The sequence below is a fragment of the Pseudomonas sp. FA117 genome (genome assembly GCF_057370475.1).
In genome coordinates this window covers 4580406-4694153 of the sequence record NZ_CM170675.1, presented here as the reverse complement: position 1 = coordinate 4694153, position 113748 = coordinate 4580406, and the positions used below count along the sequence as shown (strand labels likewise).

Below are 113748 nucleotides of genomic sequence, written 5' to 3'. Positions count from 1 at the left end.
CAGGCGGTGATCGAGGTGTTCCAGCAGGTGCTGCATGAGCGTCTCGGTCAGCAGATGGAAATTTCCGTCGAGTTCGTCAGCCCCGACGACCTGCGCATCTTCAACAGTGGCCTGAAGCTCGACGAACTGCCACGCTCCTGGGCGCACTATGCGCTGACGCTGGAACCGCTCAATCCGCCGGTCCTGGTCACCCAGATCCGCCTCGACGAGGGCGAGTGGCTGTACATCGCCTCGCTGCTGCCCGAGCCCTACACAGGACTCGAGCCCGAGCGCCTGCCGCGCCAGCAGATCGGCTTCATTGCCCTGACCACGATGTTGCTGTTGCTGTTCATCGGCCTGCTGGTGCACTGGCAGAGCTGGCCGCTCAAGCGCCTGGCGCGGGCCGCGCGGGAGATGTCACTGGGCGCCGATGTACCGCCGGTGGCAGAAGGTGGCGGTAGCGAGGTGGTGGAGGTGGGGCGAGCGTTCAACGCCATGCGCGAACGCATCAGCCGCTACCTGACCGAGCGCTCGCAGTTGTTCAGCGCCATCTCCCACGACCTGCGCACGCCGATCACCCGCCTGCGCCTGCGCGTGGAACTGCTCGAGGACGAGCACCTGCAGGCCAAGTTCAGTCGCGACCTCGATGAGCTGGAGCTGCTGGTCAAGGGCGCGCTGCAATGCGTGAAGGATACTGACATCCACGAGAACATCGAGCCGATCGACCTCAACCAGGTGCTGGAAATCCTCGCCGAGCCCTACCTGCGCGATGGTCGCATCACCGTCGAAGGGCGTGCGCTGGCGCCTTATCCGGGCAAACCGCTGGCCTTGCGGCGGTGCATCGGCAATCTGATCGACAACGCCATCAAGTACGGCGAGCGTGCGCACCTGCGCATCATCGACAACGCCGAGGGCTTCGTGCTGCAGGTCGACGACCAGGGGCCAGGTGTACCGGAGCAGCGCCTGGAGCAGGTGTTCGAGCCACATTTCCGTCTCGCCCAGCAACAGCAGGGGTATGGGTTGGGACTGGGGATCGCGCGCAACATCGCCCATAGCCATGGCGGCGAGGTGAGCTTGCTGAACCTGCGCGAGGGGGGCTTGCGGGTGACGTTGTGCCTGCCGCGTACGCTCGATTGATCGGGCCGGGCCTGTCGCGGGATGCTTGTGAAAGCGGGCTGGCCCCGCGATGAGGCCACTGAAAGTGTCACCGAATGGTGACATTCGCGCAGGCCTTCGTGACATGCCCGCCGGGACGGCTGGCTAGAATTCGCTGACGACAGGCACCCGGCCTGTCCCTGGCAAGGATTGAGCAGGTGATGGACAGCGTCGATTTCCCTTTCAGCAGTTGGCTCGACTCCCCGGTTCACAACGCCTGGCTGATCGCCGAGGGCCAGCGCCTGGTAACCTTCGCCAAGGCCTCGCGCCTACCTGGCGGTTTCGGCAGCCTCGATGCCCGGGGCCGGCTGCCCGATGGCGCGATCGCCGATACCCTGAACACTGCACGCATGACCCACTGCTTCGCCATGGCTCATGTGCAGGGCATTCCTGGCTGTCTGGCGCTGGTGGAGCACGGTGTCGCGGCACTGCTCGCAGGGCCGCTGCGCGATGCGCGCAATGATGGCTGGTTCATCCGCGCCGACGGCGAGGGCGATACCGGCAAGACCGCCTACCTGCATGCCTTCGTCGCCTTGGCCGCCAGTTCCGCGGTGGTTGCCGGTGCACCTGGCGCCGAGCAGTTGCTCGGAGCGGCCATCGCGGTTATCGAGACGCGCTTCTGGAGCGAGGAGGAGGGCGCCCTGCGCGAGTCCTTCGCCCATGACTGGACGCAGCCGGAAGCCTACCGTGGCGCCAACAGCAACATGCACGCCACCGAGGCCTTCCTCGCCCTGGCCGATGTCACCGGCGACACGCACTGGCTCGACCGCGCCCTGCGCATCGCCGAGCGCATCATCCACACCCATGCCGCCGGCAATCACTTCGGTGTCATCGAGCATTTCGACGTGCACTGGCAGGCGCTGCCCGACTACAACCACGACAACCCCACCGACGGCTTTCGCCCCTACGGCACCACGCCCGGCCATGCATTCGAGTGGGCGCGCTTGATCCTCCATCTGGAGGCTGCGCGCAAGCAGGCCGGCCTGCCAGCCCCCCAGTGGTTGCCGGACGACGCACGCGGCCTGTTCGCCACGGCCTGCCGCCACGCCTGGGACGCCGATGGTGCACCCGGCATCGTCTACACCCTCGACTGGCACAACCGCCCGGTGGTTCGCGCGCGCCTGCACTGGACCCACGCCGAAGCCTGCGCCACCGCCGCGGCACTGCTGCGGCGCACTGGCGAGCCTGAATACGAGCGCTGGTACCGACGTTTCTGGGACTTCATCGACATCCACTTCATCGATCGCGAGCACGGCAGCTGGCACCATGAACTGGATTCGCAGAACCGCCCTGGCGCAAGCATCTGGGGCGGCAAGCCCGATCTTTACCACGCCTATCAGGCGGTGCTCCTGCCGCGTCTGCCATTGGCACCGAGCCTGGCCACTGCGCTGGCCCTGGGCAATGTAACCAAGTGATGACATTCACGCATCGCTTCGTTACCTGCCCTGGTCTGCGCGCTCATTAGACTTCATGCAACGCAAGCGAACGACTTGCATCGCATAACAACAAGAAAGGTATACCGATGAATTCCACTCTGCGCCTCGCCGCCGCTATTTCCCTCGCCTCGCTCATGCCCCTCAGCGCCTTCGCCGCCGAATCCAAAGGCAGCGTCGAGGTGGTGCACTGGTGGACCTCCGGTGGCGAGAAAGCTGCCGTCGACGTCCTCAAGGCCCAGGTCGAGAAAGACGGCTTCACCTGGAAAGACGGCGCTGTGGCCGGTGGCGGTGGTTCCACCGCGATGACCGTGCTCAAGAGCCGCGCCGTGGCCGGCAACCCGCCAGGCGTAGCCCAGATCAAGGGCCCGGACATCCAGGACTGGGCGGCCACAGGCCTGCTCGACAGCGATGTGCTCAAGGACGTCGCCAAGCAGGAGAAGTGGGACAGCCTGCTCGACAAGAAGGTCGCCGACACCGTCAAGTACGAAGGTGACTACGTTGCGGTGCCGGTGAACATCCACCGCATCAACTGGCTGTGGATCAACCCTGAAGTGTTCAAGAAGGCCGGCATCGACAAGGCGCCGACCACCCTCGAAGAATTCTACGCTGCCGGCGACAAGCTCAAGGCCGCAGGTTTCATCCCCCTGGCCCATGGTGGCCAGCCGTGGCAGGACAGCACCGTGTTCGAGAACGTGGTGCTCGCGGTAATGGGCGTGGATGGCTACAAGAAGGCCATGGTCGACCTCGACGAGAAAACCCTCACCGGTCCGGAAATGGTCAAGGCACTGACCGAGCTGAAAAAGGTTGCCACCTACATGGACCCTGACGGCAAGGGCCAGGACTGGAACCTCGAGGCCGCCAAGGTCATCAACGGCAAGGCTGGCATGCAGATCATGGGCGACTGGGCCAAGAGCGAGTGGACCCTGGCCAGGAAGGTCGCGGGCAAGGACTACCAGTGCGTACCCTTCCCTGGCACCGAAAAAGGCTTCCTGTACAACATCGACTCGCTGGCAGTGTTCAAGCAGAAGAACGAAGGCACCACTGCAGGTCAGCAGGACATCGCCAAGCGTGTGCTGGGTGAAGACTTCCAGAAGACCTTCAGCACCAACAAGGGCTCGATCCCGGTGCGCAACGACATGCTTGCCGACATGACCAAGTACGGCTTCGACAGCTGCGCCCAGACCGCCGCCAAGGACTTCCTGGCTGACGCCAAGTCCGGAGGCCTGCAGCCGAGCATGGCGCACAACATGGCGACCACGCTCGCCGTGCAGGGCGCCTTCTTCGATGTGGTGACCAACTACATCAACGACCCCAAGGCCGATCCGGCCGATGCGGCGAAGAAGCTCAATGCGGCGGTCAAGGCTGCCCAGTAACGGCCCAATCGCGGGGCAAGCCCGCTCCCACAGGTTCGGCGCCGTGCGCTGAGCCTGTGGGTGGGCCTGGCCTCTGTGGGAGCGGGCTTGTCCCGCGATGCGGTGCCCAGCACCGCCCTCGTTTCGGTATCTGAAATCATGACTACGACCACCGCCCGACTGCGGGCCTCACCCCTGGACGCGCTGCAGCGCTGGCTACCGAAACTGGTACTGGCGCCGAGCATGTTCATCGTCCTGGTGGGCTTCTACGGCTACATCCTGTGGACCTTCGTCCTGTCGTTCACCACCTCGACCTTCCTGCCCACCTACAAATGGGCAGGCCTGGCCCAGTACGCACGCCTGTTCGACAACGACCGCTGGTGGGTGGCGAGCAAGAACCTGCTGGTCTTCGGCGGGATGTTCATCGGCATCACCTTGGTGATCGGCGTGCTGCTGGCGGTGTTCCTCGACCAGCGCATCCGCCGCGAAGGGGTGATCCGCACCATCTACCTGTACCCCATGGCACTGTCGATGATCGTCACCGGTACCGCCTGGAAGTGGCTGCTCAACCCCGGCATGGGCCTGGACAAGCTGCTGCGCGACTGGGGCTGGGAAGGTTTCCGTCTCGACTGGCTGATCGACCCCGACCGCGTGGTGTACTGCCTGGTGATCGCCGCCGTGTGGCAGGCCTCGGGCTTCATCATGGCGATGTTCCTCGCCGGCCTGCGCGGCGTCGACCAGTCGATCATCCGTGCCGCGCAGATCGACGGCGCGAGCATGCCGCGCATCTACTGGACCGTGGTGCTGCCAAGCCTGCGTCCGGTGTTCTTCAGCTCGCTGATGATCCTCTCGCACATCGCCATCAAGAGCTTCGACCTGGTCGCGGCGATGACCGCCGGTGGCCCTGGCTACTCCTCCGACCTGCCGGCGATGTTCATGTACTCGTTCACCTTCAGCCGCGGCCAGATGGGCATGGGCTCGGCCAGTGCGATCCTGATGCTCGGCGCCATTCTCGCGATCCTCGTGCCCTACCTGTACTCCGAGCTGAGGACCAAGCGCAATGACCACTAACCTCGACAAACCGGTCCTCAGCCTGGGCCGTATCGCCATCCACGCCGTGCTGCTGGTGGCCGTCGTGCTCTACCTGGTGCCGCTGGTGGTGATGCTGCTGACCAGCTTCAAGACCCCGGAAGACATCAGCACCGGCAACCTGTTGAGCTGGCCGGAACTGTTCACCGCGATCGGCTGGGTCAAGGCCTGGGCCACGGTCAGCGGCTATTTCTGGAACTCGATCCTGATCACCGTTCCAGCGGTGCTGATCTCCACCGCCATCGGTGCGCTCAACGGCTACGTGCTGTCGATGTGGCGCTTCCGCGGCTCGCAGCTGTTCTTCGGCCTGCTGCTGTTCGGCTGCTTCCTGCCGTTCCAGACCGTACTGCTGCCGGCCTCGTTCACCCTCGGCAAGCTGGGCCTGGCCAGCACCACCTCGGGGCTGGTGCTGGTGCACGTGGTCTATGGCCTGGCCTTCACCACGCTGTTCTTCCGCAACTACTACGTGAGCATTCCCGAGGCGCTGGTCAAGGCGGCACGCCTGGATGGCGCCGGGTTCTTCACCATTTTCCGACGCATCATCCTGCCGATGTCGACGCCGATCATCATGGTCTGCCTGATCTGGCAGTTCACCCAGATCTGGAATGACTTCCTGTTCGGCGTGGTGTTCTCCAGCGGCGATTCGCAACCGATCACCGTGGCCCTGAACAACCTGGTCAATACCAGCACCGGCGCCAAGGAATACAACGTCGACATGGCCGCGGCAATGATCGCCGCACTGCCAACCCTGCTGGTCTATGTGGTCGCAGGCAAGTATTTCGTGCGTGGGCTGACCGCCGGCGCAGTCAAGGGGTAAGTCATGGCAACGCTCGAACTTCGCAATGTAAACAAGACCTACGGCGCCGGCCTGCCGGACACCCTCAAGGATATCCAGCTGGCCATCAAGGATGGCGAGTTCCTGATCCTGGTCGGACCCTCCGGCTGTGGCAAGTCCACCCTGATGAACTGCATCGCCGGCCTGGAGAACATCACCGGCGGCGCGATCCTGATCGATGACCAGGACGTCTCCGGCATGAGCCCGAAGGACCGTGACATCGCCATGGTGTTCCAGTCCTACGCGCTGTACCCGACCATGAGCGTGCGCGAGAACATCGAGTTCGGCCTGAAGATCCGCAAGATGCCGCAGGCGGCGATCGACGAGGAAGTGGCGCGGGTGGCCAAGCTGCTGCAGATCGAGCACCTGCGCAATCGCAAGCCGGGCCAGCTCTCCGGGGGCCAGCAGCAGCGCGTGGCCATGGGCCGGGCGTTGGCGCGCCGGCCGAAGATCTACCTGTTCGACGAGCCGCTGTCGAACCTCGACGCCAAGCTGCGGGTCGAGATGCGCACCGAAATGAAGCTGATGCACCAGCGCCTGAAGACCACCACGGTGTACGTGACCCACGACCAGATCGAGGCCATGACCCTGGGCGACAAGGTTGCGGTGATGAAGGACGGCATCATCCAGCAGTTCGGCACGCCCCAGCAGATCTACAACGATCCGGCCAACCTGTTCGTCGCCAGCTTCATCGGCTCGCCGCCGATGAACTTCATTCCGGTGCGCATCAGCAAGCAGGACGGGCGCCTGTTCGCCCTGCTCGACAGCGGCCAGGCCCGCTGCGAACTGCCGTTGGGCGCGGCCAGCGAAGCGCTGGACGGCCGCGAAGTGATCCTCGGTGTACGCCCCGAACAGATCGCCCTCGGCGCCGCCGAAGGCAACGGCCTGCCGGCAGTACGCGCCGAAGTGCAGGTGCTTGAACCCACTGGTCCGGACCTGCTGGTGTTCGTCACCCTCAACCAGACCAAGGTGTGCTGCCGACTGGCGCCGGACATCGCCTGCAACGTCGGCGACAGCCTCAACCTGCAGTTCGACCCGGCGCGGGTCCTGCTGTTCGACGCCAGCAGCGGCGAGCGCCTGGACCTGCCGGAGGCGGGCGCGCAAATCAAGGACAACGTGACACGTTTCAAGGGACGTTGAAGCAAGCAAACCATCGATAACAAGAAAAGAGGAAACAAGGGATGGACCATCGCAAGCGTATCAAGGCATTGGGCTCGCTGACCCTGCTGGCCCTCGTGGGCAGCAATGGCGCGCACGCGGCCGAGGCTTTCTCCAGCGAGTCGAAATGGATGACTGGCGACTGGGGCGGGGCACGCACCGAACTGCTGGAAAAAGGCTATGACTTCACTGTCGACTATGTCGGTGAAGTGGCCGGCAACCTGCACGGTGGCTACAACAACGACAAGACCGCGCGCTACAGCGACCAGTTCGCTCTCGGTGCGCACCTGGACCTGCAGAAGATCCTGGGCTGGAACGATGCCGAGTTCAAGCTGGCGATCACCGAGCGGAGCGGGCGCAACCTGTCCAACGACCGCATCAGCGATCCGCGCGCCGGGCAGTTCAGCTCGGTGCAGGAAGTCTGGGGGCGCGGCCAGACCTGGCGCCTGACGCAGATGTGGGTCAAGCAGAAGTACTTCGACGGCGCGCTCGATGTGAAGGTGGGCCGCTTCGGCGAGGGCGAGGACTTCAACAGCTTCCCCTGCGACTTCCAGAACCTGGCGTTCTGCGGCTCGCAGGTGGGCAACTGGGTCGGTGGCATCTGGTACAACTGGCCGGTCAGCCAGTGGGCACTGCGGGTGAAGTACAACATCACGCCCGAGTTCTTCGTCCAGGTCGGTGCCTTCGAGCAGAACCCGTCCAACCTCGAGACCGGCAACGGCTTCAAGCTCAGCGGCAGCGGCACCAAGGGCGCGATACTGCCGGTGGAGATGGTCTGGTCGCCGAAGGTCAATGGCCTGCCGGGCGAATACCGCCTGGGCTACTACTACAGCACCGCCAAGGCCGACGACGTCTACGACGACGTCAATGGCAACCCGCAGGCGCTGACCGGCGAGGCGTTCAAGTCGCATTCGAGCAAGCATGGCTGGTGGGTCGTGGCCCAGCAGCAGGTCACCGCGCACAATGGCGATGCCAACCGCGGCCTGAGCCTGTTCGCCAACTTCACGGTGCACGACAAGGCCACCAACGTGGTCGACAACTACCAGCAGGTGGGCATGGTCTACAAAGGCGCGTTCGATGCGCGGCCCAAGGATGATATCGGCTTCGGCATCGCCCGCATCCACGTCAACGACGACGTGAAGAAGCGCGCCGAGCTGCTCAATGCCCAGAGCGGTATCAACGACTACGACAACCCAGGCTTCGTCCCGCTGCAGCGTACCGAGTACAACGCAGAGCTCTACTACGGCTTCCACGTCACCAACTGGCTGACCGTGCGACCCAACCTGCAGTACATCAAGAGCCCGGGCGGTGTGGACGATGTCGACAACGCGCTGGTCGCAGGCTTGAAGATTCAGTCGTCATTCTGAGAAAAATTGTTGTAAATTTACGCCATCCATCCCCATCCCCCACATCCACTGGCTTGCAGTGGATGTGGGGGATGGGCAAAGACAGCGCTATCTCAAACAACAAGAGCTTTCTGAAATGTCCGAACATCCGCTCCATCGCTTCTTCGCATCGCAACGGCCGCGGCCGGTTTTCGAGTGGGAGCGTCACCAGCAGCGCGATGTCCTGGTCATCGATCATCCACGCTGCCAGGCGGTGTTCAGCCGCCAGGGCGCGCAGTTGCTGCACTTCCAGCCGACCGGCGAGAAACCCTGGCTGTGGTGCGCCGAACAGTGGCCGCAGGTGGGCGCGATCCGGGGTGGGGTGCCGGTCTGCTGGCCCTGGTATGGTCGCCACCCCAGCGAGGACCTGTGGCCGGCCCACGGCTGGGGTCGCCTGCTGGACTGGAAGCTGCTCGACAGCCGCGAAGACGAGGAGGGCGTCACCCTCACCTGGCGCCTCGACCTGTGCGACTGGCAGGTAGACCTGCACGCCCGCCTTGGCGCGAGCATGGAACTGCGCCTGTGCACCGAGCACCAGGACAGCGAGCCCTGCCAGCTCAGCCATGCCTTGCTGGCGTTCTGGCGCATCAGCGATGTCTCGCAGATCGCCCTCTCGGGGCTGGAGGATCTGGACGGCTACGACCGCCTCAACCGCCAGGCCTGCCGTGAAGACGGCGCGCTCAAGCTCAGCGGCGGTTGTCAGAAGGTCTATCCGGGGACGCCCAGGGTGCAGTTGCACGACCCGGCCTGGGAACGCGAACTGTGCATCGACACCAGCGACGGCGACGACACCGTGGTCTGGCACCCGGGCAACCGCCCGCTGATGGGCGTGAGCGGACGCGAGAGCCAGGGGTTTGTCTGTGTCGAGGCTACCAGTGGCAGCAGCGAGGGCCTGAGCCTGGCGCCGGGGCAGCGCGCGCAGTTGCGGCTGCAGGCGCATCGGCTCAATTGAGGTCGCTGTCCTCGGCAGGGTAGCGGCTGGCGTTGAGGCTTTCCTTGATCTTGCGCAGGTGCGGCTGGAAGTCCGAGCCGCGGCGCAGGGTCATGCCGGTGGCCAGCACATCGAGCACTGTCAGCTGGATGATCCGCGAGGTCATCGGCATGTAGATGTCGGTGTCTTCCGGCAGCGGCAGGTGCAGGCTCATGCTGCAGACCTTCGCCAGTGGCGAACCGGCGGCGGTGATGCCCAGTACCGAAGCACCGTTCTCCCGAGCCTGTTTCGCCACTTCGACCAGTTCGCGGGTACGCCCGGTGTAGGAAATGATCACGAACAGATCCCCGGTGTGCGCGACCGATGCCAGCATTCGCTGCATCAGCACGTCGGGGTGGGCCGATACCGCCAGGTTGAAACGGAAGAACTTGTGCTGGGCGTCCATGGCTACCGGTGCCGAGGCGCCGAGGCCGAAGAAATGGATCTGCCGGGCCTGGATCATCATGTCGACGGCACGGCTGACCTGCTGTGGGTCGATCTGCTGGCAGGCGCTGTCGAGCGAGGCGATGGCGCTGGCGAAGATTTTCTGGGTGTAGGCGGCCGGATCGTCGTCGGCCTCCACGGCACGGCTGACGTAGGCAGCGCCGCTGGCCAGGCTCTGTGCCAGTTGCAGCTTGAGTTCGGGGTAGCCGCTGACGCCGAACGAGCGGCAGAAGCGGTTGACGGTCGGTTCGCTGACCTTGGCCGCCTGGGCCAGGGCGGCGATGCTGAAGCGGGTGGCCTGCTGCGGGTTGAGGAGGATGATCTCGGCGACTTTGCGTTCGGCCTTGTTCAGCTCGTCGAGACGGCCCTGGATCTGTTCCAGGAGGTTTCGCACACGGTCCATGGGGTGTCCTTGGGTCGGAAAGACGGCCGGCTGAGGGAACAGTCGGCGTTTTGCAGGGTTGTCTATCGTACTGATGGTGGGATTGTCATACCACTTGTCTGTAATGGTTGTACGAGATGTTGTTATTTTTACTACATTCCTCTTGAAAATCGTGATCGAAAACGGTATTCCTAGGCCAACTTTAATAAAAGAACCAACATCATGGTTGCTATCAGTGTAGAACCTTGCACCTTCGCCCTCTTCGGCGCCCTTGGCGACCTGGCGTTGCGCAAGCTGTTTCCTGCCCTCTACGAGCTGGACCGTGCCGGCCTGCTGCATTCGGATACCCGGCTGCTGGCCCTGGCCCGCGAAGCCGGTACTCCCGAGCAGCACCTGGCGAATATCGAAGCCCAGCTGCGCCGCTTCGTGCCTGCCGCCGACATCGAACCCCAGGCCCTGCAACGCTTTCTCGACCGCCTGAACTACCTGCACCTGGACTTTGTCCAGCCCGAGGGCTACCAGGCCTTGGCCGAGCAGGCCGGTGAAGGGCAGCCACTGATCGCCTATTTCGCCACTGCGGCGGCGGTCTACGGGGCCATCTGCGAAAACCTCGACAAGGCTGGCCTGGCATCGCGCACTCGCGTCGTGCTGGAAAAACCCATCGGGCACGACCTGGAGTCGTCACGTCGGGTCAATGACGCGGTAGCGCGCTTCTTCCCCGAAAGCCGGGTCTATCGCATCGACCATTACCTGGGCAAGGAAACGGTTCAGAACCTGATCGCCCTGCGCTTTGCCAACAGCCTGTTCGAAACCCAGTGGAACCAGAACTCGATCTCCCACGTGGAGATTACCGTTGCCGAGAAAGTCGGCATCGAGGGGCGCTGGGGCTATTTCGACAAGGCCGGCCAACTGCGCGACATGATCCAGAACCACTTGCTGCAGCTGCTGTGCCTGATCGCCATGGACCCGCCCAGCGACCTGTCGGCCGACAGCATCCGCGACGAGAAGGTCAAGGTGCTCAAGGCACTGGCGCCGATCACCGGCGAGGGCCTGAGCACCCGCGTGGTGCGCGGCCAGTACATCGCAGGCTACAGCGACGGCACCCCGGTGCCGGGCTACCTGGAGGAAGAGAACTCCAACGCCCAGAGCGACACCGAAACCTTCGTCGCCTTGCGCGCCGACATCCGCAACTGGCGTTGGTCCGGCGTGCCGTTCTACCTGCGCACCGGCAAGCGCATGCCGCAGAAGCTGTCGCAGATCGTCATCCACTTCAAGGAGACACCGCACTACATCTTCGCGCCGGAGCAGCGTTTGCAGATCGGCAACAAGCTGATCATCCGTCTGCAGCCCGACGAAGGTATCTCGCTGCGGGTGATGACCAAGGAGCAGGGCCTGGACAAGGGCATGCAACTGCGCAGTGGCCCGCTGCAACTGAATTTTTCCGATACCTGGCGCAGCGCGCGGATTCCGGATGCCTATGAGCGCTTGCTGCTCGAAGTGATGCGTGGCAACCAGAACCTGTTCGTGCGCAAGGACGAGATCGAGTACGCCTGGACCTGGTGCGACCAGTTGATCGCCGGCTGGAAGAATGCCGGTGATGCGCCCAAGCCCTATGCGGCGGGGTCCTGGGGGCCGATGAGCTCGATTGCACTGATCACACGGGATGGGAGGGCCTGGTATGGCGATATCTGAACTGCAACTGCCGGCGACCGCGAAGGTTCATTCGCTGACCGATGCCAAGCGCCTGGCCGCGACGCTGGCCAATGACGTGGCCGAGCGCCTGCGCGCCGCCATCGCCAGCAAGGGGCAGGCCTGCGTGGTGCTGTCTGGCGGGCGTAGCCCGGTACCGTTTCTCGAGCAACTGGCCCTGCAGAAGCTGGACTGGTCGAAGGTAACCGTGTCGCTGGCCGACGAGCGCTGGGTGCCGGTCGAGCACCCCGACAGCAATGCCGGGCTTCTGGCCCGCCACCTGCTCAAGGGTGAGGCGGCCAAGGCACGATTCATGGGCCTGTACCAGCGTGCCGACAATCTCGAGGCTGCTGCACTGCAGGCCGACCAGGTGCTGGCCGACCTGCCGGCGATCGACGTGCTGGTGCTGGGCATGGGTGACGACGGCCATACCGCATCGCTGTTCCCTGCCAGCCCTAACCTGGCCGAAGGCCTCGATCCGGCCGCCGAGCGCCGCTGCCTGCCGATGCTGGCGCCGAGCGTGCCGCACCAGCGCCTGTCGCTGAGCCGTGCGCTGCTGTCGCGTGCGGCCTTCATCGCGCTGTCGGTGCAGGGGCCGGGCAAACTCGCTACCCTGCGCGCCGCGCTGGCTGGCGACGACGTTGCGCAAATGCCCATTCGCGCCTTTCTTCACGACCCCCTGGACATCTACTGGTGCCCATGAGCCAAGGATCCACTGTCATGACCACGCTTGAACGCCCACAACCTCTGCTGTCGATGGCCGAGAAAGCCGCGCGGATCGATGAGATCTGCGCCAAGGCGCGCATCCTGCCGGTGATCACCATCGCCCGCGAGCAGGACATCCTGCCACTGGCCGATGCACTGGCCGCCGGCGGCATCCGCACCCTGGAGGTGACCCTGCGCTCGCAGCACGGGCTCAAGGCCATCGAAGTGTTGCGCAAGGAGCGCCCCGAGTTGTGCATCGGTGCCGGTACCGTGCTGGATCCGGGCATGTACGCCGCCGTGGAAGCGGCGGGCGCGCAGTTCGTGGTGACACCGGGCATCACCCGGGAGGTGCTCGAAGCGGGTGTGAACAGCGATATCCCGCTGCTGCCGGGGATCAGCACACCCTCGGAAATCATGGCCGGTTACGCGTTGGGCTACCGTCGCTTCAAGCTGTTCCCCGCCGAAATCGTGGGCGGCGTGGCAGCCATCAAGGCCTATGGCGGCCCGTTTGGCGACATCCGTTTCTGCCCCACTGGCGGGGTCAACCCGGCCAATGCCCGCAATTACATGGCCTTGCCCAACGTGATGTGCGTAGGGGGGACCTGGATGCTCGACAGCAGCTGGATCAAGAACGGCGACTGGGCTCGGATCGAAGCCTGCAGCGCCGAGGCGATGGCGCTGCTGGACTGATACGAATTTCGTTGTGTGCTGTACGGCTTGTGGGGCGCTTGGTCGGCGCCCCTTTTTTTTATGTGCAGGTTTTGCCTTCATCATGGCGCGCTGCAGGAAAGAGCCAGGCGCTTGCGTTGCGGCCCGCCATGAAATGAAAAAGCCCGCATCAACCGATGCGGGCTCCGTGTGCTGCGCGTGCCGTTATGCCGCTTTGGCCGACTGCTGGCTCAGCGAGCGGTTCAATGCACTGAACAGTGCCTTGAAGCTTGCGGTGGTGATGTTCTCATCGATACCCACGCCATGCACCGGACGACCGCCGGCCACACGCAGTTCGATGTAGGCTGCCGCCTTGGCATTGGTACCTGCACCGATGGCATGCTCGTTGTAGTCCATGATCTCGACGGCAATCGGCAGGCCTGCTACCAGGGCTTCGAGGGCGCCGTTGCCCTTGCCACGCCAGTGCAGGGTGGTCTCGCCTTCGCCGGCGACTTCCACTTCCACGGCGCTGTTGCCGTTCTCTTCCTGCAGGCGGTGGCTGACCAGCGCATAAGGCGCGTTGGCTTGCAGGTATTCCTTGTGCAGCAGGCTGTAGATCTGCTGGGCGGTCATTTCCAGGCCCAGACGGTCGGTTTCACCCTGCACCACCTGGCTGAACTCGATCTGCATGCGGCGTGGCAGGCTGATGCCGTATTCCTGTTCGAGCAGGTAGGTGATACCGCCCTTGCCCGACTGGCTGTTGACGCGGATGACCGCCTCGTAGCTGCGGCCGATGTCGGCCGGGTCGATCGGCAGGTACGGCACTTCCCACAGCTCGCCTTCCTGCTGCTTGGTGAAGCCCTTGCGGATGGCGTCCTGGTGCGAGCCGGAGAACGCGGTGTGAACCAGGTCGCCGACGTACGGATGGCGTGGGTGCACCGGCAGCTGGTTGCATTCCTCGACGACCTTGCGCACGCCGTCGATGTCGGAGAAGTCCAGTTGCGGGTCGATACCCTGGGTGTAGAGGTTCAGTGCGAGGGTGACCAGGTCGACGTTGCCGGTACGCTCACCATTGCCGAACAGGCAGCCCTCGGCGCGGTCGGCGCCAGCCATCAGGCCCAGCTCAGTGGCGGCGATGCCGGTGCCGCGGTCGTTGTGGGTGTGCAGGCTGATGATCACGCTGTCGCGGCGGCTGACGTTGCGGCAGAACCATTCGATCTGGTCGGCGTAGACGTTGGGCGTGGCGACTTCGACGGTGGCCGGCAGGTTGAGGATGATCTTGTGCTCGGGGGTCGGGTTCCACACCTCGATCACCGCATCGCACACCTCTTTGGCGAATTCCAGTTCGGTGGCGCTGAAGGTTTCCGGCGAGTACTGGAAGGTCCAGTGCGTCTCTGGCTGCTGGGCGGCGTACTTGACGAACAGTTTCGCTGCGTTCACCGCGATGTCCTTCACGCCTTGCTTGTCCTGGTTGAAGACGATGCGGCGGAACGACGGGCAGGTGGCGTTGTACAGGTGGACGATGGCCTTCTTCGCGCCGCGCAGCGATTCGAAGGTGCGGGCGATCAGGTCTTCGCGGGCCTGGGTGAGCACCTGGATGGTGGTGTCGTCCGGGATGTGGCCGTCTTCGATCAGGGTGCGCACGAAGTCGAAGTCAGTCTGCGAGGCGGACGGGAACGAGGCTTCGATTTCCTTCACGCCGACCTGCACCAGGGTCTTCCAGAAACGCAGCTTCTTCTCCGCGTCCATCGGCTCGATCAGCGACTGGTTGCCGTCGCGCAGGTCCGAGCTGCACCAGATCGGCGCCTCGGTGATGGCTTTCGATGGCCAGGTACGGTCGGGCAGGTCGATGGTCGGGAAGGCGCGGTATTTCTTCGAAGGGTCTTTGAGCATGGTCATGTGGAGCAATCCTTTAGTGTGCGGCCTGATCGGGCCTGCCAAGCGATAACGAGATGAAGAGGCGAGGCGACGCGGTTCACCCGGGTAGTCGTGCACTGACCAGGCAAAGGCTGCGGTGTTGACGGAGCAGAATGAGGGTAATCGAGGTTTTCATGCCCTCAACCCTAACCAGTGGCAGTAGGGGATGGCAAGTGTTCGGAAAAAATTGAGAGGAATGCTTAAAAAAAGCTCAATGACGAGATTTTATCGCTGAGATATTTGCTGGGCTTTCTATTTTTTGCGCAGTATTTTTCGATGGCGCAACACAGTTGAAGTGACGTTGGCTGTGCTGGCATCTTCGCGGGTAAACCCGCTCCCACAGGGTTTCGCGTTTCTTGTGGGAGCGGGTTTACCCGCGAAGCAGGCGCCAGCTATCTCAAGGCTGGAACGCGCCGATGAAGATCGCCGGATCCACCCGCGCATCGTTCAGGCTGACGTTCCAGTGCATGTGCGGCCCGGTCGCCCGGCCGGTGGAACCGACCTTGCCGACCACTTCGCCGCGCCGCAGCACCTGCCCCGGTTGCACATCGACCTTGGACATGTGGCAGAACATGCTGATGAAGCCCTGGCCATGGTCGACGAACACCGTGCGGCCGTTGAAGAAGTAGTCGCCGACCAGGATCACCTTGCCGTTGGCCGGGGTCTTGATCGGAGTGCCGGCGGGCACGGCGAAGTCCAGGCCGGCATGCGGGTTGCGCTCCTCGCCGTTGAAGAAGCGGCGCACGCCGAACTTGCTCGACAGCGGACCATTGACCGGCTTGTCGAGGATCAAGTTGCTCGGCATGCCCGGGCTGAAGCTGCGATAGGCCTTGACCTGTTCGGCCAGCTCGCGGTCGATGCGCTTGAGATCGTCCGGCTCCGGGTTGACCTGGCGCTTGTTCTTCAGGGTGATGCGCTGCTCGGGGTATTTCTTGCTGCCCACGCTGAACGGCAGGGTACGTGTGCCTTGGCTGAGGGTGGCCGTGCCGGGCTTCTGGGTCAGCGGAATGCCGACGATGGCCAGCCAGGTGTCCTGCTCCCTGACCACCAGCACCGGTTTGCCGTCGAAGCGTGCGCTCGGCGCGCTGGCGGCCGGGCCGAGGTCGACCACCGCCACACCGCCGGGCACCGGCTTGTTCAGGGTGCGGGTGATGTAGCTGGCCTGGGCCGTGGTAGCCAGCAGCAGGGCGCAGAGCGCGAGCAGGGGAGCGAGCAGGCGGGGCATGTGTCAGTCCAGTAGGGAGAGGGTGACCGGAGTCTGGTGATTGTCTTCGATCCGGACCTGCAGTTCGCCTTCGTTCAGGCGTGCGGTCAGGCGTTGGCCGTTGCGGGTCTGGGCGGCGCTGCGCACAGCCTGGCCGCGTTCATCCAGCAGGATGCTGTAGCCGCGGGCCAGGGTCGCCAGCGGGCTGACCACCTGTAGCGTCTGCACTTGTGCCTGCAAGCGCTGGCGGCGGTCCTTGAGCACCTCGCGCATGGCCCGTGGCAGGCGCTCGGCAAGGCTGTCCAGGCGCTGGCCGAGCAACGTGAGCGTGCGCCCGGGATGTTGCGCGGCCAGGCGCGTATCGAGCCGCCCCAGGCGTTGCTGGCGCTGGTTCATGTCGAGCATGAAGGCGCGGCGCAGGCGCATGTCCAGGTCGTCCAGGCGCTGGGCCTGTTGGCGCAGGCGCTCGCCGGGGTGGCGCAGGCGGCGGGCCAGGCTGTCCAGGCGCAGCCGGTCGTGGCTCAGGCGGTTCCGGATGCGCAGCAGCAGGTGCCGTTGCAGGCTGTCGAGACGCTGCTGCAGGCCACTGTTGTCGGGGGCAAGCAGTTCGGCAGCGGCGGACGGCGTCGGGGCGCGGACGTCGGCGACGAAATCGCTGATCGACACATCGGTTTCATGACCCACGGCGCTGACGATGGGCGTCACGCAGGCGGCGATCGCTCGCGCCACCGGCTCTTCGTTGAAGCACCAGAGGTCTTCCAGCGAGCCACCACCGCGGGCCAGGATCAGCGCATCGAAGCCCAGGCTGTCGGCGCGCTGCAGGGCCCGCACGATCTGGCCGATGGCCTCGCGTCCCTGCACGGCGGTCGGGATCAGGTTGAGCTCTACCTGCGGGGCGCGGCGGCGGAAGACACTGATGATGTCGCGGATCACCGCGCCGGTGGGCGAGGTGACGATGCCGATGCGCCGGGGATGAGCCGGCAGCGGCTGCTTGCGTTCGGCACTGAACAGCCCCTCGTTGCCGAGTTTTTCCTTCAACGCCTCGAAGGCCAGGCGCAGGGCGCCGTCACCGGCGGGCTCGACGGTATCGACGATCAACTGGTAGTCGCCGCGGCCCTCGAACAGCGAGACCTTGCCGCGGACCTTGACCGCCAGGCCGTCGCGCAGCGCCTGGCGGACCCGGGCTGCGTTCTGGCGGAACAGCGCGCAACGCACCTGTGCGCCGCTGTCCTTGAGGGTGAAGTAGAGGTGGCCGGAGGCTGGGCGGGCGAGGTTGGAAATCTCGCCTTCCACCCAGACACTGCGGAACACGTCCTCGAGCAGCACGCGGGCGCGGCCGTTGAGCTGGCTGACGGTGAGGACCTCGCGGTCCAGGCCGAGTCGTTCGAAAGGGTCTTTGATCATGTCGGGCATGATAAGGGGCAGGGTGGGGGGGTTATCAAGGTCAAATCCTGTAAGCTCCAGTGTATTTCCAGCCCGCCCCCAAAGGACTACTTCAGGATCCGGCACGATGCTCGAACTGCTTCCCTCCACCCCACTGGACTGGCTGCCCATCCTGCTGGCCATCGCCGCCGCCTATGTGGTCTTCGGCATCGCCGGTTTCGGCACTGCCCTGGTGGCCGGCCCGGTGCTGATCCACTTCATGCCGCTGTCGAGGGTCATCCCCTTGCTGGTGCTGCTGGACTTCGTCGCCGCCTTCGGCAACCTGCTGCCGTCGCGCCGCGACGTGGTTCGCGGCGAGCTGCTGCGGCTGCTGCCGTGCATGGCGCTGGGCTGCACCTTGGGCGTGGTGTTCCTGCTGCACCTTAAATCCGACCTGTTGCTGCTGCTCATGGGCCTGTTCGTCACCGCCTACGCCATCTACGGCCTGGCGGTGAAGGTTCGGCCGGCCAGGCTGTCGGGCCTGTGGGCAGTGCCGATGGGTACGGTTGGCGGCCTGTTCGGTGCGCTGTTCGGCAGTGGCGGCTTCCTTTATGCGATCTACCTCAGCGCCCGGTTGGAGGTGAAGGAACAGGTGCGCGCCACCCAGAGCGCGCTGATCAGTTGCAGCACCCTGGTGCGCCTGTCGCTGTTCCTGATTGCCGGGGTCTACGCGGACGCCAGCCTGTTGATGCTGGCCGCCTGCCTGCTGCCGGTGATGTTCGTCGGCCTGTGGGTCGGCAGGCGCCTGAGCCTGAAACTGTCCCGCGAAGCCTTCGTGCGCCTGGTCACCTGGCTGGTCCTGGCCAGCGGCCTGGCGCTGATCGGTCGCTACCTGAGCGGCTGAGCAGGGCGTAGAATTGTCCGATTACCGCAGTTTGCAGGCCGTCGCGTTCATGAACACCCAGAGCATCATCGTCCCCAAGCAGTCCACAGTTCCGGTCCACGAGGCCCGCGCCAGGGCGATCCTGCGCTGGCTGGTGCGCGAGAAGATCGTCGAGGAACAACTGACCACCTGCGGGCGCACCGGCAACCGCATGGGCCATGCCTTGGCCCAGGGCGCCCGCAAGGTGGCGCTGCAGCCTGAAAAGCTGCCGTTCGGCGAGCCGGTCAATGGCCTGGAGGTAATGCTCAAGCGCTGCATCTACACCCCGACCGACGGTTTTGTCGAAGAGGCCGGGTGCCCGCAGTGCCGACGCGAGGTGGGCGAACCGCTGTTCGAGAGCCTGGAGGAGTGGATGCCGGCGGTGAGCGACAACTTCACCTGCCCGCTGTGCGGCTTCGAAGACGACATCAATGGCTTTCTGTACCTGCAGCCATGTGCCTTTTCCAACCTGGGGTTCATCTTCAACAACTGGGGCGAGGCCGGATTTACCCAGGCATTTCTCGACAGTTTCGCCGACTGGCTGGACCAGCCGGTGGCCGTGGTGCAGGTGAAGCTGGCCTGAGTGCGCGCAACTGGACCGAAGGCCCCTTTTTTGCATTGAGCGGCGCGCCATGGATGAGTATAATGGCGCGCTTCCATTTTTCCCGCCCGGGAGCCCCCGCGATGCTGCGTATCAGCCAAGAAGCCCTGACCTTCGACGATATCCTCCTTGTACCTGGCTACTCCGAGGTACTGCCCAATGAAGTCAGTCTCAAGACCCGTTTGACCCGTGGCATCGAGCTGAACATCCCACTGGTCTCCGCCGCCATGGATACCGTGACCGAAGCGCGCCTGGCCATCGCCATGGCCCAGGAAGGCGGCATCGGCATCATCCACAAGAACATGACCATCGAACAGCAGGCCGGCGAAGTGCGCAAGGTCAAGAAGTTCGAGGCTGGCGTGGTCAAGGATCCGATCACCATCGATGCCGACGCCACCGTGCGTGACCTGTTCGACCTGACCCGCCTGAACAACATCTCCGGTGTTCCGGTGCTGGAAAACGGCGACCTGGTCGGTATCGTCACTTCCCGCGACGTGCGCTTCGAGTCCCGCCTGGAAGCCAAGGTGCGCGACGTGATGACTCCCAAGGAGCGTCTGGTCACCGTCCGCGAGGGCGCCGACAAGAACGAAGTCCGCGAGCTGCTGCACAAGCACCGCCTGGAAAAAGTGCTGATCGTCGACGACAAGTTCGCGCTCAAGGGCATGATGACCGTCAAGGACATCGAAAAGGCCAAGGCCTACCCGCTGGCCAGCAAGGACGACCAGGGTCGCCTGCGCGTCGGCGCTGCGGTCGGCACCGGCAAGGACACCGGCGAGCGCGTAGCCGCCCTGGTTGCCGCTGGCGTTGACGTGGTAGTGGTCGACACTGCCCACGGCCACTCCAAAGGCGTGATCGACCGCGTTCGCTGGGTCAAGGAAACCTACCCGCAAGTGCAGGTCATCGGCGGTAACATCGCCACCGGCGCTGCCGCCAAGGCCCTGGCCGAGGCCGGCGCCGATGCGGTCAAGGTCGGTATCGGCCCTGGCTCGATCTGCACCACCCGTATCGTCGCCGGTGTCGGCGTGCCGCAGATCAGCGCCATCGCCAACGTCGCCGCCGCACTGGAAGGCACTGGCGTGCCACTGATCGCCGACGGCGGCATCCGCTTCTCCGGTGACCTGTCCAAGGCCATCGTCGCCGGTGCTTCCTGCGTGATGATGGGCTCGATGTTCGCCGGTACCGAAGAAGCACCGGGCGAGGTCGAGCTGTTCCAGGGTCGTTCGTACAAGGCTTACCGCGGCATGGGTTCGCTGGGTGCCATGGCACAGGCGCAGGGTTCTTCGGACCGTTACTTCCAGGACTCCTCGGCCGGTGCCGAGAAGCTGGTTCCGGAAGGCATCGAAGGCCGCGTCCCGTACAAGGGTGCCCTGGCCGCGATCATCCACCAGCTGATGGGCGGGCTGCGTTCCTCCATGGGCTACACCGGCAGCGCGACCATCGAAGAGATGCGCACCAGGCCGGAGTTCGTGCGCATCACCGGTGCCGGCATGGCCGAGTCCCACGTGCATGACGTGCAGATCACCAAGGAAGCCCCGAACTACCGCGTAGGCTGAGGCTTCAGCAACAACCGAGAGCGGGGCTGTCACGAACAGCCCCGCGTCGTTTCCGATTTCCACTGACGAGATTGAGTCATGGCCCTCGACATTCACGCTCACCGAATCCTGATCCTCGATTTCGGTTCCCAGTACACCCAGCTGATCGCCCGCCGCGTGCGCGAGATCGGTGTCTACTGCGAACTGCACCCGTTCGACATGGACGATGAAGCGATCCGCGCCTTCAACCCGCGCGGCATCATCCTGGCCGGTGGCCCCGAGTCGGTCCACGAAGCCAACAGCCCGCGCGCGCCGCAGGCGGTGTTCGACCTGAACGTACCGCTGCTGGGCATCTGCTACGGCATGCAGACCATGGCCGAGCAGCTGGGCGGCAAGGTTGCTGGTTCCGACCTGCGCGAGTTCGGCTACGCCCGTGTCGACGTGGTCGGCAAGAGCCGTCTGCTCGACGGCATCGAAGACCATGTCGACGATGACGGCGTACTGGGCCTGGACGTGTGGATGAGCCACGGTGACAAGGTCACCCAGATGCCAGGCGACTTCCACGTGCTGGCCAGCACCCCGAGCTGCCCGATCGCCGGCATGTTCGACGACGCCCGCGGCTACTACGGCGTGCAGTTCCACCCGGAAGTGACCCACACCAAGCAGGGCGGTCGCATCCTCTCGCGCTTCATCCAGGACATCTGCGGCTGCGAAGCCCTGTGGACCCCGTCGAACATCGTCGAAGACGCCATCGCCCAGGTCCGCGAGCAAGTCGGTTCGGCCAATGTCCTGCTGGGCCTGTCCGGTGGTGTCGACAGCTCGGTGGTTGCCGCACTGCTGCACCGCGCCATCGGCGACCAGCTGACCTGCGTATTCGTCGACAACGGCCTGCTGCGCCTGCACGAAGGCGACCAGGTGATGGCCATGTTCAAGGAGAACATGGGCGTCAAGGTGATCCGTGCCGACGCCGAAGCGCAATTCCTGGGTAACCTGGCCGGTGAGGCGGACCCGGAGAAGAAGCGCAAGATCATCGGCCGCACCTTCATCGACGTGTTCGATGCCGAAGCCAGCAAGCTGGAAAACATCCAGTTCCTCGCCCAGGGCACCATCTACCCCGACGTGATCGAGTCGGCCGGCGCCAAGAGCGGCAAGGCCCACGTGATCAAGTCGCACCACAACGTCGGTGGCCTGCCGGAGGAAATGAACCTCAAGCTGGTCGAACCGCTGCGCGAGCTGTTCAAGGACGAAGTACGCAAGATCGGCCTGGAACTGGGCCTGCCGTACGACATGGTCTACCGCCACCCGTTCCCGGGCCCGGGTCTGGGCGTGCGCATCCTCGGTGAAGTGAAGAAGGAATACGCCGACATCCTGCGTCGCGCCGACCACATCTTCATCGAAGAGCTGCGCAAGGCCGACTGGTACCACAAGACCAGCCAGGCATTCGTGGTGTTCCAGCCGGTGAAATCGGTCGGTGTCGTCGGCGATGGCCGTCGCTACGCCTGGGTCGTCGCGCTACGCGCCGTCGAGACCGTGGACTTCATGACCGCACGCTGGGCACACCTGCCGTACGAACTGCTGGAGACGGTCAGCGGCCGTATCATCAACGAGATCGACGGTATCTCGCGGGTGACCTACGACGTGTCGAGCAAGCCGCCGGCGACGATCGAGTGGGAATGATCGGTTCAGCGTAACGCGGTGTAATTTGAAAAATGGGGGCTCTTTATCAGCCCCCATTTTTTATCTTCGCTGGGTAATCACCGGATGCGTTGCTGTACAAACCTTCCTCAGTACTGAGTTGGCACCAGGTTAGCTTCACGGACGCAGGTACAAATACAGGCGCAATGTCTTGCAAAATGTGGCCACAGAGAATGCCTGATACTCATCAGGACCGACCCGGTTTGAAAGGTTTTAGCTCTTACAGGAAGTCTTGTTTCGGTGAGTAGAGGGTTGGACCATCCTGCGTGATGATATTGAGTCAGGACCGTGTGATTAGGGTGTTCATGAGTGTTGTCCTTCCCAACAGATATCACCAGTTTGCTGTAGGTACCCGTGACAGGTAGGTGGGTCGCAATACCGTTCGCGATGCCTCCATGATGTGATGCCAGTAGCCCGATGATGTTGGCTCCGCCAACTGGGAGACGGATGTGATCGTACGAGGCGTCGCCGGGCAGAAGTAGCGTTTCAGCGCTACCTGGAACATTAACAAACCAAGACAGCCCTTGGTTGTTCCGGTTGCAAGGATCTACCCTGGAATCAGTTCTGGTCACCGTGCCAGCAGAGAAATCGACTCTATGGAGTATTGTCGGCCACAAAAGTCTAGTCGGTAGTTCGGTTAGCAGGCGCATATGGGTGGGGCCCAAGCCTTTGGTATTACCGATTCTTGGTGGCTTCGGCAGGATCCAGGGGCGATTGATGGCCTCTGGCTTGAACCGCATTCTGGCGGCGTTTCTTGTGTAGTCGTAACTGTCGTTCTCGATCGCATAGGCCCAATGGTCAAAATCCCAGTGAGACAGAATGACTGGGGCGGGAGGCCTGGAAGTCTTGCGGCAGATCGGGCATTTCTCCGGGTCGAACAAAGCAGGAGGGTGGGCCGGCCTTGTGCGTGCATTGAAAGAGGTTGGCCAGCCGAGGTCGAAAAAGATGACAGGGCGCCCCCGCCAGTCCACGAGTGCCGTAGCGCTCCCCTGGCCAATGTCGTAGACGACGACATTGCGCGAGCTATCCAGATCCTCGTCGCAAGCGTTTTCGAGCACGTCGAGGATTTCCTGCTTTCTGGCCTGCAGGCCTGTCAGAAAGGCCAGTTTCCGGAACGGATGTGACGTTGGCTTGATGTTGCTCAGTGTGAAGCGAGGTAGTTGATTCTCTTCATTCGTCCCGCTCAGGCTGACGTACGAGGCAGTGACGGTGTTTTCCGCATTGCTGCCCTGTTCAGCTGGCGCCATGTGGAAGCTCAACCAGCCACTCTCTGGCGTGAGTCCGGGGTGGGCGCGGCAAAGTTCATCCAGGGGCACACTCAATAACGTTGTGCGGTTGAGCGCCTCACGTTGCTCACCATCCAGGTTCCGCCAGGTCGTATCTTTGAGATCCTCGGCAGCTTCACGAGTGATGCAGTCCAATATGGCATGCGGTCTGAGCGTTCCGCCGACAAGGATGTCGACGATATCGTCCAGCAATGCGAAATGGGTCGCTTCAGGTGCATCCTTGGTTTGACGAGGCATTCCTTGTCTCTACACGATCAGGGGTTGGTGAGCCCCATTCAGCCATGATGGCCTATCGCCGTGCAATATCCGAAAAGTAGAACTTGTCCAACGTATGCCGCGACTCGGTGTACTCGAACTGCCGCCCATCCTGCAGGAACGTCTGGTTACTCACCACGATCACGTGACTCTGCCCGTCCAGGTCGAGCAGGGCCTTGTCGTCCTTGCTGCGCGGCTGCGCCTCGATGGTACGGCGGGCGTAGCTGATCTGCAGTTGCAGGGTCTGTTCGATGTAGGCGTAGATCGACTGGCCAGCAATCGCCTGGTCCAGCCCCGGGATCAGGTCGGCGACGAAGTGGTTGATGTCCAGGATCACCCGTTTGCCATCGATGCGCCGTACCCGCTTGATGCGAGTGATGAGGCTGCCGGGCTCTGCTTCGATGTGCTGCAGCAGGGCGCCCTCGAGCGGGAACTGACTGAACTCGACCACTTCGGTGCCGACATCGTCGCCCAGGTCCAGGTGCGTCTCGTGAAAACTGACGATGCCGCCGAGCTGGAACTCGATGGGATTGGGTGAAAGCACGAAGGTGCCCTTGCCGTGGATCTTCTGCGCGAAGCCGCGTTCCTGCAGTTGCTCGATGGCCCGGCGCACGGTGCCGCGGCTGGCCTGGTAGGCGTCCATCAGTTCGGTTTCCGAGGGCAGGCGGGTGCCGCGCTCGAGGCGTTCGGTGGTGATGCTGGCAAGCAGATCGCTGTAGATCTGGTTGTATTTGCTCATGAGATGGCTCTGTGCCGCGTCCGCGTTCAAGCCAGGAACCTTAAGGGGGCCGGGGCCGTTTTGTCCATGGCCGAGGTGTCGTTGCGTCCGATTGAAAATGACATTTTACAACTCGTACAGACGAGTTGTTGATTTAACTCGTCTGTACGAGTACTTTTGCTCTCGGCGTGCTGCCACAGACCTCTGCATAACAAGAATTCCAAAAATGGAAGAACAAGCATGAGCCACGATTACCCGCAGATTGCCCGCGACCTCCTCGAGAGCCTCGGGGGCCGCGACAACCTTGAACAAGCTGCCCATTGCGTGACCCGCCTGCGCCTGGCGGTGAAGGAACCGGCCAAGGTCGACCGCGCCGCGCTCGGGCGTATCGATCTGGTCAAGGGCTCGTTCTTCACCGGCGGGCTGTTCCAGATCGTCATCGGCCCCGGCGAAGTGGAGCGGGTCTATGCCGCCCTGCGCCAGGAAACCGGGCTTGCCGCCTCGACCATCGCCGACGTGAAAAAGGCCGGCGGCGACAAGGCCAACGCCATGCAGCGTCTGGTTCGTGTGTTTTCCGATGTGTTCATGCCGATCCTGCCGGCGCTGATCATCGCCGGCCTGCTGATGGGCGTGAACAACCTGATGGGCGCCAAGGGCATGTTCATCGAGGGCAAGACGCTGCTGGAGGCGTACCCCAACCTCGACGGGCTCTGGAGCCTGATCAACTTGATGGCCAACACCTCGTTCGTGTTCCTGCCGGCGCTGGTCGGCTGGTCGGCAGCCAAGCGCTTCGGCGGCAGCGAGATCCTCGGCATCGTGCTTGGCCTGATGCTGGTCCACCCCGACCTGCTCAATGCCTGGAACTATGGCAAGGCCGTCGCCGGCCTCGACGGCCAGAGCCTGCCGTACTTCGACATCTTCGGCTGGTTCCAGATCGAGAAGGTCGGCTACCAGGGGCAGATCCTGCCGATCCTGATGGCCGCGTATGTGATGAGCGTGATCGAGAAATGGCTGCGTGCCCGGGTGCCGAACGCCATCCAGCTGCTGGTGGTGCCGATCACCACCATCGTCGTCACCGGTGTGCTGGCGCTGGCGATCATCGGCCCGGTCACCCGCCACCTGGGCATCCTCATCACCGAAGGCGTGGTGACCCTGTTCGACCTGGCGCCCATGGTCGGCGGGGCGATCTTCGGCATGCTCTATGCGCCGCTGGTGATCACCGGCATGCACCACATGTTCCTGGCCGTGGACCTGCAACTGATCTCGACCCAGGGCGGCACCTTCATCTGGCCGATGATCGTCATGTCCAACCTGGCCCAGGGCAGCGCCGCGCTCGGGGTGTTCTACATGAGCCGCAACGCACGGGACAAGAGCATGGCCTCGACCTCGGCGATCTCGGCTTATTTCGGCATCACCGAGCCGGCCATGTTCGGCGTCAACCTGCGCTTCAAGTTTCCCTTCTACGCAGCCCTGCTGGGCTCGGCCCTGGGCAGCATCGTGCTGTCGCTGAACAAGGTGCAGGCCTCGGCCATCGGCGTGGGCGGGTTGCCGGGCTTCATCTCGATCATTCCGCAGTACATCCCGACCTTCATCCTCGGCATGTTCGTGGCCATTGTCGTGCCTTTCGTCCTGACCTGCGCCCTGAGCGTGAAGATCGTCCGCCCAGGCTATCGCGTCGCCTGACCCTGCAACCGTCGTCGAGGAATCCACCATGCAAGACTGGCAACACCAGGTGATCTACCAGATCTACCCGAAAAGCTTCCACAGTCACGCAGGCAATGCCACCGGTGACCTGCTCGGTGTGGTCGACAAGCTCGACTACCTGCACTGGCTGGGCGTCGAATGCCTGTGGCTGACGCCGTTCCTGCGCTCGCCGCAGCGCGACAACGGCTACGACATCAGCGACTACTACGCCATCGACCCCAGCTACGGCAGCATGGACGATTGCGACCTGCTGATCCGCGAGGCCGGCAAGCGCGGCATCAAGCTGATGCTCGACATCGTGGTCAACCACACCTCGATCGAGCACGAGTGGTTCCAGCAGGCGCGCAGCAGCCTCGACAACCCGTACCGCGACTTCTACATCTGGCGCGACCAGCCGAACAACTGGGAATCCAAGTTCGGCGGCTCGGCCTGGGAGTACGAGGCACAGACCGGCCAGTACTACCTGCACCTGTTCGACCATACCCAGGCCGACCTCAACTGGGACAACCCCAAGGTCCGCGCCGAGGTGTACAGGCTGATGCGCTTCTGGCGCGACAAGGGCGTGGGCGGCTTCCGCCTGGATGTGATCAACCTGATCTCCAAGCCCGCCGACTTCCCCGAAGACCACAGCGATGGCCGACGTTTCTACACCGACGGCCCGAATGTGCACGACTACCTCCAGGAAATGCACCGCGAAGTCTTCGAAGGCCACGACCTGATCAACGTCGGCGAGATGTCCTCGACCACCCTGGAGCACTGCGTGCGTTATTCCAGCCCGGCGTCGAAGGAGTTGTCGATGACCTTCAACTTCCATCACCTGAAGGTGGACTATCCCGATCTGCAGAAGTGGGTGAAGGCCGATTTCGACTTCCTCCAGCTCAAGCGCATTCTCTCCGACTGGCAGGTGGGCATGCAGGCCGGTGGCGGCTGGAACGCCTTGTTCTGGTGCAACCACGACCAGCCGCGGGTGGTTTCGCGCTTCGGCCACGACGGCGAGCACCGCGTGGTGTCGGCGAAGATGCTCGCCAACGCGCTGCATTTTCTCCAGGGCACGCCCTTCATCTATCAGGGCGAAGAGCTGGGCATGACCAATCCGGGCTTCGAGCACATCGACCAGTATCGCGACGTCGAGACGCTGAACATCTTCCGCCTCAAGCGCGATGCCGGCGTTTCACAGGCCGACAGCATGGCGGCGATCATGCAGAAATCGCGCGACAACGGCCGCACGCCCATGCAGTGGAACGCCGGGACGCACGCCGGTTTCAGCAGAGTCGAGCCATGGATCGGCGTTGCGGCCAATGCGGCGCAGATCAACGTCGAGCAGCAATTGGACGATCCCGACTCGGTACTGCATCACTATCGCGCGCTGATCGCCCTGCGCCGTCGTGAGCCGCTGATCCAGGAGGGGGTGTACCGCCAGTTGCTGGACGAGCACCCGCAGGTCTGGGCCTACCTGCGCGAAGGCCATGGCGAGCGCCTGCTGGTGCTCAACAACTTCTACGCCAGCCCCTGTGAAATCGAGCTGCCGGACGGGGTGCTCGGCGTGCACACCGAGCAGCGCCTGCTCATCAGCAACTACCCCGACTGCCCGCCGCGTACCGCCCGCATTGCCCTGCGGCCCTACGAATCGTTCGTGCTGCACCTGAAGGACTGAGCCGTTGCGTGACCCCCTGTCCGGGAGTGCAGGGGCTTGAAGACCATAATAAAAATACCGGAGTGCTTCATGAGAACAACAATAAAGTTCGGCCTCGTCGCGTCCTGTTTCTGTGTTCCGGCTGCGGCCAACGCCCTGGAATTCGCAGGCTACCTGCGCAGCGGCGCCGGCACTTCGACCGGCAGCGGTGGGCAGCAATGTTTCCAGTTGCCGGGAGCCCCCTCGAAGTACCGCCTGGGCAACGAGTGCGAGCAATATGCCGAACTGGAGTTGCGCCAGGACCTGCTGACCTTCGACGACGGCTCGGTACTGAGCGTCGATGCCATGGCCTCGCTGTACAACAAGTACGACCGCTCGCTGCAGTTCCAGGGCGACGACCACGGCAGCGCGCGCATGCCGCAGATGTATGCGCAATGGTCGAACCTGCCCAGCCTCAACGGCGGCTCGATCTGGGCCGGGCGGCGTTACTACAAGCGTAACGACATCCACATCTCCGACTTCTACTACTGGAACCAGAGCGCCACGGGCGGTGGGGTCGAGGACCTGAAGATCGGCGACCTCAGGTACAGCTACGCGATCTCGCGCAAGGACAACCTGTACCAGAAGGAGTACGCCACCCGCCACGATTTCAACGTCGCCGGCTTCAAGACCAACAAGGACGGTGAGCTGGAACTGGGCCTGAGCTATATCGACAAGGCTGGAGGTCGCGACACCCACACGGGCTGGGCGTTGACCGCGCAGCATGTGCAAAAGCCCTTCCTCGGGGGCCGCAACAAGTTCGCCCTGCAGTACGGCGAAGGGCCGGGTACCGGCCTTGGCTACACCGGCAATACCGCACTGGACGACAGCAGCAAGAGCTACCGGGTGGTGGAATTCTTCGACTGGCAGGTGACGCCGCGCTTCGGTGGCCAGGTCGAGGCCGTCTACCAGAAGGATATCCGTCCAGGCAGCCAGGATCAGACCTGGATGTCGCTGGGCGTGCGTCCGGCCTACGCCATCAGCGAGCAGTTCAAGCTGGTGGCCGAGCTGGGGCATGATCAGATCGACGCCAGCGGCGGAACCCGCAAGCTCAGCAAGTTCACCCTCGCCCCGACCTGGTCGCCCAAGGGCCCGGAATTCTGGGCACGCCCGGAAATCCGCCTGTACTACACCTACGCCACCTGGAACGAGGCGGCCAAACGTGCAGCCAATGAACTGGCGGCGGGTTCCGCCTTGTCCGATACCGGCTCGTACGGCACCGCGCGTCACGGCGCGAACGTGGGCGTGCAGATCGAGTACTGGTGGAAGTAGACCGCTCCGATGACTTTCAAGAACACGACAGCAGGTGACGTCATGACCTCATCCCAACCGCTGGAACTGCTGGCTCCCCTGTCCGGGGTGCTGCTCGCCCTGGACAAGGTGCCCGATCCTGCCTTCTCCAGCCGTCTGGTCGGCGATGGCCTGTGCCTGGATCCGACATCCTCGGTGCTGTGCGCACCGCTTGCCGGTACGGTCAGCAACATCCAGGACAGCGGCCATGCCGTCAGCGTCACCGGTGCCCAAGGTGTCCAGGTGCTGCTGCATGTCGGCCTGGACACCGTGAACCTGGCCGGCAAGGGTTTCACCCGGCTGGTCGAGGAAGGCCAGCGGGTCGAGGCGGGCCAGCCGCTGATCGAGTTCGATGCCGACTACATCGCTTTGCACGCGCGCAGCCTGCTGACCCTGATGCTGGTGGTCAGCGGCGAGCCCTTCACCTTGCTGACAGCGGACGGGGTGCAGGTGCAACTGGGCCAGCCGCTGCTGTGCGTGACCGCGCAGCAAGGCGCGGACCCGGCAGAGGACGAGGCGGGCGAGGCGCTGTTCACCCGGCCGCTGGTGCTGCCCAATGCCAACGGCCTGCATGCCCGCCCGGCGGCGGTGCTGGCCCAGGCGGCCAAGGGTTTCAAGGCGAGCATCTGCCTGCACAAGGGCACTGCGAGCGCCAATGCCAAGTCGCTGGTGGCGATCATGGCGCTGCAGACCTCGCAGGGGGATGCCGTGCAGGTCAGTGCGGCAGGCGAGGATGCCGAAGCGGCGCTCGCCGCGTTGAGCGCACTGCTGCTGGAAGGGTGCGGCGAGGCGGTGAGCGTGCTGGGCGATGAGCCGCAGGAGCTGGCCGACAGCGAGCAGGAAACCCTGTTGCGTGGCGTCTGCGCATCGCCTGGCTCGGCGTTTGGACAGGTGGTTCAGGTTGTCGAGCCTGAGCTGTCGATCAGCGAATCGGGTGTCGGGCTGGCGCAGGAGCGCGCCGCGCTCGACCGCGCCTTGCACGAAGCCGAGCGTGCGCTGCAGGCGATGCAAGCCAAGGCGGGCAGCGCAGCCCAGGCCGAAATCTTCCGCGCCCACCAGGAACTGCTGGAAGACCCGACGCTGCTCGAGCAGGCCCATCGATTGCTGGCCGAGGGCAAGAGCGCCGCATTCGCCTGGAACAGCGCCACGCTGGCAACAGGTGCGCTGTTCCAGGGGCTGGGCAGCGCCTTGCTCGCCGAGCGCGCCGCTGATCTGTCCGATGTCGGGCAACGGGTGCTGAAGTTGATTCTCGGCGTGGCAGACAGTGCCTGGGCGCTGCCCGACCAGGCGATCCTGGTGGCCGAGCAGTTGACCCCGTCGCAGACCGCGAGCCTGGACCCCGACAAGGTGCTGGGCTTCGTCACCGTTGGCGGCGGTGCGACCAGCCATGTGGCGATCCTCGCCCGGGCGCTGGGTCTGCCGGCGATCTGTGGCGTGCCGCCGAGCGTGCTGGCCCTGGCGGATGGCACCCAGGTGTTGCTCGATGCCGACAAGGGCGAGCTGCAACTCGATCCCGACCCGGCCGCTATCGAGCGCCAGCGCAGCGACCGCAGGCAGCAGGGGCTGCGTCGCGCACAGGACCTGCAGCAGGCACACCAGCCTGCGCTCACCGTCGATGGTCATCGGGTCGAGGTGAGCGCCAATGTGGCCTCGCTGCAGGAGACACGACAATCGGTCGAATTGGGCGGCGAAGGTGTCGGCCTGCTGCGTTCGGAGTTCCTCTACCTGGACCGCAACCGTGCGCCCAGCCCGCAGGAACAGGCCGATACCTACAGCGCGATCGCGCGCGCGCTGGGCCCGGAGCGCAACCTGGTGGTGCGCACCCTGGATGTCGGCGGCGACAAGCCGCTGGCCTACGTGCCGATGGCCGCGGAAGAAAACCCCTTCCTCGGTCTGCGCGGCATCCGCCTGTGCCTGGAACGCCCGCAACTGTTGCGCGAGCAGTTTCGCGCCATCCTCGCCAGTGCCGGTGAGGCACGCCTGCACATCATGCTGCCGATGGTCAGCCTGCTCTCGGAACTGCGCCAGGCCCGCAAGATCCTGCAGGAGGAAGCGGATGCCCTCGGCCTGGCAAGCCTGCCCAAGCTGGGGATCATGATCGAGGTGCCATCAGCGGCGCTGATGGCCGATGTGTTTGCGCCGGAGGTGGATTTCTTCTCCATCGGCACCAATGACCTGACCCAGTACACCCTGGCCATGGACCGCGACCATCCGCGCCTGGCCGGCCAGGCCGACAGCTTCCACCCGGCGGTGCTGCGTCTGATCGCCACCACGGTCAAGGCTGCCCATGCCCACGGCAAGTGGGTCGGGGTCTGCGGTGCGCTGGCGTCGGAGTCGCTGGCCGTGCCGGTGCTGCTGGGATTGGGGGTGGATGAATTGTCGGTCAGTGTGCCGCTGATTCCGACCATCAAGGCCCGGGTGCGCGAACTTGGCCTGCAGGATTGCCAGCAGCTGGCCCGTCGCGTGCTGGGGCTGGAGGAAGCCGATCAGGTGCGCGAGGCTTTGCGCGGCTATCAGGCACGCGACGTCGAAACTTCATTGGCCGTGGAGGGCTGAGCATGTTCGAGAAATTGCAGCGGGCATTCTGGAAGGCGCTGACGCCGGACCTGATTGCCGAGGAGTCCGCACCGGCGGTGGTCGGTGAACTGGTGCCAGAGGTGCTGGCGGCATTGGGTGGGGCAGGGAATCTCCAGTCGCAGCAGCGCGTCGCGTTGACCCGCGTGCGCGTGCAGTTGCTCGAGCCGGCGCGGCTGGACGAGGGCGCACTGAAGGCGGCCGGGGTCCCCGGGGTCATGGTGCTGGCGGGTGGGGTCGTGCACCTGCTGGTGGGTGTTGTGTAGCCTGTTCCGGCGCTATCGCGGCACAGGCACGCACAGCTCCGTCATTCTTTTGTAATGACCGGGTCATGCCCCGGTTTCCCCCGGCTTCGTACAGTGATCCCACTCCCGAACGCACCCTGAGGAAACCCCCATGAAACTCCGCTCGCTGGTCCTTGCCCTGTCACTCGCCGGCGCCGCCATCGGCGCCACCTCCGCCTCGGCCGCCGACAGCGCGCCGCAGGAAGTGAAGAACATCGTGCTGGTCCACGGCCTGTTCGCCGATGCCTCCAGCTGGGGCAAGGTCATTCCGTTGCTGCAAGCCAAGGGCCTGCACGTGACGGCGGTCCAGAACCCGACCACTTCGCTGGACGACGACGTCGCCGCCGTCAATCGTGCCCTGGCCCAGCAGGACGGCCCGGTGATCCTGGTCGGTCACTCCTACGGTGGCATGGTCATCAGCCAGGCCGGTGATGTCGACAAGGTCAAAGGCCTGGTCTACATCGCCGCCCGCGCCCCGGAGGCCGGCGAAGACTACCCGGCGCTGACCAAGCGCTTCCCGGCGGCCCCGGCAGGCGCTGGCCTGCAATGGTCGGCAGATGGCTACGGCATGCTCAGCGAGAACGCCTTCGTCAACGACTTCGCCGGCGACCTGCCCAAGGCCGAGGCCGAAACCTACTACGCCGTACAGCAGCCCATCGGCGCCGGCATCAAGACCGCCAGGACCACCGTCGCGGCCTGGAAAGACAAGCCGAGCTGGTATGCCGTCTCGACCCAGGACCACACCATCAACACCGAGCAGCAGCGTTTCATGGCCAAACGCATGAACGCCCACACCATCGAGCTCAACGCCAGCCATGTGTCGCTGATCTCCCAGCCTGAAGCGGTGGCCAAGCTGATCCTGCAGGCTGCACATGTCCCGGGCAACTGAGCCAGTCGGGCCGGGCACCGCGCTATACTGCGTCGGTGCCGGCAGGTGGGTTGGAGACGCGGGTCAGTGAAAATCCTCATCATCGAAGACGAAGCCAAGACCGCCGACTATCTGGCCGGCGGCCTGGGCGAGGCTGGCTACAGCGTCGACCGCGCCGACAACGGCATCGACGGCCTGCACATGGCCCGCGAGACCCCCTACGACCTGATCCTGCTGGACGTGATGCTGCCTGGGCTCGATGGCTGGACGGTGATGCAGAAACTGCGCGCCCAGGCGCGCACTCCAGTGCTGTTCCTCAGCGCCCGCGGCACCCTCGAGGATCGGCTGCGTGGCCTGGAACTGGGCGCCGACGAATACCTGGTCAAACCCTTTTCCTTCGCTGAACTGCTGGCGCGGATCCGCATCATCCTGCGCCGCGGCCAGCCGCAGCAGGACGAGGAAAGCCTCAGCCTGGGCGATCTGCGCGTGGACCTGGGCAAGCATCGCTGCGAGCGCGGCGGCGTGCGCATCGACCTGACCAGCAAGGAGTTCAAGCTGCTGGTGTGCTTCCTCCAGCACCCTGAGCAGGTGCTGTCACGCACCTTCCTGGCCTCGCGGGTGTGGGACATGAACTTCGACAGCGACACCAACGTGGTCGATGTCGCGGTGCGGCGCCTGCGCCAGAAGATCGACGAGCCCTTCGCGGTGCGCTTGATCCATACCGTGCACGGCGTCGGTTACCGCTGCGAGCTCGAGGCATGAGGCGCCTGTCACTGACCGTGCGCCTGGCCTTGTTGCTGGCGACCTTCTCCTTCGTCGCCCTGGCGCTGCTCGGCGGTGCACTGTACGTCGCCCTCGGCCAGCAACTGGCCCTGCGTGACGACGGCGCACTGCTGACCCGCGTGGAGCAGATCCGCACGCTGCTGCGCGACATGGATGCGCGCGAGCTGGTGCGCGACAAGCCGCAACTGTTCGCCAACATGCTTGGCAATACCGAATCCCTGCTGGTGATCCGGCCGGTTGCCGGCGCGCCGCTGCTGGAGGTCAATCCGGGGCGCCGCCAGGTGCCGCAGGTGACGCCGCTGCCGGCAGGCGATGCGCTGGGGCTCGATGCGGTGCAGCGCAGCACCACGGCCGATGGCACGCCCTTCATCTATACCGCGGTGCTCAGCGAGCCACCGGGCGGTGGCGCGGCGCTGGAAATCCTCTCGGGGCGCCTGCTCACCGAGCGCACCCGCATCCTGCGCGAATACCGCGACAACATCATCCTGTTTTCCTCGGTGATGGCGGTGCTGGCGGCGGCCCTGGCCTATGTGCTGGCGCGCCGCGGCATGTCGCCGTTGCGCCGCCTGGCGCGACAGACCGCGACCATCGGGGTCGGCACCTTGTCGCAGCGTTTGCAGCGCGATGATGCGCCTGCCGAACTGGACGCCTTGATCGTCCAGTTCAATGCCATGCTGGCGCGTCTCGAACGGGGTTTCGAGCAGCTCAAGCAGGTCAGCGCCGACATGGCCCACGACCTGCGCACGCCGATCAACAACCTGCTCGGGCAGACCGAGGTCGGCCTGGGCCAGACGCGTGAGCCGCACTACTACCAGCGCCTGCTGGGCTCGCATTTCGAGGAACTGCAGCGGCTGTCGCGGATGATCGACAACATGCTGTTCCTGGCCCGCGCCGAGCATGCCGAGCATCCCATCGACCGCACCGGGCTGGTGCTGGCCCAGGAGCTGGGCCGTCTGTGCGACTACTTCGAGGACCTGGCCGGCGAACGTGATGTGCGTCTGGCCTGGCGTGCCCAGGGCACGGTGTGGGCTGACGCCGCACTGCTGCGCCGGGCGCTGGCCAACCTGCTCGCCAACGCGGTGCGTTTCGCCGAGCCGGGCAGCGTCATCGAGGTGACCGCCTGCGAGCAGGACGATGAAGTGCTGATCCAGGTGCGCAACCGGGGCCAGGCGATTGCCCCCGAGCACCTGCAAAGCGTGTTCGAGCGCTTCTACCGGGTCGACGCTTCACGCCAGCATTCGGCGCAGTCCAGCGGTCTGGGGCTGTCGATCGTGCGCTCGATCATGCACCTGCACCAGGGGCGCTGCTGGGCCGAGAGCGGCGACGGCTCGACCTGCTTCACCCTGGCATTTCCGCGTCCTGGCCGCGATACGCCAGCCAACCCTTGAACGTCAGGGCGCAGTAGAACAGCTCGACACCCTCGAAGCCGGCCTGGTGAATCAGCGCGACGTCCTGCTCGGGGGGCAGCACTGGCAGGTGCGCCTTGATCGCGGCAATGCTGCCCTGGGCCTGGCTGGCCGGGACGCCCGAGGCGCTGGCGAAGGCGGCGTTGCGCGCGAGCCACAGGTCCTGGGCCTGGCCTTCATTGGCGAAGCTGTGGTGCGCGATCACCAGCGGTGCGCCCGGGCGCAGGCGGCGGTGCAGCTCGCGCAGGGTCGCCAGGCGCTCATCTGCAGCAAGAAAATGCAGGGTCAGCAGGCAGGTTGCTGCATCGAAGGGGCCGACCGGGGCGCTGTCGATATAGCCCTGATGCCAGTCGACGCGCTCCGCCAGCGGGCCGAGGTTGCGACGCGCCAGCTCGAGCATTTCCCCTGACGGATCCACGCCGCTGAAGCGCCAGCCAGGATATTGGCTGGCCAGTGCCTTGAGTTCCAGTCCGCCACCTGCGCCCAGTACCAATACCTGGGCATCGGCGTCGGCACGTTCGGCCAGCAGCAGCCCGGTCATCCTGTGCAGGTCGTGCAGGGCGGGGACGATGCGGGCGGTACGTTCGCTGTAGTCGGCAATCTGGGTCGGATCGTTGAAGCTCATGGCGGACGCTCGGCAGTGCAGGGGTTTAATGTATCTTATGATGTTACTTGATTTTGTAAAGCCCCCGATCCCGATGTGCAACGCGCCGCGACAACAGATCACTTAATCTTTCTCAATCGCAGGTGTATCGTATTCGCCCTTCATTGCCAGCCCTGCTGGCAGCTTGATTGCGCACAACGAGGTACCCGCACCAATGTCCTTTACCCGTCGACAAATGCTCAAGGGCCTGACCGGCCTCGTCGTGGTTGGCCTGGGCGCCGGAGGCGCGGCACGCTACTGGCTGGGCAAGGTCGAGGACGACAACGTCGGGCACGACTACGAATTGATCGCGGCGCCGCTGGATGTCGAGCTGGTCCCCGGCTTCAAGACCGAGGCCTGGGCTTTCGGGCCGTCGGCACCGGGCACCGAGCTGCGAGTACGCCAGGGCACCTGGCTGCGGGTGCGCTTCATCAACCACCTGCCGGTGGAAACCACCATCCACTGGCACGGCATCCGCCTGCCGCTGGAAATGGACGGCGTACCCTATGTGTCGCAACTGCCGGTCAAGCCGGGCGAGTTCTTCGACTACAAGTTCCGCGTGCCGGACGCCGGCAGCTACTGGTACCACCCGCACGTCAGCAGTTCCGAGGAGCTGGGGCGTGGCCTGGTCGGGCCGCTGATCGTCGAGGAGCGCGAGCCGACCGGGTTCAGGCATGAACGCACCCTGAGCCTGAAGACCTGGCACGTAGACGAGCAGGGCGAATTCATGCCATTCAGCGTGCCTCGCGAAGCGGCGCGCAATGGTACGGCTGGCCGCTTGATCACCATCAATGGCAAGGCCGAGGCGGTCACCGAATTGCCCGCAGGCCAGGTGGTGCGTGTGCGGCTGCTCAACCTGGACAACACCTGGACCTACCGCATCAACCTCAAGGGCAACTACGAGGCGATGGTCTATGCGCTCGATGGCAACCCGGTAACCCCTCGGCCGCTGGAAGATGAATACTGGCTTGGCCCCGGCATGCGTATCTGCCTGGCGATCCGTATTCCCGAGGCCGGCGAGGAGATTTCCCTGCGCGACGGCTTCGTGCGCCTGGGCACCCTGCGTTCGGTCGCCAGCAGCGAGACGCCGGGTGACTGGCCCAAGGCGCTGCCGCCCAACCCGGTCGCAGAGCCGGACCTTGAGAACGCCGAAAAGCTGAACTTCAATTTCGAATGGGCCGGCCAGGTCTCGGTCAACACCGAGAACGGCAAGCCGCCAAGCCTGTGGCAGATCAACGGCCAGGCCTGGGATATCACCGACAAGACCTGCGCCGACCGACCGATCGCCACGCTGAAGAAGGGCAACAGCTACATCTTCGAGCTGAAGAACATGACCCAGTACCAGCACCCCATCCACCTGCACGGCATGAGTTTCAAGGTGATCGCCTCCAATCGCCGCAAGATCACCGAGCCGTGGTTTACCGACACCTACCTGCTGGGCAGGAACGAGCGTGCCCAGGTGGCGCTGGTGGCGGATAACCCGGGCACCTGGATGTTCCACTGCCATGTGATCGACCATATGGAAACCGGCCTGATGGCCGCGATCGCGGTGGTCTGATGCGCCCGCGGATCATCGATCGCAGCCGTGATCAGGAATTCATGCAACTGGCCCTGGAGCTGGCCGCCGAAGGCGCCTTGCTTGGCGAGGTGCCCGTAGGGGCGGTGCTGGTGCAGCAGGGGCAGGTCATCGGCCGTGGCTTCAACCGGCCGATCACCGACAGCGACCCCAGCGCCCACGCCGAAATGGTCGCCATCCGCGATGCGGCCAGGGCCGTCAGCAACTACCGACTGCCTGGCAGCACCCTGTACGTGACTCTCGAGCCCTGCAGCATGTGCGCGGGGTTGATCGTCCATTCGCGGATCGAGCGGGTGGTGTATGGCGCGCTGGAGCCCAAGGCGGGTGTGGTGCAGAGCCAGGGGCAGTTCTTCGGGCAGGGTTTTCTCAACCACCGGGTGATGGTGGAAGGCGGGGTATTGGCCGAGGCGTGCGGGGCGATACTGAGCGAGTTCTTCAAGGCCCGGCGGGCCAAGGTCTGACCTTCAGCGCTCTCTTCGCGGGCAAGCCCGCTCCCACGGAAAATGCGCTGCAGGGTTACATCGGCGGTGATTGTTCCGCCGGCTTGTCCTTGTTCACCGCAGGTACATGCAGGTTGCCTTCGGCCACCTGGCCTTCGAGCTGCGGCTGGGTCACCCAGGTGAGGATGTCGTAGTAGCGACGGATGTTGGCCACGAAGTGCACCGGCTCGCCGCCGCGGGCGTAGCCGTACTTGGTCTTGCTGTACCACTGTTTCTGCGACAGGCGGGGCAGCATCTTCTTCACGTCCAGCCACTTGTTCGGGTTCAGCCCCTCGCGCTTGGCCAGGGTGCGGGCGTCTTCCAGGTGGCCGCTGCCGACGTTGTAGGCGGCCAGGGCGAACCAGGTGCGGTCCGGCTCCTGGATGCTGTCGTCGAGCTGCTCCTTGATGAGCATGAAGTACTTCGCCCCGCCCATGATGCTCTGCCTGGGGTCCAGCCGGTTCGACACGCCCATGGCCTGGGCGGTGCGCTGGGTCAGCATCATCAGGCCGCGCACGCCGGTCTTGGAGGTCACTTCCGGCTGCCACATCGATTCCTGGTAGCCGATGGCTGCCAGCAGCCGCCAATCGACCTGCTCGACCTTGGCATAGCTCTTGAAGTGCTTCTCGTACTTGGGCAGGCGCTGCTGCAGGTGCTGGGCGAAGGTGTAGGCGCCGACATAGCCGAGGACGTCGACATGGCCGTAGTAACGGTCCTTCAGGCGCTGCAGGGTGCCGTTCTTCTGCGCCTTGTCGAGAAAATCGTTGATCTCGTTGAGCAGGCTGTTGTCTTCCCCGGCGGCCACGGCCCAGCGCTGGTCGCGGGCGTCGCCCAGGTCGAAGGCCACGCGCACGTTGGAGAAGTACACCTGGTTCATCGCCAGCTCGTTCGAGTCGACCAGCGTCAGGTCGATCTGGCCTTCATCGACCATGCGCAGCAGGTCGACCACCTCCACGGCATCGGATTCCTCGTACTCCAGCGCCGGGTACTGCTTTTTCAGCCCGGCCAGCTGTTCGGCGTGGCTGCTGCCCTTGAGCACCATGATCTTCTTGCCGACCAGGTCCTTGGGTTCGGTTGGCCGCGAACGGCCGTTGCGGTAGATGACCTGGGGGGTCACTTCCAGATACGGGTGGGAGAATTTCGCCTGGGTGGTGCGCTGCTCGCTGCTGACCAGTCCGGCGGCGGCCAGTACCGGGCCGGACGGTTTGCCCAGCTGGTCGAAGAGGTCGTCGAGGTTGTCGGCGGTCTCGATCTCCAGCTTGACGCCCAGATCGTCGGCGAAACGCTTGACCAGTTCGTACTCGAAGCCGGTTTCGCCGTTGCGGTCCTGGAAGTAGGTGGCCGGGCTGTTGCGGGTTATGACGCGCAGCACGCCGTCCTCCTTCACACGCTCGAGAGTGCTGGGTTTTTCAACACAGGCACCGAGCATCAGGAAGAGTCCGGTTGCGAAGAGCCATCTGGCGCAGCGCTGGCGCAAAGCAGTGTGGGCGAACATAGGGTGCAGTATACGCAAAGGACCGTCGGCGCCATATCTCGACAACGGTAAGCTTGTCTGGTAGCGGACCTTTGGCGGGCCGGTAACCGGCAGATCGCCCTTGCGCGCCCCCCCAGCCAGCCCCGCGAATTTCTGACCCCGAGGTCCGGTTCCGCCGCCCGGCAGCATTGCCCTCTGGCGGGTGCCGAAAGCCACGGAATTAGGCTAGAATGCACGGCCTCCAAGCACACCCCTTCTTGAGGCTGTCCCGACGATGTTGATCCTGCGCGGCGCTCCTGCCCTTTCTGCCTTTCGCCACGGTAAATTACTCGAGCAACTGAGCCAGAAAGTCCCCGCTGTTACTGGTTTGTATGCCGAATTCGCCCACTTCGCCGACGTCGACGGCGAGCTGACCGCCGACCAGCAGCAGGTGCTGGGCCGTCTGCTCAAGTACGGCCCGAGCGTGCCGGTGCAGGAGCCGAGCGGCCGCCTGTTCCTGGTCGTCCCGCGCCTGGGCACCATTTCGCCCTGGGCCTCCAAGGCCAGCGACATCGCCCACAACTGCGGCCTGCAGTCGATCCAGCGCCTCGAGCGCGGTATCGCCTACTACGTGGCCGGCAGCCTCAGCGACGCCGATGCGCAACTCATCGCCGCCGAACTGCACGACCGCATGACCCAGCGCGTGCTGGCTCGCCTGGAGCAGGCCGCTGACCTGTTCAGCCATGCCCAGCCCAAGCCGATGACCTCGGTCGACATCCTCGCCGGTGGCCGCGCCGCCCTGGCCCAGGCCAACATCGACCTGGGCCTGGCCCTGGCCGAAGACGAGATCGACTACCTGGTCAATGCCTTCCAGAACCTCGCGCGCAACCCGAACGACATCGAACTGATGATGTTCGCCCAGGCCAACTCCGAGCACTGCCGCCACAAGATCTTCAACGCCAGTTGGGACATCGACGGCCAGGCTCAGGAAAAGAGCCTGTTCGGCATGATCAAGAACACCTACCAGATGCACAACGAAGGCGTGCTGTCGGCCTACAAGGACAACGCCTCGGTGATCGTCGGCAGTGTCGCCGGGCGCTTCTTCCCGAACCCTGAAACCCGCCAGTACGGCGCGGTGCAGGAGCCGGTGCACATCCTGATGAAGGTCGAGACGCACAACCACCCGACCGCCATCGCCCCGTTCTCCGGCGCCTCCACCGGCTCCGGCGGCGAAATCCGCGACGAAGGCGCAACCGGCCGTGGCGCCAAGCCCAAGGCTGGCCTCACCGGCTTCACCGTGTCCAACCTGCGGATCCCGGGCTACGAGCAGCCGTGGGAACAGGCCTACGGCAAGCCGGAACGCATCGTCGACGCCCTCGACATCATGATCGAGGGTCCGCTGGGCGGCGCCGCGTTCAACAACGAATTCGGCCGTCCTGCCCTGACCGGCTTCTTCCGTACCTTCGAACAGGCCATCGACACCCCGCACGGCGAAGAAGTGCGCGGCTACCACAAGCCGATCATGCTGGCCGGCGGCATGGGCAACATCCGCGAAGACCACGTGCAGAAAGGCGAGATCACCGTCGGTGCCAAGCTGATCGTGCTCGGTGGCCCGGCCATGCTGATCGGCCTGGGCGGCGGCGCTGCCTCGTCGGTGGCCACCGGCGCCAGCTCGGCCGACCTGGACTTCGCCTCGGTACAGCGCGAAAACCCGGAAATGGAGCGCCGCTGCCAGGAGGTCATCGACCGTTGCTGGCAACTGGGTGACAAGAACCCGATCGCCTTCATCCACGACGTCGGCGCCGGTGGCATCTCCAACGCCTTCCCCGAGCTGGTCAACGATGGTGGCCGTGGTGGCCGCTTCGAACTGCGCAACGTGCCCAACGACGAGCCGGGCATGGCCCCGCACGAAATCTGGAGCAACGAATCGCAGGAGCGTTATGTACTGGCTGTCAGCGCCGTCGACTTCGAGCGCTTCCAGGCCATCTGCGAGCGCGAGCGCTGCCCGTTCGCCGTGGTCGGTGAAGCCACCGAAGAGCCGCACCTGACCGTGACCGACAGCCACTTCGACAACACCCCGGTGGACATGCCGCTCGACGTGCTGCTCGGCAAGCCGCCACGCATGCACCGTTCGGTGACCCGCGAAGCCGAGCTGGGCGATGACTTCGACCCGAGCGAGCTTGACCTGGACGCCGCCGTGCAGCGCGTGCTGAGCCACCCGGCCGTGGCCAGCAAGAGCTTCCTGATCACCATCGGCGACCGCACCATCACCGGCCTGGTCGCCCGCGACCAGATGGTCGGCCCATGGCAGGTACCGGTGGCCGACTGCGCGGTCACCGCCACCAGCTTCGACGTCTACACCGGCGAAGCCATGGCCATGGGCGAGCGCACTCCGCTGGCGCTGCTGGATGCCCCGGCTTCCGGGCGCATGGCGATCGGCGAGACCATCACCAACCTGGCGGCTTCGCGCATCGACAAGCTGTCCGACATCAAACTGTCGGCCAACTGGATGTCCGCTGCTGGCCATCCGGGTGAAGACGCGCGCCTGTACGACACCGTCAAGGCCGTCGGCATGGAGCTGTGCCCCGAGCTGGGCATCACCATTCCGGTCGGCAAAGACTCGATGTCGATGAAGACCAAGTGGAGCGAGGAGGGCGTCGACAAGAGCGTCACTTCGCCGATGTCGCTGATCATCACCGGCTTCGCCCCGGTCACCGACATCCGCCAGACCCTGACCCCGCAACTGCGCATGGACAAGGGCGAGACCGACCTGATCCTGATCGACCTGGGCCGCGGCAAGAACCGCATGGGCGCCTCGATCCTCGCCCAGACCTACGGCAAGCTCGCGGCCCAGGCACCGGACGTCGACGACGCCGAAGACCTCAAGGCCTTCTTCGCCGTGATCCAGGGCCTGAACGCCGACGGCCACCTGCTGGCCTACCACGACCGTTCCGACGGCGGCCTGCTGACCACCGTGCTGGAAATGGCCTTCGCCGGTCATTGCGGCCTCGACCTGCAACTCGATCCGCTGACCGACAGCAAGGCCGAGGTGCCGGCCATTCTCTTCAACGAAGAGCTGGGCGCGGTCATCCAGGTTCGCCAGGACGCGACTCCCGACGTGCTGGCGCAGTTCAGCGCCGCCGGCCTGGGCGAGGAGTGCGTGGCGGTGATCGGCAAGCCGGTCAACAATGCCGAGGTGTCCATCAGCCTCAACGGCGAAGTGCTGTTCGACGACGACCGTCGCATGCTGCAGCGCCAGTGGGCCGAGACCAGCTACCAGATCCAGCGCCTGCGTGACAACGCCGACTGCGCCGACCAGGAATTCGACGTCCTGCTCGAGGAAGACAATCCGGGTCTGTCGGTCAAGCTCGGCTACGACGTCAACGAAGACGTTGCCGCGCCGTACATCAAGAAGGGCGTGCGTCCGCAAGTGGCGATCCTGCGCGAGCAGGGCGTCAACGGCCAGGTCGAGATGGCTGCGGCCTTCGACCGTGCAGGTTTCGCTGCCATCGACGTGCACATGAGCGACATCCTCGCCGGTCGCGTCGACTTCGAAGCCTTCAAGGGCCTGGTCGCCTGCGGCGGCTTCTCCTACGGTGACGTGCTGGGTGCCGGTGAAGGCTGGGCCAAGTCGGCGCTGTTCAACAGCCGTGCCCGCGATGCCTTCCAGGCCTTCTTCGAGCGTACCGACAGCTTTGCCCTGGGCGTGTGCAACGGTTGCCAGATGATGTCCAACCTGCACGAGCTGATCCCGGGCACCGAGTACTGGCCGCACTTCGTGCGCAACCGCTCGGAGCAGTTCGAGGCGCGCGTGGCCATGGTCGAGGTGCAGAAGTCCAACTCGATCTTCCTGCAGGGCATGGCCGGTTCGCGCATGCCGATCGCCATCGCCCACGGTGAAGGCCATGCCGAGTTCGCCAGCGAAGAGGCACTGCTGGAAGCCGATCTGTCCGGTTGCGTGGCCCTGCGCTTCGTCGACAACCACGGCAAGGTCACCGAGCAGTACCCGGCCAACCCGAACGGTTCGCCGCGCGGCATCACCGGCCTCACCAGCCGCGACGGCCGCGTGACCATCATGATGCCGCACCCGGAGCGTGTGTTCCGCGCCGTGCAGAACTCCTGGCGCCCGGATGAGTGGCAGGAAGATGCCGCGCTGATGCGCATGTTCCGCAATGCGCGGGTGTGGGTGAACTAAGGGTGTACAAGCTCGCCTTCTTCGTCCCTGCCAGCCATGTCGAGGTGGTCAAGGCCGCCGTGTTCGCCGCTGGAGGCGGACGCATCGGTGACTACGACCACTGCGCGTGGCAGACGCTTGGCCAGGGCCAGTTTCGCCCGCTGGACGGCAGTCGGCCGTTCCTCGGGCAGACAGGCCAGGTCGAGACGGTGGAGGAGTGGAAGGTCGAGCTGGTGGTGGCCGATGAACGGGTCGGCGCCGTGGTCGCTGCCTTGAAGCAGAGCCACCCTTACCAGACCCCGGCCTATGAAGTCTGGCCGCTGGCAGACTTCTGAACCCACCTGCGCTTGTGCGTTGTTTTAACAAAGAGCCCCGGCAGTCTCCTGCCGGGGCTCTTTGTTTTTCCGCTTAGCTGAACAATCCGGTCAGGCGCTCCCAGGCGCTTTTGTCGACGCTCGGGGCCTCATGCCCGTGAAGTTGTTCGAATATGGCCGCATCGCAGGCTTTCCTGATTTCGGCAGCGTGTTCGGTGGCCCATGCCCGGACCAGTTCATCCTGCCATTCACTGTCGTTGGGATGGGTGAAGTAGCTGCGCGCAACCTTGACCGGGTCGCGCAGGCGCTTGCCGTCCCAATACTTGCGCATGGCAAAGCCGACTTCATACACGGCCACGCGCGCCATCAAGGTCGCCAGGGTATGCAGGGGGTGGACGTCATGGTCCTTGGCCAGCTGGGAGTGGGTCGGGTTGGTCGAGCCGGTGAGCATGGGATTGCCCATCCTCAGTGTCTGCAACTCATCGACCGAGTTGCCGGCCAGGTTGAGCAGCGTCCGGTAGCCCAGCTTTGGCAGGTCGGTGGCGGCGCGCAGTGGCGATCCTGTGATCCAGGATACGCGTCTCATGGCGTTGAAGCCCGGCAGGTCTGCCAGGGTGTCGCGCACTTCGAGCGAGGTCCTGAGGTATTCCTGCCACTTTGGGTCTGGGTGATCCTGAAGCAGGATCAGCAGTGCCAGTTCGGTGTCCGAACGTTGTCCCGGGGTGATGTTTTCGAAACTTCCGGAGGGTGCGAACAGGATCTTCGCCATGGGTTCAGCCAGGCTGGCGATCACGTCACTGCCGGCGAACATGCCGGTGACGACGGGCCAGCCGTGTTTGCAGTCTGCCTGTGCAGTCCAGGTCAATACAGTGTCGTGACCCTGCTTGCGCAGGCTCAACTCGGCATAGTTGGAGTGGGCGAAATAATCCTCCAGTACATGCAGGGCTGCACCGAACTCGCGCAGGCCCCTGGGGGTAGGGCCTTCTGCCATCGCATCGCGTAGGCGCTCGCACATGTAGTCGACGGAGGTGAAGATGTGGCGCTTCATGGACGTGAGCGGGTCGACCTGCAGCCGCGGATCGTCCTGTGCGACAGGCGCCTCGAAGTCGGCATCGATGCGGCTTGGATCGGCGACCGAGGCTCCAGGGTTGTAGGGATTGTCGATGTGCTCGCTGGGACGATAGACCCCGAGCATTTGCGGGGTGACCACATAGTGGCGGCGTTCTTCCGGCGTGCCTTGCAGGCTGGGGAATGCCTTCAGCGCCAGCAGGTCCACGAGTTGGGTCAGGACTTCCCGGGAAATCTTCATCGGGAACTCTTTCGGTGCGTCTGCGGGACGTACCAGCTTGGGGTCGAGCAATTGCGAGTAGTCGCGCAGCCAGTTGCCGAAGTAGATGGCCTTGCGCTGTTTCTCGTTGAAGCCTGCCAACTGGAGGCGGTCCTCGATCGACTCATGGCCCCAGGAGTGCTCGGGGTTGTGCTCGTCACCCTTTCCTGCCGAGAAGCCTTCGCGGCTGCCATGGCGAGTGTCTGCTGACTGCGCATCTTCATCCTGGCTCTGACGGATGAAACGTCGCATTGCCTGGTCCTCGGCCTGCAGGAAGGTGATCTGGCCTCTTTCGATCAGCCAGGCGATATCCAGTGGCCCCTGCTGCTCGGACCCGACGCAGCCGATCAGCCAGGCGAAGCGTGCACCTTCTTCCAGCGGCGCGTCGTCGGCAACCGCTGTACCGCCATCGGTCGGGCTCGGTGTGAAATGGTGGCGCAGCAGATTGTCCAGATGATGGCCGAACTCGTGCAGCAGGATGGTTGCCAGTTCAACGGCGGACTGCGGTTGTTGTCGCGCAGCTGTGATGACCTCGGGGTCGATGCAGATGATACGGAGGTTATTGTCGTAACAGGCTTTACCCTCTTCACAGTCGCCGATTCGGTGTATGGGAGGGGGCAAGGAGCCATCGAGCAGTGCGGCCTGCAGCCGGTGGTAGCTGGTGTCTGGCAGGTCGTCGCCGAACACGGGGACGAGCAGGGCGTGGAAGGCCTGCGGCGAGAGCGGCCGGGCGATGTCGGTCAGCCGATCGATGGCGAAAGTGGTGTGCAGCGAGAAGGGGGACATGGCGGGACTCGTCGATGGATGAAGCCCCCAGCATGTGCGCAGGATGCAGCCGGAGGGAGCAGGCAACGCCTCCCGCTGCACGCCTTTTCAGCGTTTTGCGCGCGCCATGTGCTCAGCCTTGGCGATCCGTCGATTGCTGCCGGACCTGTGCATTCGGCTGGGCACTGTCGTCGGCGTCACTGCCCATCGACCTGCGAAACCCCTGGATCGCTTCCCCGACATCGCTGCCCAGGCTTTTCAGGCGCTTGGTGCCGAACAGCAGGAACACCAGCAGCACCACGATCACCAGTTGCCAGATACCGATACCACCCATGGCTGAGAACTCCTGTAAGGTCATGAAAAGAAAGGCCAATGTTGCCGGTTGCAGATGACGCGCCGGTGACGGTCGATGGGTTTTGCCATGTGCCTGCAACACACGCCGTGTTGACTGACGCCTCCACGGACGATGAGGCGTGAGGCGATGGGTGGCAGGCGGCAACAGGGCGTGGCCTTGCTGATGGTGATGGTGGCGCTGGCGATGCTGGCGGCGGGCCTGGCCTGGCTGGTCGAGGAAGGACGTCGGCAGGTCGATGAAACGCGTTTATTGCGCCAGCGCGTGCAGGTCCGGGCGATGGAACAGGCAGGCCTGGCGTATGCCAGCCAGGCCCTGCGCGACCCGGCCTGGCGCGCCAGCCCGCTGTTCTGGCAGGCCTTGCGCGGGCAGGCGCTGGAGTATGACTTTGGCACAGGCAAGGCGCGCCTGCAGGTGCGCGACCAGCATACCTGCTTCAACGTCAACGCCTTGCTGGGCGAGGACGCAGAGCGCGCAGAGCGTCAGTTGCGCCGCTTGCTCGGCGATGACATGGCGGCCGAGCGTCTGGTCGATGCCCTCGCCGACTGGCTGGATGCCGACAGCGACACGCGCCTGCAAGGCGCCGAGAGTGCCCAGTATCTGCGCCAGCGGCCGCCACGCCTGGCGGCCAACCAGGCGATGCTCGATCCCAGCGAACTGAACCTGCTGCTGGAGGCCGATGCGCAGCGCCAGGCACGTTATCCGATGTTGTGTGCGCTGCCACAGACCAGCGGCTGGCGGCTCAATGCCAATGCCTTGAACCTGGAGCACCTGCCATTGCTGGAGGCGCTCTACGAAGGGCATTTTTCGCGCTCGCTGCTCAGCCGCATCATCAGCAACCGGCCGGCTTCGGGTTATGTCGATGCCGGGGCGCTGCGTCAGGCGCTGGGGGCGTTGGATGACGAGAGCTTTGCGCGGTTGAGCGAGGGGTTGCTGCTCAATGGCGGCTTCTTCTTGTTGCAGCTTTCGTTCGAGGAAGAAGGGCGGGTGGTGCGCAGTCAGTTTCAGGTGGAGGCGTTGGGGGTGGTGCAGTGGCATGCGCGGGTGCCGGCGCAGCAGGTTCGGGTTCGGGGGCGGGAGCCGGTGCTCTAGGTTTTTGCCTTCTTGTTCCTGCCATTGGGGCTGCGTGGATGGGAGGACTATCCATTTGCCAGACGCCTGCGCTCGGTCTCCTGAGGTCGCGAGTCGCGGCGTCTGGGCTATTGCGCGCCTAGAAGCCAGATCAGGATCATGATCGAGATCCAGCCTCTATGCGCGCTTGCCGGGTCAGGCGGTGCCGATTTCACCGCCATCATTACGCTGAATCACCACGGTGGAGGCCCGCGGCCGCACCCGGCCACCCGCTGGCGTCACATCGGTGGCCTTGTCGGTGTAAGGCCAGTTCCCCGGATGCTGGATGTTGATGAACAGCGTCTTGTTGTCCGGCGTGAAGCTGATCCCCGTTACCTCGCAGCCATTAGGGCCGACGAAGAACCGGCGCAGGTCCACCTGGTTCTGTGCATTGACCGGGACCTGCTTGCCACTGGCATCGACCAGGTCGGTCGGGATCACCGCCAGCAACTGGTCATTGGTGTAGCTAGTCAGGGTGGTCTCGCCGTTGTCGGTCTCGAACCACAGCACACCACGGCTATCGAAGCTCATGCCGTCGGGGCTGGCGAACTGGTTCAGTTCGGTGAGGCCCGAGCGATTGATGTCCGGTGCACCGGCTGCGTTGGCGCCGAACACGAAGATGTCCCAGGTGAAGCTCTTGTGATCGTCGCTGTCGTGCCAGCGGATGATGTGGCCATGGCGGTTCGGGCCGCGCGGGTTGGCCGCATCCACCTTCGCGGCGGTGCGCGCGCTGTTGTTGGTCAGGGTCAGGTAGGCGTCGCCATTGAGCGGGTTGACGGCCGTCCACTCCGGGCGGTCCATCGGCGTGGCGCCGACTGCGTCGCCTGCGCCGCGGGTGTTGAGGATGATGCCCGGCAAATCACCGTACAGCGCGCCCAGGGTGCTGCCGGCGGTGGTCGGGGTGGCCACGTCCAGCAGCAGCCACACGCCCGTGCCGTCGGCATTGAAGCGCGCCACGTAGAGCTTGCCCTTGTCCATGTACTTGGCCCCGGTGGCCAGGCGGTCGGCCGGGGTGGCGTCGGCCGGATCCCAGACCGCGTCGGAGACGAACTTGTACAGGTATTCGTTGTTCGAGTCGTCGCCGGTGTACCACACCAGCGGCTTGCCCGCGACCGGCAGCCCCGGGCAGCAGCCCTCGTGACGGAAGCGGCCAAGGGCGGTGCGTTTCACTGCCAGGGTGGCGCTGTTGTACGGGTCGATCTCGACGATGTAGCCATAGGTGCTGGCTTCGTTGCGGTAGTCGGCGGTGGCGCTGGCGCCGGTCGGGGTGATGTTGAAGCGGGCGAACTCGTCGCTGACTTCACTGGCATCGCCTGCGGCAGTCTCCCACTTGTACTGGCCGCTGGTCGCGCTGACGCCGATACGCACCTGGTCGGCGGGGCGTGTGGCCTTGTTGACGAAGATGCCGGGCCAGTTCTCTTCGCAGGTCAGGTAGGTGCCCCACGGCGTGTAGCCGTTGCCACAGTTGTTGTTGGTGCCGCGGGCCTGGGTGCCGGTCGGCGAGAACTTGGTCTTGACGTGATCGGTGCCGCGCAGCGGGCCGGCGATGTCCATCAGCGAGGCGGTGGTGAAGCGGCGGTTGAGCGGGTCGTTCTGCATTACCTGCCAGCGGCCGTTGACCTTGCTCAGGCGCACCACGCCGGCACCATGGGCGTTGATCTCCTTGCGCACTTCCTCGACCGGACGCTTGCCGCTGCCGTCGGTGGTCGGGCCGTTGGGGTGCAGGGCGTCGGCCTCGATGTACTCGAAGTTGATCGCCAGCAGACCGTCGTCGGAGCTGCCGTTGATGGGGAAGAAGTGCATGCCGTCATGGTTCATGCCCATGGCGTTGGCCTGGTCGGTCGAGGTGTTGCTGCCGTCGGATTTCCACGGGTTGCCGTTGCTGTTCAGCGGCGTGCCCCACGGGGCGATCACGTAGGCGCTGTAGCCGGCGGCAATGACGCAGGCGTCGGTGCGCGAGCCGGCGATGGACTGGAAGCCCAGCTTGAGCTTGGGCTGTGGTTGCGGCTCGGTGACAGGCGGCTCGGTGGCCGGGTCATCGTGATGGGAACTGCCGCCACCCCCGTCGAAACAGGCGGTCAGGCCGGTGCCTGCGATCATCGCGATGGCCGCGCCGAGGCTGCCGCGCATCACGCTGCGACGGCTCAGGTAGGCATCCATCACGCTGGCCATCGGCACGTTGCCGCTCAGGTTCCGGTCCAGGTTATCGCCGGTTTCTCGACTCATCAGGGTGTCCTTGTAGTGGCTGAGTAAGAGGAACCGCGACTGTAGGGGGCCAGTATGATGATTGATTGGCAGAAATGTTAACGGGCTTTTAAAACCTGCGGCTATTAGTAACAAGATTTGTCAGAACTATCCTGCCGCGGCTGTCGGATTTCTGCCATCAAACTGTCATGCCGTCACCCCAATATCCGGGGCCCAACGTGAACTCGGGTTAAGGACGGCGGAGTCGATGGCGAGCAGTGTGCGCAGACGCGATGTGATTGGCTGGATCGGCCTCGGCGCCCTGGCGCCGCTGCTCGGTGCCTGCTCCGCGATGCCCGCTCAGCGCGGCGGTGATGCCTCGCTGGAACTGCTGTATGTCGCCGATACCCTCGATGCCCGCGAACCCGGCTTGCCGGTAGTGCCGGCCACGCGCCTGGGCCCGGTCAGCCACCTGGGCCGTGCGCCCTGGATGACCGGCAGTCATGCCAGCAGCGGACATGCCGGGCTCGCGGTGCTGCTTGACGCCAATCAGGCCGGCCAGGCGCCTGTCGGCGGTTATGCGGTGCTGGCCGCGCTGCTGGAGCAGGTGCGCAGCGAAGCCGGTGTCGAGCGCTGCCTCACCCTGGAAAACGGCCAGGGCTGGAACGGCAGCGGCCTGGCCTACCTGACCCAGGGCGAGAGTGGCGTGCAGGGCAGCCGCATGCTGGCCAGCGACGTACGCGTGAGCAGTGACGAGCGCGTACTGTGGCCGCAACGTTGCGCAGCGCTTTATCGTCAGTCCCCGGCGATCACCCTCGGCGCCGGCCTTGCTGCTGAACAGGCCAAGGGCCTGGGTATCGAGCCCCTGCGCGTGTTCGAGCGCGGCGGCGTGCGCATTGCGGTGGTCGGTGTGACTGACCCTTACGCCCAGGATCAGAAGGCCTCGCTCAAGCAGTGGTACCAATCATTGCTGCCCAGCTTCCAGCAAGCCCGGCGCGAGGCCGACCTGGTGGTCGCCCTGGCGGATGTCGGCACTGGCCCCGGCCTCTGGCTGGCTGAGCGGATCGACGAAATCGATGTCCTGTTGTGTGCCCGTGGCCAGGACCTGTGGCCTGCACCGGTACCTGTGACGCAAGCGTCGGGGCGCCAGGTACCGGTGCTGTTCGCGGGCTGTCGCGCCAGTGGCGTCTATCGCCTGCGCTGCCGGCAAACCGCAGGGCAGTGGCGATTCGAGGCGCGCTTCGTGCCCGCTTTCGAACATCAACTTTCGCCAGTTGCCCAAGCGCGTGCCAGCCAGTTGCGCACCACGCTGCGCCAGCAGCGCGCCGGCCATGCCGCCTGGCTCGACCAGCCGCTGGCCCGCGCACCCCAGGCCTTGTGGCGCCGTGATACCCGTGCTGGCAGCTGGGATCGCCTGCTGCACCAGGCCCTGGCCGATGACTCGAGCATGCCGGTGCTGCTGCCAGGGCTGCGCTACGACCACCCGTTGCCCGCTGGCCAGGCAATCACCCGCGAGCACCTGATCTGCCTCACCGGTGGCTACCCGGCACCGGTGGTCGAGGCGCCTGCGCAGCAGGTCGAGCAGGTGCTGGAAAACGCTGCCGAGCAACTGTTCGGCGACCCGCTGCTGCTCGACAACAGCCAGGACCTACCGCGCTGGCAAGGCCACGCCTGGCAGGTCAGCTACAGCCCGACGGGCAAGCGCGTGGCCGGGCTGGCCTCGGTACAGGGGCTGTGCCGCACCTTCGGCCTGCACCTGGATGCCCAGGCCGGTGAGCCGCTGTGGCAGAAAGTCGAGGCCTGGCTGGCACGCCAGGGGCCGGACTGGCAGTTGGCGCCGCTGCAATTGCCGCAAGTGCGCTATGTGCAGGGGCATCCGGGGTGGCATCCGCGCCAGGTGGCGTCGTGATCGGGCTCGCGCGTCTGCCCAGCCTGCTGCTGCTGACCCTCGCCGGCTGGCTTGCCGCCCAGTGCATCCTGCAACTGAGTCGCCAGCCGCAGCCGCTCAGCCCGCCTCGCGAACAGACACCGACCCTGCCGGGCCTGATGGCCGGTCACTGGCAGGCGCCGCCCGAAGAGGGCGGCATTCCCCTGACCCGCCTGCCGCTGCAATACCTCGGCGGGCTCAAGGCCCAGCCGCTGTCCGCCACGGTGGTGGTACTGCGTTTCGGCCAGCAGGTTCGCACCCTGGGGCGCGGGCAACGCCTGGCGCCGGGGATCGTGCTGCAGGACATCGATGCCGATGGCCTGATTTTCGACAACCAGGGGCGGCGCGAGCGCCTGCCCTGGCCGCCACGGCCCGCCGTGACCGGCTTCAAGCGGCAAGGATGAGCGATGATCGCAAGATACGGTGTGGCCTGCCTGCTGAGCCTCGGCCTGTGCTTTTCCCAGGCCTGGGCCGAAGAACCCGAGGTGGATGAGGACGGCGTACCGCAGTACGAGGTGAACTTCGTCGACACCGACATGGGTGAGTTCATCGACAGCGTCTCGCGCATCACCGGCACCACCTTCATCGTCGATCCGCGGGTCACCGGCAAGGTCACGGTGCGCACTGTCGATCGCCACGATGCCGAAGCCATCTACGATATCTTCCTCGCCCAGCTGCGGGCCCAGGGTTTCGCCGCCGTCGACCTGCCCAACGGCAGTGTGAAGATCGTCCCCGACCAGGCCGCGCGGCTGGAGCCGGTGCCGGTGGAAAACGCCGGCAAGCAGGGCAAGGGCAGCGATGGCGTGGCGACCCGGGTGTTCAACGTGCGCAACGCTGCCAGCGAACAGATGCTCGGCATCCTCAAGCCGCTGATCGACCCGCGGGTCGGAGTGATCACCCCGTACCCGGCCGCCAACCTGCTGGTGGTCACTGATTGGCGCAGCAACCTCGAACGCATCGACAAGCTGCTGCGCCAGTTGGACCAGGTCAGCGACGAGCCCTTGCAGGTGATGCCGCTGCGCCATGCAAGCGCCGCCGACACAGCCCCCTTGGTCACCCGGTTACTGGCCCGCGAGCAGGGTGCCGACAGTGCCCAGGTGGTCGCCGATCCACGCAGCAATGCGCTGTTGGTGCGCGGCAGCGCCGACAGCCGGGAACGGGTGCGCGCCTTGCTCGGCCAGCTCGACCGGCCCAGCGACAACCTGCACAGCAGCAACACCCAGGTGATCTACCTGCGTCACGCCAATGCTGCCGAGGTCGTCAAGGTACTGCGCGGCCTCGGTCAGGAAGGTGGGGTGCCGGATGCCGCGGTCGGCGAGGGCAAGGAGGCGCCGGTACGCACGGCCAGCGATGCGGGGGTGCGGCTGGAGTATGAAGAGGGCGCCAACGCGGTGGTCATGGTCGGGCCGGACAGTGAACTGGCGGCCTATCGCAACATCGTCGAGCAGCTCGATATCCGCCGTGCCCAGGTGGTGGTCGAGGCGATCATTGCCGAGGTGTCCGACAGCAGCGCCCAGGAACTGGGTGTGCAGTGGCTGTTCGCCGACGAAAAGTTCGGTGCCGGCATCGTCAACTTCGGCAGCAACGGGGTGAACATCGCCAACATCGCCGGTGCTGCCGCCAGCGGCGACAACAAGGAACTGGGCAAGCTGCTCTCGGCCACCACCGGCGCCACTGCCGGTATCGGCCATTTCGGCGGCGGCTTCAACTTCGCCATGCTGATCAACGCGCTCAAGGGCAAGAGCGGCTTCAACCTGCTGTCGACCCCGACCCTGCTGACCCTGGACAACGCCGAGGCGTCGATCCTGGTTGGCCAGGAAGTGCCCTTCGTCACCGGCTCCGTGACCCAGAACAACGCCAACCCCTACCAGACCATCGAGCGCAAGGAGGTGGGGGTGAAGTTGCGCATCAAGCCGCAGATCAACAGCGACAACAGCGTGCGCCTGGATATCGTCCAGGAAGTGTCCTCGATCGCCGACTCGCGTGCGGCCAGCGACGTGATCACCAACAAGCGCGAGATCAAGACCAAGGTGATGGTCGACGACAACGGCCTGGTGATTCTCGGCGGCCTGATCAGCGACGAGTCGACCACCAGCAACCAGCGCGTGCCGCTGCTCGGCGATATCCCGGGCCTTGGCCGCCTGTTCCGCTCCGACAGCAACCGCAACGTGAAGCAGAACCTGATGGTGTTCATCCGCCCGCGCATCATGCGCGACGGGCCGAGCCTTGCCGGCTTGAGCCAGGAGAAGTACCGCAGCCTGCAGCAGGAAACTGCGTTGCAGATGCCGGAGCTGGCCGAAGGCGGTGCGCTGCTCAAGGCATTCCCGGCCAGCCGCGCGCGCCTGGAAGGCGGCAACTGGTGATGCTCGCCTATCGCCTGGCGCGGCAGACCGGCGTGGCCATGGCCCCTGACGAGCAGGGCTGGCAACTGTGGCTGCGCGACGATGCCGACAGCGACCAGTTGCAGGAACTGCTGCGCGTCCATGGCCACCCGGCGCGCCTGGAGCGCCTTGATCGCGCGGCGTTCGACGAGCGCCTCGGCCAGCTCTACCAGGTCGCCGACTCGGCCACTGCGGCGCTGATCGAAGGCATCGGCGAGCAGGTCGACCTCGACAGCCTGATGAGCGAAATGCCGCGCATCGAAGACCTGCTCGAGAGCGACGACGAAGCGCCGGTGATCCGCCTGATCAATGGCTTGTTCGGCCAGGCCCTGCGCCTGCGTGCTTCCGACATTCACATCGAGACCTTCGAACAGAGCCTGGTGGTGCGCCTGCGCGTCGATGGTCACCTGCGCGAAGTGCTGCGCCCGCCGCGTGCGCTGTCGGCGATGCTGGTGTCGCGGATCAAGGTCATGGCGCGCCTGGACATCGCCGAGAAACGCCAGCCCCAGGACGGCCGCATCACCCTGCGCGCCGCCGGGCGTGAGGTGGATGTGCGGGTCTCGACGCTGCCTGGCATCCATGGCGAACGTGTGGTGATGCGCGTGCTCGACAAGCAGGCCAGCCTGCTGGCACTGGACAACCTCGGCATGCCGGCTGCCGCGTTGCAGGGCTTGCGTGGGTGTCTGGCGCGGCCCAACGGCATCGTGCTGTCCACCGGCCCCACCGGGTCCGGCAAGACCACCACGCTGTACGCCAGCCTCAACAGCCTCAACGACGGCAGCCGCAACATCCTGACTGTCGAAGATCCGGTGGAGTACGCCATCGCCGGCATCGGCCAGACTGCGATCAACCCGCGTGCCGGGCTGACCTTCGCCACCGGCCTGCGCGCGATCCTGCGCCAGGACCCGGATGTGATCATGCTTGGTGAGATCCGCGACCAGGAGACTGCGCAGATCGCCGTGCAGGCCAGCCTGACCGGCCACCTGGTGCTGTCGACGCTGCACACCAACAGTGCCGTTGGCGCAGTGACGCGCCTGCGTGACATGGGTATCGAGCCCTTCCTGATCGCCTCGAGCCTGCGCGGGGTGCTGGCCCAGCGCCTGGTGCGGCGCCTGTGCGAGTGTGCCCAGCCGCGTCCGCTGCTCGCCGCCGAGCGGCGCCTGTGGCCGGAACTGGACGCCGTGCACGCGACCCATCACCCGGTGGGCTGTGAGCGGTGCCAGGGCACGGGTTATGTCGGGCGCCTTGGGCTGTATGAGTTCGTCGAGCTGGACGCCGGGCTGGTCGCCCTGCTCTACGAGGGTGCCAGCGAAGTGGCCATGCAGGCACACCTGGCCACGCGTCGGCAGAGCCTGATGGCCATGGCCAGCGATTGCCTGGCCCGTGGCGAGACGAGCCTGGCCGAAGTGTTGCGCGTGGTGCAGGGCTGAGCATGCCGACCTATCGCTACCAGGCCCTGGACCTGGCAGGTAAACCGCACAAGGCCAGCGTGCAGGCCGACAGCGAGCGCCATGCCCGCCAGTTGTTGCGTGAGCAGGGGCTGTTCGCGCGCAAGCTGCAGCGCCACGAAGGCAGCCTGCGGCAACCGCGCCGTCAGCGCCTGAGCCGTGCCCAGCTGTGTGAGCTGACCCGCCAACTGGCCACGCTCACCGCTGCCGGCATTCCTCTGGTCGATGCCTTGGCCACGCTCGAGCGGCAACTGCGCGCGCCGGCCTTGCAGGCGGTGTTGGTGGCGGTGCGTGGCGCGCTCGCCGAAGGGTTGGGCCTGGCCCGCAGCCTGGCTCGCCAGGGGGCGCCATTCACCGGGCTGTACTGCGCACTGGTCGAGGCCGGCGAGCGTTCCGGGCGCCTGGCCCAGGTGCTGACGCGGCTGGCCGATCACCTGGAGCAGGTCCAGCGTCAGCAGCACAAGGCCCGCACTGCGCTGATCTACCCGTGCGTGCTGATGGGCGTGTCGTTGGCGGTGGTGGTCGGCCTGATGACCTTCGTGGTGCCCAAGCTCACCGAGCAGTTCGCCCATTCCGGCCAGGCGCTGCCACTGATCACCGCGCTGCTGATCGGCATCAGCAAGGGTCTGGCCAGTGCTGGCCCTTGGTTGCTTGGTGCGGCGATCCCGCTGACGCTGCTGGGCGGCTGGCTGTTGCGCAAGCCGCACTGGCGGCTGCGGCGTGATGACCTGCTGCTGCGCCTGCCGCGCATCGGCGTGTTGCTGCAGGTACTGGAAAGCGCGCGGCTGTCGCGCAGTCTGGCGATTCTCTGTGGCAGTGGCGTGGCCCTGCTCGAGGCGCTGCAGGTGGCCAGCGAAACGGTTGCCAACCAGCGCATCCGCCTGGCCCTGGAACAAGTGCGCCTGCAGGTGCAGGGCGGCAGCAGTCTGCAGCGTGCGCTGGATGCCTGCGGCCAGTTTCCACCGTTGCTGGTGAACATGGTCGGCAGCGGCGAGGCCAGCGGCACCCTGGCCGACATGCTCGAGCGCGTGGCCGACGACCAGGAACGCGGCTTTGCCCGCCAGGTGGACACCGCCATGGCGCTCTTCGAACCCCTGATGATCCTGGTGATGGGCGGCGTGGTGCTGTTCATCGTGCTGGCGGTGCTGTTGCCGATCATGCAGCTCAACCAGGGTCTGCAACTGTGAAAAGGAGTCTCTGCATGCAGCATCGCGCCAAGCGTCAGCGCGGCTTCACCCTGATGGAAATCATGGTGGTGATCTTCATCATCGGCCTGCTCATCGCGGTGGTCGCGCCCAGCGTGCTGGGCAACCAGGACAAGGCCATGCGCCAGAAGGTGATGGCCGACCTGGCCACGCTCGAGCAGGCGCTGGACATGTACAGGCTCGACAACCTGCGCTTTCCCAGCAGCGAACAGGGGCTGGCGGCACTGGTGAAGAAACCGAGCCAGGAACCCGTGCCGCGCGCCTGGCGCAGCGATGGCTATATCCGTCGCCTGCCGGAAGATCCCTGGGGGACGCCATACCAGTACCGCATGCCGGGCGAGCATGGCCGGGTCGATGTCTATTCGCTTGGCGCCGATGGCGTGGCGGGTGGCGAAGGGCTGGATGCCGACCTGGGCAACTGGGCGCTCTGAGTTGCCTCGGCAACGCGGGTTCAGCCTGCTCGAACTGCTGGTGGTGCTGGCCATCGCCGGGCTGATGACCGGCCTGAGCGTGGCCTGGCTCGACAGCGGCCGGACGCGGGTCGAGCAGGCTTTGCAGCGGCTCGCCGCAGCGACCCGCGAGCAGTCTGCCGTGGCCCGCCATACCGGTCAGTTGCGTGGTTTGCGCTGGAGCGGCAAGCGCCCGGAGTTCGTGCGCCATGACGGTACAGGTTGGGTAGTGGAACCGGTCGCGCTGGGTGACTGGCCGGCCGAGGTGCGCCCGAGCTGGCAGGGCGCTGCGACGCCGCAGCTGCTGTTCACCCCGGAGGGCTGGGCCAGGCCCGGCAGCGTCGACTGGCGCTGGGCCGAGGGTGGGCAGCGCTGGCGCTGGGGGCGCGAGGGCCGGTTGCAGGTCGCGGGGCTTCCATGAGGGGTCGCCAGCGCGGTTTCACCTTGCTCGAAGTCAGTGTGGCGCTGGGTATCGCCGCCGTGCTGGCGGTGCTCACCAGCCAGGTGCTGCGTCAGCGCCTGGCGGTGCAGGAAGGCGTGCAGCAGCATCGTCTGGGCGCCTTGTGCGCCCGTGAGCTGCAGGCGCGGTTTGTGGTGGAGCAGTACTGGCCGGGGAGCAATCGCACTGCCGGGGCGCTGCAACAGGGCGGGCAGGTGTGTCACTGGGACCTGCAACTGCGCAATACCGGCGTGCGCGATCTGCGCCGTGGCGAGCTGCGCCTGTTCGCCGACCGTGATCAGCGTGTGTCACTGGGGCTGTACACCCTGTTCCTGGAGCGCCCATGAAGCGTCGCCAGACCGGGTTGACCCTGATCGAGCTGATGGTCGCGCTGGCGCTCACCGTGGTGTTGGGCATCCTGCTGGCGGCCCTGGTGCATGGCTGGATCACCGTGCGCGAGCGTCTGGCCGACCAGCAGAACGAGCCCGGTGTGCTGGAGTTCTGCCTGGCGCTGGAGCGGCGGTTCGACAGCCCGGTACTGCGCCAGGTGTACGAGCAGCGCCTGCCGTTGGCCACGCGCTGGCTCGATTGGCAGGCGCAGAACCAGCAGTTGCTGTGGGTCGCAGCTGCGGCCTGGCCCCAGGCCGAAGGTGGTTCGCGCCTGCAGCGCCAGCGCCTGCGTTTCGAGCCGAGAGAGCAGCGCGTGCTGCTGGAAACATCCGCTGACCTCTACGCCGCCGACAAGCCGCGCTGGGTGGTCCGCGAGCGCCTGGAGCGGGTCAGCGAGATGAGCATTCTGTATTTCCAGGGCGGCAGTTGGCTGGCCTGGCCTTCCGATCAACCGGCGCACCCTGGTCGTGGCGTGCGCCTGCATCTGCAGCGTGACGGAGCACCTTATGTCTGCACCTTCGTCCTGCCCTGGGGGCGTTCATGAAGTTTGAATGGCGGCGGCGGACGCCGGCACGGCCCTGGTTGCTGGTGCGACCGCGAAGCGATGGCCGCTGGGACTGGCGGCTGTTCGCTGCAGGCGTGATGCGTGATGAAGGGCAGGGGCGCCCGCCGTCCGACCTGACCGCCAGGGTCGCCCTGGTGCTGCCGGGCGAGGCCTGCAGCCATTTCCGGATGCCGGCACCGCCTGGGCTCAAGCGTGAAGAATGGCCGCTGCTGCTCGAAGACCGTCTGCTGCAGGGGGCCGATGAGGTTCACTGTGGTTGCATCGGTCGCACACAGGGGCAACTGCGGCTGGTGGTGGTGTCGCGCGATCGGCTCGATGCCTGGTTGGCGCAATGCGTGGAATGGGGGCTGGCAGTGGAGCGGTGCTGGTCGCAGTTCCAGCTCCTGCCAGAGCCCGAGCGAGGCTGTGGATGGCGATGGCGGCAGGACGAATCGACCCTGTATGCACGGGTGGACGAAGAGGGAGGCGAGCACTGGCTGGCCTGGCCACACGCTTTGGGCAACGTACCGGAGCCGTGGCACACGCAGGAGCTCGAGCAGGTCGATGGGCCGTGGCCAGGGTGCATTGCCGACCTCGACGCATTGCCCGGGCTGCGGCAAACGCGTCGCTTGCGCAAACCCTTGAATGTGACGCGTCAGCACCAGCGTCTGATCGCTGCCTGCCTGGTGCTCGCGATCGTCTGGGGTGGCCTGTGGGCGAACCAGCAGTGGCGTCAGGCGCAGGTGTACCGCGAGCAGGTACTGGCAGTCACCGGTCCGCAGGCCGGTCCACGCCAGGCCGCGCAGGCACTCAGGCGGCTGCGCGACGTCGAGGGTGAGCGGGCGTTGCGCCTGCGCCGGCTCGACGCTCTGCAGGAGCAGTTGCAGGGCTGGTTGCGCGAGCATCCGCAATGGCGTCTGCGCAGTGTCCGTTTCGACGGGCAGCGCTGGCATCTGCAACTGGACGGCGAAGGCGCCACACCGCCGTGGAATGACTTGGCGGCTGCGGTCGGCGCTGCCGTGCAGGTACAGGCGCAGGGCGTGGTGTTCGACCTGGAGAGCCGTACATGATCCGCGCACTTTCGCAGCGCCAGCGCAGGTGTCTGGCGTGGGGGCTGATCGGGGTGTTGCTGAGCGTCATTCTGCTGCGCGAAGCAGCGGCCAGGTGGGCCGAGATGAGCCAGTGGCGAGGCCTGGCCGAAGCAGCTGTCGGCCTGGACCCCGGCCCCGCGCTGAGCCTGGAGCGCCTGCGCCAGTCGGCCCAGGCCCGGCAGATCGAATTGACCGAGGTCGAGCCGGTGCAGGCGGGATGGCAGGTGCGCGGGTCGGTCAGCGACGAACAACCTTTGCTGGGGTGGTTGAACGTGTTGCAGGCCGAGGGCGCGCAGCCGCTGAGCTGGGGGATGGAACAGGAAGGCAGGCGCCTGCGCTTCGACCTGCTGGTGCGGCCATGAGCCGGCGTGTACTGCTGTGGCCGGCGTTGGTCTGCGCGTTTACGCTGCTGGTCGAACTGCCGGCGAACTGGCTGGTGCGGGGCAGGGCGGTCAGCGGTAGCCTCTGGCAAGGGCAGGCGGGTCAGTTGGGCGACGTCGGGCCGCTGAGCTGGGATTGGCGGCCGTGGCGGCTGCAGGCTGATATCCGCCTGGGTTATCAGGGGCAGGACTGGCAGGTGCGGCTGAGCGGCTGGCCCTGGCGTTGGCAGGCGGATATCGAGGCGCTCGCGGCAGCGGCGAGCGTGCCGGTGGCTTATCGCCTGGCAGGGCACTGGCAGGGTCATCTCAGGGTGAACGGCGCCTGGCGACAGTGCGTCGCTGCCCAGGGGCGTTTGCAGGTGAGCGACCTGGCGCTGGTAGCGCCCTGGTCGCTGGGGATGGGGCAAGGCTGGCTGCAAATGCGCTGTAGCGATGACTGGCACCTGCAGGGCAGCCTGGCCCTGCAAGGTCAACACCAGCTCGACCTCGACGCCGACCTGTTGGCCCGACGCGCACGCATCGCTTTCCAGGTGCAGCCAGACGCGGCGCTTACGCCCTTGCTGCGTGGCGCCCAGTGGCTGGGGGCCGAGGCGGACAAGGGCGAGCGGCAAGTCAGGTGGTAGTCGCCCTGCACAGGCGCTCCGCACTCACAATCAAGCTTGAAGATCCGTCCCGCGGCACCTGTCATTTTTATCAGTTTCGCCCGTGCATCGATGGGCCTACTCTTCAGTCGTGCGCCCATCAATGCCGTTGGTGGCGCTACAGTGCTCGTGCAATACCCTGGTATGCAACCCACCGGCAGCTTCTCGGTGAAGGCTGTGCGGCCGGACGGAACCTGGACGAGCACGCTGACCGAGCTGGTTGCATGGGCTTATTCCTTCAGTGCTAAAGGCTTGAATGCCAAGGAACGGGTGTCTGATGTCTGACTATCTTGGCTGTGAAGATTTCTCCAGTGTGCGAGTGGGTTCATACCCCGACAGACAGATAAGTCGGATAAATGACCTGTGGGACTGTGCTCCTGGTTACGGCACGACAGGATCCTCCGCCCAGGCTCGGGTTGTCCAAGTGGGTAGCCGTCGTGAGCTGCAATGGCGGGACTCCTCAGCGGAAGGGCATAACTGGAGCAAGTTATACCTTTATCTGCGCGGCGTAACCTTTCCACTTGCAAGGTCATTGACGCTCACTATCGAGTTCTCTGTTACTACCTCGAGTATTCGCACTGTAGAGCTGAGAGCTGACTGGGCCTTGCCGAATAGTCCACACGCAAGGGTCAGTGTTCCTGTTGGTAACCAAAAAATAGCCATCACTATCCCTGCGGGCGCAAAGCGCAGAGATTCAGAGGCCGGGGCGCGCGGAATTAGTTTCCTACTCTCCGGGCAGCCTCTTTCCCCCACTGTTCAGTCAGGGCTTTTTCACATCAAATCTCTGTGTCTGTCGTGACAATGGTGTTGAAACGCTGGATTCTCGTTGCGTAGATTCTGACAAACCGCCGCACCCACAGGCTTAAGTGGCATTTTCAGTGCCTGATCTGTGGGAGTGGCGGTTCTGCGATCACCGGCATGGCCGGTGCCATCCGTGGCGATCCTGCCAGCGGGATACACTCGCGCCTGCACTCAACCGTCAGCGCACACCCTTGCCTCCTACACTCGATACCCACTCCTCGCTACGGCTGTGTCCGCTGGTGCGCAGCAACCCCAGGTCCAGGGCGTTTTCACCCTCCGCCGCGCCCTTGCCCTTGGTCATTTCGGCTATTGCCGTACCGAGATCGACCGGGGAGTTGGAGAAGTCCACCGAGACCGTGCGCTGATAGTCGCGACCGCTGAGCGTCTGGCGCTCGACCGACTGCGCCTGCAGGTCGGCCTCGCCAGCGCCCGACTGGATACGGGCACCGACCAGCCGAGCCTTGCCGCCGACCTGCAGTTCGACACCCTCGCTGCCCTTGAGCGTGGCATGCTGGGCAACTGTGTCGCGTTGGGTGTGGGAAACTTCGACCTTCACTGTCGGCGACAGGTTAGGGTCAGCCTTGGACAGGGCCGGGCCGACTTTCTCGCTGACCTTGCCTGCGGCAGGGCCTGAGAGGGCACTGGCGGCATCGAGGTAACCCTGCGGGTTCTTCTCGTGGCTCAGGCGGGCGTCGGCCTTGACGACCAGCGTATCGACGCGGTCCTTGCGACTGGCCAGCAGCAGGTCGCCGCCGATGGTGCCGCGGATCCTGTCGGCGTCCAGGCTGGCGCCCTCGATCCGGGTATCGCCCTGGCTGGCCAGTTCGATACGATCGGCGCGCAGGCTGCTGGCATTCCAGGTCTGGTTGTCGCGTTTGTCGAGGTCGACCTTTACCCGGCCGTGCAGCCCGCGAATATCCTTGTCCGGCGTTTCTCCGACGTTGAGCCTGAAACCGGCACCGGCGGTGATTGCCAGGTCATCGCGTTTTTCGGTATTGGCCGAGGCTTCGATCAGCATGCCGCCCTTGCTGGCATCGAGGCCGATCTCGGCAGCCGAGGCCTGCAGGCCTTGCAGGTACAGGGCAACGTCCTCGCGTGCGCGGCTGCTCATCGACAGCTTGCCCTGGGTGTCGAAGCGGGCGTCGACGGCCTGGCTGGCCTGCTCGTCGAGCCGGCCATTGGCGAAGTGCCCACCCAGCGCGCCGCCTTTGCCAGTGCCGAGCTTGGCGGCGATTTCCAACCCGCCGCCAAGGTTGCGGCCAGTGGCCTGCTGGCTGTCGCGAGCTGCGCTGACCTGCAGCTTGCCGCCGCTGTCGAGTTCGATGCCGCCCACCGGCGCTTCGCGACTACCGATGCGCGTGCCTTCGAGCAGCAGGTCGCCTGCGCTGGAGAGCACGACCTTGCCCTTGGCGTCGATCCCGACGACCTGGGCCTTGCTGGTCTGGCGCTGTTGCTCGGTCAGGTCGAGATAGCCGCGGGTGTCGATGCCGGTGCTGCCAGGGCGGTTGCCGACCTTGGCCCAGGCGTTGCCGTCGAGGGTGCGCCTGTGTTCGCTGTGCTGGTCGTTGGCCGAGTCCAGGCGCAAGCTGCCCTGGCTGGCAATGCGCAGATCGCCGTCGCCGGCGTCCAGGCGCGTGCCTTCATAGAGGCCTTCGGCGCCCAGTTGCACCTGGATACCCATCTGCCCCTGCAGGCTGCCGACGCGGGCGCTGCGCGTGCTGGACTCGCTGTTGGACGACCCGCCCTTGCCGCTGGCGCGTACATTGAGGTCACTGCCGGTGCTGGTGTCGACCCGGGCATCGCCACCGGCCGTCAGCTGCGTGATCGTCTCGGACTGTTCGTCGAAGGCCGCACGCAGGTGGTGGCGCTCGGCGGTGATTGCCAGAAGGCGCTCCCTGGCCTTCCAGGCGGTGCCCTGGTCATCGATGCGCCTGGCGTTGACCTTGACCTCGGCGCCGGAGAACTCGCTGACCTGGGCGATGCCGCGCCGCTGGTTTTCCAGGCGCTTGAGGTGGTCGATGGTCATGTCGCCGCCGATGCTGGGTGCGACCATCGCGTCTTCAGGCGAAGGCTGCTGGAAACGCGCGGCCTCCTCGCCGAGTACCAGGCGTTCGATCGGTCGGGTCAGGTCGCGGTACTCGAGGCTGCCGCCAAGGGTGGCGCGCCAGGTGCGGGTTTCCTGCGAGCGTTCGTGCACGTCCTGCACCGCTCGGTTGTCGATGTCTTCGGCGTCGATCACCAGCCCCTTGCCGGCCTCGACCCTGGCGGCTTCGGTGACCAGTTTGCCTGCGTTGATCTTCACATCGCCACCTGCCTGTAGTTCGCTGCGTTGTACCTTGCTGTCGCGCTCATGCACGGTCTCCTTCTGATGCTGCCCTTCGAAGAGGCTGCCGATCCTGTCGATGCCACCGGTCAGGGTCAGGCCGCCGCCGCTGCGGGTGGTCTGGGTGTCTGTCTGCTGCTCGTTGCGGCTCGCCGCGAGGGTCACCTGCGGGGCCTGCACCTGCAGATCGCCAGTGCTGGTGATGTTCGAACCCTTGACCTGCAGGTGCGCGTCGCTGCGCAACTCGACCTCGCCGCCTTTGAGCTGGCTGGCCACTTGCTCGGTGGACTGGCGCCGGCTGTGCTGATTGGCGACCTGGTAGCCGATGCCGGCCTCGTACTGGTGTGATCCGGGTTTGTCGTCCTTGGCTGCCACGGTCTGGCGGGCGCTGGCGGTAAAGTTGCGTTGCTGCTCGCGGGTCTCGCTGTCGATGCGGGCCTGGGCGCTGTCGATGCTGAGGTCACCCTTGGCTTCGACCTTGAGCTGCTTGCCGGCTTCGACCCTGGCGCCTTCGATGCGCAGCTCGGCGGCGCTGGCCAGGCGCAGGTCGCTTTTCGAACTGACGTCGCTGGCCAGGACCTGTTCCTGGTAGGTGTTGCTGCTGCGGTCGCTGCCGATCAGGCCGAACACCTTGCTGTCGCTGTGCTGGTCGGTGGTGCTGGAACGGCTGTGGTCGGCCTCGATCGCCAACTGTCCCTGCTCGCTGTACAGCACCGAATCGCCTTTGCTGGCGACGTTGCTGCCCTTGACCCGGACCTGGTCGGCAGTGACTTTCAGGTTGGCCCCGGAGGTGATCGAACTGCCTTGCACCTGCTGTGCATCGTTGTCCTTGCCCTGGCGATCAGCGAAGAAGGCGCCGGAGACCAGGTCGCCGCGGTAGTCGCGTTGCGTACCACGGTGTTCGAGGGTGGTGGTGAGGATATCGACCTGTCTGCCGGACAGGCTCATGTCACCCTTGCTGTCGAGGTGGCTGCCTTGCACCTTGAGCGTATCACCGGCCCTGGCCACCAGTGTGCCCCCCTGCAGGTCGCTGGCGCGGGCGGTTTGCTGGTACTGGTCGCTGTCGTTGTCCCCGCGCCACAGGTGCTTGCGATGGCGGACCTGTTGCTCGATGCGCTGGCTGTCCTTGCCGGCTTCGATGTCCAGCTTCGCCGCGCTGTCGAGGTTGAGTTCGCCGCCTGCCTGCAGGCTGGCGGCGACCAGTTGCATGTCGGCGCCCGACTTCAGGGCCAGCCGGTCATCGGCGCGCAGTTGCGTGCCCAGCAGGGTGTGGTCGGTCGTGGTGGTGTTGCGTTCGTAGGTTTCGGTGGTGACGAACAGCCACTTGTCGTCCCAGGCCTGACGATCGCGGGTGATGTTCTCGCGGGTGGCGGTGTCCAGCGTCAGCTTCTGCCCAGCGTTGACCTGGACGGTCTTGCCCTGGCCGTGCACGGCTTGCAGGCGCAGGTCGCCCGCAGCGTCAAGGTCCAGTGCGCCCTGGCTGCTGCGCAGGGTCGCGGCCTGTTGTCCGTCGGCACCGATATGCAGCCCGCCGGCCGACTGGATGTGGATGCCGTCGCGCCCGTCCAGCTCGACCGCGCCGATTCGCACCCCGGCACCCTCGGCGCTGCTGATCACGCGGATTCGCCCGCCCTGCATGGCGCCGAACAGGCTGGCATCGATGCTCGAGGCGGTGCCGGGCAGATGCTCGACGATCTGCCCGCTGGCGGCGTCGATACGGTTGTGCCCGGCGATCAGTTGCAGGTCGTCGCGCGCCTTGAGCATGCCCTTGCTGTCGATGCGCGGGGCGATCAGTTCAAGTGCGCCCTCTGCGTTGCTCTGGCCGCCCTGGCCTATGTTCAGCGCCGCGTCGCTGTGGAGTGAATCGAACTGGCGGATGCGGCCGTTCTCGAGGTGCACATCGCCGACCACGAAGCCTGCACGAGTGGTGTTGATGAAGCTGCCGCCATTGAGGGTGATGCCGTTGCTGTTGGCCAGCACGTAGTCGGCGGGGCGCCCGAAGATTTCCTGCGGGCCTTCGATCAGCGAGGCGTTGCGGCTGATCACTTCGTTGAGGATGGTCGAGGCGGCCTGGCCCTGGAACTGCGGGTTGGCCGCCAGCGCACCGGCCAGTTGCGACTGGCCTGGCTGCAGGGCGTTGTTGAGCACCGCGCCTGCCTGGCCGACGTTGTAGTCGAGGAACTGGTTGTGCGACAGGCCACTGGTGTTGGGGGCGACGATGTCGATCACCGGTATGCCATGGGCATCGTTGATCAGCGGGGTGCCGCCCGGTCCGGGGGCCGGTTGCAGGCCGCCCTGGGCGAACAGCAGTGGAGAGGTCGCCATCAGCGTCAGGAAGATGCTCCAGCGCAAGGCATCGGGGTAGATCGCGATAGGGGGCTTGTTGTCGTTCACGGGATTATCGCTCTTGTTGTGGGTGAATCAGATCGTCAGGGTCCACTCGAGTACCCAGAAACCAGGCTCCAGGCTGTGGCGGCGCAGGTCGCTGGCGCTCAACGCGCGCTGGTAGTCCAGGCGCAGACGGCTGCCCGCAGTGCCCAGGGTCATGCCCAGGCTGGCGCCGGCCAGGCGTTGGGAGCTGCTGCCGTAGTCGAAGCGCGTCCAGCCGACGTCCAGGCCCAGGTGCGGGCGAACCTCCATCGGCAGGGCGAGGGGCAGGGCATGGCTCAGGGTGTTGCGCCATACCGCGCCGCTGGCGCCGGCGACGCTGTATTGGCGAAAGCCGCGCACCGCGAGGTCGTCGGTCAGCGCCAGTTGTTCGATGGCTGGCAGGCGGTCGGGGCTGTACTGCAGGTTCAATTCGCTCTGCCAGCGCCAAGGCCCCTGGCGCAGGTACAGGAGGTTGGCGCGGTATTTACGAAAAGCCGGTTCGGCGCTCTTGCGCCCCAGGGGGCTGCGGTCGGCGCCGAACCAGTCGACGCCCTGGGCGACCCCCAGATAGGCATTCCACAGGCCACCCTCCAGCCAGAACAGGTTGATGCCGGCTTCCACGCTCGTCAGGGTCGGGCTCTGCTGGGCGATCCTGAGCGGGCCGAAGCTGTTGTCGATGCGCTTGTGGTCCAGGCGCAGGCTGGCGTTGAGCATGCCCTGCCCGTTGCGCCACAGCATGCGGTCCAGGCTCAGGCCTTGCAGGCGGCTGCTGCCGTGGCTGCGCAGGCGGCTACCGGGCACTGGGGCGCGGTACTGCAACTGGCTGGCGTTCAGGGCGAAGGTCCAGGGACCATAGGGGATGCTGTAGTAGAGGCTGGCGCCCTGGCTGTGCCCGGGGGCGTCGAACACCGTGGACAGCAGCGACAGGCGCAGGTCGTCGTTCAGCCCCAGCGGGCTGTCCAGGCCAAGGCCCAGGTTCAGACGGTAGCGACCGGTGAGCGCGCTGCCGCGGTTGTCCAGGCGGCTGTCCACATGCCAGCGTGCACCGATCCGGCGCGGTTCGATCTTGATCCGGGTACCGCCTGGCAGCTCACCGGGCGCCAGGTCGGCGCCCAGGTCGTAGGCACGCAGGCGGTTCAGCTGGTCGAGCCCCTGTTCCAGGTCAGGCAGGTGCAGCGGCTGGCCGAGCATGCCGGGGAAGGCGCCGGCCAGGGACAGCGGCAGCGCGCTATCGAGCTCGATGCTCTCGACGAAGCCTTCGACGATGATGATATCGAGCGGCTCATCGGCCTTGGGGCGGCGCGCCAGGTAGGGGCGACTTGCCGGATAACCTGCGTGTACGTAGGCTTCGGTGATGGCCAGCAGCAGGCCGTTGATGTCGCTGGCGCTCATGCACGGGCGCAGCAATGGCCGCAGGGTCTGTTCGAGGGCCGGGTTGCCGAGGCGTTGGTTGCCGCCCAGACGCAGCCCGCTGACTGGCCAGCAGCGGCTGTCGGCGCTTGTCGGCGCTGCGCCAGGCGCCTGGGTTTGCGGGGCCGGGCGGCGCTTCCACTGGTCCAGCCGCTGTTGCTGCTGCAGCTGCTGGAGTTCGCGTTGCTGGTCGCGCATCTGCTCGCTGGCCGGGTCGGCAGCGAAGGCTGTCGAGCAGCTCGACAGCGTCAGCCATGCGCAGAGGGTCAAGCGGCAGATAGCAGTGAACGGTGTGCTCGCCATGGCAGAATTCCGCAAGGGTCGTACGTTTCAAGTACTCGTTTGCGTGGATTCTAAGAATGTGAGCAGTCGTTTGGATGCGGTCCGTTGCCTGCATGAGTATCAGGCAAATTACCTTTTCGAGTCGGGATATTCCGAGACTTTGCTTTGAATGTAGGACCCTGAGTTTTGTACGAAAAGTACGGTCATCCTGCCGCTCCCTCAACGCGAACCCAGGTTGGTCCGCGCCCTGCCTTCAAACGGGAAGGGAAACATGCACTCAGGGACGGATCTCGATCATGGTGCCGTCCTTGACCATGCTCCACACCTCGCGCATGTCGTCGTTGCGCATGGCGATGCAGCCTTCGGTCCAGTCCAGGGTGTGGAAGTACCACTCCGGGTATTCCTCGTTGATCGGGGTGCCGTGGATCATGATCATGCTGCCGGCGCTGACCCCCTCGCGGCGGGCCTTGGCGGCATCGCTGATGTTCGGGTAGGAGATGTGCATGGCCAGGTTGTAGCGGTCGCTGACCTTGCGCCAGTCGAGCCAGTAGAAACCTTCGGGGGTGCGCTTGTCGCCTTCGCGCTCCTTGGCACCCTTGGGCTGCTTGCCCAGCGAGATGCGGTAGGTCTTGAAGGGTTCGCCGCGGCTGATCAGTTGCAGGCGGCGCTCGGACTTGAGCACCAGCACCTTGTCGATCTGCGGGCGGCTGCTGTTCTGCGCCGCGCTGGCCTGCGGCTGTGCACCCTGCGCAGGCGTTGCGGGCAGGGGCTTGCGAATGATGGTCTCGGTGAACGCCGCCTGGGACACCGATGCAGCGCACAAGCAGAAGAGGGCAAGCAACCAGCGCATGAAACGTATCCTGAAGTAGCTAGGTGGACGACGAAACGTTCATCGGCGGCAGGTATTCATGGCCTATGGGGTACTGCTGCCCGATGCGGTCGCGATAATAGCATTCTAGTGTCCGCGTGACGGTGCGGAAAGCCAGTTCGTGCCAGGGTATTTCATGTTCCTCGAACAAGCGCACTTCCAGGCTCTCGACACCGATGTCGAAGTCCAGGTCGGCCAGTTCGGCGCGAAAGAACACGTGCACCTGGTTGATGTGCGGCAGGTCGAACAGCTGGTAGAGGGTAGTCTGGCCGACGCGGGCGCAGGCTTCCTCGACCGTCTCGCGGCGGGCGGCCTGCTCGAGGGTCTCGCCGTTTTCCATGAAGCCTGCCGGCAGCGTCCAGAAGCCGCGGCGTGGTTCGATGGCGCGGCGGCACAGCAGCACCTGGCTGCCCCACACTGGCAGGATACCGGCGACGATATTGGGGTTCTGGTAATGGATGGTCTGGCAGGAAGGGCAGACGTACCGCAGGCGGCTGTCGCCCTCGGGGATCTGCTGAATGACCGGTTGGCCGCACGCGCTGCAGAATTTCATGCTTTTATTCCTGTGTGAGCCGCTATCTTGGCGCGGTCGCGGTGGTCGCTGCAAGCCGTCGGGGCTTGGGTGCCTCGCGGCTTTGGTGCATCATGCAGGGCAGGCCTTGGAATCGAGAGTGCGCAATGCTGGACGAGCTTCTTCGCCGAATGAGCAACCATACCCCCGCGTCACTGGAGGGGGATCGTCGTTTCCCCGAAGCGGCGGTGCTGCTGCCCATCACCCGTAGCGAAGAGCCCGAACTGGTCCTGACCCTGCGCGCCAAGGGGCTTTCCACCCATGGTGGCGAAGTGGCCTTCCCCGGTGGGCGCCGCGATCCGGAAGACCCGGACCTGGTGTTCACGGCGCTGCGCGAGGCCGAGGAAGAGATCGGCCTGCCGCCTGGCCTGGTCGAGGTGGTTGGTCCGCTCAGCCCACTGATTTCACTGCATGGCCTGAAGGTGACGCCGTTCGTCGGGCTGATTCCGGACTACGTCGAATACCGCGCCAACGATGCCGAGATCGCTGCGGTGTTCACTGTCCCCCTGGCGTTCTTTCGCCAGGACCCACGCGACCATACCCACCGCATCGACTACCAGGGCCGCAGCTGGTACGTCCCCAGCTATCGCTATGGCGACTACAAGATCTGGGGGCTGTCGGCGATCATGATCGTCGAGCTGGTCAACGTGCTGTTCGATGCCGGCATCAGCCTGCATCATCCGCCAGAGCGCTTCATCCAGAACTGAGCGGGGCTCACCCCGCCGACCGCGTCCAACCGTGAGGAACGAGACATGAAATACCGCCTGGGCGACCTGCGGGTCGAGACCCATCCCACCAGCTGGGCTGCCCCCACTGCCACACTGATCGGCAAGGTGCGCCTGCAGGCCCGGGCCAGTGTGTGGTTCGGTGCGGTGCTGCGCGGCGACAACGAGCTGATCGACATCGGCGAGGACAGCAATGTCCAGGATGGTACGGTGATGCACACCGACATGGGCTCGCCGCTGACCCTGGGCAAGGGCGTCACCATCGGCCACAACGCCATGCTGCATGGCTGCAGCGTCGGCGACTACAGCCTGGTGGGCATCAATGCGGTGATCCTCAATGGTGCGCGGATCGGCAGGCACTGCATCATCGGCGCCAACGCACTGATCCCGGAAGGCAAGGAAATTCCCGACGGTTCGCTGGTGATGGGCTCGCCGGGCAAGGTGGTGCGCGAGCTGACCGAGCAGCAGAGACGCATGCTCGAAGCCAGTGCCGCGCATTACGTGCACAACGCCGAGCGCTATGCGCGGGAGCTGGTGGTCGATGAAGACTGACGAACGGCCGGTCGCCTCGCCGTGCGTGAACGTATGTGCGCTGGACGAGCAGGACATCTGCATCGGTTGCCAGCGTACGGTGCAGGAGATCACCCGCTGGGCGCGGATGGACAACGACGAGCGCCGCAGGGTGCTTGCGCTCTGTCATGAGCGGGCCGTGGCGGCGGGGTTGGTGATCGGCTAGTTCGTTTTCCGGGTTGGCCTTTTCGCGGGTAAACCCGCTCCCAGAGGGGTCACCACTGTTCTTGAAAGCGGTGGCGAGCTCAGTGGGAGCGGGTTTACCCGCGAAGCGGTCAGCGCTAATCTGTCAGGCTTTGCCCATCGAATACCCGGATCATGTTCTACCTCATCGCCTACATCAGCAGCGTGGTGCTCATCAACTACGCCTTCTCCAGTGCCCCGCACCTGGACATCATCTGGTCTGCCTGGGGCGGGCTGGTGTTCATCCTGCGCGACATGGTGCAGACCCGCTACGGGCACGGTGCGCTGATCGCCATGCTGGCGGCGCTGGTGTTGTCCTACGCCACCTCGGAACCTGCCATCGCCCTGGCCAGCGCCACCGCGTTCTTCGTCTCCGAACTGATCGACTGGCTGGTCTTCAGCGTCACCCGCAGGCCCCTGCGTGACCGCCTGTGGCTGAGCTCGGCGTTGAGCATTCCGGTCGATACCTTCATCTTCTTCGGCATGATCGGCGCGCTGACGCCTGCGGTGATCGGCACGGCAATGGCCTCGAAGTTCGCCGGGGTGACGGCGGTCTGGCTGATCATGGCATGGCGGGCACGCCGGGCGCTGGCGGTGGGTTGATCGGCGCGCGATTGATGTAGAATACCGGTCCTTTTTCAGCGGGCAGCACCAGCCGGCGCGCCCCGGACGCCTTCGAGGACCTGAAATGACCCGTATCGGAACCCCATTGTCGCCGACCGCGACCCGCGTACTGTTGTGTGGCTGCGGCGAGCTGGGCAAGGAAGTGGTGATCGAGCTGCAGCGCCTGGGCGTCGAGGTGATCGCCGTGGACCGCTACGCCAATGCCCCCGCCATGCAGGTCGCACACCGCAGCCATGTGATCAACATGCTCGACGGCGTGGCCCTGCGCGCGGTGATCGAAGCCGAAAAACCGCACTACATCGTGCCGGAAATCGAAGCCATCGCCACCGCCACCCTGGTAGAGCTGGAAAACGAAGGCTTCAACGTGGTGCCGACGGCCCGCGCCACCCAGCTGACCATGAACCGCGAAGGCATCCGTCGCCTGGCGGCCGAGGAGCTGGAGCTGCCGACCTCGCCCTACCACTTCGCCGACACCTATGAAGACTTCGCCAAGGGCGTGGCCGATGTGGGCTACCCATGCGTGGTCAAGCCGGTCATGAGTTCGTCGGGCAAGGGCCAGAGCCTGTTGCGCAGTGACGCCGACCTGCAGAAAGCCTGGGACTACGCCCAGGAGGGCGGTCGTGCGGGCAAGGGGCGGGTGATCGTCGAAGGCTTCATCGATTTCGAGTACGAAATCACCCTGCTGACCGTACGTCATGTCGGCGGTACCACCTTCCTCGCGCCGGTTGGCCATCGTCAGGAGAAGGGCGACTATCAAGAGTCCTGGCAGCCCCAGGCCATGAGCCCGAAAGCGCTGGCCGAGTCGCAGCGTGTCGCTCAGGCGGTCACCGATGCGCTGGGCGGTCGCGGGCTGTTCGGTGTCGAGCTGTTCGTCAAGGGCGACCAGGTCTGGTTCAGCGAAGTCTCGCCACGCCCGCACGACACCGGCCTGGTGACCTTGATTTCCCAGGACCTGTCGCAGTTCGCCCTGCATGCCCGTGCCATTCTTGGCCTGCCGATCCCGGTGGTACGCCAGTTCGGGCCGTCGGCCTCGGCGGTGATCCTGCCTGAAGGCCAGTCGCAGCAGACCAGCTTCGCCAACCTCGGTGCCGCGCTGAGCGAGCCGGACACGGCCATTCGCCTGTTCGGCAAGCCGGAAATCAACGGCACCCGGCGCATGGGCGTGTGCCTGGCGCGTGACGAGTCGGTCGAGGCGGCGCGGGCCAAGGCGACCCGTGCTTCGCAGGCGGTGAAGGTCGAGTTCTGATCTGAAATCGCAAGGGGCTGCCGTGCAGCCCCCTCGAGCCCCCCGTGAGAGCGCCGAACCGCCGCTCTCACGGGATCGCGTGATGCTCAGAGCTCGGTGTGGCGGGTTTCCTTGAGGCACAGCACGGCAATCAGGCTGATCACCGCAGCCACCGACACATACCCTCCCACCCAGCTCAATCCCCCCATGCTCACCAGTTGCTGGGCGAAGAACGGTGCCGCCGAGGCGCCGACGATGCCGCCCAGGTTGTAGGCCGCCGAGGCCCCGGTGTAGCGCACATGGGTCGGGAACAGCTCGGGCAGCAATGCGCCCATCGGTGCGAAGGTGACGCCCATCAGGAACAGCTCGATCGCCAGGAACAGCGCAACGCCGGCGGTGGAGCCCGAGGTCAGCAGCGGCTCCATGGTGAAGCCCGAGGCAATTGCCAGCAGGCCGCCGACGATCAGCACCGGTTTGCGCCCGTAGCGGTCACTCAGCCAGGCCGAAAGCGGCGTGGCCAGGGCCATGAACACCACGGCGAAACACAGCAGGCCGAGGAAGGTCTCGCGGCTGTAGCCCAGCGTCGATACCCCATAGCTGAGCGAGAACACCGTGGAGATGTAGAACAGCGCATAGCACACCACCATCGCTGCGGCGCCCAGCAGGGTAGGCAGCCAGTACTTGGCGAACAGGTCGACCACCGGCATCTTCACCCGCTCCTGGCGGGCCACGGCCTTGGCGAAGACCGGGCTTTCCTCGAGCTTCAGGCGCACGTACAGGCCGACCAGCACCAGTGCGGCGCTGAGCAGGAACGGAATGCGCCAGCCCCACTCACGGAACTGCTCGTCGCTGAGGACCAGGGCCAGGGTCAGGAACAGGCCGTTGGCGGCCAGGAAGCCGATCGACGGGCCAAGCTGCGGGAACATGCCGAACCAGGCACGCTTGCCCGGTGGCGCGTTCTCGGTGGCCAGCAACGCGGCGCCGCCCCATTCGCCGCCCAGGCCGAGCCCTTGGCCAAAGCGCAGCACGCAGAGGATGACCGGCGCCCAGACACCGATGCTGTCATACCCGGGTAGCACTCCGATCAGCGTGGTCGAGACGCCCATCAGCAGCAGCGAGGCAACCAGGGTCGACTTGCGCCCGATGCGGTCGCCGAAGTGGCCGAACAGGGCCGAACCCAGTGGCCGGGCAAGAAACGCGATGCCGAAGGTGAGAAACGCCGCGAGCATCTGTGCGGTGCCCGAGCCGGACGGGAAGAACACCGGGCCGATCACCAGCGCAGCGGCGGTGGCGTAGACGTAGAAATCGTAGAACTCGATGGCGGTGCCGATGAAGCTGGCGGTGGCGACCCGGGCGGGCGAATTGACCGGGGTCGCCGAGGCAGGTTCGGCGTAGGTGCTGCTGGTTGTCATGCGTAGGTCCCTGAACAGTCGTTCGCGTGGCCGCATAGGCAGGCCGCCGCGTATTGTTGTGGTTCGCCAGGTTGACGAAGGCCCATGCGATGGCAGGGTGCAGGCACTGTTCGGGATACGACGCAGGGCCGCAGGTTCGTCGATGGCGGACTGGCCGCAGGGCGCCGGGTGCGGGTAGCAGGCGCGACGGCAGGGCTGGGTAAGCGTGGCCCGAGTATAGCTATCGGGTCACGGTCCAGACCAGTACCTTGCTGGCGCAATTGTCCTCGGTTTCGAGGATTTCCAGGCGGTAGCGGCCGATCTTCAGGCACACCGCGCTTTCCGGAATGCTTTCCAGCGCCTCGGTGACCAGGCCGTTGAGGGTCTTCGGCCCGCCGTCGCACGGCAGATGCCAGCCGAGGCTGCGGTTGAGCTCGCGCAGCGAGGCGGTGCCTTCGATGACGAAGCGCCCGTCGGGCTGGGGATGGATGTGCGGGTTGTCCAGGCTTTGCTCGTCCTCGAACTCGCCGACGATCTCTTCGAGGATGTCTTCCAGAGTGACGATGCCCAGCACTTCGCCGTACTCGTCGACCACCACGCCCATGCGCCGCTGCTGCTTGTGGAAATTCAGCAGTTGCGTTTGCAGCGCAGTGCTCTCCGGGACGAAATAGGGTTCGTAGCAGGCGGCCTGGAGTTTCTCCAGGGTCAGCTCGGCGCGCGGCAGCAGGTGGCTGATGAGCTTGGTGTTGAGGATCGCTTCGACCTGGTTGATATCGTTGTGATAGACCGGCAGGCGGGTGTGCCGGCTGACGATCAACTGTTCGACGATGTGTTCGATCGGGTCGTCGAGGTTGATGCCGTCGACCTCGTTGCGCGGCACCAGGATGTCGTTGACGGTGACTTTGTCCAGCGCCTGCAGGCCTTCGATCAGGCCTTGGCGCGGCGCCTCGTGGGGCGCCTCGTCATCGACCGCGTCCTGGTCCTGCGGGTGCAGGGCCACGGCGCTGGGTTGCACACGGAACGGGCGCAGGATCAGCCTGGACACGCCATCGAGCAGGCAGGCCAGTGGCTGCAGGGCCGCGAGCGGCAACTTCAGCAGGCTCGCGCCGAGGCTGACGAAGGCTTGTGGGTTGCGTCGCGCCAGACGCCGCGGCAGGTATTCGGCCAGTACCAGCAGTACCAACGCAGCCCCCAGCCCGGCCAGCCAGAAACCATGCTCGCCGCTGTAGCGCTGGCCGAGCAGGCAGGCCAGGCCCAGCACCAGCAACTTGCCCAGGCTGGCACAGAGCACCAGGGCCTGGGCGGGCAGGGCAGGGTGGTCGGGTTCGCCGGGGCGTGGGTGACCGTTGAGCTGCTGGCGGGCGGCGTCGACGGCGCTGAACAGCGCCGACCACAGCAGGGCCAGTGCCAGGGTGCCGAGCAGCGGGGCGTACGGCAGAGTGTCCATGGCCGACCGTCAGATGTGCAGGATGAATTCGCGGACCAGCTTGCTGCCGAAATAGGCCAGCATCAGCAGGCAGAAGCCGGCCAGGGTCCAGCGGATCGCCTTGTGCCCGCGCCAGCCGAGGCGGTTGCGCCCCCACAGCAGCACGCTGAACACGATCCAGGCCAGGCACGACAGCGAGGTCTTGTGCACCAGGTGCTGGGCGAACAGGTTCTCGAGGAACAGCCAGCCGGAAATCAGCGACAGCGAGAGGAAGATCCAGCCGGCCCAGAGAAAACCGAACAGCAGGCTTTCCATGGTTTGCAGTGGCGGGAAGTTGCGGATCAGCCCGGACGGATGCTTGTGCTTGAGCTGATGGTCCTGCAACAGCAGCAGCAGCGCCTGGACCACGGCGATGGTGAACAGGCCGTAGGCGAGGATCGACAGCAGGATGTGTGCAAGGATGCCGGGCTGTTCGTTGATCAGCGGCGCCGTACCGGCCGGGGCGAACTGCGCCAGCAGGGCCGTCACCGCACCGAGCGGGAACAGCAGCACCAGCAGGTTCTCCACCGGAATGCTCAGGCAGGCCAGCAGGGTCAGGGCGATCACGGCGGTGGCGATCAGGCTTGCGGCGCTGAAGAAGTCGAGGCTCAGGCCCAGCGGGGTGAGCAGCTGGAAGAACAGCGCGCCGGTCTGGGCGATCACGGCAATCACGCCCAGCAGGCCGAGCAGGCGTTTGTCGACCTTGGTGCCCTGGGCCAGGCGCGAGCCCTGGTAGGCTGTCGCGGCTATATAAAGGATGGCCGCGATCAGGTTGGGGATGAGGCTGGGTGAGGAGAGCATAGGTCCTGGTAGGCGAGCCCTTGGAAGGAGGGGAGTTTGGCATAGAACGCGTCTGCCTAGGAAGACTGCAGGTCACCGCACCCACCACTCGGCACCCAGGTGTGCGCCAACGCCGCTCTCCGTTATAATGCCCGGCTTGCTGTGCCCCGTGCGTGTCGACATCCGCCGGAGCGCCTGAACAACCTCGGCTTACTGGGCCTGAAAGGATCACCATGTTCGAAAACCTGACCGACCGCCTGTCACAGACGTTGCGCCATGTCACCGGCAAGGCCAAGCTGACCGAAGAGAACATCAAGGACACGTTGCGCGAAGTGCGCATGGCCCTGCTCGAGGCCGACGTCGCCCTGCCGGTGGTCAAGGACTTCGTCAACAGCATCAAGGAGCGCGCGGTCGGCACCGAGGTGTCGCGCAGCCTGACGCCGGGCCAGGCGTTCGTGAAGATCGTCCAGGCCGAGCTGGAAAGCCTGATGGGCGCGGCCAACGAAGACCTCGCGCTCAATGCCGCGCCGCCTGCCGTGGTGCTGATGGCCGGCCTGCAGGGTGCGGGCAAGACCACCACTGCCGGCAAGCTGGCGCGCTTCCTCAAGGAGCGCAAGAAGAAGAGCGTCATGGTGGTGTCCGCAGACGTCTACCGTCCGGCGGCGATCAAGCAGCTCGAAACCCTGGCCAACGACATCGGCGTGACCTTCTTCCCGTCCGACATCAGCCAGAAGCCGGTCGATATCGCCGAAGCCGCGATCCGCGAAGCCAGGATCAAGTTCATCGACGTGGTCATCCTCGACACCGCCGGCCGTCTGCACATCGACGCCGACATGATGGACGAGATCAAGGCCCTGCATGCGGCAGTCAAGCCGGTCGAGACACTGTTCGTGGTCGACGCCATGACCGGCCAGGATGCCGCCAACACCGCCAAGGCCTTCGGTGAAGCGCTGCCGCTGACCGGCGTGGTGCTGACCAAGGTCGACGGTGATGCCCGTGGCGGTGCCGCGCTGTCGGTGCGCGCCATCACCGGCAAGCCGATCAAGTTCATCGGCATGGGCGAGAAGACCGAGGCCCTGGAGCCCTTCCACCCTGACCGTATCGCCTCGCGCATCCTCGGCATGGGCGACGTGCTCAGCCTGATCGAGCAGGCCGAGCAGAACATCGACAAGGCCAAGGCCGACAAGCTGGCCAAGAAGCTGAAGAAGGGCAAGGGCTTCGACCTCGAAGACTTCCGCGACCAGCTGCAGCAGATGAAGAGCATGGGCGGCCTGGGCGGCCTGATGGACAAGCTGCCCAGCATCGGCGGGGTCAACCTGTCGCAGATGGGCAATGCCCAGGGCGCGGCCGAGAAGCAGTTCAAGCAGATGGAGGCGATCATCAACTCCATGACCCCGGCCGAGCGTCGCGACCCCGACCTGATCAGCGGTTCGCGCAAGCGTCGCATCGCCTTGGGTTCCGGCACCCAGGTGCAGGATATCGGGCGCTTGATCAAGCAGCACAAGCAGATGCAGAAGATGATGAAGAAATTCTCCGCCAAGGGCGGCATGGCCAAGATGATGCGTGGCCTGGGCGGGATGCTGCCGGGTGGCGGCATGCCGAAGATGTAACCGAATCCGCCGGGTCGCCGCGACTGCGCAGCGCCCCGGCCGACCCCGCCATTGGCGGGATAAAACGCCGCAAAACAGCGGCTGAAGCGGCAGGTCTGGATTGCATTGCATGGCGGTTGTGAAAAAGCCATTTGCAAATGTCGGTGTATTCCCCGAGAATATGCGGCCTTTTGGGCACCCGTGTGCCTATCTGGCATTCAGATTTGCAGCACTGACTGCAGTACCGACTATAGGAACGATGTTCACATGGTAACCATTCGTCTGGCCCGTGGCGGCTCGAAAAAGCGCCCTTTCTACCACCTGACCGTGACCAACTCGCGTAACGCCCGTGACGGCCGTTTCGTTGAGCGCGTTGGCTTCTTCAACCCGATCGCATCGGGCGCCGAAGTCAAGCTGTCGGTCAACCAGGAACGCGTCACCTACTGGCTGAGCCAGGGCGCGCAGCCGTCTGAGCGTGTTGCTCAGCTGCTGAAGGACGCTGCCAAGGCTGCTGCCTGAGCAATATGAACGCGACGCCAGAAAAGGCTGACGACCTCATCGTCGTTGGCAAGATTTTTTCGGTTCACGGCGTTCGCGGCGAGGTGAAGGTGTATTCCTTTACCGATCCGATTGAAAACCTGTTGGATTATCCGCGCTGGACGCTTCGGCACGAAGGCAAGGTAAAGCAGGTCGAGCTGGTCAGCGGTCGTGGCTCCCAAAAGGGCCTGGTCGTCAAATTGAAAGGCCTCGACGATCGTGATGAAGCCCGGCTTCTGAGCGGTTACGAAATCTGCATTGCGCGGAGCCTTTTGCCCAACCTGGCAGCCGACGAGTACTACTGGTACCAGTTGGAAGGCCTGAAGGTCATCAATCAGGACGAACAGCTGTTCGGCACGATCGATCACCTGTTGGAGACCGGCGCGAACGATGTAATGGTGGTCAAGCCTTGCACAGGCAGCCTGGATGATCGCGAGCGTCTGTTGCCCTATACGGAGCAATGCGTGCTGGCAGTCGACCTGCAGGCCGGTGTGATGCGAGTCGAATGGGACGCGGACTTCTAGACGATGGGTAACCTTCGCGTAGACGTCATCACGTTGTTCCCCGAGATGTTCTCGGCCATCACGGAGTACGGCATTACCAGCCGTGCGGTGAAACAGGGGTTGCTGCAAGTGACCTGCTGGAACCCGCGGGACTACACCACTGATCGCCACCATACCGTGGATGATCGGCCGTTTGGCGGTGGTCCGGGCATGGTGATGAAAATCAAGCCTCTGGAAGACGCCCTGGTCAACGCCAGGCAGGTCGCCGGAGCAACGGCAAAGGTGATCTACCTTTCGCCACAAGGCCGCAAGCTGACCCAGCAGGCGGTCAAAGGCCTGGCCGAACAGGAATCGTTGATCCTGATCGCCGGTCGTTATGAAGGCATCGACGAGCGCTTTATCGAGGCTCATGTCGATGAGGAGTGGTCGATTGGTGACTATGTGCTTTCCGGTGGCGAGCTGCCGGCCATGGTACTGATCGATGCGGTTACGCGGCTGCTGCCCGGAGCTTTAGGGCATGTGGACTCGGCGGAGGAAGATTCCTTCACCGACGGTCTGCTCGATTGCCCGCACTACACCCGACCCGAGGTGTATGCGGATCAGCGTGTACCCGACGTGTTGCTAAGTGGCAACCATGCACATATCCGGCGTTGGCGGATGAAGCAGTCCCTTGGTAGGACCTTCGAACGACGCGCCGATCTTCTGGAAAGTCGCTCGCTTTCTGGAGAAGAGAAGAAGCTGCTCGAGGAATACCTCCGCGAGCGGGACGATAGTTAACGTATCGATGGTGGATCAAGTTATCCATCTTAGGAGCACAGCATGACCAACAAGATCATCCAGCAGCTCGAAGCAGAGCAGATGAGCAAGGAAATCCCGACCTTCGCACCAGGCGACACCGTTGTCGTCCAGGTTAAAGTGAAGGAAGGTGATCGTTCCCGTCTGCAGGCGTTCGAAGGCGTCGTCATCGCCAAGCGCAACCGCGGTCTGAACAGCGCCTTCACCGTGCGCAAGATCTCCAGCGGCGTTGGCGTCGAGCGTACCTTCCAGACCTACAGCCCGCAGATCGACAGCCTGGCCGTGAAACGTCGTGGTGACGTGCGTAAAGCCAAGCTGTACTACCTGCGCGACCTGTCCGGCAAAGCCGCTCGCATCAAGGAAAAACTGTCCTGAGTGCAGTTTGACCGGTGGCCTCGGCCACCATGCGAAAGAAAAAGCAGCCTTCGGGCTGCTTTTTTGCATTCTGTGGTATTGGTATCGCCTGCTTCGCGGGCCAGCCCGCTACCCACCCTCTGCGATGTGAGTACTTCCATGAACACCCCGAGAGACCAGGAAATCCAGCGCCGTACCGAGCTGTCGATCACCCGCGTGACCAAGGCCGTGTTTCCCAACACCACCAACCACCACAACACCCTGTTCGGTGGCACCGCGCTGGCCTGGATGGACGAGGTGTCGTTCATTGCCGCCACCCGCTTCTGCCGCCTGCCGCTGGTGACGGTGTCTACCGACCGCATCGATTTCAAGCATCCGATCCCGGCGGGTTCGATCGTCGAGCTGGTCGGCAGCGTGATCAAGGTCGGCACCACCAGCTTGCAGGTGCAGGTCGACGTGTTCGTCGAGAACATGTACCTGGACGGGCGCGAGCGGGCGATCCACGGCGTGTTCAGCTTTGTTGCCATCGACGAGGACAAGCGGCCGGTGCCGGTACTTCCCCAGGCGTGATGCCTGCACGGCATTCGGTGTCGCAGCATGGGCCTGGCGTCGCGCGCGAGCCTTTCGCGACACAAGGCCCCTGCAAGGCTGATTGCACACGACAACCTGCAAGCGGCTATGAAACACTAGACGCACGTTCAACACCCAGTAGCCTCCGAATGCCCGCCCTGGACCACCCCCTGATCGACCAGTTCCTCGATGCCCTCTGGCTGGAAAAAGGCCTGTCCGACAACACCCGTGCTTCCTACCGCAGCGACCTGGCCCTGTTCAACGGCTGGCTGCAGGAGCAGGGTGTCGCATTGCCCGATGCCGGCCGCGAGTCGATCCTCGATCACCTGGCCTGGCGCCTCGACCAGGGTTACAAGCCGCGTTCGACTGCACGCTTTCTCTCCGGTGTGCGTGGCTTCTATCGGTATCTGCTGCGCGAGAAGCTGATCGGTGTCGACCCCACCCTGCAGGTCGATATGCCGCAACTGGGTCGGCCTTTGCCCAAATCCTTGTCGGAGGCGGATGTCGAATCCCTGCTCAAGGCGCCGGACCTGGCCGAAGCCATCGGCCAACGCGACCGCGCGATGCTCGAGGTCCTCTATGCCTGCGGCTTGCGGGTCACCGAGCTGGTGAGCCTGACCCTGGACCAGGTCAACCTGCGCCAGGGCGTGCTGCGGGTGATGGGCAAGGGCAGCAAGGAACGTCTGGTGCCGATGGGCGAGGAGGCGGTGCTGTGGATCGAGCGCTACCTGCGCGACGGTCGCGCCGAGCTGCTCAACGGTCGCCCCAGCGATGTGCTGTTCCCCAGCCTGCGCGGTGAGGAAATGACCCGCCAGACCTTCTGGCACCGCATCAAGCATCATGCCCGGGTGGCCGGGATCGACAAGCCGCTGTCGCCGCATACCTTGCGTCATGCCTTCGCCACCCATCTGCTCAACCACGGTGCCGACCTGCGCGTGGTGCAGATGCTGCTGGGGCACAGCGACCTTTCCACCACCCAGATCTACACCCACGTCGCCAAGGCGCGCCTGCAGCAGCTGCATGCCCAGCACCATCCGCGTGGATGAATGATTTTCATGTTCTGCCCGGCGGCCATCAGACAGTGATTTCGCCCCGGCCTGATGTGGTAGGCTTGGGCGGTTTGCACCAGGGACCGCCCGGTCGCCGCGATTTTTCCGCAGGCGACGTCCTCCGGTCCCCGTCCGCCTTCAGGAGTACCCCATGCGCGTGACCCAGATTTTCGCCGCCGCCGCCCTGGCGTTGGCCAGCACCTTTGCCGTTGCCGCCGCCACCGACGTGAGCGCCGGCGCCGAGCAGGCGATTCGCAACACCCTCAAGACGCTCGAGCTGGAAGTACCGATCGAGAGCGTCGCCAGCAGCCCGGTCGGCGGCCTGTACGAAGTCAAGCTGCAAGGCGGTCGTGTGCTCTACGCCAGTGCCGACGGCCAGTTCGTCATGCAGGGCTACCTGTACCAGATCCAGGACGGCAAGCCGGTCAACCTCACCGAGAAGACCGAGCGCCAGGGCATCGCCAAACTGATCAACGGCATCCCGGCGACGGAGATGGTGGTCTACCCGGCCAAGGGCGAGACCAAGTCGCACATCACCGTGTTCACCGACACCACCTGTCCGTATTGCCACAAGCTGCACGCCGAGGTCCCCGAGCTGAACAAGCGCGGTATCGAAGTGCGTTATGTCGCCTTCCCGCGCCAGGGCCTGGGTTCGCCGGGTGACGAGCAGCTGCAGGCCGTCTGGTGCTCCAGCGACCGCCGCGCGGCGATGGACAAGATGGTCGATGGCAAGGAAATCAAGGCAGCCAAGTGCGCCAATCCGGTCAGCAAGCAGTTCCAGCTCGGCCAGTCGATCGGCGTCAACGGCACGCCGGCGATCGTGCTCGAAAGCGGCCAGGTGATCCCGGGCTACCAGCCGGCACCGCAAGTGGCCAAGCTGGCCCTCGCCGGCCAGGCGCAAGCCGCCAAGTAATTCATTCAGTACGCCGTCGTCATGGGGTGACGGCATGTTTCACGGTCGGCGCAGGTGCCGGCCGTTCAATGGGGAGTTCACAGTGAAACCGGTCAAAGTAGGCATCTGTGGGTTGGGGACCGTCGGTGGCGGTACCTTCAATGTACTTCAGCGCAACGCCGAGGAGATTGCCCGCCGTGCCGGGCGCGGTATTGAAGTGGCCCAGATTGCCATGCGCTCGCAGAACCCGAACTGCCAGATTACCGGTACCCCCATTACCGCTGATGTGTTCGACGTTGCGACCAACCCTGAAATCGACATCGTCATCGAGCTGATCGGCGGCTACACCATTGCCCGCGACCTGGTGCTCAAGGCCATCGACAACGGCAAGCACGTGGTCACCGCCAACAAGGCGCTGATTGCCGTGCATGGCAACGAGATCTTCGCCAAGGCCCGCGAGAAGGGCGTGATCGTCGCCTTCGAGGCCGCGGTTGCAGGCGGCATCCCGGTGATCAAGGCCATCCGCGAAGGCCTGTCGGCCAACCGCATCAACTGGCTGGCCGGGATCATCAACGGCACCGGCAACTTCATCCTCACCGAGATGCGCGAAAAGGGCCGTGCCTTCCCTGACGTGCTGGCCGAAGCCCAGGCGCTGGGCTATGCCGAAGCCGACCCGACCTTCGACGTCGAGGGTATCGATGCTGCGCACAAGCTGACCATCCTGGCCTCCATCGCCTTCGGCATTCCGCTGCAGTTCGACAAGGCCTACACCGAGGGCATCACCCGCCTGACCACCGCCGACGTCAACTACGCCGAAGCCCTGGGTTACCGCATCAAGCACCTGGGTGTGGCTCGTCGTACCGCCGATGGCATCGAGCTGCGCGTCCACCCGACGCTGATTCCGAGCGACCGCCTGATCGCCAACGTCAACGGCGTGATGAACGCGGTGATGGTCAATGGCGACGCTGCCGGTTCCACCCTGTACTACGGCGCCGGTGCCGGCATGGAGCCAACCGCTTCCTCGGTGGTCGCCGACCTGGTCGACGTGGTGCGTGCCATGACCTCCGACCCGGAGAACCGCGTTCCCCACCTGGCCTTCCAGCCGGATTCGCTGTCGGCGCACCCGATCCTGCCGATCGAGGCATGCGAAAGCGCCTACTACCTGCGTATCCAGGCCAAGGACCATCCGGGCGTGCTGGCCCAGGTCGCCAGTATCCTGTCCGAGCGCGGCATCAACATAGAGTCGATCATGCAGAAGGAAGCCGAGGAGCAGGATGGCCTGGTGCCGATGATCCTGCTGACCCATGGCGTGGTCGAGCAGCGTATCAACGATGCCATCGTCGCCCTGGAAGCCTTGCAGGATGTGATCGGCAACGTCGTGCGCATCCGCGTCGAACAGCTCAATTAATTCAGCGGCGGGTCGCCCCGGCGGCCCGCGCCCAGAACCGAAGGTTTGCACAATGCGCTATATCAGTACCCGCGGCCAGGCTCCGGCCCTGAATTTCGAAGACGTCCTGCTGGCGGGCCTTGCCAGCGACGGCGGCCTGTACGTGCCGGAAAACCTGCCACGCTTCACCCAGGAAGAGATCGCCTCCTGGGCGGGCCTGCCGTACCACGAGCTGGCGTTCCGGGTGATGCGCCCGTTCGTCACCGGCAGCATCGCCGATGCCGACTTCAAGAAGATCCTCGAGGAAACCTACGGCGCCTTTGCCCACGCTGCCGTGGCTCCGCTGCGTCAGCTCCACGGCAACGAGTGGGTGATGGAGCTGTTCCACGGTCCGACGCTGGCGTTCAAGGACTTCGCCCTGCAACTGCTCGGCCGCCTGCTCGACCATGTACTGGTCAAGCGCGGCGAGCGCGTGGTGATCGTCGGTGCCACCAGTGGTGATACCGGCTCTGCCGCCATCGAAGGTTGCCGTCGTTGCGACAACGTCGATATCTTCATCCTGCACCCGCACCAGCGCGTGTCGGAAGTGCAGCGCCGGCAGATGACCACCATCCTTGGTGAGAACATCCACAACATCGCCATCGAAGGCAACTTCGACGACTGCCAGGAAATGGTCAAGGCCAGCTTTGCCGACCAGTCCTTCCTCAAGGGCACGCGCCTGGTGGCGGTCAACTCGATCAACTGGGCGCGGATCATGGCCCAGATCGTCTACTACTTCCACGCCGCGCTGCAGCTCGGTGGCCCTGCGCGTTCGGTCGCCTTCTCGGTACCGACCGGCAACTTCGGCGACATCTTCGCCGGTTACCTGGCCCGCAACATGGGCCTGCCGATCAGCCAGCTGGTGGTGGCAACCAACCGCAACGACATCCTGCACCGCTTCATGAGCGGCAACCAGTACGTCAAGGATGCCCTGCACCCGACGCTGTCGCCGTCGATGGACATCATGGTCTCGTCGAACTTCGAGCGCCTGCTGTTCGACCTGCACGGTCGCAACGGCGCGGCAATTGCCGAGCTGATGGCCAACTTCAAGCAAGGCGGTGGCTTCAGCGTCGAGCAGGACCGTTGGACCGAAGCGCGCAAGCTGTTCGATTCCATGGCCGTCAGCGATGAGCAGACCTGCGAGACCATCGCCGAGGTGTTCGCCGCCACGGGCGAGGTGCTCGACCCGCACACTGCGATTGGTGTGAAAGCTGCCCGCGAATGCCGTCGCAGCCTGGACACGCCGATGGTGGTGCTGGGCACGGCGCACCCGGTCAAGTTCCCTGAAGCTGTCGAGAAGGCTGGTGTCGGCAAGGCGCTGGAGCTGCCGGCCCACCTGAGCGACCTGTTCAGCCGAGAAGAGCGCTGCACCGTCCTGGCCAATGACCTGAAGGCGGTCCAGGCTTTCGTCAGCCAGCACGGCAACCGCGGCAAACCGCTCTAAGACGCGCAATCTGCGCAGAACAAACGGGGCAAGGCAGGAAACTGCCTTGCCCCGTTTGCCGCTGTAATCTCGGGAGTACCTGGTGTGCAGAAATATCCTGCGCACTTTCAGGTTTTTCCTATTCCTGTCTTCGAGCCGCCTTCCTAGAGTGAGCGCCCTGTCCATCAGGGTTTTCAGCCCTCGGGAGTAGCCCCATGCATCGGCTCAACATCCTTATCGTCCAGGCTCGACCGTCCCACCAGATCATCCTGCACCAGGCGTGCAATGCGCTGGGTGCGTTCAACGTGCGGATTGCCGCTGACCTGCCTGGGGCAAGGGTGTGCCTGGCCCAGTCCTCGGCGCCGGACCTGCTGGTGATCGATCACGGCATGCCGACCTTGAGCGCCCAGGCCCTGTTGCGGCGCATGGCGAGAACGGGCCGTACGCCCGCCTTGCTGTTCGTCGGGCAACCTGCCAGCCGGGGTCCCGACCTGGCTGTCGAGGCGCGGCGCCAGGGGCTGTGGGTGCTGGCGCAATTGCCCTGGCCGCTGTCGGCAGCCAGTCTGCATGGGGCGCTGCAGCGTCTGTGCCGCAGGACCGGCGTCCGTTCGGGGGCGCGTATCGAAACTGTCATGTTGCCCACGCATGCTCGTTGAGGCAGGTACGCTCGGGCGAACTTTCCCTCGTGCCTGGCGGTCAGTTCCGATAGGTCCCAGACAAAGCGAGTACGCCGGATGGAAAGAATCTGCACCCTGCTCAATGATGCCCTGTCCCCCTATCAGGCCCGGCTTGGCGATGTGGACGACAGCGGTAACCGTCAGTTGGTCCTGATCGATCTGCGTGGCAACGAAGTGCTGCAACGCTCCGTAAGCATGCGTCAATTGCAGGAGCAAAGCCTGTTGATCGACCTGGTGGATGGTCTGCACCGCGACCTGCAGATTGTCGAAGGGCGGTTGCAGCCTTGCGTGATCGCAGCCTTGCAACAGCCACGGCAATCCCCGGGAACCTTTGCCTGACGGGGTCGTCAGACACAGTAGGGGCACCCGAACGCTGCTTTGCTCCGGTAGCGGTCGAGTGTCGCCCAAGGCCCGAAACCGGGCTTTCGATTGGCCCCGGACGTTTTCCCCAGCGTCCGGGGTTTCTTTTTTTCGGGTTGAGATATAGGACCGAATGAGCCGCGCGGTGCCTCGGATCAGCGCGGTTCCATGTGCGCGATCATCAACTGCACGCTTTCGTTGCCGCGGAACTCGTTGACATCGAGCTTGTAGGCCAGCTCGACCCAGCGCACCGTCGGGTTGGGCCAGATCTCCCGGTCGATGCCGAAGGCGATGCCATCGAGCCTGACCGAGCCGCACTCGCTCTTGAGCACCACTTTCAGGTGCCGTTCACCGACCACCCGCTGCTCGACCAGCTGGAACACCCCGTGGAACAGCGGCTCCGGAAAGTGCTGCCCCCAAGGCCCGGCGTTGCGCAGGGCGCGGGCGAGGTCGAGGTGGAACTCCTCCACCGCCAGGGTGCCGTCCGACAGCAGGCGACCGGTGAGGTCGTCCTCGCACAACTGACGCCGTACCTCTTCGTCGAACGCCTGGGCGAAGGCCGGAAAGTTCGATTCAGGCAGCGACAGGCCAGCGGCCATGGCATGGCCGCCGAACTTGCTGATCAGTTGCGGGTGACGGGCAGCGACCGCATCCAGGGCATCGCGAATGTGAAAGCCGGGGACCGAACGCGCCGAGCCCTTGAGCATCCCCTCGCCGGCATCGGCGAAAGCGATGGTCGGCCGGTGGTAGCGCTCCTTCAGGCGTGAGGCAAGAATGCCGATCACCCCTTGGTGCCAGTCGGCGTCGAACAGGCACAGGCCATAGGGCATGGACTCGACCGGCAGGTCCTTGAGCTGGGCCAGGGCTTCGCGCTGCATCCCCTGCTCGATGGACTTGCGGTCCTGGTTCAGCCCGTCCAGTTGCCCGGCCATGTCCAGTGCAAGGGTTGCGTCTTCGCACAGCAGGCATTCGATGCCCAGGCTCATGTCGTCCAGGCGCCCGGCGGCATTGAGCCGTGGCCCGAGGATGAAGCCCAGGTCGGTGGAGGTGATGCGGCGGTGATCGCGACGCGCCACTTCGAGAATCGCCTTGAGCCCCGGGCGGGCGCGGCCGGCGCGGATGCGCTCGAGCCCCTGGTGCACGAGGATGCGGTTGTTGGCATCCAGCGGCACCACGTCGGCGACGCTGCCCAGGGCCACCAGGTCGAGCAGCTCGCCGATGTTCGGCTGCGCTTGCGTTTCATAGCGACCGAGGCTGCGCAGGCGCGCGCGCAGGGCCATCAGCACGTAGAAGATCACCCCGACGCCGGCCAGGGACTTGCTGGGGAAGCTGCAGCCGGGCTGGTTCGGGTTGACGATGGCGTCGGCATCGGGCAACTGCTGGCCCGGCAGGTGGTGGTCGGTGACCAGCACCTTGAGCCCGGCGGCCTTGGCTGCGGCCACGCCTTCGACACTGGAGATGCCGTTGTCGACCGTGATCAGCAACTGGGGGTGGCGCTGCAACGCCACCTCGACGATTTCCGGGGTCAGGCCGTAGCCATACTCGAAGCGGTTGGGCACCAGGTAATCGACATGGGCTGCGCCCAGCAGGCGCAAGCCGAGCACGCCGACCGTGCTGGCCGTGGCGCCATCGGCGTCGAAATCGCCAACGATCAGGATGCGCAGGCGTTGGTCCAAGGCCTCGACCAGCAGGTCGACGGCGGCTTCGATGCCCTTGAGTTGCTGGTAGGGCAGCAGCCGCGCCAGGCTCTTGTCCAGTTCGGCTTCGCTCTGCACGCCACGGGCGGCGTACAGGCGCGTGAGCAGCGGTGGCAGTTGGCCAAGGAATGGCAGGTTCGATGGCAGGGGGCGGGGTTCGATGCGCATGGGGCCTTCGGCAATCAGAATCGGTTCAGGTCAGCCGCGCTCGCCGAGCAGCCACTGCAGTTGGACTTCGTGCTGGCCACGATCATCGGTAACGAACACCGTGCCTTCGCTGATCATCACGTCCCACTTGATGGTGCGCGGCATATCGCTGGCCAGCACCTCCAGCACTTCCTGCGGCACGGCAGCGATGCTCAGGTTCTTCAGGCCCTTGACCGCACCGACCACTTTGTTCTCCCACACGCGCAGGCTGCCGTAGGCCAGCAGGCTGGTGCGCTCGGTGCGGCGCGAGCACCAGGTGAGGCGGTCGGCGTCCGGCTGGCCGACCTCGATCCAGTGCAGGATGCGGTCATCCAGGCTTTTTTCCCACAGGGCTGCTTCGTCGACATCCGACAGGCCGCGGCCGAACGATAGGTTCTCGTTGTACCAGAGGGCGTAGGCGAGCAGGCGGACGGCCATGCGTTCTTCGGTTTCCGACGGGTGACGGGCGATGGTCTGACGCACGTTCTCGTAAACGCCGCGGTCTAGGTCGGTCAGATTCAGTTCGAACTTGTAGGTGGTGGAAGGCTGGGCCATGGGGCAGGGCTTCTTTGGAGAAAGTCGCAGAGTCTAACCGATCCGGGTTTGTTGAGGGGCAGCTTGCTCGGCCGTTGTGCGTCCGGGCACAAGCGCAGGCTTGCGACAGTACCTGCCGGTGACCAGCTGTGTTAAAACCAAGCCTTCCTCGAGCTGCCACGGACCCGCCATGCCCACCCCCGACAAACCCCTCGCCGGCCTGAAGGTCATCGAACTCGGTACCCTGATCGCCGGCCCCTTCGCATCGCGCATCTGCGCCGAGTTCGGCGCCGAGGTGATCAAGGTCGAGTCGCCCGACGGCGGCGACCCGCTGCGCAAGTGGCGCAAGCTGTACGAAGGGACGTCGCTGTGGTGGTTCGTCCAGGCGCGCAACAAACGCTCGCTCACCCTCAACCTCAAGCACCCCGAAGGGCGCGAGATCCTCAAGCGGCTGCTGGCCGAGGCCGACATCCTGATCGAGAACTTCCGCCCTGGCGTGCTGGAAAAGCTCGGTCTTGGCTGGGACGTGCTGCATGCCCTGAACCCGCGCCTGGTGATGGTGCGGCTGTCGGGCTTCGGCCAGACCGGGCCGATGAAGGACCAGCCGGGCTTCGGTGCGGTCGGCGAGTCGATGGGCGGCCTGCGCTACATCACCGGTTTCGAGGACCGCCCGCCAGTGCGTACCGGCATTTCCATCGGTGATTCCATCGCTGCCCTGTGGGGCGTGATCGGTGCGCTGATGGCCTTGCGGCACCGTGAGGTCAATGGTGGGGAAGGGCAGGTGGTGGATGTGGCACTGTACGAAGCGATCTTCGCCATGATGGAAAGCATGGTGCCGGAATTCGATGTGTTCGGTTTCATTCGCGAACGCACCGGCAACATCATGCCAGGCATCACGCCATCGTCGATCCACACCAGTGCCGATGGCCGGCATGTGCAGATCGGCGCCAACGGCGATGCGATCTTCAAGCGCTTCATGCAGGCCATCGGCCGCAACGACCTGGCAGAGGATGCCAGCCTCGCCAGCAACGACGGCCGTGACCTGCGCCGCGACGAGCTCTATGGCGTGATCGATCGCTGGGTCAACGGCCTGCCGCTGGAGCAGGTGATGCAGGTGTTGAACGACGCCGGGGTGCCGGCCAGCCGCATCTATTCGGCCGAAGACATGTTCAGCGATCCGCAGTTCCTGGCCCGCGAGATGTTCGTTCAGGCCCGCCTGCCGGACGGCAAACCCTTCAAGATGCCAGGTATCGTGCCCAAGCTGTCGCAGACGCCCGGCAGCACCGAATGGGTCGGGCCGGCGCTCGGCGAGCACACCGCCGATCTGCTTTCCGGGCTGGGCTACGGGGCTGCCGATATCGCACGTCTGCGCGAGCAGGGGGCCGTCTGATTCCGAGGCTTTCACCCTTGCTGCGCCTGCTGCTGTCCTGCGTCGTGCTGTTGTCGCTGCAGCCGGCGCAGGCTCGCGAGCGCCTGACCTGGCTGGTGCGCGACCTGCCGCCGTTCACTATTTTCGAGGGTGAGCAGAAGGGGCAGGGCGTGGTCGACCTGATGCTCCCGCTGTTGATCGAACACATGCCCGAGTACGACCACAGCATCGTGCGGGTCAACCGGGCGCGCGGCCTGCAGATGCTGCAGGACGGCACCTTCAGCTGCGACCCCACCCTGTTGTGGACTGCGCAGCGCGCGAAGTTCGTGCATTTTTCCCAGCCATCGCTGGCCATTCTCAGCGGCGGGGTGGTCGTGCGCAAAACCGATCAGGCACTGCTCGGCGATGCAGCGGACGGCGCGCCGGTCGACCTGAAACAGCTGCTCGCGGCACCGCGGCTCAAGCTTGGCATCGTCGCCGAGCGCAGCTATGGCGTCGTCGTCGATGAAATTCTCAGCCAGTTGCCGGATGCGGTGCTGAGCCGGCACTACGGCAATGACGCCACGGCCAACCTGCTGCAGATGCAACAGCTGGGGCGCCTGCAACTGGTACTCGGCTATTGGCCGGAGATGCGCTACCTGATCCAGCAGCAGGGCGGTTCGCCGGACGATTACGCCTTCCACCCCATCGAGGGTGTCAGCCGCTACCAGGAACTGCATGTGGGGTGTGCCGATACGCCGCTGGGGCGCGAGGCCATCGCGCATATCGATCAGCTTCTGCCCCGGCTGCGTCGGGACGTACTGTCCGGGTTGTACGCGAAGTGGCTCGATCCTGATCTGCGCCTGGAGTACCTGGAGCAGGCCGCGCGCAGGGTCGAGACACCGTCTGCGGCGACTGCCGGGCAGCCTTGATCCGCAGATTGACTGGAAAAGGCTGCGATCGGCGGGAACCTCACCGGGGGGCAATCTGGTCTAGTCTCTGAGAACACCGGTACCGGGCCACGGCCGCACACGAGTGTCCGGGCCGGATCGCCATTGGAGTCCTTGGGAGGTCCCCTCATGAGCCTGCTGCTTGAGCCGTATACCCTGCGTCAGCTGACCCTGCCCAACCGCATCGCCGTTTCGCCGATGTGCCAGTATTCGAGCGTCGATGGCCTGGCCAACGACTGGCACCTGGTGCACCTGGGCAGCCGCGCTGTCGGGGGTGCCGGGCTGGTGATCACCGAAGCCGTCGCGGTAACCGCCGACGGCCGGATCACTGCCGAAGACCTGGGGCTGTGGAACGACGAACAGATCGCCCCGCTGCAACGCATCACCCGCTTCATCACTGCCCAGGGCGCCATCCCCGGCATCCAGCTGGCGCATGCCGGACGCAAGGCAAGTACCCATCGCCCCTGGCTCGGCAAGCATGGCAGCGTCAAGGTCGAGGAGGGGGGCTGGCAGCCGGTGGGGCCTTCGAAGATCGCCTTCGACCCGCAGCACACGGTACCGCGCGAACTGAGTCACGATGAGATCCAGGACATCGTCCGGTCTTTCGTCCAGGCCGCCGAGCGTGCCAAGACTGCAGGCTTCAAGGTCGTCGAAATCCATGCTGCCCACGGCTACCTGCTGCACCAGTTCCTTTCGCCGCTGAGCAACCAGCGCCGTGACGACTATGGCAGCTGCTTCGAGAACCGCATTCGCCTGACGCTGCAGGTGACCGAGGCGGTGCGTGAGGTCTGGCCGAAAGAGTTGCCGCTGTTCGTGCGGGTCTCGGCCACCGACTGGGTCGAGGATGGCTGGAACCCCGACGAGACGGTAGAGCTGGCGCGTCGGCTGAGGGCGCTTGGGGTCGATCTGATCGACGTGTCGTCAGGTGGCACTTCGGTCAACGCCGAGATCCCCACCGGCCCCGGCTACCAGACCCGCTTTGCCGAGCGCGTGCGCAAGGAGTCGGAAATTGCCACCGGCACCGTGGGCATGATCACCGAACCGGCCCAGGCCGAGCACATCCTGCGTACCGGTCAGGCCGACCTGATCTTCCTCGCCCGCGAGCTGCTGCGCGACCCCTACTGGCCATTGCATGCCGACGATGACCTGGGGGGCAACAAGGCGACCTGGCCGGCGCAGTACCAGCGCGCGACACATCGGGCCAATCCGATTCATGAGTCGGACTTGCGCGATTAGCACGTCGTGCCGCTGGTACCGGTGGCTTGGCTCAGGATGTCGCTGACCCACTGGTTGATGCTTTTGTGCGCCAGCTCCGCCTTGGCGGCAACGCTGGCGTGCAAGCCTGGTTCCAGGCGCAGGCTGAGTTTGCCCGAGTAGGTTTTTTGAAGGGCACGTCCCAGGCGCGTCCCCCGGGCAACATCTCGAAGCACATGCATTAAGCGTGAATTCAGGCTACGGGCCTAATCTTGAGCTTTCCTATCGCTGAGGAGTCAGCCAGATGAACACCCGCGGTCTGCTCGATCAATTGCTCAAGTCCGGCCAGTCGTTGCTGCAGAATCAGCAGGGCAAGGGCGGGGCGGGCAAGGTGCCCGGCCTGGGCGACCTGCTCGGTGGGGGCAAGGGCGCAGGCCTTGGCGGTCTGCTTTCCGGCGCTGGTGGCGGCGCCCTGGCGGCCGGGGCCATGGGCCTGTTGCTGGGCAGCAAGAAGGCGCGCAAGTACGGCGGCAAGGCGCTCACCTATGGTGGCCTGGCCGCGCTTGGTGTGCTCGCCTACAAGGCCTATGGCAACTGGCAGGCGCGCCAGGGCCAGACTACGGTACAAGAGCCGCAGACCCTCGACCGCCTGCCGCCGGCCCAGGCCGAGCAGCACAGCCAGGCCGTGCTCAAGGCGCTGGTGGCCGCGGCGAAGTCCGACGGCCATATCGATGCGCGCGAGCGCGAGCTGATCGAGGGCGAGTTCGTGCGCCTGGACAGCGATCGCGAACTGCATGCCTGGCTTCACGCCGAGTTGAACAAGCCGCTCGACCCTGCCGAAGTGGCACGCGCCGCACAAACGCCGGAAATGTCTGCCGAGATGTACCTGGCCAGCGTGATGATGGTCGACCAGGAGCACTTCATGGAGCGCGCCTACCTCGACGAACTGGCCCGTCAGTTGCGCCTGGACCCTGCCTTGCGCGAGGAACTCGAACGCCAGGTGAGGGAGGCGCAGGCGCAGTGAGGTGGCTATTGGCCATTTAATCGGCAGGGATGCCTGAATACTCCGCAATTCAACCGATAAAGCGCCAGGCGCCTAGGCTATACTTCGACGATTTTCCCGCTCGTGAAGAATTCCTGAGGGCTGATTGTGAAGAACTGGACCTTGCGCCAACGGATCCTGGCAAGTTTTGCCGTGATCATCGCCATCATGCTGTTGATGATCGTGGCTGCCTATTCCCGCCTGGTGGCTATCGAGGCGAGCGAACAGGCCGTCGGCACCGACAGCATTCCCGGGGTCTACTACAGCTCGATGATCCGCAGTGCCTGGGTCGACAGCTATGTCGCCAGCCAGCAACTGGTCGGGCTGTCCAATCACCGTGAGCTGACCAGCGCCGACATCGAGCTGTTCAAGGGCTTCAACGATCGGCTCAAGGAGCAGATGGCCAACTACCGGGGCACCATCCAGGACCCTCAGGACCAGGCTTCCTTCGACACCTTCGTGCGCCTGGAAGACGACTACCACAAAGCGGTGGAGCAGGTCCTGGCCGCGTATCGCGACAAGCGCTATGCCGAGGCCGAGCGCTTGATCGCCGAGTCGCTGACACCGGCCTGGACCGCCGGGCGCAAGCACCTGAACACGGTCATCGACCGCAATACCGAGTCGGCCAACGCCGCCACCCGCGAGATCGTCAGTGCCGTGGCCACCGCCAAGGGCAGCATGATCGTCTCGCTGATCCTGGCAATCATTGCCGCCGGCATCTGCGGCCTGCTGCTGATGCGTGCCATCAGCGCGCCCATGCAGCGCATCGTGCACGCCCTCGACAAGCTGCGCTCTGGCGACCTCAGTGCACGCCTGAACCTGGACCGCAAGGACGAGTTCGGTGCCATCGAGAACGGGTTCAACGAAATGGGCGAGGCCCTGGCGAACCTGGTGTCCCAGGCCCAGCGCTCGTCGGTGCAGGTAACCACCTCGGTCACCGAGATTGCCGCCACCTCCAAGCAGCAGCAGGCCACCGCCACCGAAACCGCTGCCACCACCACCGAGATTGGCGCCACTTCGCGTGAAATCGCCGCCACCTCGCGTGATCTGGTCCGTACCATGACCGAAGTCACCAGCGCCGCCGACCAGGCTTCGAGCCTCGCCGGTTCCGGCCAGCAGGGGCTGGCGCGCATGGAAGAAACCATGCACCAGGTGATGGGCGCGGCCGACCTGGTCAACGCCAAGCTGGGCATCCTCAACGAGAAGGCCAGCAACATCAACCAGGTGGTGGTGACCATCGTCAAGGTCGCCGACCAGACCAACCTGCTGTCGCTCAACGCCGCGATCGAGGCGGAGAAGGCCGGAGAATACGGCCGCGGGTTCGCCGTGGTCGCCACTGAGGTGCGCCGCCTGGCCGACCAGACGGCGGTGGCCACCTACGACATCGAGCAGATGGTGCGCGAGATCCAGTCTGCGGTGTCGGCCGGGGTCATGGGCATGGACAAGTTCTCCGAGGAAGTGCGCCGCGGCATGTTCGAGGTGCAGCAGGTGGGCGAGCAGCTCAGCCAGATCATCCACCAGGTGCAGGCGCTGGCACCGCGGGTGTTGATGGTCAACGAAGGCATGCAGGCCCAGGCCACCGGTGCCGAGCAGATCAACCAGGCCCTGGCGCAGCTCAGTGATGCCAGCACGCAGACGGTCGAATCCTTGCGCCAGGCCAGCTTCGCCATCGACGAACTGAGCCAGGTGGCCGCCGGACTGCGTGGCGGTGTGTCGCGCTTCAAAGTCTGACGCCGATGAACGACCTGCAACCGCATCACCCACGTCAGGCCGAGGCCCAGGGCGTGTTGTACCTGCTGTTTCGTATTGGCGAGCAGCGCTTTGCCCTGGATGTGCACGAGGTCATCGAGGTGCTGCCGCTGCGCCCGCTCAAGCCGATTGCCCGGGCGCCTGCCTGGGTGGCCGGGATCCTCGGGCATCGCGGCGAGCTGGTGCCGGTCATCGACCTGTCGGCGCTGAGCTTCGACGAGCCTGCAGCCCAGCGCACCAGCACGCGCCTGGTGCTGGTGCAGTACCACGGCGACCCGAAGCGCCCCGGCCTGCAGTTGGGCCTGGTGCTCGAGCAGGCGACCAATACCCTGCGCTGCCTGCCCGATGAATTCCAGCCCTATGGCCTGGACAACGTCGAAGCACCTTATCTGGGGCCTGTGCGCCAGGATGCCCATGGGCTGCTGCAGCGCATCGTGGTCGATGACCTGCTGAGCGAGGATGTACGCCAGTTGCTGTTCCCCGAAGAGCCCGCGCAGGTGGCGGGATGATCGAGCAGCGCTTCTTCCGCTTCCTGCAGGAGCGCATCGGCCTGGATGTGGAGTCGGTGGGCGCGCCGATGGTCGAGCGCGCGCTGCGCCAGCGCTGCACGGTGGTCTCGGCACGCGACCTGGACGACTACTGGCTGCGTCTGCAGCAGTCGCCCGGCGAGCAGCAAGCGCTGATCGAGGCGGTGATCGTTCCAGAAACCTGGTTCTTCCGCTATCCCGAGTCGTTCACGGCGCTGGTCGGGCTGGCGCACAAGCGCCTGGCCGCATTGGCCGGAGCGCGGCCACTGCGTATCCTCAGCCTGCCGTGCTCGACCGGCGAGGAGCCGTATTCGATTGCCATGGCGCTGCTCGATGCCGGGCTTAACCCATCGACCTTCCACATCGATGCAGTGGACATCAGCCCCAGCTCTCTCGCCCGGGCAGAGCGCGCGGTGTACGGGCGCAATTCGTTCCGTGGCAGTGAGCTGGCTTTCCGCGAGCGGCATTTCGAGGGCGCTGAAGACAACTACCATCTGCACGAGCGGGTGCGCCGGCAGGTCAGCCTGCAGGCGGGCAACGTGCTGGATCCCGCCCTGCGCAGCCGCATGGGGCTCTACGACTTCGTGTTCTGCCGCAACCTGCTGATCTATTTCGACGTGCCGACCCAGCAACGGGTGTTCGAGGTGCTCAAGCAATTGGTCCGCGACGATGGCGTTCTGTTCATCGGCCCGGCCGAGGGCAGCCTGCTGGCGCGCCTGGGCATGCGGCCGATCGGTATCGCGCAGTCGTTCGCCTATGTGCGCCAGAACGAGCCGGGCGTGCCGCCGTTGACCGTGGCGCCGCCACCGCGGCCTGCAGTGCTGCCGATGCCGCCGCCTCGCCCTGTTGCCGTGCCAGCACCGAGCGTTGTCCGCCCCGTCCGTCCCATTGCCAGGCCGGTCGTGGCGTCTGCCCCCGGCGAGAACGAAAGCGAACTGCTGGCGACCATCGCACGCCAGGCCAACAGCGGTGCCAGCGAACAGGCCCGGGCCAGTTGCGAGCGTTATCTGCGCCTGTTCGAACCCAAGGCGCAGGTCTATTACTGGTTGGGCCTGCTCAGCGACACCCAGGGCGATGCCGGCGAGGCCCTCAAGCATTACCGCAAGGCGCTGTACCTGGAGCCGCAGCATGCAGAAGCGCTGCTGCACCTGGCTTCGCTGCTGGCGTCCCAGGGCGATGTCGCGGGCGCCCGGCGCCTGCAGGAGCGAGCGGCGCGGCTGGGCAGGGAGTCTGAACGATGAGCGATGCCTACTCGATGGACTTGATCACCCAGGCCGATGATGCCATCGACGATTGCTGGAACCGCATCGGTGTCCATGGTGACAAGCAATGCCCGCTGCTGGAGCGGCATGTGCATTGCCGCAACTGTGAAGTCTACGCCGCGGCGGCCACCCGCCTGCTGGACCGCTACACCCTGCTGCAGGGCGAGCATGTCGAGGCCGCGCCGGTGCAGCAGGACAACGCCGGGCGCTCCATGCTGCTGTTCCGGCTCGGCGAGGAGTGGCTGGCCCTGGCCACCGCCTGCCTGGCCGAAATTGCGCCGCTGCAGGCTGCGCACTCCTTGCCCCATCAGCGTTCGCGGGTGTTGCAGGGGGTAGCCAACGTGCGCGGTGCGCTGGTGCCGTGCCTGTCGTTCGCCGATCTGCTTGGCATGGAGCAGGTTCCGGCACAGGAGCGCACGGGCCGGGTGATGCCGCGCATGCTCATCCTCGCCGCCGAAGGCGGACCTGTGGTGCTGCCGGTGGACGAGGTCGATGGCATTCATCGCCTGGACCCGGCGCGCCTGGAAGGTGAGGGCGATGTGGCCCACTTCACCCTGGCGGTGTTGCAGTGGCGTGGCCGCAGCGTACGGGTGCTCGATGACCAGCACCTGCTGTCTGTCGTGAAACGGAGCCTGTCATGACCCCGGAGCAAATGCGCGATGCATCGCTGCTCGAGCTGTTCAGCCTCGAGGCCGAGGCCCAGACCCAGGTGCTCAGCGCCGGTCTGCTGGCCCTGGAGCGCAACCCGGCGCAGGCCGACCAGCTCGAAGCCTGCATGCGCGCCGCCCACTCGCTGAAGGGGGCGGCGCGGATCGTCGGCATCGACGCGGGGGTCAGCGTTGCCCATGTGATGGAAGATTGCCTGGTCGCAGCCCAGGAGCGCCGCCTACTGTTGCGCCCCGAGCATATCGACGCGTTGCTGCAGGGCACCGATCTGCTGATGCGCATCGCGACCCCTGGCGACAGCCAGGGCGAGGCGGCGGTGCCGGCCTTCCTGGTACAGATGGCGGCGCTGCTCGACCCCTCGGCAGCGGTCGTGGCGAGCCCGACTACAGCGGTGCTGCCTGCGCCGCCTGAATTGCCCGAGGTCTTGGCAGCGCCGCTGGAGCTGGAAGCCGAGGCCGAACCTGCTCCCGTCGCCAAGGCCACCAGGCGCAGTGGCGAGGGCGGCGAGCGCGTGTTGCGCGTCACCGCCGACCGGCTGAACAGCCTGCTCGACCTGTCGAGCAAATCCCTGGTCGAAACCCAGCGGCTCAAGCCCTACCTGGCCACCCTGCAGCGCCTCAAGCGCATGCATGGCCAGGGTATGCGTGCTCTCGACGGGCTCCGGAGCCAGCTCGAGGGCAGCGGCCAGAGCACCGAGGTGCTCGATGCGCTGGCCCAGACCCAACGCCTGCTTGCCGAAACCCAGCAGATCCTTCAGCAGCAGGCCGCCGATCTCGACGAGTTCGGCTGGCAGGCCAGCCAGCGTGCACAGTTGCTGTACGACACCGCGCTGGCGTGCCGGATGCGCCCGTTCGCCGATGTCCTGACCGGACAGAGCCGCATGGTGCGCGACCTCGGCCGTTCACTTGGCAAGCAGGTACGGCTGTTGATCGAGGGCGAGAAGACCCAGGTCGATCGCGACGTACTGGAGAAACTCGAAGCACCGCTCACGCACTTGCTGCGCAATGCCGTCGATCACGGCATCGAATCGCCTGAGCGACGCCTGCTGGCAGGCAAACCCGGCGATGGCACCCTGCGCCTGCGGGCGTCGCACCAGGCCGGCCTGCTGGTGCTCGAACTGAGCGACGATGGTGCTGGCATCGACCTTGAGCGCCTGCGCCGCAGCATCGTCGAGCGGGCACTGTCGCCCGCCGAGACCGTGGCGCAGATGAGCGAGGCCGAGCTGCTCACCTTCCTGTTCCTGCCCGGCTTCAGCTTGCGCGACCAGGTTACCGAGGTGTCCGGTCGCGGTGTCGGTCTGGATGCGGTGCAGCACATGGTCCGCGAGCTGCGTGGCTCGATCGAGCTGACCCAGGTGGCGGGACAGGGCTGCTGCTTCCACCTGGAGGTACCGCTGACCCTGTCGGTGGTGCGCAGCCTGGTGGTCGAGGTCGGCGGTGAAGCCTATGCCTTCCCGCTGGCGCATATCGAGCGCACCCTCGACGTACCCGCCGAGGCCATCGTGCAGATCGAGGGGCGCCAGCACTTCTGGCACGAGGATCGCCACATCGGCCTGGTCGCCGCCAGCCAGTTGCTCAACCGCCCCGTCACCCAGGATGAAGCGGGCAGCCTGCGAGTGGTCGTCATCCGTGAGCGCGAGCAACTCTACGGCGTGGCCGTGGAGCGGCTGATCGGCGAGCGGGTGCTGGTGGTGATGCCGCTCGATCCGCGCCTGGGCAAGGTCCAGGACATCTCCTCCGGGGCCTTGCTCGACGATGGTTCGGTGGTGCTGATCATCGACGTCGAAGACCTCCTGCGCTCGGTGGACAAACTGCTCAGCACCGGGCGCCTGGAACGCATCGATCGTGGCGCCCGTGCTGGCCGTGGCGTGGTGCGCAAGCGCATCCTGGTGGTCGACGACTCGCTGACGGTACGCGAACTGCAGCGCAAGCTGCTGGGTACGCGTGGCTACGATGTGGCGGTGGCGGTCGATGGCATGGACGGCTGGAATGCCTTGCGCAGCGAGGATTTCGACTTGCTGATCACCGATATCGACATGCCACGCATGGACGGCATCGAACTGGTCACCCTGGTGCGCCGCGACAACCGCCTGCAGTCGCTGCCGGTGATGGTGGTGTCGTACAAGGACCGGGAAGAAGACCGTCGGCGTGGACTGGATGCCGGCGCCGACTATTATCTGGCCAAGGCCAGCTTCCATGACGATGCGTTGCTGGATGCCGTAGTGGAGTTGATCGGAGGAGCCCAGGGATGAGGATCGCCATCGTCAATGACATGCCCATGGCCGTCGAGGCCTTGCGCCGGGCACTGGCGTTCGAGCCGGCGCACGAGGTGATCTGGGTCGCCGGCAATGGCATCGAGGCTGTGCACAAGTGTGCCGAACAGACGCCCGACCTGATCCTCATGGACCTGATCATGCCGGTGATGGATGGCGTGGAGGCGACCCGGCAGATCATGGCCGAGACCCCGTGCGCCATCGTCATCGTGACGGTCGATCGCAAGCAGAACGTGCACCGGGTGTTCGAGGCCATGGGCCACGGAGCGCTCGATGTGGTCGACACTCCGGCACTGGGTGCGGGCGATGCTCGTGAGGCCGCAGCGCCGTTGCTGCGCAAGATCCTCAACATCGGCTGGCTGATCGGCCAGCAGCGCTCCAGTGCCGCGCGTACCGTGGCAGCACCGATACGTAGCCCGGCGCGGCGCTGCGGCCTGGTGGCCATAGGCTCCTCGGCGGGCGGGCCGGCTGCGCTGGAAGTGTTGCTCAAGGCGCTGCCGAGGGATTTTCCCGCGGCCATCGTGCTGGTCCAGCACGTCGACCAGGTGTTCGCCGCTGGCATGGCCGAATGGCTGAGCGGTGTGTCCGGGCTACCGGTACGCCTGGCCCGCGAGGGCGAGCCACCGCAGCCGGGGCAGGTACTGCTGGCCGGTACCAACCACCACATCCGGCTGTTGCAGAACGGCCAGCTGGCGTATACCGCCGAGCCGGTCAACGAAATCTACCGCCCGTCGATCGACGTGTTCTTCGAAAGTGTGGCGCGCTTCTGGCGCAGCGAGGCGGTGGGCGTGCTGCTCACCGGTATGGGGCGCGACGGCGCGCAGGGCCTGAAACTGATGCGCGAGCAGGGTTTCCTGACCATCGCCCAGGACCAGCAGAGCAGTGCAGTGTATGGCATGCCCAAGGCCGCTGCGGCAATCCAGGCAGCGGTCGAGATCCGACCGCTGGAGCGGATCGCCGGGCGACTTGTGGAAATCTTTCCGAAATGACGATATGTATTGAGTCACGCCGCCTGACCGGCAGTGACCTGGTGAATAGGGATGAATGATCTACCGATCGATGGTTTCACGACCATCAACGAGGGTGCTGCGATGGTCTTGCTGGTCGACGACCAGGCCATGATCGGCGAGGCGGTGCGTCGCGGGTTGTCCCACGAGGAGAACATCGACTTCCATTTCTGCGCCGACCCGCACCAGGCAGTGGCCCAGGCCATGCGCATCAAGCCGACGGTGATCCTCCAGGACCTGATCATGCCGGGGCTGGACGGCCTGACGCTGGTGCGCGAATACCGCAACAACCCGGCCACCCAGGACATTCCGATCATCGTCCTCTCGACCAAGGAAGACCCCCTGGTCAAGAGCGCGGCGTTCGCGGCCGGGGCCAACGACTATCTGGTCAAGCTGCCGGATACCATCGAGTTGGTGGCACGCATCCGCTATCACTCGCGCTCCTACCTCACCCTGCTGCAGCGCGACGAGGCCTACCGCGCCCTGCGCGTCAGCCAGCAGCAGTTGCTCGACACCAACCTGATGCTGCAGCGGCTGATGAACTCCGATGGCCTGACCGGGCTGTCGAACCGCCGTCATTTCGACGAGTACCTGGAACTGGAATGGCGCCGCGCCATGCGTGAGCAGCAGCAGTTGTCGTTGCTGATGATCGATGTCGACTACTTCAAGGCCTACAACGACGGCTTCGGTCACCTGGCCGGCGACGAGGCCCTGCGCCAGGTGGCCGAGGCGATCCGTGGCTCATGCTCGCGCCCCAGCGACCTGCCGGCGCGCTACGGTGGCGAGGAATTCGCCCTGGTGCTGCCCAACACCTCGCCGGGCGGCGCGCGCCTGATCGCGGAAAAGCTGCGTCAGACCGTGCTCGGCCTGAACATCCCGCACAGTGCGCCGCAGCCCGACTCGCACCTGACCGTGAGCATCGGCCTGGCGACCCAGACGCCCGTGGTGGGCAGCCACTGTCGGCAGCTGATTTCGGCGGCAGACAAGGGGCTTTACCTGGCCAAGAACAGCGGGCGCAACCAGGTTGGTATCGCATGACCGCAACGGGGCTGTTGGCCCCGCCATCTTGCAGGTCTGCGTTCAGGGCTGAACGGCCTGGTCATTCTTGCTGTAGCTGAACGGTGAGCCTGAGAGGCTGTTCAAGTTCAGCGAAACGATCGGCACCCAGATGCCGGTGACGCTCTTGAACTTTCTCTGGAAAGTCTTGGCATCGTTGAGCGAAGGGCTGTCGCCGGCCTTGAAGAAGAACGCCTCGATCGGCAGTTTCTTGCCATGGTTATCTGGCCACAGGCCGACCATCAACTCGTTCCACTGCGCGCGCATGTTTTTAGGGGGCTTGGCACGCACCTGATAGCTGACCGCAAACTGTGCAGCATTTTGTGTGCTCAGTGAGCATTGAAAGTTACGGTCGTTCACGGTCTCGGTAAATCGATACCAGTTGTCAACCGTCGTAGCATTCTTGCTGGCGCAGGTACTGAGGTCGGGATCGGCCCGGAGGGTTGATTTCAGCCCACAGCCTTTGTTGGATCGAGTACCGACTAGCGTCCCTGCGTCATAGGCGTAGATACACAGGTAATCCATGCCCTTGCCTTGCTTCAGGGCTTCGGATTGTGGAAGAAAGATGAAGCCTGCTTTTCTGTAGAAATCGCCGACATAGGAATCGACGCGGAAGTAAGAGAACGACAGGGCGCCCAGCCTTTTGGCAGACGGACTCGGATCCCAGGGGTTGAAGTTGCCGTTGTCCACCGAGCGAATGATGATGCCATTGCAGTAGTAAGCCGGCAGGTTTCCAGGACAGCTATGTTCCCTGGCGTCGTAACGGGTATTCAGGTTGTTGGCAATTGTTGTGCCGGGTTCGACACCGGATTGAGTTACGCGAACGTTGAACGGTGGGGAAATGACCAACGGGTTGTCACCGACACCCACGCTGCCCGTGATAACGGCAGTTCTTCCGATGTCCTTGATGATTTCATCTCTGGGGATGATGAATATCAGTGGTTCATTGAGTTTCTTGACGCGCTGGATCGGTGCATACCACTCGCTGCCGCCCTTCCAGCGCATGCTTACCGTATCGCCCAACTGCATGGGCTTGTAGAGAAAGCTGATGGTGACCGAGGCAGGGTTGTCGACATCCACGGTGCTCGACTTGGAGCCAGGAAAGCGTGGTCGGTAGAGTTCCGGTTGTGCCGTGACCGCGTTAGACGACTGGACTGACGATATGGCGGACGATGCGGCAGTTGATTCCGCTTGTGGTGGAGGGTGTTTGCAACCCGCCATCACTATCAATATCGACAGGCCAGCGTATAGGCCAAGCCGAGTGGAATAGTGCTTCGCTGATGCAGACATGTCGACGCCCTCCTGAGTAAAAGATGTTGCTGTAGCGACACTGCCGATGGCCGATGGGTGAGGCATCAACCGCGTCACCAACTTTTGTATGGAATGTATATTCATCTATCGCGGCAGGAGCGGGCTTGCCCAGCAAACTTCCGCAACGGGGGCAGCAAACTGCAGCACCTTTGACGTCATTTGATATTGGGTACGAGAGCACTCTGCACTCCATCGCGGGTCAGGCAGGCCCCCATGAAACGTTCCGTACAGACACTAAGTCTCTGGTTCTGTGTCCGTGACAGTCACCTCGAGGGCAAGGCTGATAATGAGAGGCGCACCGTTGATGCCTACGCTGCCCGTTAATTTTGCCTTGGGCGTCTGGTCGAGGTCTTCTTTGACAACGTGATCAGGAATGAGGAATGTCAAAGTTCCCGGTTCCGTCACGGTTTTGAGCTCGGATAAGTAATGCTGCTTGCCGAGCCAGCGCATTTTTACGGTATGCCCCTGCGCCATTTCGGGGTAGTTGAACTCGACTTTCAAGTTATCGCCCAGCTTTTTTAAATCGATCGTGTTGTCCGGAAAGTCCGGAAGTGTGGGGGCAGGAAGTTCGCTTTTGTCGTTTTCGGGGTTTTTTGCATCATTCATAGTCCAATTCCTTGCGCACCTACGCGCTCACGTCATCATGATGTGCTGGTTCGAATTGCCACTTCATTAGTGCACGTGGCCTGCGGCTTTACTACTGGCAAAAATGCTAGGTTGCAGCCTTCGCCATGATCCCGTGCTGCTTGGCCATGGCACCTGCGCTGGTGCCGGGCAAGGGTGATTTTTCGCTTGAGTGCGGCGCTCGACGGGTCTGCCGTCGCGCGGCGGACTGGGTTATACTCGCAGGCTTTTCACCGAATTCGCGCGAGTAGCCAGAGCCATGGAAATCCAACCGATCCTGAACACCATCAAGGACCTTACCGAACGCTCCCAGTCCATTCGGGGGTATCTTTGACTACGATCACAAAGCTGATCGTCTGATCGAAGTCAACCGCGAGCTGGAAGACCCCAACGTCTGGAACAAGCCCGAGTACGCCCAGGCCCTGGGCCGCGAGCGGGCGATGCTGGCGCAGGTAGTCGAGACCCTCGACAAGCTGTCCAACGGCCTGGCCGATTGCCAGGACCTGCTCGACATGGCCGTCGAGGAAAATGACGAAGGCGCCGTCGGCGACGTCGTGACCGAACTGGAAGGCCTGGAAGAAAACCTCGCCCAGCTCGAGTTCCGTCGCATGTTCAGCGGCGAGATGGACATGAACAACGCCTACCTGGACATCCAGGCCGGCTCCGGCGGTACCGAAGCCCAGGACTGGGCCAACATCCTGCTGCGCATGTACCTGCGCTGGGCCGACAAGCGCGGTTTCGACGCCACCATCATCGAGCTGTCCGAGGGTGAAGTCGCCGGCATCAAGGGCGCCACCGTGCACATCAAGGGCGAGTATGCCTTCGGCTGGCTGCGCACCGAGATCGGCGTGCACCGCCTGGTGCGCAAGAGCCCGTTCGACTCCGGCGCCCGTCGCCACACCTCGTTCTCGGCGGTATTCGTCTCGCCCGAGATCGACGACAAGGTCGAGATCGAGATCAACCCGTCGGACCTGCGCATCGACACCTACCGTTCCTCCGGTGCCGGTGGTCAGCACGTCAACACCACCGACTCGGCGGTGCGTATCACCCACGTGCCGACCAACACCGTGGTGGCCTGCCAGAACGAACGCTCCCAGCACGCCAACAAGGATACCGCCATGAAAATGCTGCGGGCCAAGTTGTACGAGCTGGAAATGCAGAAGCGCAACGCCGCCTCGCAGGCCCTGGAAGACAGCAAGTCCGACATCGGCTGGGGTCACCAGATCCGCTCCTACGTGCTCGATGACTCGCGCATCAAGGACCTGCGTACCGGTGTCGAGCGCAGCGACTGCCAGAAAGTCCTCGACGGCGACCTTGACCAGTACCTGGAAGCCAGCCTCAAGCAGGGGCTGTAAGCATCCACGCCGAGGCAGGCCCCTGAGCGGGCCTGCCCCGCGATCCCTCACCCGCGAGGGCAACGAATACCTGATGGAAACAATGACGACATGAGCGACCTCAAGACCGAATCGCAAGACCTGCAACAGGAAGAGAACACCCTGATCGCCCTGCGCAAGGAAAAACTTGCCGCCGAGCGTGCCAAGGGCAACGCCTTCCCCAACGACTTCCGTCGCGACAGCTACTGCAACGACCTGCAGAAGCAGTACGCGGACAAGACCAAGGAAGAGCTGGAAGCAGCCGCGATCCCGGTCAAGGTTGCCGGTCGCATCATGCTCAACCGTGGCTCGTTCATGGTGATCCAGGACATGACCGGGCGCATCCAGGTCTACGTCAACCGCAAGACCCTGCCCGAAGAAACCCTGGCCGCCGTCAAGACCTGGGACCTGGGCGACATCATCAGCGCCGAAGGCACCCTGGCCCGTTCGGGCAAGGGCGACCTCTACGTCGAAATGACCGACGTGCGCCTGCTGACCAAGTCGCTGCGCCCGCTGCCGGACAAGCACCACGGCCTGACCGACACCGAGCAGCGCTACCGCCAGCGCTACGTCGACCTGATGGTCAACGAGGAAACCCGCCACACCTTCCGCGTGCGTTCGCAGGTGATCTCGCACATCCGCAAGTTCCTGATCGAGCGCGACTTCCTCGAAGTCGAGACGCCGATGCTGCAGACCATCCCAGGCGGCGCCGCGGCCAAGCCGTTCGAAACCCACCACAACGCCCTGGACATGGCCATGTTCCTGCGCATCGCGCCGGAGCTGTACCTCAAGCGCCTGGTTGTCGGTGGCTTCGAGAAAGTCTTCGAGATCAACCGCAACTTCCGTAACGAAGGCGTTTCGACCCGGCACAACCCCGAGTTCACCATGCTCGAGTTCTACCAGGCCTACGCCGACTACCGCGACAACATGGACCTCACCGAGGAACTGTTCCGCGAGCTGGCGCAGCTGGTACTGGGGACTACCGACGTGCCGTACGGCGACAAGGTGTTCCACTTCGGCGAGCCGTTCGCCCGCCTGTCGGTGTTCGATTCGATCCTCAAGTACAACCCCGAGCTGACCGCTGCCGACCTGCAGGACGTCGACAAGGCCCGTGCCATCGCAAAGAAGGCCGGCGCCAAGGTGCTGGGCCACGAGGGCCTGGGCAAGCTGCAGGTGATGATTTTCGAAGAGTTGGTCGAGCACAAGCTGGAACAGCCGCACTTCATTACCGAGTATCCGTTCGAAGTGTCGCCGCTGGCCCGTCGCAACGACGACAATCCGGCCGTGACCGACCGTTTCGAGCTGTTCATCGGTGGTCGCGAAATCGCCAACGCCTACTCCGAGCTCAACGATGCCGAAGACCAGGCCGAGCGTTTCCTGGCCCAGGTCGCCGAGAAGGATGCCGGTGACGACGAAGCCATGCACTACGATGCCGACTTCGTTCGCGCCCTGGAGTACGGCATGCCGCCTACGGCGGGTGAGGGTATCGGTATCGACCGCCTGGTGATGCTGCTGACCAACTCGCCATCGATTCGCGATGTGATCCTGTTCCCGCACATGCGCCCACAGGCCTGAGTAACATGAAAAAGCCGCCTCTCGGGGCGGCTTTTTCTTGCCTGGCTGTGTAGTGTCTGTATCGGTTACACCCTACTGACCGGCATTGTGGGAGCGGGCGTGTCCCGCGATAGTGCCGGTACAGACGATGAATATCCCCCAGACAGACCCGAGGCCCCTACCGTGACCCCCGCAAACGTCCAGCAAGGTGCCGCCGGCGTGGCCAATGCCGTTGCCGAGAGCGTGCAGTACCAAGGTCGCAAGACCAGTCGCCAGGGCAGCGAACAGCGCCGTCAGCAGATCCTCGACGCTGCCATGCGCATCGTCGTGCGCGATGGCGTGCGTGGCGTGCGCCACCGCGCGGTGGCTGCCGAGGCAGGTGTGCCGTTGTCCGCCACCACCTACTACTTCAAGGATATCGAGGACCTGCTCGCCGATACCTTTGCCCAGTACGTCGAACGCAGCGCCGCCTACATGGCCAAGCTGTGGGCCAACACCGAGGTGGTGTTGCGCCAGTTGCTGGCCCAGGGCGATGGCAGCCCGCAGTCCCGTGCACGCTTGGCCGATGAAGTGGCGCGCATGACCGCCGACTACGTGACCCGCCAACTGTACAACCGTCGCGATTTCCTCATGGCCGAGCAGGCGTTTCGCCAGGAAGCACTGCTGTGTCCGCGCCTGGCCGATCTGGTGCGGGCGCACGAGCAGATCCTGCTGCATGGCGCGCGGCAGATGCTCCAGGTGGTCGGCTCGCGCCAGCCCGAGCAGGACGCCCTGGTGTTGACGTCCATCATCGAGCAGATGGAATATCAAGGGCTGCTCAAGGAAGCCAATGCCCAGGCCGATGGCCAGATGCTCGCTATCCTTACCCGTTACCTGCACCTGGTGCTGGCTGCTGCCTGATGCGCAGCCGACCTTTTCAAGGAGAACCTGATGAACGCCTGGCGTGTGCTGTTGTTGACCGTGTCGTTCCTCCTGCTGGGCGGGTGTCTGGTGACCTTCGACGAGCCGCTGGCCAGTAACGAATCCGCGCCCAAGGCCCTGCTCGGCAACTGGAGCAGCAAGGATGCCTGGGGCCAACCGCTGAAACTGAGCATCAGCCGCGTCGGCGGCAACACCTACAAGGCCGTCGCCAGCGCCAAAGGCAAGGCGCCCCAGGAGTACAGCTTCAACGTGTCGCGCCATGGCAACCGCTGGTACCTGTCGGCGGGCGTGCCCAAGCGCCTGGGTGGCAAGTTCCTGATTGGCGGCTTCGAGGTCGTCGATGGCAGGCAACTGGTGCTCTACAACCTGGACGTCGAGCAGATCCAGCAGGCCGTGGACAAGAAGGAACTGAGCGGACGCAGCACCGAGGTGCCTGAGGATAACGGCCCGGGTGTGCTGATCGACAGCCCTGCCGAGCGGGTACTGGCTTATCTGGACGATCCCGCCAACTCGGACCTGTTCGTCGAAGTGGCGCGGTTCCAGCGGGCCGGCAAATAGCGGATACCACGACCTATGGGAGCGGGCTTGGCCCGCACACAGGCCTCTACAAGGAGTCCCCGGTGGACGAATACCAGCAAACCATCCGCGCATTGTCCGACCGTATCGTCGCGGCCCAGACCCCGATCCGAGTGCTGGACGCGGTGAAATGGGACGACGGCATTCGCCAGGGCTTTTTCAAGGCCAAGGGCAAGGAACCGCCAGCGGTAGACCGCGCCTACTACCAGAGTCGCCCGCTGTCATTCGACTCCAGTGCGGTGAAGGCCGAGTTCCAGGCCATCGAACGCGACATCATCCGCCAGCTCGGCCAGTTCAACCCGGTCGGGCAGATCATGAAGCGCATGTGCCGCGAATACCGGATGGTGGTGCGCATGCTCGAGGCGCGCGGCACCGAAGACTTCGGGCTGATCTCCCAGGAGCTGTACGGCGCCGCCTCCGACGCCTTCCATGCCGGCGACCCGACCCTGGCCGACCTGGGGCTGATGCTGTCGGACTACCTGAACAACATCGACGGTCGCGGCGACCTGAAGGACGAACCGAAGAACCTCACGGCCAAGGAGGCGGTGGAAATCCTCCAGCGCCGCCTGAACAAGGTGTTCGGCGAGGCGGAGGAAACCATCCGGGTGTTCGAGTCCGACGGCATCGTTGCCGACGCCGCCGCCGGTGCCGACTACATCAAGGTGCGCGCCGATGCCATGTTCAATAGCCGCGATGTGCGCGCGCTGGAAGTCCATGAAGGGCTGGTGCACGTGGGCACCACGCTCAACGGCCTGAACCAGCCGATCTGCACTTTCCTGGCCAAGGGCCCACCCTCGTCGACCGTCACCCAGGAAGGCCTGGCCATCCTCATGGAGGTGATCGCCTTCGCTTCCTACCCCAGCCGTCTGCGCAAGCTGACCAACCGCACCCGCGCGATCCACATGGTGGAGCAGGGCGCCGACTTCCTGCAGGTGTACGAGTTCTTCCGCGGCCAGGGCTTCGAAATGGCCGAGAGCTATGGCAATGCCAGTCGGGTGTTCCGCGGGTCGGTGCCGAACGGGCTGCCGTTCACCAAGGACTTGTCCTACCTCAAGGGCTTCATCATGGTTTACAACTACATTCAGCTGGCCGTGAGGAAGGGCAAGCTGGAGCAGATCCCGCTGCTGTTCTGCGGCAAGACCACGCTGGAAGACATGCGCACCCTGCGTCAACTGGTCGAGGAGGGGCTGGTGGAGCCACCGAAGTACCTACCCGAGCAGTTCCGCGATCTCAACGCGCTGTCGGCCTGGATGTGTTTCTCCAACTTCCTCAACCACCTGAGCCTGGATCGCATTGAAGCCGACTACGCGAACATTCTCTGAGCGCTGCCGCACGCTGCTGCTGGGGCTGGGTCTATCGTGCCTGGCCGGCTGCAGCAGCCTGCTGTTCTACCCCGAACCCGGCCAGCCGTTCACTCCCGAGCGGGCGCAGTTGCAGTACCGCGACGTCACCTTGAGTGCGCGTGATGGTACCCGCCTGCATGGCTGGTGGCTGCCGGCCAAGGCCGGTGTCGAGGTCAAGGGCACGGTGCTGCATCTGCACGGCAACGGCGGCAACCTTGCCTGGCACTTGGGCGGCAGCTACTGGCTGCCCGAGCAGGGCTACCAGGTGCTGATGATCGATTACCGTGGCTATGGCCTGTCCCAGGGTACGCCGACCTTGCCGGCGGTCTATCAGGATATCGACGCCGCTCTCGACTGGCTGGGCAAGGCGCCCGAAGTGCAGGGCAAGCCGCTGGTGCTGCTGGGCCAGAGCCTGGGCGGTGCGATGGCCATCCACTATCTGGCCGCTCATCCCGAGCAGCGCCAGCGTTTCAGCGCGCTGGTGTTCGACGGTGTGCCGGCCAGCTACCGTGAGGTCGGACGCTTCGCCCTGAGCACCTCGTGGATGACCTGGCCGCTTCAGGTGCCGCTGTCGTGGCTGGTGCCCGACGGCGACAGCGCGATCCGCTCCATCGAGCGCCTGGACAGCCCGCCCAAGCTGTTCTTCCACAGCATCGATGACCAACTGGTGCCCATGGCCAATGGCATCCGCCTCTACCAGCACGCCCCGCCACCGCGGGTGCTGCAACTGACCCGTGGCGACCATGTGCAGACTTTTGCCGACCCGACCTGGCGTCAGGTGATGCTGCGCTTCCTCGATGACCCCAGCCACTTCAATGGCCTGCGCCGCTTGGCGGAAGTGCCGAACTACCCTGACGAGAAGAACGCGCAATGAGTGAAGAACGCAACGCCATCCCGCTGATCCTGACCGGTGTCGGCAGCATCATCGTGACGGTGGGGGCCTTGTGGTACTACGGCTACCTGCATTTCGCCAAGCCCGAGGATGCCCTGCTGCTGCAGGACTACACCATGCTCAAGACGATTCCGGGCGAGGACTACCGGGTCTCGCTCGATCCGTCGCCGCAGGTGGCGCAATGCGTCGAGGGTGTGCTGGTGTTGTTCGACACCCAGCAGAAGGGCCTGACGGGTGTGCTGGTCGACAACCGCAAGCGCGCGATCCGTTGCATGGGCCAGGACACGCCGCAGCAGGTGCAGTGACGCGCCGCGCTGTTGCGCAGACATGAAAAACCCGCCATCGAGGCGGGTTTTTCATGTCACTCAGGCAACCTGTATCAGCGCATGGTGGTACGCGGCTGAACCGGCTGGTTGTCGTTGGAGATGGTCACCTCCACGCGACGGTTCTGGGCACGGCCGGAGTTGCTGGAGTTGTCCGCGACCGGATACTCCTTGCCGTAGCCCTGGGCGACCACGCGGGATGGGTCGATGCCGGCACGCAGCAGGGCGCGACGCACGCTTTCGGCGCGGCGCTCGGACAGACCCTGGTTGTAGCTGGCCGAACCGACGCTGTCGGTGTAGCCCTCGACGATCACCTTGCGCTCCGGGTTCTCCTGGAGGAAGTTGGCCAGGGTGGTGATGTTCGGCAGGGCGCTGCTCTTCAGGTCGGCCTTGTTGAAGTCGAACAGCACGTCGCCGAAGGTCACCAGCGTACCGCGGTCGGTCTGCTTGGCGTTGAGGCTGTCCTGCAGCTTCTTGATCTGCGCATCGCGGGCGTCCAGCTTGGCCTGGGCGCGCTGCGCCGCGGCATTCTTGATATCGCCTTCAGCGGTGCGCAGGGCAATGGTCTGCTTGGCCACTTCGACGCGCTGGTTGGTCAGGTAGGCCAGCTGGTCGACCTTCTTCTCGTCCTCGCGGTCCATGTAGGCCTTGTCGGCCTTGTTCAGCCAGTCCTGGGCGTCCTTGGTCTCGAGGGCCGCGAGCTTGCTCGACTGCGGATCGCTCTGCAGCGCCGAGAAGTTGGTACGGGCCGACTCCAGGTTGGCGTTCGGGTCGTGCGAGCACGCAGCCAGACCAACGCTCAGGGCCAACAGGGCAGGGATCATTACGTAATTGCGCATAGTGTTCATCCTTTGATCGATAACGAAGGCAGGGGAGGGCGAGTCAGGCCTCACTGGGCGCTGCGCAGGCCTTCCTCACGTACGTCCTGAACGCCCTGGCGGGCATCCTGCACGGCTTTCTGGGCCTTGGCTGCCTGTGCCTTGCGCTCGGCGACGCGGGCGTCCCATTCGGCCTGCTCGGCCAGTCGCTTGGCTTCGTCGTACTTCTTGTCATGCATGGCGATTTCCGCCTGCTTGAACTTGTCCTGTGCCGCTTTCATCTCGACCGCAGCGAACTCGGTACCGCCAGCGCTGACCGCGGAATTCACGGCAGACTGGGTCACGGCATACTGTTCGGTCGGCGGGTTGCCAGCGCAGCCAGCCAGTACCAGGCTGCTGCCCAGCGCCAGCGCGGCCAGCTTGAGCCCGCGCAGTGAGTTGGACGGGAAGGTTGCGGTGCGGGTCTTCATGGTGGTCAACTCCATTGGATCACTCCTGATAACGATGTCCGTGGCAGTCCATCGCTCCCTGACATTCACATGTGCTTCGTGTCGGTGCACCAAACACCATGGGTGCAGGGTTTTTGCGTGATGGCTATTGGCTCCGACTTGAGCAGTTTCAGAATAGTTCAGAAAAAGTTGCTTGTTAGAGCTAAGTATTTCTGACTGGTCAGTCAGCGCCTTTAGCGTGGAACTTTCGCTGTGCAGGGCAGTATTCGCGGGCCCCGGCAGTCAGGATTTGCGCGCTGCGAGCGCATGGCTCAGGTCCTGCAGATGGCGCCGGGAAAGGCTCAGGAAGCGGGGCGTGGGGCCAACATCGGCATACAGCGGATCACCCTCCTCGTCGGTGGCGATCACCTGCTGACCCTTCACGTACGGAAAGCTCGCCTCCAGTTCCTCGAGGGCAGCAGCAACCAGTTCACCCAACAGTTCCTCGGCGGTGCGCTTGGGGTACATCTCGATCAGCGCCGCCAGGCGCGCCTCGGACTCGAGGTCCAGGTGCAGGGTATGGCCGGTGGGGCTCAGGGTACCGGCGGCGTTCTGTTCCCAATGCTGTGCGAGCTCGCGGATTTTCATGGTGACCTCTGTAGAAACCGTGACATGAGTTGTGAGGGCGGTCTCTTCACTTTAGTTGCATCGGCTGATCGCGGCTTGCCTTGGACGGGCGCCTGTGGGCACTCTTGCAGCAATGACCCGGGCTGCTGCGCGGTGGACCGCGCGATCTGAGGAGAGCCAATGACCGATATCGATGTGCGCTTGCGTGAGGATGTCCATCTGTTGGGTGAGCTGCTGGGCGAGACCATCCGCCAGCAGCACGGTGAGGCGTTCCTGCAGAAGATCGAGGACATCCGCCACAGTGCCAAGGCCGATCGCCGTGGCGCGGCCGAGCAGTTGAGCTCCACCCTGGGCGACCTGGCCGATGACGACCTGCTGCCGGTTGCCCGGGCCTTCAACCAGTTTCTCAACCTGGCCAACATCGCCGAGCAGTACCAGTTGATCCATCGCCGCGACCCGGCCCAGCCTGCGCCGTTCGAGGACCGCGCGTTGCCCGAGTTGCTGGCGCGGCTCAAGCAGGCCGGGCACGCCGACGATGCCCTGGCCCGGCAACTGGCCAAGCTGGATATCCAGCTGGTGCTCACCGCGCACCCCACCGAGGTGGCCAGGCGCACGCTGATCCAGAAGTACGATGCCATTGCCGCGCAACTGGCTGTCCAGGACCACCGCGACCTCACCCCTGCCGAGCGCCAGCAGGTCCGCGAGCGTCTGCGCCGGCTGATCGCCGAGGCCTGGCACACCGAGGAGATCCGCCGTACCCGTCCAACGCCGGTCGATGAAGCCAAATGGGGCTTTGCCGTGATCGAGCACTCCCTGTGGCAGGCGATTCCCGGCCACCTGCGCAAGGTCGACAAGGCCCTGTTCGAAGCCACCGGCCTGCGCCTGCCGCTGGAGTCGGCACCGGTGCGTTTCGCCTCGTGGATGGGCGGTGACCGTGACGGCAACCCCAACGTCACCGCCACGGTCACCCGCGAAGTGCTGCTGCTGGCGCGCTGGATGGCGGCCGATCTGTTCCTGCGCGATATCGACGAGCTGGCCGCCGACCTGTCCATGCAGCAGGCCAGTGCTGCGCTGCGGGCCAAGGTGGGCGACAGTGCCGAGCCCTATCGCGCCTTCCTCAAGCAACTGCGTGA

Annotated in this window: 101 protein-coding genes and 2 pseudogenes (2 of these 103 running past the window's edge); 77 read left to right on the top strand and 26 right to left on the bottom strand. The window is 64.8% G+C overall.

From position 1 onward, the window contains the following. The 8 genes from AC1TXO_RS21685 to AC1TXO_RS21650 form a co-directional block, all read left to right on the top strand. Positions 1 to 1116, top strand: the 3' portion of a protein-coding gene (locus AC1TXO_RS21685) for an ATP-binding protein (RefSeq protein WP_486406882.1). Its footprint begins 279 nt before the window's first position; only the last 1116 of its 1395 coding nucleotides appear in the window; the start codon falls outside the window, past its left edge; its stop codon occupies positions 1114 to 1116. 179 nt (positions 1117 to 1295) lie between these two features. After that, positions 1296 to 2549 carry a D-mannose isomerase gene (locus tag AC1TXO_RS21680; RefSeq protein WP_486403632.1) on the top strand — a complete coding sequence of 418 codons (1254 nt, stop codon included), beginning with the start codon at positions 1296 to 1298 and terminating at the stop codon, positions 2547 to 2549. 107 nt (positions 2550 to 2656) lie between these two features. Next, the gene (locus AC1TXO_RS21675) at positions 2657 to 3943 is read left to right on the top strand and encodes an ABC transporter substrate-binding protein (RefSeq protein WP_486403631.1); all 1287 of its coding nucleotides are present in this window, start codon (positions 2657 to 2659) and stop codon (positions 3941 to 3943) included. A gap of 138 nt (positions 3944 to 4081) precedes the next feature. Beyond that, on the top strand, positions 4082 to 4993 hold the full coding sequence (locus AC1TXO_RS21670) for a carbohydrate ABC transporter permease (RefSeq protein ID WP_486403630.1): 912 nt from the start codon (positions 4082 to 4084) through the stop codon (positions 4991 to 4993). Continuing rightward, positions 4983 to 5828, top strand: a complete 846-nt coding sequence (locus AC1TXO_RS21665; protein ID WP_486403629.1) for a carbohydrate ABC transporter permease — start codon at positions 4983 to 4985, stop codon at positions 5826 to 5828. The genes AC1TXO_RS21670 and AC1TXO_RS21665 overlap by 11 nt, the downstream gene beginning before the upstream one ends. Positions 5829 to 5831: 3 nt before the next feature. Beyond that, positions 5832 to 6986: an ABC transporter ATP-binding protein gene (locus tag AC1TXO_RS21660; RefSeq protein ID WP_486403628.1), complete on the top strand. Its 1155-nt coding sequence runs from the start codon at positions 5832 to 5834 to the stop codon at positions 6984 to 6986. Between the two features lie 41 nt (positions 6987 to 7027). After that, positions 7028 to 8371 carry a carbohydrate porin gene (locus AC1TXO_RS21655; RefSeq protein WP_486403627.1) on the top strand — a complete coding sequence of 448 codons (1344 nt, stop codon included), beginning with the start codon at positions 7028 to 7030 and terminating at the stop codon, positions 8369 to 8371. A gap of 115 nt (positions 8372 to 8486) precedes the next feature. Beyond that, complete coding sequence (locus AC1TXO_RS21650) at positions 8487 to 9341, top strand: D-hexose-6-phosphate mutarotase (protein WP_486403626.1); 855 nt, start codon at positions 8487 to 8489, stop codon at positions 9339 to 9341. On the opposite strand, the gene hexR is transcribed toward AC1TXO_RS21650, so the two are convergent. Next, the gene (hexR, locus tag AC1TXO_RS21645) at positions 9334 to 10197 is read right to left on the bottom strand and encodes a DNA-binding transcriptional regulator HexR (protein WP_486406881.1); all 864 of its coding nucleotides are present in this window, start codon (positions 10195 to 10197) and stop codon (positions 9334 to 9336) included. The two genes, AC1TXO_RS21650 and hexR, sit on opposite strands and share 8 nt — an antisense overlap. 210 nt (positions 10198 to 10407) lie before the next feature. On the opposite strand from hexR, the gene zwf reads away from it, so the two are divergent. Genes zwf through AC1TXO_RS21630 form a run of 3 tightly spaced genes read left to right on the top strand, consistent with a single transcriptional unit; the run spans position 10408 to position 13269 of the window. Next, positions 10408 to 11877, top strand: a complete 1470-nt coding sequence (zwf, locus tag AC1TXO_RS21640; RefSeq protein ID WP_486403625.1) for a glucose-6-phosphate dehydrogenase — start codon at positions 10408 to 10410, stop codon at positions 11875 to 11877. Beyond that, positions 11864 to 12577, top strand: coding sequence for a 6-phosphogluconolactonase (gene pgl, locus AC1TXO_RS21635; RefSeq protein ID WP_486403624.1), 714 nt, complete (start codon positions 11864 to 11866; stop codon positions 12575 to 12577). The genes zwf and pgl overlap by 14 nt, the downstream gene beginning before the upstream one ends. A gap of 17 nt (positions 12578 to 12594) precedes the next feature. Beyond that, a complete protein-coding gene (locus AC1TXO_RS21630; protein WP_486403623.1) occupies positions 12595 to 13269 on the top strand; it encodes a bifunctional 4-hydroxy-2-oxoglutarate aldolase/2-dehydro-3-deoxy-phosphogluconate aldolase in 675 nt (224 codons plus the stop codon). A gap of 183 nt (positions 13270 to 13452) precedes the next feature. Here AC1TXO_RS21630 and leuA read toward each other — a convergent pair whose 3' ends face one another. The 3 genes from leuA to xseA all read right to left on the bottom strand — a co-directional run bounded on the left by leuA (position 13453) and on the right by xseA (position 17752). Next, a complete protein-coding gene (leuA, locus tag AC1TXO_RS21625; protein ID WP_486403622.1) occupies positions 13453 to 15126 on the bottom strand; it encodes a 2-isopropylmalate synthase in 1674 nt (557 codons plus the stop codon). 415 nt (positions 15127 to 15541) lie between these two features. Beyond that, positions 15542 to 16369, bottom strand: a complete 828-nt coding sequence (locus tag AC1TXO_RS21620; protein WP_486403621.1) for a peptidoglycan DD-metalloendopeptidase family protein — start codon at positions 16367 to 16369, stop codon at positions 15542 to 15544. A gap of 3 nt (positions 16370 to 16372) precedes the next feature. Further along, positions 16373 to 17752 carry an exodeoxyribonuclease VII large subunit gene (gene xseA, locus AC1TXO_RS21615; protein ID WP_486403620.1) on the bottom strand — a complete coding sequence of 460 codons (1380 nt, stop codon included), beginning with the start codon at positions 17750 to 17752 and terminating at the stop codon, positions 16373 to 16375. 106 nt (positions 17753 to 17858) lie between these two features. On the opposite strand from xseA, the gene AC1TXO_RS21610 reads away from it, so the two are divergent. The 4 genes from AC1TXO_RS21610 to guaA all read left to right on the top strand — a co-directional run bounded on the left by AC1TXO_RS21610 (position 17859) and on the right by guaA (position 22442). Then, positions 17859 to 18614: a sulfite exporter TauE/SafE family protein gene (locus AC1TXO_RS21610; protein ID WP_486403619.1), complete on the top strand. Its 756-nt coding sequence runs from the start codon at positions 17859 to 17861 to the stop codon at positions 18612 to 18614. Between the two features lie 49 nt (positions 18615 to 18663). Beyond that, positions 18664 to 19215: a sugar ABC transporter ATPase gene (locus tag AC1TXO_RS21605; protein WP_486403618.1), complete on the top strand. Its 552-nt coding sequence runs from the start codon at positions 18664 to 18666 to the stop codon at positions 19213 to 19215. Between the two features lie 101 nt (positions 19216 to 19316). Further along, the gene (gene guaB / locus AC1TXO_RS21600; RefSeq protein ID WP_486403617.1) at positions 19317 to 20786 is read left to right on the top strand and encodes an IMP dehydrogenase; all 1470 of its coding nucleotides are present in this window, start codon (positions 19317 to 19319) and stop codon (positions 20784 to 20786) included. A 78-nt stretch (positions 20787 to 20864) separates the two neighbouring features. Further along, positions 20865 to 22442 (top strand): glutamine-hydrolyzing GMP synthase, encoded by a 1578-nt coding sequence (guaA, locus tag AC1TXO_RS21595; RefSeq protein WP_486403616.1) that lies wholly within the window; start codon positions 20865 to 20867, stop codon positions 22440 to 22442. 107 nt (positions 22443 to 22549) lie between these two features. On the opposite strand, the gene AC1TXO_RS21590 is transcribed toward guaA, so the two are convergent. Next, a complete protein-coding gene (locus tag AC1TXO_RS21590; RefSeq protein ID WP_486403615.1) occupies positions 22550 to 23983 on the bottom strand; it encodes a ComEC/Rec2 family competence protein in 1434 nt (477 codons plus the stop codon). A gap of 52 nt (positions 23984 to 24035) precedes the next feature. Next, on the bottom strand, positions 24036 to 24740 hold the full coding sequence (treR, locus tag AC1TXO_RS21585) for a trehalose operon repressor (RefSeq protein WP_186668787.1): 705 nt from the start codon (positions 24738 to 24740) through the stop codon (positions 24036 to 24038). 219 nt (positions 24741 to 24959) lie between these two features. Here treR and treP point away from each other — a divergent pair, with 219 nt between their 5' ends. From treP to AC1TXO_RS21545, 8 genes are all read left to right on the top strand, one after another. Next, entirely contained in the window at positions 24960 to 26402 is a 1443-nt protein-coding gene (gene treP / locus AC1TXO_RS21580) for a PTS system trehalose-specific EIIBC component (protein WP_486403614.1), read from the top strand. 28 nt (positions 26403 to 26430) lie between these two features. Further along, positions 26431 to 28077, top strand: coding sequence for an alpha,alpha-phosphotrehalase (gene treC / locus AC1TXO_RS21575; RefSeq protein ID WP_486403613.1), 1647 nt, complete (start codon positions 26431 to 26433; stop codon positions 28075 to 28077). A 69-nt stretch (positions 28078 to 28146) separates the two neighbouring features. Then, on the top strand, positions 28147 to 29367 hold the full coding sequence (locus AC1TXO_RS21570; protein ID WP_486403612.1) for a carbohydrate porin: 1221 nt from the start codon (positions 28147 to 28149) through the stop codon (positions 29365 to 29367). 42 nt (positions 29368 to 29409) lie between these two features. Continuing rightward, entirely contained in the window at positions 29410 to 31941 is a 2532-nt protein-coding gene (gene ptsP / locus AC1TXO_RS21565; RefSeq protein ID WP_486403611.1) for a phosphoenolpyruvate--protein phosphotransferase, read from the top strand. A 2-nt stretch (positions 31942 to 31943) separates the two neighbouring features. Further along, positions 31944 to 32225, top strand: coding sequence for a PTS sugar transporter subunit IIB (locus AC1TXO_RS21560; protein WP_486403610.1), 282 nt, complete (start codon positions 31944 to 31946; stop codon positions 32223 to 32225). A 223-nt stretch (positions 32226 to 32448) separates the two neighbouring features. Further along, entirely contained in the window at positions 32449 to 33132 is a 684-nt protein-coding gene (locus AC1TXO_RS21555; protein ID WP_486406880.1) for an alpha/beta fold hydrolase, read from the top strand. 66 nt (positions 33133 to 33198) lie between these two features. Next, on the top strand, positions 33199 to 33873 hold the full coding sequence (locus AC1TXO_RS21550; protein ID WP_486403609.1) for a heavy metal response regulator transcription factor: 675 nt from the start codon (positions 33199 to 33201) through the stop codon (positions 33871 to 33873). Then, positions 33870 to 35282, top strand: a complete 1413-nt coding sequence (locus tag AC1TXO_RS21545; RefSeq protein WP_486403608.1) for a heavy metal sensor histidine kinase — start codon at positions 33870 to 33872, stop codon at positions 35280 to 35282. Before AC1TXO_RS21550 ends, AC1TXO_RS21545 begins: the two co-directional genes overlap by 4 nt. On the opposite strand, the gene AC1TXO_RS21540 is transcribed toward AC1TXO_RS21545, so the two are convergent. Continuing rightward, on the bottom strand, positions 35233 to 35925 hold the full coding sequence (locus AC1TXO_RS21540) for a class I SAM-dependent methyltransferase (protein WP_486403607.1): 693 nt from the start codon (positions 35923 to 35925) through the stop codon (positions 35233 to 35235). The two genes, AC1TXO_RS21545 and AC1TXO_RS21540, sit on opposite strands and share 50 nt — an antisense overlap. A 193-nt stretch (positions 35926 to 36118) precedes the next feature. Between AC1TXO_RS21540 and AC1TXO_RS21535 the strand changes: the two genes are divergently transcribed. After that, a complete protein-coding gene (locus AC1TXO_RS21535) occupies positions 36119 to 37501 on the top strand; it encodes a multicopper oxidase family protein (RefSeq protein ID WP_486403606.1) in 1383 nt (460 codons plus the stop codon). Continuing rightward, positions 37501 to 37980, top strand: coding sequence for a tRNA adenosine(34) deaminase TadA (tadA, locus tag AC1TXO_RS21530; protein ID WP_486403605.1), 480 nt, complete (start codon positions 37501 to 37503; stop codon positions 37978 to 37980). The genes AC1TXO_RS21535 and tadA overlap by 1 nt, the downstream gene beginning before the upstream one ends. Before the next feature lie 55 nt (positions 37981 to 38035). Here tadA and mltF read toward each other — a convergent pair whose 3' ends face one another. Further along, positions 38036 to 39493 (bottom strand): membrane-bound lytic murein transglycosylase MltF, encoded by a 1458-nt coding sequence (gene mltF / locus AC1TXO_RS21525; RefSeq protein ID WP_486403604.1) that lies wholly within the window; start codon positions 39491 to 39493, stop codon positions 38036 to 38038. 253 nt (positions 39494 to 39746) lie between these two features. Here mltF and purL point away from each other — a divergent pair, with 253 nt between their 5' ends. Both purL and cutA read left to right on the top strand, forming a co-directional pair. Further along, positions 39747 to 43646, top strand: a complete 3900-nt coding sequence (purL, locus tag AC1TXO_RS21520; RefSeq protein ID WP_486403603.1) for a phosphoribosylformylglycinamidine synthase — start codon at positions 39747 to 39749, stop codon at positions 43644 to 43646. A gap of 2 nt (positions 43647 to 43648) precedes the next feature. Then, positions 43649 to 43960 (top strand): divalent cation tolerance protein CutA, encoded by a 312-nt coding sequence (gene cutA / locus AC1TXO_RS21515; protein WP_486403602.1) that lies wholly within the window; start codon positions 43649 to 43651, stop codon positions 43958 to 43960. A gap of 73 nt (positions 43961 to 44033) precedes the next feature. Here the strand turns inward: cutA and AC1TXO_RS21510 are convergent, their stop codons facing one another. Further along, on the bottom strand, positions 44034 to 46052 hold the full coding sequence (locus AC1TXO_RS21510) for an HET-C-related protein (RefSeq protein WP_486403601.1): 2019 nt from the start codon (positions 46050 to 46052) through the stop codon (positions 44034 to 44036). A 112-nt stretch (positions 46053 to 46164) separates the two neighbouring features. Next, a complete protein-coding gene (gene tatA, locus AC1TXO_RS21505) occupies positions 46165 to 46365 on the bottom strand; it encodes a twin-arginine translocase TatA/TatE family subunit (RefSeq protein ID WP_486403600.1) in 201 nt (66 codons plus the stop codon). Between the two features lie 147 nt (positions 46366 to 46512). Between tatA and gspK the strand changes: the two genes are divergently transcribed. Beyond that, positions 46513 to 47475 carry a type II secretion system minor pseudopilin GspK gene (gspK, locus tag AC1TXO_RS21500; protein ID WP_486403599.1) on the top strand — a complete coding sequence of 321 codons (963 nt, stop codon included), beginning with the start codon at positions 46513 to 46515 and terminating at the stop codon, positions 47473 to 47475. Positions 47476 to 47649: 174 nt separating this feature from the next. Here gspK and AC1TXO_RS21495 read toward each other — a convergent pair whose 3' ends face one another. Further along, on the bottom strand, positions 47650 to 49719 hold the full coding sequence (locus AC1TXO_RS21495) for a PhoX family protein (RefSeq protein WP_486403598.1): 2070 nt from the start codon (positions 49717 to 49719) through the stop codon (positions 47650 to 47652). 226 nt (positions 49720 to 49945) lie between these two features. Between AC1TXO_RS21495 and AC1TXO_RS21490 the strand changes: the two genes are divergently transcribed. The 13 genes from AC1TXO_RS21490 to AC1TXO_RS21430 are packed head-to-tail and all read left to right on the top strand — an operon-like array spanning position 49946 to position 60857. After that, positions 49946 to 51586 (top strand): bifunctional UDP-sugar hydrolase/5'-nucleotidase, encoded by a 1641-nt coding sequence (locus AC1TXO_RS21490; protein ID WP_486403597.1) that lies wholly within the window; start codon positions 49946 to 49948, stop codon positions 51584 to 51586. Further along, complete coding sequence (locus tag AC1TXO_RS21485) at positions 51583 to 52008, top strand: pilus assembly protein PilZ (RefSeq protein ID WP_486403596.1); 426 nt, start codon at positions 51583 to 51585, stop codon at positions 52006 to 52008. Before AC1TXO_RS21490 ends, AC1TXO_RS21485 begins: the two co-directional genes overlap by 4 nt. Before the next feature lie 3 nt (positions 52009 to 52011). Beyond that, complete coding sequence (gene gspD / locus AC1TXO_RS21480; protein WP_486403595.1) at positions 52012 to 53967, top strand: type II secretion system secretin GspD; 1956 nt, start codon at positions 52012 to 52014, stop codon at positions 53965 to 53967. Beyond that, entirely contained in the window at positions 53967 to 55415 is a 1449-nt protein-coding gene (locus AC1TXO_RS21475; protein WP_486403594.1) for a GspE/PulE family protein, read from the top strand. The genes gspD and AC1TXO_RS21475 overlap by 1 nt, the downstream gene beginning before the upstream one ends. 2 nt (positions 55416 to 55417) lie before the next feature. After that, a complete protein-coding gene (gene gspF, locus AC1TXO_RS21470; RefSeq protein ID WP_486403593.1) occupies positions 55418 to 56620 on the top strand; it encodes a type II secretion system inner membrane protein GspF in 1203 nt (400 codons plus the stop codon). Between the two features lie 14 nt (positions 56621 to 56634). Beyond that, positions 56635 to 57069, top strand: coding sequence for a type II secretion system major pseudopilin GspG (gene gspG / locus AC1TXO_RS21465; RefSeq protein WP_486403592.1), 435 nt, complete (start codon positions 56635 to 56637; stop codon positions 57067 to 57069). Position 57070: 1 nt separating this feature from the next. Then, entirely contained in the window at positions 57071 to 57508 is a 438-nt protein-coding gene (gene gspH, locus AC1TXO_RS21460) for a type II secretion system minor pseudopilin GspH (RefSeq protein ID WP_486403591.1), read from the top strand. After that, a complete protein-coding gene (locus AC1TXO_RS21455; protein WP_486403590.1) occupies positions 57505 to 57873 on the top strand; it encodes a type II secretion system protein in 369 nt (122 codons plus the stop codon). The genes gspH and AC1TXO_RS21455 overlap by 4 nt, the downstream gene beginning before the upstream one ends. Continuing rightward, positions 57870 to 58460: a type II secretion system protein gene (locus tag AC1TXO_RS21450; protein WP_486403589.1), complete on the top strand. Its 591-nt coding sequence runs from the start codon at positions 57870 to 57872 to the stop codon at positions 58458 to 58460. The genes AC1TXO_RS21455 and AC1TXO_RS21450 overlap by 4 nt, the downstream gene beginning before the upstream one ends. Further along, a complete protein-coding gene (gene gspL / locus AC1TXO_RS21445) occupies positions 58457 to 59530 on the top strand; it encodes a type II secretion system protein GspL (protein ID WP_486403588.1) in 1074 nt (357 codons plus the stop codon). The genes AC1TXO_RS21450 and gspL overlap by 4 nt, the downstream gene beginning before the upstream one ends. Beyond that, positions 59527 to 59913, top strand: coding sequence for a type II secretion system protein GspM (gspM, locus tag AC1TXO_RS21440; RefSeq protein ID WP_486403587.1), 387 nt, complete (start codon positions 59527 to 59529; stop codon positions 59911 to 59913). Before gspL ends, gspM begins: the two co-directional genes overlap by 4 nt. Then, a complete protein-coding gene (locus tag AC1TXO_RS21435) occupies positions 59910 to 60554 on the top strand; it encodes a hypothetical protein (RefSeq protein ID WP_486403586.1) in 645 nt (214 codons plus the stop codon). The genes gspM and AC1TXO_RS21435 overlap by 4 nt, the downstream gene beginning before the upstream one ends. Before the next feature lie 36 nt (positions 60555 to 60590). Beyond that, positions 60591 to 60857, top strand: coding sequence for a hypothetical protein (locus tag AC1TXO_RS21430; protein ID WP_486403585.1), 267 nt, complete (start codon positions 60591 to 60593; stop codon positions 60855 to 60857). 694 nt (positions 60858 to 61551) lie between these two features. On the opposite strand, the gene AC1TXO_RS21425 is transcribed toward AC1TXO_RS21430, so the two are convergent. From AC1TXO_RS21425 to AC1TXO_RS21410, 4 genes and pseudogenes are all read right to left on the bottom strand, one after another. Continuing rightward, positions 61552 to 66090: a hemagglutinin repeat-containing protein gene (locus tag AC1TXO_RS21425; protein WP_486403584.1), complete on the bottom strand. Its 4539-nt coding sequence runs from the start codon at positions 66088 to 66090 to the stop codon at positions 61552 to 61554. 27 nt (positions 66091 to 66117) lie between these two features. Beyond that, positions 66118 to 67779 carry a ShlB/FhaC/HecB family hemolysin secretion/activation protein gene (locus AC1TXO_RS21420; RefSeq protein ID WP_486403583.1) on the bottom strand — a complete coding sequence of 554 codons (1662 nt, stop codon included), beginning with the start codon at positions 67777 to 67779 and terminating at the stop codon, positions 66118 to 66120. Between the two features lie 256 nt (positions 67780 to 68035). Continuing rightward, positions 68036 to 68455, bottom strand: a pseudogene (locus AC1TXO_RS21415) (L,D-transpeptidase family protein); the annotation flags it as partial. A 172-nt stretch (positions 68456 to 68627) separates the two neighbouring features. Further along, a complete protein-coding gene (locus tag AC1TXO_RS21410; protein ID WP_486403582.1) occupies positions 68628 to 69179 on the bottom strand; it encodes an NUDIX hydrolase in 552 nt (183 codons plus the stop codon). 125 nt (positions 69180 to 69304) lie between these two features. Here AC1TXO_RS21410 and AC1TXO_RS21405 point away from each other — a divergent pair, with 125 nt between their 5' ends. The 5 genes from AC1TXO_RS21405 to purT all read left to right on the top strand — a co-directional run bounded on the left by AC1TXO_RS21405 (position 69305) and on the right by purT (position 72545). Continuing rightward, positions 69305 to 69904: a CoA pyrophosphatase gene (locus tag AC1TXO_RS21405; protein WP_486403581.1), complete on the top strand. Its 600-nt coding sequence runs from the start codon at positions 69305 to 69307 to the stop codon at positions 69902 to 69904. A 45-nt stretch (positions 69905 to 69949) separates the two neighbouring features. After that, positions 69950 to 70474, top strand: a complete 525-nt coding sequence (locus tag AC1TXO_RS21400; protein ID WP_486403580.1) for a gamma carbonic anhydrase family protein — start codon at positions 69950 to 69952, stop codon at positions 70472 to 70474. Further along, complete coding sequence (locus AC1TXO_RS21395) at positions 70464 to 70658, top strand: DUF1289 domain-containing protein (protein ID WP_416767080.1); 195 nt, start codon at positions 70464 to 70466, stop codon at positions 70656 to 70658. The genes AC1TXO_RS21400 and AC1TXO_RS21395 overlap by 11 nt, the downstream gene beginning before the upstream one ends. 152 nt (positions 70659 to 70810) lie before the next feature. After that, positions 70811 to 71278, top strand: a complete 468-nt coding sequence (locus tag AC1TXO_RS21390) for a VUT family protein (protein ID WP_054895618.1) — start codon at positions 70811 to 70813, stop codon at positions 71276 to 71278. 85 nt (positions 71279 to 71363) lie between these two features. After that, complete coding sequence (gene purT / locus AC1TXO_RS21385) at positions 71364 to 72545, top strand: formate-dependent phosphoribosylglycinamide formyltransferase (protein WP_112897568.1); 1182 nt, start codon at positions 71364 to 71366, stop codon at positions 72543 to 72545. 86 nt (positions 72546 to 72631) lie between these two features. Here purT and AC1TXO_RS21380 read toward each other — a convergent pair whose 3' ends face one another. The 3 genes from AC1TXO_RS21380 to AC1TXO_RS21370 form a co-directional block, all read right to left on the bottom strand. After that, complete coding sequence (locus AC1TXO_RS21380; RefSeq protein WP_486403579.1) at positions 72632 to 73936, bottom strand: MFS transporter; 1305 nt, start codon at positions 73934 to 73936, stop codon at positions 72632 to 72634. A gap of 220 nt (positions 73937 to 74156) precedes the next feature. Beyond that, positions 74157 to 75362, bottom strand: coding sequence for a transporter associated domain-containing protein (locus AC1TXO_RS21375; RefSeq protein ID WP_486403578.1), 1206 nt, complete (start codon positions 75360 to 75362; stop codon positions 74157 to 74159). 9 nt (positions 75363 to 75371) lie between these two features. Beyond that, on the bottom strand, positions 75372 to 76181 hold the full coding sequence (locus AC1TXO_RS21370) for a cytochrome C assembly family protein (RefSeq protein WP_486403577.1): 810 nt from the start codon (positions 76179 to 76181) through the stop codon (positions 75372 to 75374). 212 nt (positions 76182 to 76393) lie between these two features. On the opposite strand from AC1TXO_RS21370, the gene ffh reads away from it, so the two are divergent. From ffh to AC1TXO_RS21310, 12 genes are all read left to right on the top strand, one after another. Continuing rightward, the gene (gene ffh, locus AC1TXO_RS21365) at positions 76394 to 77770 is read left to right on the top strand and encodes a signal recognition particle protein (RefSeq protein ID WP_486403576.1); all 1377 of its coding nucleotides are present in this window, start codon (positions 76394 to 76396) and stop codon (positions 77768 to 77770) included. 246 nt (positions 77771 to 78016) lie between these two features. Next, positions 78017 to 78268: a 30S ribosomal protein S16 gene (rpsP, locus tag AC1TXO_RS21360; RefSeq protein ID WP_008094480.1), complete on the top strand. Its 252-nt coding sequence runs from the start codon at positions 78017 to 78019 to the stop codon at positions 78266 to 78268. A gap of 5 nt (positions 78269 to 78273) precedes the next feature. Beyond that, positions 78274 to 78810 (top strand): ribosome maturation factor RimM, encoded by a 537-nt coding sequence (gene rimM, locus AC1TXO_RS21355; protein WP_486403575.1) that lies wholly within the window; start codon positions 78274 to 78276, stop codon positions 78808 to 78810. Positions 78811 to 78813: 3 nt separating this feature from the next. Beyond that, positions 78814 to 79566, top strand: coding sequence for a tRNA (guanosine(37)-N1)-methyltransferase TrmD (trmD, locus tag AC1TXO_RS21350; RefSeq protein ID WP_110993301.1), 753 nt, complete (start codon positions 78814 to 78816; stop codon positions 79564 to 79566). 42 nt (positions 79567 to 79608) lie between these two features. Next, positions 79609 to 79959: a 50S ribosomal protein L19 gene (gene rplS / locus AC1TXO_RS21345; protein WP_011535315.1), complete on the top strand. Its 351-nt coding sequence runs from the start codon at positions 79609 to 79611 to the stop codon at positions 79957 to 79959. Between the two features lie 138 nt (positions 79960 to 80097). Continuing rightward, on the top strand, positions 80098 to 80508 hold the full coding sequence (locus AC1TXO_RS21340; RefSeq protein WP_486403574.1) for an acyl-CoA thioesterase: 411 nt from the start codon (positions 80098 to 80100) through the stop codon (positions 80506 to 80508). Between the two features lie 149 nt (positions 80509 to 80657). Then, entirely contained in the window at positions 80658 to 81554 is an 897-nt protein-coding gene (gene xerD, locus AC1TXO_RS21335; protein WP_486403573.1) for a site-specific tyrosine recombinase XerD, read from the top strand. Positions 81555 to 81708: 154 nt separating this feature from the next. After that, positions 81709 to 82470 carry a DsbC family protein gene (locus AC1TXO_RS21330; RefSeq protein ID WP_486403572.1) on the top strand — a complete coding sequence of 254 codons (762 nt, stop codon included), beginning with the start codon at positions 81709 to 81711 and terminating at the stop codon, positions 82468 to 82470. 82 nt (positions 82471 to 82552) lie between these two features. Then, the gene (locus tag AC1TXO_RS21325) at positions 82553 to 83857 is read left to right on the top strand and encodes a homoserine dehydrogenase (RefSeq protein WP_486403571.1); all 1305 of its coding nucleotides are present in this window, start codon (positions 82553 to 82555) and stop codon (positions 83855 to 83857) included. 52 nt (positions 83858 to 83909) lie between these two features. Next, the gene (gene thrC, locus AC1TXO_RS21320) at positions 83910 to 85319 is read left to right on the top strand and encodes a threonine synthase (protein ID WP_486403570.1); all 1410 of its coding nucleotides are present in this window, start codon (positions 83910 to 83912) and stop codon (positions 85317 to 85319) included. Positions 85320 to 85513: 194 nt separating this feature from the next. Further along, positions 85514 to 85954 (top strand): response regulator, encoded by a 441-nt coding sequence (locus tag AC1TXO_RS21315; protein ID WP_486403569.1) that lies wholly within the window; start codon positions 85514 to 85516, stop codon positions 85952 to 85954. Between the two features lie 78 nt (positions 85955 to 86032). Continuing rightward, positions 86033 to 86314, top strand: coding sequence for a DUF3509 domain-containing protein (locus AC1TXO_RS21310; protein ID WP_486403568.1), 282 nt, complete (start codon positions 86033 to 86035; stop codon positions 86312 to 86314). 176 nt (positions 86315 to 86490) lie between these two features. On the opposite strand, the gene recJ is transcribed toward AC1TXO_RS21310, so the two are convergent. Both recJ and AC1TXO_RS21300 read right to left on the bottom strand, forming a co-directional pair. Further along, entirely contained in the window at positions 86491 to 88200 is a 1710-nt protein-coding gene (recJ, locus tag AC1TXO_RS21305; RefSeq protein ID WP_486403567.1) for a single-stranded-DNA-specific exonuclease RecJ, read from the bottom strand. A 30-nt stretch (positions 88201 to 88230) separates the two neighbouring features. After that, entirely contained in the window at positions 88231 to 88773 is a 543-nt protein-coding gene (locus tag AC1TXO_RS21300; RefSeq protein ID WP_486403566.1) for a YaeQ family protein, read from the bottom strand. A 169-nt stretch (positions 88774 to 88942) separates the two neighbouring features. Between AC1TXO_RS21300 and AC1TXO_RS21295 the strand changes: the two genes are divergently transcribed. From AC1TXO_RS21295 to AC1TXO_RS21285, 3 genes are all read left to right on the top strand, one after another. Then, entirely contained in the window at positions 88943 to 90142 is a 1200-nt protein-coding gene (locus AC1TXO_RS21295; RefSeq protein WP_486403565.1) for a CaiB/BaiF CoA transferase family protein, read from the top strand. 17 nt (positions 90143 to 90159) lie between these two features. Beyond that, positions 90160 to 91032 carry a TIGR02285 family protein gene (locus AC1TXO_RS21290; RefSeq protein WP_486403564.1) on the top strand — a complete coding sequence of 291 codons (873 nt, stop codon included), beginning with the start codon at positions 90160 to 90162 and terminating at the stop codon, positions 91030 to 91032. Positions 91033 to 91179: 147 nt separating this feature from the next. Then, the gene (locus AC1TXO_RS21285; protein ID WP_486403563.1) at positions 91180 to 92286 is read left to right on the top strand and encodes an NADH:flavin oxidoreductase/NADH oxidase; all 1107 of its coding nucleotides are present in this window, start codon (positions 91180 to 91182) and stop codon (positions 92284 to 92286) included. Here AC1TXO_RS21285 and AC1TXO_RS21280 read toward each other — a convergent pair. Then, positions 92283 to 92453: pseudogene (locus AC1TXO_RS21280) on the bottom strand (toxin-antitoxin system HicB family antitoxin); the annotation flags it as partial. The gene AC1TXO_RS21285 and the pseudogene AC1TXO_RS21280 overlap by 4 nt on opposite strands. 95 nt (positions 92454 to 92548) lie before the next feature. Between AC1TXO_RS21280 and AC1TXO_RS21275 the strand changes: the two are divergent. The 8 genes from AC1TXO_RS21275 (at position 92549) to AC1TXO_RS21240 (ending at position 101807) form a co-directional block, all read left to right on the top strand. Beyond that, complete coding sequence (locus tag AC1TXO_RS21275; RefSeq protein WP_486403562.1) at positions 92549 to 93268, top strand: tellurite resistance TerB family protein; 720 nt, start codon at positions 92549 to 92551, stop codon at positions 93266 to 93268. Positions 93269 to 93394: 126 nt separating this feature from the next. Then, entirely contained in the window at positions 93395 to 95017 is a 1623-nt protein-coding gene (locus AC1TXO_RS21270) for a methyl-accepting chemotaxis protein (RefSeq protein ID WP_486403561.1), read from the top strand. 5 nt (positions 95018 to 95022) lie between these two features. Next, entirely contained in the window at positions 95023 to 95544 is a 522-nt protein-coding gene (locus tag AC1TXO_RS21265) for a chemotaxis protein CheW (RefSeq protein ID WP_486403560.1), read from the top strand. Then, positions 95541 to 96803, top strand: coding sequence for a CheR family methyltransferase (locus tag AC1TXO_RS21260; RefSeq protein ID WP_486403559.1), 1263 nt, complete (start codon positions 95541 to 95543; stop codon positions 96801 to 96803). Before AC1TXO_RS21265 ends, AC1TXO_RS21260 begins: the two co-directional genes overlap by 4 nt. After that, on the top strand, positions 96800 to 97465 hold the full coding sequence (locus AC1TXO_RS21255) for a chemotaxis protein CheW (protein ID WP_486403558.1): 666 nt from the start codon (positions 96800 to 96802) through the stop codon (positions 97463 to 97465). Before AC1TXO_RS21260 ends, AC1TXO_RS21255 begins: the two co-directional genes overlap by 4 nt. After that, positions 97462 to 99741: a response regulator gene (locus AC1TXO_RS21250; protein WP_486403557.1), complete on the top strand. Its 2280-nt coding sequence runs from the start codon at positions 97462 to 97464 to the stop codon at positions 99739 to 99741. Before AC1TXO_RS21255 ends, AC1TXO_RS21250 begins: the two co-directional genes overlap by 4 nt. Next, positions 99738 to 100751 carry a chemotaxis-specific protein-glutamate methyltransferase CheB gene (cheB, locus tag AC1TXO_RS21245; protein ID WP_486403556.1) on the top strand — a complete coding sequence of 338 codons (1014 nt, stop codon included), beginning with the start codon at positions 99738 to 99740 and terminating at the stop codon, positions 100749 to 100751. The genes AC1TXO_RS21250 and cheB overlap by 4 nt, the downstream gene beginning before the upstream one ends. Positions 100752 to 100802: 51 nt before the next feature. Beyond that, positions 100803 to 101807: a diguanylate cyclase gene (locus AC1TXO_RS21240; RefSeq protein WP_486403555.1), complete on the top strand. Its 1005-nt coding sequence runs from the start codon at positions 100803 to 100805 to the stop codon at positions 101805 to 101807. A 42-nt stretch (positions 101808 to 101849) separates the two neighbouring features. On the opposite strand, the gene AC1TXO_RS21235 is transcribed toward AC1TXO_RS21240, so the two are convergent. Then, complete coding sequence (locus AC1TXO_RS21235) at positions 101850 to 102905, bottom strand: hypothetical protein (protein WP_486403554.1); 1056 nt, start codon at positions 102903 to 102905, stop codon at positions 101850 to 101852. Positions 102906 to 103370: 465 nt separating this feature from the next. Continuing rightward, on the bottom strand, positions 103371 to 103742 hold the full coding sequence (locus tag AC1TXO_RS21230; protein WP_486403553.1) for a hypothetical protein: 372 nt from the start codon (positions 103740 to 103742) through the stop codon (positions 103371 to 103373). 277 nt (positions 103743 to 104019) lie between these two features. Here AC1TXO_RS21230 and prfB point away from each other — a divergent pair. The 7 genes from prfB to AC1TXO_RS21195 all read left to right on the top strand — a co-directional run bounded on the left by prfB (position 104020) and on the right by AC1TXO_RS21195 (position 110724). Next, a protein-coding gene (gene prfB, locus AC1TXO_RS21225; protein WP_486403552.1) for a peptide chain release factor 2 occupies positions 104020 to 105115 on the top strand; the annotation gives its coding sequence in 2 pieces (ribosomal slippage) (positions 104020 to 104091 and positions 104093 to 105115; 1095 coding nt in all). Between the two features lie 90 nt (positions 105116 to 105205). Continuing rightward, positions 105206 to 106708, top strand: a complete 1503-nt coding sequence (lysS, locus tag AC1TXO_RS21220; RefSeq protein WP_054895070.1) for a lysine--tRNA ligase — start codon at positions 105206 to 105208, stop codon at positions 106706 to 106708. 162 nt (positions 106709 to 106870) lie between these two features. Then, a complete protein-coding gene (locus tag AC1TXO_RS21215) occupies positions 106871 to 107587 on the top strand; it encodes a TetR/AcrR family transcriptional regulator (protein WP_486403551.1) in 717 nt (238 codons plus the stop codon). 30 nt (positions 107588 to 107617) lie between these two features. Next, positions 107618 to 108166: a hypothetical protein gene (locus AC1TXO_RS21210; RefSeq protein WP_486403550.1), complete on the top strand. Its 549-nt coding sequence runs from the start codon at positions 107618 to 107620 to the stop codon at positions 108164 to 108166. A 62-nt stretch (positions 108167 to 108228) separates the two neighbouring features. After that, the gene (locus tag AC1TXO_RS21205) at positions 108229 to 109506 is read left to right on the top strand and encodes a flavohemoglobin expression-modulating QEGLA motif protein (protein ID WP_486403549.1); all 1278 of its coding nucleotides are present in this window, start codon (positions 108229 to 108231) and stop codon (positions 109504 to 109506) included. Next, positions 109478 to 110401, top strand: coding sequence for an alpha/beta hydrolase (locus tag AC1TXO_RS21200; RefSeq protein ID WP_486403548.1), 924 nt, complete (start codon positions 109478 to 109480; stop codon positions 110399 to 110401). The genes AC1TXO_RS21205 and AC1TXO_RS21200 overlap by 29 nt, the downstream gene beginning before the upstream one ends. Next, positions 110398 to 110724 (top strand): PA3694 family proteiin, encoded by a 327-nt coding sequence (locus AC1TXO_RS21195; RefSeq protein WP_063543336.1) that lies wholly within the window; start codon positions 110398 to 110400, stop codon positions 110722 to 110724. Before AC1TXO_RS21200 ends, AC1TXO_RS21195 begins: the two co-directional genes overlap by 4 nt. Positions 110725 to 110798: 74 nt before the next feature. Here the strand turns inward: AC1TXO_RS21195 and lptF are convergent, their stop codons facing one another. The 3 genes from lptF to AC1TXO_RS21180 form a co-directional block, all read right to left on the bottom strand. Continuing rightward, on the bottom strand, positions 110799 to 111581 hold the full coding sequence (gene lptF / locus AC1TXO_RS21190) for a lipotoxin F family OmpA-related lipoprotein LptF (RefSeq protein WP_402760299.1): 783 nt from the start codon (positions 111579 to 111581) through the stop codon (positions 110799 to 110801). 50 nt (positions 111582 to 111631) lie between these two features. Then, positions 111632 to 112045, bottom strand: coding sequence for a DUF4398 domain-containing protein (locus AC1TXO_RS21185; protein ID WP_486403547.1), 414 nt, complete (start codon positions 112043 to 112045; stop codon positions 111632 to 111634). A 246-nt stretch (positions 112046 to 112291) separates the two neighbouring features. Next, positions 112292 to 112636 (bottom strand): pilin assembly protein, encoded by a 345-nt coding sequence (locus AC1TXO_RS21180; protein WP_486403546.1) that lies wholly within the window; start codon positions 112634 to 112636, stop codon positions 112292 to 112294. A 159-nt stretch (positions 112637 to 112795) separates the two neighbouring features. Between AC1TXO_RS21180 and ppc the strand changes: the two genes are divergently transcribed. Next, positions 112796 to 113748, top strand: partial view of a phosphoenolpyruvate carboxylase gene (ppc, locus tag AC1TXO_RS21175; protein ID WP_486403545.1) — the beginning only. It continues 1675 nt past the right edge of the window; the window shows 953 of its 2628 coding nt (coding positions 1-953); its start codon is at positions 112796 to 112798; the stop codon falls past the right edge of the window.

What these genes read in the sequence shown, in the direction of transcription:
- AC1TXO_RS21680 (WP_486403632.1), top strand. Translation starts at nt 1,296, where the DNA reads ATGGACAGCGTCGATTTCCCTTTCAGCAGTTGGCTCGACTCCCCGGTT.
- AC1TXO_RS21675 (WP_486403631.1), top strand. Translation starts at nt 2,657, where the DNA reads ATGAATTCCACTCTGCGCCTCGCCGCCGCTATTTCCCTCGCCTCGCTC.
- AC1TXO_RS21670 (WP_486403630.1), top strand. Translation starts at nt 4,082, where the DNA reads ATGACTACGACCACCGCCCGACTGCGGGCCTCACCCCTGGACGCGCTG.
- AC1TXO_RS21665 (WP_486403629.1), top strand. Translation starts at nt 4,983, where the DNA reads ATGACCACTAACCTCGACAAACCGGTCCTCAGCCTGGGCCGTATCGCC.
- AC1TXO_RS21660 (WP_486403628.1), top strand. Translation starts at nt 5,832, where the DNA reads ATGGCAACGCTCGAACTTCGCAATGTAAACAAGACCTACGGCGCCGGC.
- AC1TXO_RS21655 (WP_486403627.1), top strand. Translation starts at nt 7,028, where the DNA reads ATGGACCATCGCAAGCGTATCAAGGCATTGGGCTCGCTGACCCTGCTG.
- AC1TXO_RS21650 (WP_486403626.1), top strand. Translation starts at nt 8,487, where the DNA reads ATGTCCGAACATCCGCTCCATCGCTTCTTCGCATCGCAACGGCCGCGG.
- zwf (WP_486403625.1), top strand. Translation starts at nt 10,408, where the DNA reads ATGGTTGCTATCAGTGTAGAACCTTGCACCTTCGCCCTCTTCGGCGCC.
- pgl (WP_486403624.1), top strand. Translation starts at nt 11,864, where the DNA reads ATGGCGATATCTGAACTGCAACTGCCGGCGACCGCGAAGGTTCATTCG.
- AC1TXO_RS21630 (WP_486403623.1), top strand. Translation starts at nt 12,595, where the DNA reads ATGACCACGCTTGAACGCCCACAACCTCTGCTGTCGATGGCCGAGAAA.
- leuA (WP_486403622.1), bottom strand. Translation starts at nt 15,126, where the DNA reads ATGACCATGCTCAAAGACCCTTCGAAGAAATACCGCGCCTTCCCGACC.
- AC1TXO_RS21620 (WP_486403621.1), bottom strand. Translation starts at nt 16,369, where the DNA reads ATGCCCCGCCTGCTCGCTCCCCTGCTCGCGCTCTGCGCCCTGCTGCTG.
- xseA (WP_486403620.1), bottom strand. Translation starts at nt 17,752, where the DNA reads ATGATCAAAGACCCTTTCGAACGACTCGGCCTGGACCGCGAGGTCCTC.
- AC1TXO_RS21610 (WP_486403619.1), top strand. Translation starts at nt 17,859, where the DNA reads ATGCTCGAACTGCTTCCCTCCACCCCACTGGACTGGCTGCCCATCCTG.
- AC1TXO_RS21605 (WP_486403618.1), top strand. Translation starts at nt 18,664, where the DNA reads ATGAACACCCAGAGCATCATCGTCCCCAAGCAGTCCACAGTTCCGGTC.
- guaB (WP_486403617.1), top strand. Translation starts at nt 19,317, where the DNA reads ATGCTGCGTATCAGCCAAGAAGCCCTGACCTTCGACGATATCCTCCTT.
- guaA (WP_486403616.1), top strand. Translation starts at nt 20,865, where the DNA reads ATGGCCCTCGACATTCACGCTCACCGAATCCTGATCCTCGATTTCGGT.
- AC1TXO_RS21590 (WP_486403615.1), bottom strand. Translation starts at nt 23,983, where the DNA reads ATGCCTCGTCAAACCAAGGATGCACCTGAAGCGACCCATTTCGCATTG.
- treR (WP_186668787.1), bottom strand. Translation starts at nt 24,740, where the DNA reads ATGAGCAAATACAACCAGATCTACAGCGATCTGCTTGCCAGCATCACC.
- treP (WP_486403614.1), top strand. Translation starts at nt 24,960, where the DNA reads ATGAGCCACGATTACCCGCAGATTGCCCGCGACCTCCTCGAGAGCCTC.
- treC (WP_486403613.1), top strand. Translation starts at nt 26,431, where the DNA reads ATGCAAGACTGGCAACACCAGGTGATCTACCAGATCTACCCGAAAAGC.
- AC1TXO_RS21570 (WP_486403612.1), top strand. Translation starts at nt 28,147, where the DNA reads ATGAGAACAACAATAAAGTTCGGCCTCGTCGCGTCCTGTTTCTGTGTT.
- ptsP (WP_486403611.1), top strand. Translation starts at nt 29,410, where the DNA reads ATGACCTCATCCCAACCGCTGGAACTGCTGGCTCCCCTGTCCGGGGTG.
- AC1TXO_RS21560 (WP_486403610.1), top strand. Translation starts at nt 31,944, where the DNA reads ATGTTCGAGAAATTGCAGCGGGCATTCTGGAAGGCGCTGACGCCGGAC.
- AC1TXO_RS21545 (WP_486403608.1), top strand. Translation starts at nt 33,870, where the DNA reads ATGAGGCGCCTGTCACTGACCGTGCGCCTGGCCTTGTTGCTGGCGACC.
- AC1TXO_RS21540 (WP_486403607.1), bottom strand. Translation starts at nt 35,925, where the DNA reads ATGAGCTTCAACGATCCGACCCAGATTGCCGACTACAGCGAACGTACC.
- AC1TXO_RS21535 (WP_486403606.1), top strand. Translation starts at nt 36,119, where the DNA reads ATGTCCTTTACCCGTCGACAAATGCTCAAGGGCCTGACCGGCCTCGTC.
- tadA (WP_486403605.1), top strand. Translation starts at nt 37,501, where the DNA reads ATGCGCCCGCGGATCATCGATCGCAGCCGTGATCAGGAATTCATGCAA.
- mltF (WP_486403604.1), bottom strand. Translation starts at nt 39,493, where the DNA reads ATGTTCGCCCACACTGCTTTGCGCCAGCGCTGCGCCAGATGGCTCTTC.
- purL (WP_486403603.1), top strand. Translation starts at nt 39,747, where the DNA reads ATGTTGATCCTGCGCGGCGCTCCTGCCCTTTCTGCCTTTCGCCACGGT.
- AC1TXO_RS21510 (WP_486403601.1), bottom strand. Translation starts at nt 46,052, where the DNA reads ATGTCCCCCTTCTCGCTGCACACCACTTTCGCCATCGATCGGCTGACC.
- tatA (WP_486403600.1), bottom strand. Translation starts at nt 46,365, where the DNA reads ATGGGTGGTATCGGTATCTGGCAACTGGTGATCGTGGTGCTGCTGGTG.
- gspK (WP_486403599.1), top strand. Translation starts at nt 46,513, where the DNA reads ATGGGTGGCAGGCGGCAACAGGGCGTGGCCTTGCTGATGGTGATGGTG.
- AC1TXO_RS21495 (WP_486403598.1), bottom strand. Translation starts at nt 49,719, where the DNA reads ATGAGTCGAGAAACCGGCGATAACCTGGACCGGAACCTGAGCGGCAAC.
- AC1TXO_RS21490 (WP_486403597.1), top strand. Translation starts at nt 49,946, where the DNA reads ATGGCGAGCAGTGTGCGCAGACGCGATGTGATTGGCTGGATCGGCCTC.
- gspD (WP_486403595.1), top strand. Translation starts at nt 52,012, where the DNA reads ATGATCGCAAGATACGGTGTGGCCTGCCTGCTGAGCCTCGGCCTGTGC.
- AC1TXO_RS21475 (WP_486403594.1), top strand. Translation starts at nt 53,967, where the DNA reads ATGCTCGCCTATCGCCTGGCGCGGCAGACCGGCGTGGCCATGGCCCCT.
- gspF (WP_486403593.1), top strand. Translation starts at nt 55,418, where the DNA reads ATGCCGACCTATCGCTACCAGGCCCTGGACCTGGCAGGTAAACCGCAC.
- gspG (WP_486403592.1), top strand. Translation starts at nt 56,635, where the DNA reads ATGCAGCATCGCGCCAAGCGTCAGCGCGGCTTCACCCTGATGGAAATC.
- AC1TXO_RS21455 (WP_486403590.1), top strand. Translation starts at nt 57,505, where the DNA reads ATGAGGGGTCGCCAGCGCGGTTTCACCTTGCTCGAAGTCAGTGTGGCG.
- AC1TXO_RS21450 (WP_486403589.1), top strand. Translation starts at nt 57,870, where the DNA reads ATGAAGCGTCGCCAGACCGGGTTGACCCTGATCGAGCTGATGGTCGCG.
- gspL (WP_486403588.1), top strand. Translation starts at nt 58,457, where the DNA reads ATGAAGTTTGAATGGCGGCGGCGGACGCCGGCACGGCCCTGGTTGCTG.
- gspM (WP_486403587.1), top strand. Translation starts at nt 59,527, where the DNA reads ATGATCCGCGCACTTTCGCAGCGCCAGCGCAGGTGTCTGGCGTGGGGG.
- AC1TXO_RS21435 (WP_486403586.1), top strand. Translation starts at nt 59,910, where the DNA reads ATGAGCCGGCGTGTACTGCTGTGGCCGGCGTTGGTCTGCGCGTTTACG.
- AC1TXO_RS21420 (WP_486403583.1), bottom strand. Translation starts at nt 67,779, where the DNA reads ATGGCGAGCACACCGTTCACTGCTATCTGCCGCTTGACCCTCTGCGCA.
- AC1TXO_RS21410 (WP_486403582.1), bottom strand. Translation starts at nt 69,179, where the DNA reads ATGAAATTCTGCAGCGCGTGCGGCCAACCGGTCATTCAGCAGATCCCC.
- AC1TXO_RS21405 (WP_486403581.1), top strand. Translation starts at nt 69,305, where the DNA reads ATGCTGGACGAGCTTCTTCGCCGAATGAGCAACCATACCCCCGCGTCA.
- AC1TXO_RS21400 (WP_486403580.1), top strand. Translation starts at nt 69,950, where the DNA reads ATGAAATACCGCCTGGGCGACCTGCGGGTCGAGACCCATCCCACCAGC.
- AC1TXO_RS21395 (WP_416767080.1), top strand. Translation starts at nt 70,464, where the DNA reads ATGAAGACTGACGAACGGCCGGTCGCCTCGCCGTGCGTGAACGTATGT.
- AC1TXO_RS21390 (WP_054895618.1), top strand. Translation starts at nt 70,811, where the DNA reads ATGTTCTACCTCATCGCCTACATCAGCAGCGTGGTGCTCATCAACTAC.
- purT (WP_112897568.1), top strand. Translation starts at nt 71,364, where the DNA reads ATGACCCGTATCGGAACCCCATTGTCGCCGACCGCGACCCGCGTACTG.
- AC1TXO_RS21380 (WP_486403579.1), bottom strand. Translation starts at nt 73,936, where the DNA reads ATGACAACCAGCAGCACCTACGCCGAACCTGCCTCGGCGACCCCGGTC.
- AC1TXO_RS21375 (WP_486403578.1), bottom strand. Translation starts at nt 75,362, where the DNA reads ATGGACACTCTGCCGTACGCCCCGCTGCTCGGCACCCTGGCACTGGCC.
- AC1TXO_RS21370 (WP_486403577.1), bottom strand. Translation starts at nt 76,181, where the DNA reads ATGCTCTCCTCACCCAGCCTCATCCCCAACCTGATCGCGGCCATCCTT.
- ffh (WP_486403576.1), top strand. Translation starts at nt 76,394, where the DNA reads ATGTTCGAAAACCTGACCGACCGCCTGTCACAGACGTTGCGCCATGTC.
- rpsP (WP_008094480.1), top strand. Translation starts at nt 78,017, where the DNA reads ATGGTAACCATTCGTCTGGCCCGTGGCGGCTCGAAAAAGCGCCCTTTC.
- rimM (WP_486403575.1), top strand. Translation starts at nt 78,274, where the DNA reads ATGAACGCGACGCCAGAAAAGGCTGACGACCTCATCGTCGTTGGCAAG.
- trmD (WP_110993301.1), top strand. Translation starts at nt 78,814, where the DNA reads ATGGGTAACCTTCGCGTAGACGTCATCACGTTGTTCCCCGAGATGTTC.
- rplS (WP_011535315.1), top strand. Translation starts at nt 79,609, where the DNA reads ATGACCAACAAGATCATCCAGCAGCTCGAAGCAGAGCAGATGAGCAAG.
- AC1TXO_RS21340 (WP_486403574.1), top strand. Translation starts at nt 80,098, where the DNA reads ATGAACACCCCGAGAGACCAGGAAATCCAGCGCCGTACCGAGCTGTCG.
- xerD (WP_486403573.1), top strand. Translation starts at nt 80,658, where the DNA reads ATGCCCGCCCTGGACCACCCCCTGATCGACCAGTTCCTCGATGCCCTC.
- AC1TXO_RS21330 (WP_486403572.1), top strand. Translation starts at nt 81,709, where the DNA reads ATGCGCGTGACCCAGATTTTCGCCGCCGCCGCCCTGGCGTTGGCCAGC.
- thrC (WP_486403570.1), top strand. Translation starts at nt 83,910, where the DNA reads ATGCGCTATATCAGTACCCGCGGCCAGGCTCCGGCCCTGAATTTCGAA.
- AC1TXO_RS21315 (WP_486403569.1), top strand. Translation starts at nt 85,514, where the DNA reads ATGCATCGGCTCAACATCCTTATCGTCCAGGCTCGACCGTCCCACCAG.
- AC1TXO_RS21310 (WP_486403568.1), top strand. Translation starts at nt 86,033, where the DNA reads ATGGAAAGAATCTGCACCCTGCTCAATGATGCCCTGTCCCCCTATCAG.
- recJ (WP_486403567.1), bottom strand. Translation starts at nt 88,200, where the DNA reads ATGCGCATCGAACCCCGCCCCCTGCCATCGAACCTGCCATTCCTTGGC.
- AC1TXO_RS21300 (WP_486403566.1), bottom strand. Translation starts at nt 88,773, where the DNA reads ATGGCCCAGCCTTCCACCACCTACAAGTTCGAACTGAATCTGACCGAC.
- AC1TXO_RS21295 (WP_486403565.1), top strand. Translation starts at nt 88,943, where the DNA reads ATGCCCACCCCCGACAAACCCCTCGCCGGCCTGAAGGTCATCGAACTC.
- AC1TXO_RS21285 (WP_486403563.1), top strand. Translation starts at nt 91,180, where the DNA reads ATGAGCCTGCTGCTTGAGCCGTATACCCTGCGTCAGCTGACCCTGCCC.
- AC1TXO_RS21275 (WP_486403562.1), top strand. Translation starts at nt 92,549, where the DNA reads ATGAACACCCGCGGTCTGCTCGATCAATTGCTCAAGTCCGGCCAGTCG.
- AC1TXO_RS21265 (WP_486403560.1), top strand. Translation starts at nt 95,023, where the DNA reads ATGAACGACCTGCAACCGCATCACCCACGTCAGGCCGAGGCCCAGGGC.
- AC1TXO_RS21260 (WP_486403559.1), top strand. Translation starts at nt 95,541, where the DNA reads ATGATCGAGCAGCGCTTCTTCCGCTTCCTGCAGGAGCGCATCGGCCTG.
- AC1TXO_RS21255 (WP_486403558.1), top strand. Translation starts at nt 96,800, where the DNA reads ATGAGCGATGCCTACTCGATGGACTTGATCACCCAGGCCGATGATGCC.
- AC1TXO_RS21250 (WP_486403557.1), top strand. Translation starts at nt 97,462, where the DNA reads ATGACCCCGGAGCAAATGCGCGATGCATCGCTGCTCGAGCTGTTCAGC.
- cheB (WP_486403556.1), top strand. Translation starts at nt 99,738, where the DNA reads ATGAGGATCGCCATCGTCAATGACATGCCCATGGCCGTCGAGGCCTTG.
- AC1TXO_RS21240 (WP_486403555.1), top strand. Translation starts at nt 100,803, where the DNA reads ATGAATGATCTACCGATCGATGGTTTCACGACCATCAACGAGGGTGCT.
- AC1TXO_RS21230 (WP_486403553.1), bottom strand. Translation starts at nt 103,742, where the DNA reads ATGAATGATGCAAAAAACCCCGAAAACGACAAAAGCGAACTTCCTGCC.
- lysS (WP_054895070.1), top strand. Translation starts at nt 105,206, where the DNA reads ATGAGCGACCTCAAGACCGAATCGCAAGACCTGCAACAGGAAGAGAAC.
- AC1TXO_RS21210 (WP_486403550.1), top strand. Translation starts at nt 107,618, where the DNA reads ATGAACGCCTGGCGTGTGCTGTTGTTGACCGTGTCGTTCCTCCTGCTG.
- AC1TXO_RS21195 (WP_063543336.1), top strand. Translation starts at nt 110,398, where the DNA reads ATGAGTGAAGAACGCAACGCCATCCCGCTGATCCTGACCGGTGTCGGC.
- lptF (WP_402760299.1), bottom strand. Translation starts at nt 111,581, where the DNA reads ATGCGCAATTACGTAATGATCCCTGCCCTGTTGGCCCTGAGCGTTGGT.
- AC1TXO_RS21185 (WP_486403547.1), bottom strand. Translation starts at nt 112,045, where the DNA reads ATGGAGTTGACCACCATGAAGACCCGCACCGCAACCTTCCCGTCCAAC.
- AC1TXO_RS21180 (WP_486403546.1), bottom strand. Translation starts at nt 112,636, where the DNA reads ATGAAAATCCGCGAGCTCGCACAGCATTGGGAACAGAACGCCGCCGGT.